The organism is Micromonospora zingiberis (genome assembly GCF_004331455.1).
GTDB lineage: Bacteria > Actinomycetota > Actinomycetes > Mycobacteriales > Micromonosporaceae > Micromonospora > Micromonospora zingiberis.
In genome coordinates this window covers 1-92,165 of the sequence record NZ_SJJR01000024.1, presented here as the reverse complement: position 1 = coordinate 92,165, position 92,165 = coordinate 1, and the positions used below count along the sequence as shown (strand labels likewise).

Sequence of the window (92,165 nt, the reverse complement as noted above, 5' to 3'; positions counted from 1 at the left end):
GCGTTCGTCCTGAGCCAGGATCAAACTCTCCAACAAAAACTTGAAAAGAAATCCCAGCAACAAACAAATGTTGCCAAAGGAATCCCCACCAGACCAAACCCACAAAGGCTCAGCCCAGCACGGGGTAGAAAATCTAACTTGGCACTGGCTTATCAAGCACCCTGTTGAGTTCTCAAAGAACAACCACACACCAAACTCGGCCTCGAATCCGAAACCTTGTCTGGGGCAACCGCTCCAAACTATCCGAACCGCTTCTCGTGGTCAACCTGAGCTATCAGGTGCCCTTCGAATGCCGTTCGAGACCCACGGTGGCGCACGCCTCTCGGCGGTCGCTTCTTCCGTGGAAACCGCAGACCGGCCAGTCACCGCTCAGGTGACCCGCCCGGCTCCTGCCGGCTTCAGAACCTTACCCGGTCGGCTTCGCGATCGCAACTCCAACTTTCGGAGCCACTCGCACCGCCCAGTCCCGGCCTCGCGATCGACATCGTCGTCCGCCAGTCCGGCGCCCGTTCTCTGCCGGTTTGTCCCGGCTTCCCGCGTGCAGAGAGAAAGTTACGCGTACGCACCGGAGAAGGCAAATCATTGCTTGTCGATGTCCTGGCGATGTCAGCGACGCGGTCGACTGTCGTGGATATAGGAGAACGGGTACCACCGCAGCGCAGCCGCGGACTTCCCTCGCGGTGCACCGGTGACTCCGTGCAGACAGTCGCCTGTGTCGGCATCTCCACGACTGCGTCCTCGCGCCGGCGACCGCGAGGGGCTCCGGCGTGCCAGAGTGTCTGGCATGGATGACGTGTCCCGGCCCGCCAGTCCGGTCCTCGCCGAGGACGCGCTGCTCGGCCTACTGCTGCCGTTCTGGCAACTGATCATCGGAGCGTTCGTACTCTTCGCCGTCGTGGTGTCGATCGGGCGGCTGGCCCGGCGCGGGCCCTCGCGGATGAGCACCGCGCTGCTGGTCACCGCCGCTGCCATCGCCGGGTTCGCGGTGGTGGGCGTGCTGCTTCAGGGTTAGCGTGACGGCCGGGCGTTCGGCGCGCTCAGAGCCGGCGGTTGGCCAGGCTCGGCAGCTCCGCACGGACACGAGCGAGCCGGTCCAGGTCGACGTCGGCGATCGCGAACCCGGGGCCGTCGGAGACCTGGGACAGCACGGTCCCCCACGGGTCGATCACCATGCTGCGTCCGTAACAGGTCCGGCCCGGTTCGTGGTCGCCGGTCTGCCCGGCAGCGGCGACGAAGCACTGGTTCTCGATCGCCCGGGCGCGCAACAGCACCTCCCAGTGGTCGCGTCCGGTGTGCATCATGAACGCCGCGGGCACCACGAGCAGTTGGGCACCACCATCGGTGGCGAGCTGCCGATACAACTCGGGGAAGCGCAGGTCGTAACAGATCGACAGGCCGACCCGGAGTCCCTCGACCTCCACCACCACCGGCCGGTCACCCGGCGCCACCGTTGCCGACTCGTGGTACGAGACGCGACCGGGGATCTCCACGTCGTACAGGTGGATCTTGCGGTAGCTGGCGGCGAGCGTGCCGGAGCGGTCGAAGACCAGCGTGGTGTTCCAGGTGTGCTCGGGATCGGGGCCGGCCTCGTGGAAGGACCCGGCGATCAGCCAGATGCCCCGCCGACGCGCGGTGGCCGCGAAGAACTGGCCGACCTCGCCGTCGACCGGCTCCGGCGCGGGCATCCCGGCGCCCGGGCCCAGGTAGTCGACGTACTCGGGAAGGAGCACCAGGTCCGCGCCGGCGTCGGCCGCGCGGTCGATCAGGGCCTCGGCGGCGACCAGGTTCGCCTTCCGGTCGTCGCGGGAGTTCAGCTGGCAGACGGCGACGCGCATGGCTGTCAGCGTACGGGCGAACTGCCGCAAGCGGCAGGGCGAGGCGCTCGCCGCCGACCGCTCAGGCGGACTTCTCCTCGCGCTCGCGCCGGGCCCGGCGGCCGGTGAACTCACGCGGGACGATGGTCGGATTGACGTTCTCCAGCACCACCTCGCGGGTGATGAGCACCCGGGCGGCGTCGGGGTTGCTGGGCACCTCGTACATCACGGAGAGCAGGACCTCTTCCATGATGGCGCGCAGCCCACGGGCGCCGGTGCCCCGCAGCATCGCCTGGTCGGCGATGGCCTCCAGGGCCGGCCGTTCGAACTCCAGCTCGACGCCGTCCAGCTCGAAGAGGCGCTGGTACTGCCGGACCAGCGCGTTGCGCGGCTCGGTGAGGATGCGCACCAGGGCCGTCCGGTCGAGGCTGCGGACACTGGTGATCACCGGCAGGCGGCCGATGAACTCCGGGATCAGCCCGAACTTGAGCATGTCCTCCGGCATCACCTGACCGAAGATGTCGTCGGTGGAACGCTCGGAGACCGCGCGGAGCCGGGCACCGAAGCCGGTGCCACCGTGGCCGGTACGCGCCTCGATGATCTGATCCAGACCGGCGAAGGCCCCGCCACAGATGAACAGCACGTTCGTGGTGTCGATCTGGATGAACTCCTGGTGCGGGTGCTTACGGCCGCCCTGCGGCGGCACGTTCGCCACGGTGCCTTCGAGCATCTTCAGCAGGGCCTGCTGGACGCCCTCACCGGAGACGTCGCGGGTGATCGACGGATTCTCCGACTTGCGGGCGATCTTGTCGATCTCGTCGATGTAGATGATGCCGGTCTCGGCGCGCTTGATGTCGTAGTCGGCGGCCTGGATCAGCTTGAGGAGGATGTTCTCCACGTCCTCGCCGACGTAGCCGGCCTCGGTCAGCGCGGTGGCGTCGGCGACGGCGAAGGGGACGTTGAGCATCCGGGCGAGGGTCTGCGCCAGGTGGGTCTTGCCGCACCCGGTCGGGCCGAGCAGCAGGATGTTCGACTTGGCCAGCTCGACACCGTCGTTGTTGGCGCCCGGCGCGTTGGCCGCCTCCGCCTGGATCCGCTTGTAGTGGTTGTAGACCGCGACGGCGAGCGCCTTCTTGGCCTGCTCCTGCCCCACCACGTAGGTGTCGAGGAACTGGCAGATCTCCATCGGCTTGGGAAGCTCTTCCCACTTCACCTCGCCGGACTCGGCCAGCTCCTCTTCGATGATCTCGTTGCAGAGATCGATGCACTCGTCGCAGATGTAGACCCCGGGGCCCGCGATGAGCTTCTTGACCTGCTTCTGCGACTTGCCGCAGAAGGAGCACTTGAGTAGGTCGCCGCCGTCACCGATCCGTGCCACCTACGTTCTCCCTGCACTCATCGGCCGGAGCCCCGGCCACGACCTGCGGACGCTACGCTCCGCCCGTCTTCGTCCCATCGCGCCGGTCGCCCGGCGAAGCGGTACGGACCCGACGTTACCCGCTGTCGGAGCTTTCTCCGACCCCCAAAACGGGGTGTGTCAGAGGTCGGCCGGCATCCGAACCGGCCGACCCCTGACCCGGTACCGGTCAGCCAGCCGCGTTGGCGGCCAGCAACCCCTTCTTACGGCTACTGAGGATCGTGTCGACCAGCCCGTACTCCCGGGACTCCTCGGCCGTCATGATCTTGTCACGGTCGATGTCCTTGCGGACCATCTCGACCGGCCGGTTGCAGTGCCGGGAGAGCATCTCCTCCAGCTGGGTACGCATCCGCAGGATCTCCCGGGCCTGGATCTCGATGTCCGAGCCCTGCCCGTAGCCGCCCTCGGTGGCCGGCTGGTGGATGATGATCCGCGAGTTCGGCAGCGCCATCCGCTTACCCGGGGTGCCCGCCGCGAGCAGCACCGCCGCGGCGGAAGCGGCCTGGCCGAGGCAGACGGTCTGAATGTCCGGCCGGACGTACTGCATGGTGTCGTAGATCGCCGTCATCGCGGTGAACGAACCGCCGGGCGAGTTGATGTACATGATGATGTCCCGGTCGGGGTCCGTCCCCTCCAGGGTCAGCAGCTGGGCCATCACGTCGTTGGCCGACGCGTCGTCCACCTGGACACCGAGGAAGATGATCCGGTCCTCGAAGAGCTTGTTGTACGGGTTGGACTCCTTGACCCCGTACGACGTGCGCTCGACGAACGACGGCAGGACGTAGCGGTTGTGCACGGCCGCGAACTGGGGCGGCAGGCTGAGGTCGGTCATCGTCTGCTCCTCGATCAGCTCAGGGTCCCGGCGCCCTCGGGAACCTGTGCGGCCCCGATGATCACCTTGTCGATGAAGCCGTAGTCCATGGCCTCCTGGGCGGTGAACCAGCGGTCGCGGTCCGAGTCCGCCTCGATCTGCGCCTGGGTCTGGCCGGTGTGGTGCGCGACCCGCTCCTGGAACATCCGCTTGGTGTAGAGCATCTGCTCGGCCTGGATCGCGATGTCCGACGCGGTGCCACCGAGGCCGCCCGAGGGCTGGTGCATCATGATCCGGGCGTGCGGCAGAGCGTAGCGCTTGCCCTTGGTGCCCGCGCAGAGCAGCAGCTGGCCCATGGAGGCCGCCATGCCCATCGCCACGGTCGACACGTCGTTGTCGATGTACTGCATGGTGTCGTAGATCGCCATGCCGGAGTAGACCGAGCCACCCGGCGAGTTGATCCAGAGGAAGATGTCCCGGTCCGGGTCCTCCGCCGCGAGCAGCAGCAGCTGCGCGCAGATGCGGTTGGCCACCTGGTCGTTCACCTCGCTGCCCAGGAAGATGATGCGCTCCTTGAGCAACCGGTTGTAGACCGAGTCGTCGAGGTTGCCAATTGAGTCGCCACCTCGGGCGTCAATCGCCCGGAGCGGCTTCGCTGGGATGTGCATGTCGGTCATGGCAGCCCTTCGCTCTCCGTACCGTCGTGTCCGACACTAACCGCTTGGCCGGGCGGCAGAGTCCCGCTCCGGGCACTGTTCGCTCTCAGCGCAGGGGCCTCGGGATGCGTACCCGGAAAGGGATCGGGCCACCACCCACCGCAACCGGCGGACGGTGGCCCCACCCGGCGATCAGTGCTCGTGCGCGTGCTCCGCCTCGCTCGCCTCGCGCAGCGCGTCCAGGCTGATCTGGTTGCCGGCCGAGTCCTTGATCGTGATGCGCTCCATGACCGCGGCGAGCGCCTTGCCCCGGCGGACGTCGCCGTAGACCGCGCCGGCCGCACCGGAGCGGACCAGCTGGTCGTAGTACTGCTGCGGGGCCATGCCGGCGCGCTGGGCACGGTGGACGATCTCGTGGCCGAACTCGTCGTCGGAGACCTGCACGTCCTCGGCGTCGGCGAGGGTGTCGAGCAGCAGCTGGACCTTGACGCCCTGGGTGGCGGCCTCGGTCAACTCAGCGTCGATCTGCTCCTCGGTCTTCTCCTCGGCCGCGAGGTAGTCCTCCATCGAGGCGCCGATCCGCTCCAGCTGGTCGATCATCGCCTGCTTGCGGCTCTCCACCTCGTCCCGGATGACGCCCTCCGGCGCCGGCACCTCGGCGGCCTCGACCAGCTGCTCAAGGGCCTTGTCCCGGGCGGCGTAGATCTGCTCGACCCGCTTGCCGCGAGTGACCCGCTCACGCAGGTCGTCACGCAGCTCCTCGATGGTGTCGAACTCGCTGGCCAGCTGCGCGAACTCGTCGTTCAGCTCGGGCAGCTCCTTCTCCTTGACCGTACGCACGGTCACCAGGACCTCGGCGTCCCGGCCGGCGAAGTCGCCACCGACGAGCTGGGTGGTGAAGGTGGTGTCGTCGCCGGCGGCGAGGCCGACCAGGGCCTCGTCCAGGCCCGGCAGCAGCTGCTTGCTACCCACCTCGTGGGAGATGTTGCTGGCCGAGCCGCCCGGCACCTCCTCGCCGTCGACGGTCGCCCGCAGGTCGATCTGGACGTAGTCGCCCTCGGCCGCGGCGCGCTCGACGGTCTTGAGGGTGGCGAACCGCTCGCGCAGGTTCTTCACCTGCTCGTCGATCTCGCTGTCGTCGACCTGCAACTCGTCGACGGTGACCTCGACGGAGGCCAGATCCGGCACGGTGATCTCCGGCCGGACGTCCACCTCGGCGGTGAAGTTCAGCGAGTCACCGTCGTTGAACTCGGTGATGTCGACCTCGGGACGACCAAGGGTCTTCAGGTCGTGCTCACGGACCGCGGCGAGGATGTTCTGCGGGATGGCCTCCTGCACCGCCTCGTTGAGCACGGTGCCCCGGCCCACCCGCTGGTCGATGATCGCCGGCGGCACCTTCCCCTTACGGAAGCCGGGGATCTGGATCTGCTGGCCGATCTCCCGGTACGCCTTCTTGAGGCTCGGCTCGAGCTCGACGAACGGCACCTCGATGGCGAGCCGCACGCGCGTCGGGCTCAGAGTCTCGACGGTGCTCTTCACAGGCGTACTCCTTGACGGATCTCGGTTGAGTCTGGGCGCACTTTCGGCCCATCGAGTGTAGGCGAACCGGCGTGGCCGACCGGCAGCGCCCGGGGACCCGGCGGCGGAGCTTCCCGCCCGCCGACCGTCCCGGGTGCACCGGCCCCACGCTGGCGGCAGTCGGGGTGGCGGGATTTGAACCCACGGCCCCTCGCTCCCAAAGCGAGTGCGCTACCAAGCTGCGCCACACCCCGTGGCGTCGAGCAGTCTATGCCTTCGGCCCGACACCCGGATGCCGGGGCGCCACCCAACGCGCCGAACAACCACAAACCGGACACGCGCCGTGGTAACTGGCTCGTGGGATGGCTCCGTTACCTGGATGTTGCGGTATCCGTGGCGACGGGATACCGCCAGATCGGCGTACTTGTGGGGATCATGGTCGGCGCGGCGCCGGGGATACGGCCGCGCGAGCTTCGCGGGCATTGGGTAGGCTGTCGGCGCGTCCGGTTCTCCGGGCGTACGCGGGCGTAGCTCAATGGCAGAGCTTCAGTCTTCCAAACTGACGGTGCGGGTTCGATTCCCGTCGCCCGCTCCACCTGTTCAGGCTGGTCAACGCTTGATCATCTTGTCATTTCATCGACAAACTTCAGCGCGCAGGGCGAAGTGGTAGGGAAATGGTAGGGATCTTGGTGCAGCAGCACCCCCTGCGCCGCCCAGCCGTCGAGGTTGCCACCGCGCGGCTTGCGCTAGCCTGTCTTCCGCCGGGGAACTACCGCTGCCGCCGCTTCGGCCGCCGATTTGCCCACGGTCCCGATCAGGTGCCCGTAGGTGTCGCTGGTCAGGCTGATCTTGCTGTGGCCGAGGCGCTTGGAGATGACGGCGATGTCGACACCGCCCTCAATCTGTAGCGACGCCGACCCGTGCCGTAGGTGGTGCAACGCCACGTCGGGCAGCCCGTGTCGACGTGCCAAGCGTTTGAACGTCTTGTACACCTGGTCTGGGTCGAGAGGCGTTCCGTCAGCGCGGGTGAACACGAGGTTCTCCCGGTTCCGGTAGGCCCGACCCAGCGCCAGCCGTTCCTTCGCTTGCTGACGTCGCCACGCCCGCAGCACCAGGATCGTCACGGCGTCGAGGTCAACCGTGCGGTCCTCCCCGTCGCTGGTCTTCGGCCGGACCCGATAACTGACCGCCTGCCCCTGCTTCTCGGCGACCTTCGCCTTGCGGTAGCTGATGCCGGTGATCTGCCACGCAACGATGATGTGTCCGGCGTCGAGGTCAACATCGTCCCAGCTCACGCCGCAGAGTTCGCCCCGACGCAGACCGGCGAAAGCGCCCAAGTGATAGAGCGGGTACAACCGCTCCCCCGCGATGGCATCGAGCCACGCACCAAGTTGCTCCGGCTTCCAGGGCTTCACCTTCCGCCGCGTTTCCCTCGGCCGGTCAGCCAACGCCGCGACGTTGCGAGACAGCTTCTCTGCCCGCATCGCGGCGTTCAGCGCAGCTCGAAGGGTGGCGTGTGCCCGCAGCGCCGTAGCAGGACCGAAACGGCGAGGCACCCTGACCCGCTTCGGTTTCACCGGGCGCTTACGCCCCGCGCGCTTGCGCTCCTCATCGGCCCTCGCGGCCTCGGCCTCGTAACGGGCCTTCAACTCCTTGGCCTTGTTGATCTGCTCCTCGCGTTCCTGCTTGATGGAACGCAATGCGTTGGTGACGTGCTGCGGACGAAGGTCAACAAGCTTGACGTTGCCGATCTTCGGAATCCAGTAGCTCTCGATATGGCGACGGTAGTCAACGATGGTGCCGTCACGAAGACCCCGCACCTCTTCCTGGCTGACCAGCCACTGCCGCAGCCACACCGCCACCGTGATCCCGGCGTCCTGCGGAAGCAGACCCTCACGATGCTTGCGGATCACGTCGGCTCGGGCTCCAGCCGCATCCTTGCCAGTGACGAATCCGCCCTTCTTCACCTGCCGCCGCTGCCCGCTGAGGTCCGACAGCTCCACCATGAACGTCCATGTGTGGCCGCGCCGGCATCCCGCTGGCGAACAGTCGCTCTGACAACGCTGGAACACGCCCACGACGGGCTTGCCACGCTGCACGTACGGTCGGTTCACCTTTCCTCCACATCGTTCCCGCGACCCCGTCCGGAGCCGCTCGGTCCGCGCCGAGGACGCGGGTCGCGTCCTCGGCGCCCTGTGCCGCCTACTCACCGCGTTCTGGCGCCTCATCAATGCCGAGGGCGGCGAGTAGGTCCGCGCGCCGCACGATCAACTTCCGCCCGAGCCGCAGTGGAGTGATCGGTAACTGCCCTGCCGCGAGTGCCCGGTAGGCCGCGCTTCGGCTGATTCCGAACGCCTGCGGCACCACCGGGTCGAACGGAAACGCGACGGGAAGCAGCCGCAGATCGGCTGCGGTGATCCCCCCGCTATCGGTCCCGAACGACGTGATCGACGTACGCGGCGTCGATGGACGCTCCGTCTCGGCGTGGTCGTCAAGCCTGGCCATCTCCGTCACGCCCTCTCCCCCGGCTCGCCAGGCCGGGCCTTGAGGACCACCACGTCTTCATGCTGGACGAGCCATTGCGGGTCGCCGGTGGCGATGGCGTCGCGGGTGTTCTTCTGCTGGAAGAACGAGGCCCGGGGGATGATCACGCCGTCGCGGACACCGCAGATGAGGGCGATGCACTCCTCGACCAGTTCGAGGCCGGCGTTGATGCCGGCGGCGACGACCATGCCGGGGATGTCGATGAGTTCGCCGTGGCGCCGGTAGGGCCGGGCGGTGACGACGACGTGTCCACCGGGGCGCAGCATGGTCCGGCAGCCGGCGAGGATCGCGGTGAATCCGTCGGCGAGTTGGCCGTGGCTGCGGTAGGCGAGGTTGTCCCCGCCGCCGTACTTGTGGTGGATCTTGCGGACCTTGCCGCGTCTCGGTCCGGGGGTGCGGACGTGGCCGTGGGTGGACGGCCCGTACGGCGGTGACGTGATCACCAGGGACACCTGTCCGTGCAGGCTCGCCGGCAGCAGTGCCGGCAGGGCGGTGGAGTCCCCGTGGTAGATCTCGCCCCGTCCCGGTGCTCCGGCTTGGGTGGTGTGGCGGATGTTGTCGGCTGCCTTGGCTACCCATTCGGCTTCGTACTCGACCCCGATGCCGTGCCGACCGAGGTGCATGGCCTCGATGACGGTCGTGCCGATGCCGGCCATCGGGTCGAGCACCACATCGCCCGGGTGGGTGTAGGTGCGGATGGCGTACCGGGGGATGGTGGGCAGCATCTTCCCGGGGTGCATCAACGACTCGGGGGTGTATCGGCCGCGCCGCAGGTCCCGCGACGGGGCCTGGCCCGTGAGCCAGACCGCACCGAGGTAGCCCTCGGCGAGCCGGGCCGCCAAGTCGGACGACACACCGGAAAGCGGCGGTTCGGAGTCGTGGGGGCCGGCGGTGTGCGACGGCGGACGAGGCTCAGACACGGGCGATCTCCTCACCGGTGGCGGTGGTGCCGAACGCGAGCAGGTCCCGGAAGGTCGGGAGGTGCCGGCCGGCGAGCAGACGCCTGCCGTCGTCGGCCTCGCCGGGGGGTTCGGGGGCGGTGCGGGGCTCGTGCTCGGGCAGCGGGACGAGGACGGCGGGGATGTGCTGGTGGTAGAAGAAGCCGACGGCGCGGGCGGCGGCGATGACCGTGGCGCGGTAGCTGACCTCACCCGGACCAGGCAGCGCGGCGGTGACTCCGACGAGCAGGAATCCGCCGGGGCGCAGCAGAGGCCGCCAGGTCCGCATCGTCGTGGCCGCGCTGCCTGCGTCGAGCGCCTGTGTTCCTTGCGGCAGGGTCGCCAGGATCAGGTCGACGGACGCGCCGGTTCGGCGTGCCGCGCGTCGGTTGCGGTGTCCGGGCGGGGGCGGTCGGAACTGCACGCGCGGGCCGTGGCGATCGGTGATCAGCCGGGCCGGTATCCGGCGCAGGTAGGCGGTCGCCGCGCGGGTGGCGTGGTGCGCGTCGAGGTCGAGCACCACGCCACCTACGGCGGTGTAGCGGCGGATGAGGTAGGCGAGCTGGCTCGGGGACAGCCCGTGCCAGTGCGGCACCCCCGGATCGGGCGTGCGTGGGACGCGGGTACGGGGAAGGAGCAACCCGACCGGTGCCGGCTGAGGCCGGTCACCGGGGGCGGTGGAGCTGGGCTTCGGCATGGGCGTGTGGGCCACGTCCGCCGACGAGCGCTGACACTAGGGGATTACAAATCCCGGCCCCGGATTGGAAACCGCGCTCCGCGCCGACCACGGCACATCATCCGCCGCCGCCCGGTTGAACAAGATCCTCAACGGGTTGAACACGCAGGTCAGAGCCGTCGAGACACCGACCGTCGACATCGCCCGAGCCGTGTGGAGCGCCGCCGAGATCGGTGACCGGTTAAACAAGATCATCGCTGGTCTGAACAAGATCTTCACCTGCTTGAACACAAGGCGGCAACCACCTCGGGACCTTGAACAACATCGCGATGGGAGGTGAGCGCGAGTGGCGAGTGCCGCCTTATGGCCGTCCCGCTTCAGCCCGTGGCTGCCTCGCGGGCGGCGCGTGTTCAAGGGTGCCGTTCCGACGCGGCTGCGGCCTGTGCGGAGGGCCTTGAACAGCCTGACCACGGGCTGCACGCCATAGCTCGGGGGTCCGGCGGCCGACGTAGAGACGCATTGACGGGGACCGGCGATGGCCGGGTTGAACACGTGTCGAGACACCTTGAACAAGATCAGCAGTGTTCATGATCTGTTCAAAGGCCCTGGTGGCGTGGTGGCACAGCGCCGACCGGCATCCCGCCGGACGGCACACGGTCACCACGAGGGAGCACCACCATGGACCGTCGCATCCCCGCCACCGGCCCGGCTGCCGGGCCGCGTGGCGAGACGCTGCTCACCGAGATCGAGTACCGGTTCCGGCTGATGGGGCAGGGACCGAGCCCGCTGTCGGTGGACGGCCGCAGCCTCGGTCACGGCCTGCCTCGCCGGGCCATTGCTCTGCCGGAGCTGTCGGCGATCCTGATGCACCCGTCCTGCGGCTACGCCGCCCGGGACGCTGCCTGGCGGCTGCTGGTGCAGCGCGCCCGTACCGGTGACCCGGCGTGGCGTGCCGGTGCGGTCGGTGTCGCGTTGCCGGGCTTGCGGTTCAAGGCGTACCTGCTGGCCAAGCTGTTCACCGGAGACGTGCAGGCCGCCATCGTCGAGCACTTCCTACGTGCTCTCGGCACGGTCGATGCGGCGAGGCCGGGTGTGGTCGGGAACCTGCTGTCGGCGGCGTTCTCCAAGGCCCGCACGGAGCTGCGGGACCTGGAGCCCGCCTCGTCCGGGGCACCGAACCACGCCCCGGGTGCGGTGGTGCGGCCGGCCCCGTACGGGCACCCGGATCTCGTCCTCGCCCGCGCGGTCACCGCCGAGGTCATCACCGTCCAGGAGGCGGAGCTGATCGGCGCGACTTACCTGGAAGAGGTCAGCCTCACCGCGTACGCCGAACGCACCGGCCAGCCCCGCTGGAACCTCTACAAGCGCCGCACCGCCGCCGTCGCCCGGCTGCGGGCCGCGATCGAGTCCGGTGAACTGTCCGACCCCTACGCCGACGTGGTCAACGAAGCCACGGCGACCCTGGTCCTCGACGCGCCCACAGCCCGGAAGCAGCGCTCCTGAGCTGCGGCTTTCCAATCCGAGGCACGGATTTGTAATCCCCTAGTGCGGGACTTTCCGCGCAGGTGACCTTGTTCCGACCGGACCCGTTGACGGCGCTGACACCCCGCACGGTCCCCGGCCCCATCGCCACGTCTGGTGAGGAGGACGGCCGCGCCGGTCGGCACCCGCAGGTCACCTCGCAACGCCCGGTCCCGCCTTCGTTACCGCCCATTCGCACACCCCGCGCCCCTGCCTGGGGCTGCCTCGGCGTGCGTCCATGGAGGTGCCCGATCCCATGAACCATCGTCCTGTCCCGCGTCCCGAGGTGGCGGCGCCCCGCCGCCTCGGGACGGGCAGGCGGGGACGGCTGACCGTTCCTCGCCTGCGTCGACACGTCCCGCCAACGGTCCGCGTCGGGCTGGTGGTGCTCGGTACCGCCGCGGTGACGGTGGCCCTCGCCGCCGTGCCCATCGCCGCCCACGCGGCCGAGCCCGCCTCGGTGATGCTGGCCGCCGAGTCGATCCAACAGGTCGCCAACCGGATCCGTGCCTGGCTTGTCAGCATCCTCGTCGCGGTCGCCACGCTGTTCCTGACTGTCGGCGGCCTGCGCTACCTGGCCGCGAACGGCGATCCGGGCGAGGTCGAGAAGGCCAAACTCGCGTTGCGGTCCGCCGCGATCGGCTACGCCCTCGCACTGCTCGCGCCGCTGTTCGTGACCATCGTCGGCGCGTGGGTGGCGTGATGGACGCTCTCTCGATCCGACCCCACCCTGTCGTCCGGCGGGTGGTGCTGCTGTGGCTCGGCGTCATGCTTCTCGCCGGCCTGACCGTCGCCTTCGCGGGGACGGCGCAGGCGCAGCCGAGCCCGGCACCTGGTCCGGTCAGCACACCGACGCCGGGTGTGCCCGACCCGGGCGTGCGCCCGCCGGGGGCCGAGCCGTCACCGTCCGAGGAGCCCACGCCGGCACCCGCGCCCGGCCCGGCCCCAACTCCCGGCCCGCCGTCGCAGGGAGTCGATGACGATCCGGCCTGGTACGACGTCGGCGGCCAGATCCGTAAAGCCGTCGTGGACCTGGTGGTGTGGGCTGCCGAGCAGGCTCTCCAGCCGGTGATGGAAGCCCTCGGCGCATCGTGGCTGTCGACCCCGGACCTCACGGTGAACGAGCACGTGAAGGCGATCTGGACGACCAGCCTGGTCGTCGCTAACGGCGTTGTCGTCTTGTTCATCGTGGCCGGTGGGTTCCTGGTCACCGCCCGGGAAACGTTGCAAACGCAGTACGGGCTCAAGCAGGTGCTACCCCGCATCGCCGTGGGTGTGGTCCTGGCGAATTGCAGCCTGATCATCGGTCAGAAGGCGATCGAGCTGACCAATGCGCTCACCGTCGCTATCGCGGGGAACACGATCGACGGCCCGAGTGCGGCGACGGCGATCCGGCAGATCGTGGACGACGCTCTGCGAGGCGGCGGGTTTCTGATGGCGTTGCTGGTCATCGCGGTGATCGTGATGTGCCTCGTCCTGGAGTTCACCTTCGTGCTGCGGCTCGCCGCCCTGGTCATCCTGCTCGGGGTTGCCCCGGCGGCGTTGATCTGCCACGCAAGCCCGCTCACCGAGGGAGTGGCCCACCTGTGGTGGCGCTGCACGCTGGCCTGCCTCGGCCTGCAACTCGGCCAGGCCATCGTCGTCATGGCCAGCATCAAGGTGTTCCTCACCCCCGCCGGACCGACCGTGATGGGTATACCCGCGACCGAGCACGGGCTCCTCGGCATCGTGGTGTGCCTGACGATGCTGTGGCTGCTGATCAAACTGCCGGGCTGGATGCGACAGTTCGTCCTCGGCCCGCTCGGACAGCGCAACGGCCGAGGACTGCTCGGGCAACTCGTCCACGCCTTCCTGATGATCAAAACGATCGGGGCGGCGGCCGGCATCCTGGGCGGCGCGAGCACCGCCCGGACCGCCGCACGGACGACTCCCCGTCCGTCCGGCCCCCGTCCGCTGCCCGGTGGCCCCCGTCCGCCCCGCCCGGCCCGTCCGCCTCGACCGGGGACGGCTCCCGTCCCGCCGTCCCCGCCGGGACCGGCCGCGTTCAGCCACGCCCCGGCCAGCCACACGCCGCTGCCCGCGCCGTCCGGGACGAACGCCGCCCCGGCCTTCAGCCACCCGGCCGCCCCGTCCACGCCACCGTCCCCGCCGTCCGCAGGCGTCGGGGCCGTGCAGTTCTCCCACCCGTCCCCGCCCCAGCCGAGTCCGCCAGCACCGGTCGTGCCACCGGCACGGGTCGCCTTCAGTGCCGCCGAGACGACGACACCGAGACCAGTGCGTAGCGGTGCGGCACCGGCGGTGGCGTTCTCGGCCGCACCAGGACGGCAGAGCGCGCCGCGTCGGCCACCTGCCCCGGTCGCGCCCGTGTTTTCCGCAGCCCAGGCCACCCCCGCGACCGGCACTCGGACCGCGCGGGAAGGGTCGGGGGCGGTTCCGCCGGGAGGCTCCACGCCCGCGACCCGGCCCACGGCAGCGCGGCGTGTCACCCCGACCCCACGACCAGCCGGCACACCCGTGCGAACCCCACCAGCGGCGAGTGCCGCCGCCCGGCGGGCCACGGCGACCGGCACGCCCCGTCCCCGTCCGCAGTCCCCGTCCGTACCGCCGTCCCCGGACGGTCGCCGGTCGGCGGCACCGTCCCCGGCTCCACCGTCCGCGCCTCGTCCGGCGAGGCCGTCCGCACCCACCAGCGCGATGCCGGTGGACCCGTCCGCCGTCCGCGCTGGACGGCCTCCGTCCCCGCCGCCGGATCGGCCTGCCCGACCGTCCGCGCCGCAGCGGCGCCCGTCCACACCGAGGGGTGATCAGCCGTGAACCGCCACACGGACGAGGCTCCGATGCGGGCTCGGGTGCCCGCCGACATCGAGCGCCCTGATCGGCTTGCGTTCGGCATGTCGGGACGGCAGTTGGTGATCCTCGCCGTGGCGGGTCTGCTGCTCTACGCGGCGTGGACGGCGGTGGCCACCGTGGTACACCCGCTGGTGTTCGTGGTGGGCGCGATCCCGGTCGCCGCTGGGGCGTTCCTCCTCGCGGTCGGCCGCCGGGACGGCATCAGCCTCGACGCCTGGCTCGTCGCGGCCCTGCGGCATCGCCGCAGCCCGCGTCGGCTCGTGCCGGTCGACCGACCGGTCCTCCCGGCTCCGGCGTGGGTTGCCACCACCGCCGGGCCGGGTGACCGGCTACCGGTGCCCGCGCCGCTGCGGCTGCCCGCGCAAGGTGTCACCGTCGATGGGCTGATCGATCTCGGCTCGGACGGCACGACGGGCCTGGTCGCCGCCTCGACGGTGGCGTTCGGGCTGCGTACGCCCGGCGAACAGAACAGTCTGGTGGCCGGGTTCGCGCGGTGGCTACACAGCCTCGACGGCCCGGCGCAGATCGTGGTGCGGGCGCAGCGGGTGGACCTGACCTACCTCGCCGACCGGTTCCTCACCGCCGCCCCCGGGCTGCCGCATCCCGCGTTGGAGGACGCCGCCCGCGCGCACGTGGCGTTTCTCGATGACCTGGCCGCGCGGCGCGAGTTGCTGCATCGACAGGTCACGGTCGCCGTGCGCAGCCGACGCGGCGGGCACCACGCCGCTCACACAGCGGCCGATGCGGTGCGTGCCCTCGCCGGCTGTGAGGTGCCTGCCCGGGTGCTCGATGGGTCGGACGCGGCGGTGCGGCTCGCGGCCAGCCTCGACCCCACCGCCCCACCCCTCGTCCTACGCCCCCACAACTGGAGGTGACCAGTGGTGAAGCTGCTTTCCGCACTGCTGCCAACGCGGCGGCGTGCCGTGCCTGAGTCGCCCACGGTCCTGCCCGGCTCCCCGGACGCCGTCGAGGTCGACGGCCGGCACGTGCGGGTCGGGGACGGCTACTCCGCCACCCTGGCCGTTGTCGGCTACCCGGCCGAGGTCGGCCCGGGGTGGGCCGAGCCACTCTTGTCCTACCCGGGCCTGGTCGATGCCGCGTTTCACATCGAGCCCGTCGCGCCGGCGGTGGCCGCTGAGCGGCTGCGTAAGCAGCGTGGCCGGTTCGAGTCCTCCCGCCGGCAGGACGCGGCCAAGGGCCGCCTCGACGATCCCGAACTCGACGCCGCCGCGGTCGACGCCGCCGAGCTGGCCGGGCGGGTCGCCCGAGGCGAAGCCCGGTTGTTCCGCCTCGGCCTGTACCTGACTGTCCACGGCACCAGCCCTGATGAGTTGGCCGACCGGGTGGCCGAGGTGCGGTCCCTCGCGGCGTCGCTGCTGCTGGACACCGCGCCCGTGACGTGGCGGCAGTTGCAAGGCTGGATCAGCGGCCTACCCCTGGCCTACGACGCGCTGGGGATGAAGCGGGTCTTCGACACCGACGCCCTCGCCGCGAGCTTTCCGTTCACGTCGCCCGATCTGCCCGACACCGCCGCAGACAGCGGCATGGGTGTGTTGTTCGGCCTCAACCTGCACTCGGCCGGGGTCGTGGTGTGGGACCGGTGGGCGCAGTCCAACTACAACGCCGTCATCCTCGCCCGCTCCGGGGAAGGCAAGTCGTACCTGGCCAAGCTCGACCTGCTGCGCAACCTGTGCCTCGGGGTGGAGGCGTTCGTCATCGACCCCGAAGACGAATACCTGCGGCTGGCCGACGCGGTCGGCGGCACGGTCATCCGGCTCGGCACGCCAGGGGTGAAGATCAACCCACTCGACCTGCCGCCCGGCGACGATGCCCTCAACGACCGGGCACGGTTCATGCAGACCCTCGTCGCGGTCATGGCTAGCGGCGACACCGCCGTCAGCGCGCCCCTGCCCGGCGACGAAGCACGCTCCCTCGACATCGCGGTACTGGCCGCATACCGGGCCAAGGGCATCACCACCGACCCGCGCACCTGGAAACGTCCAGCACCACTGCTGACCGATGTGACGGCCGTGCTGGAGGACACCGACGACGCTGGCCGCCGAGTCGCCGCCCGCCTGCACCCCTATGTCGCCGGGAGCATGAAGGGCCTGTTCGACGGGCCGACAACCACCGCCGCCCGAGGGCACCTGGTGGTGTTCGCCATCAAGGACCTTCCCGAACAGCTTCACCCGGTGGGCACGCTGCTCACCCTGGACACGATCTGGCGCACCGTACGCGGCGCGACCACCTCCGGTCAGCGGCCCGATGCGCTGCGGATGGTGCTGGTGGACGAGGCGTGGAAGCTGCTGTCCGGCGGTCGCGGCGGCGTGTTCCTGGAGACCCTGGCCAAGTCCGCCCGCAAGTACGGCACCGGCTTGACCGTGGTGACTCAGGATGCCGCTGACGTGCTCGCCACCAAGACCGGCCGCGCCGTCGTCTCCAACGCCGCCACGCAGGTGTTGCTGCGGCAGGCCCCGCAAGCGATCGACGCCGTGGCCGAGGCGTTCGGACTCACCGACGGCGAGCGGGCGTTCCTGCTGTCCTGCCAACGCGGAGACGCCCTGCTCACGGCGGGATCGGCGCGGGTGGCCTTCCACAGCCACGCCTCGGCCACCGAGCACGAGTTGATCGTCACAGGCCCGGTCACCGGCGCACCGGCCCGCCGCCGCTGAGCCTCTTCCGTCCGCTGATCGGAGTCCCTGATGGTTCCCGTCCGTGTCCTGTCTCCATCCTCGCCGTCGCCGCCTCTGGAGCCTGCCGGGTGTGTGCCTGGTCAGGGCGGCGTGCCCGACTCCGTTGTCGGTGAGCTGCTGTGCGGGTCCTGGGGCGATGACGCTACCGACGCCGTGTGGCGTCTCGTCCGCGACCGGTGGCCGTTGCTGCTCGCCGCCGTGGCGGCGCTGCTCGCCGTGCGGGTCGCGTGGGCGCTGTGGCGGCGTCGCGTCTGGCGGCGGCACGCCGCCGCAGCACGCTGGCTGGAGATCACCCCGCCGGTGACCGCCACTCCGGCCGCGACGGTCGGTCTGTGGCGGCTGCTCGCCACGGTGTTGCCCGCGCCGCGTCGGTGGGCGCTGCGCCCGGCCCGGCTCGTGTGGGAGGTCGCCGCCGACCCGGAGGGGATGCGCTGCGGGCTGTGGCTACCGCCCGGGGTCAACCCGACCGCCGTGGTGCGGCTGCTGCAACGCGGCTGGCCCGGCGCACGGGCCGAACAGACCCGCCCACCGGCCGTCCCGACGACCGGGGCCGTGGCCGCCCTCGCGGTCTGGCCCACCCAGCCCGAGTGGCTGCCCCTGGTCGAGGACACCACACCGGCACCGCGCCGAGGCACGGACGCGGGCGCCCCCGAAGAGGACCGGCTCCGGGCCGTCTATGGCGGCCTCGCCTCAGCCGGGCGCACCGGCGGCGCGCTCCTACAGGTCCACCTCGGCCGGGCACCAGCGCACCGCCTGCGGGTGCTACGCCGCGCGATGACCAACCCGCAACAAGCTCGCAGCCCCCGAGGGGCATCCCGCGCGATCGGGCTGCTCGCTGACGGGCTGCGCGGGCTGATCATCGGCGTCTTGGACATCGTCACGCCCGGCCCGTCGAGCCCGAGGCGGCGCACCAGCTCGACCGACCCGTACACCGCCGAGCTGGCCCGGCAGGCGCGGGCGAAGTACGCCGACGCACCCCACCTGCTCGTCGCCGTGCATACGGTCGCCGCTGGCCCGACCAAGGCCGCCGCCGTCGCGGCGGCGGCTGATGTCAGCTCCGGGTTCGGGTTGCTGTCGGCGCACGTCACCCGCCGCCGGCTCCGCCGTGGTGCGGTCGCGGCGGCCGACCGGTGGGTGCCCGAGGCCCGGATGAGCCTCGTCTCCGTCGCGGAAGCCGCCGCCTTCGCCGGCCTGCCCGCCGAGCCGGCCGCCTACGGCCTACCCGGTGCGGCGTCCCGGCGTCGGCCTGCCACCCGCGACATCTTCCGCGCCGTCCCTGCCCCGCGCCAGCGCCCGCTCGCCGACCCACCAGCCCTGTCGCAGCGGAGCGGCGAGCACGGCGACCCGCCGACCGTCTGGAGCACACCGTGAACAAGATCGAATCCAGGGCTGCCGTGTCGAAGTCCCGTCCGGAGGGCCGCAGGCTGAACCTGGTGCCGCTCGACCAGCGGCACGGCCTGGGCGGCAAGGTCATCGGCGTCGCCAACGCCGGGCCGCCGATGCGGGTCGGGATCTCCTTGACCGATTGCCGGTACCACGTCCACGCGCTCGGGCCGACCGGCACAGGCAAGACGACCCTGCTGATGCGGATGATCCTGGACGACGTGGAGGCCGGGCGCGGCGTGGCCGCGTTCGACCCGGCCAAGGGCGACCTGATCCGTGACCTGCTGGCCCGGCTGCCCACGTCGTGCGGTGACCGGCTGGTCCTGATCGACCCGGAGGAGCGGGCCGCGCCCCCGGCGATCAACCTGCTTGACCCGGCTGTGCACGGCGGCAGCGCGCACGATGTGGCGGCGAACCTCACGGCGGTGATGGCGAAGGTGTGGTCGCGGTGGTGGGGTCACCGGACCGCCGACATCTGCTACCACGGCCTGCTCACCCTCGCTCACGTCGAAGGCGCCACCCTCGCCCAGCTACCGCGGCTGCTGTCCGACTCCACCTGGCGAGCCGAACGGATCGCTACCGCTACCGGCAAGCTGAACGCCTGGGAGGGCAACACCCTCGGCGAGTTCTGGGAAGGCTTCAACGAACTGCCCGCCGCGCAGCGCTCCGGCCTCGTGGCCCCGCTGTTGTCCCGGCTGCGCCTGGTGCTGGCGCATCCGATGGCGAACAGCCTGTTCGGGGTGCCGGCCACCACGTTCTCCTTCGCGGACATCCTCGACGGCGGCATCATGCTCGCGCGGCTGCCCAAGGGGGTCATCGGCGAGGACGGCACCCGCCTGGTCGGCTCCCTGCTGCTGGCGGGGTTGTGGCAGGCCACCACCGCCCGCGCCCGCATCCCGGAGGATGAGCGTCCCGACGCGATGATCGTGTTGGACGAGTGCCACAACTTCCTGCATCTGCCCATCGGGCTCGATGACGCTCTCGCCGAGGCCCGCGGCTTGCACACCTCGTTCGTCCTCGCCCACCAGTACCTCGGTCAGTTGTCCGGGGACATGGTGGAGGCGATCGACGCCAACGCGCGGAACAAGGTGTACTTCGCCCTCGCCCCCCGCGACGCCATCGACCAAGCCCGGCACCTGCGGCCGTACCTCGATGACGGAGATCTGATCCGTCTCGGCGGCTACGAAGTCGTTCTGCGGCCCGTCGCCGGTGGCCGGGTTGTGCCACCGGTCACCGCCGATACTGAGCCGCCACCGCCGGCCGTCGCGGGGCGTGCCGGCGAGCTGCGCCGCGCGGCCCGAGACCACACCGGCCTGCCCGTGAAGCAGCGGCGGCGGCTGCTCGCCGAAGCCGCTACCGCCTCGGCCACCGCCGACTCTTCCGTCCCGGTCGATGCCGAGGTCGGTGACCTGGTGGGTCGGAACACCTTCGCTGTTCAGGGCGAGGGTTCTAACGAGAGGTCTAACGAGCGATCCAACGAGGAACGCAACGACCACGAACCACCGGGTGAACACGCCCCCTTGAACACGCCATACGCGCACGTGGACGGCGGTGAGGAGGACCGGTGGACCGGAACCGACTGATAAGAGATATCCCTCCTACCCGCACACCTGCCACCGGCAGTCTCCGCCTGACGGCGTCCGTGGTGGCCGCCGAACTCGGCCGCCTCACGCCCCGAGACCGGCACCTCCTGGACCTGCTCGACCAGCACCGAACGTTCACCACCGATCAGCTCGTCGACCTGGCGTTCGGGTCGGTCGGTCGTGCCCGCAACCGCCTCAACACCCTTCACGGCAGGGACATCCTCGACCGGTTCCGGCACTACCAGCGGCCCGGGTCGCAAGCGTGGCGGTGGACCCTCGGCCCGGTCGGCGCGGCCCTCGTCGCAGCCGGCAAGGGTGAGGCGCTGCCCCGTCCGGCTGCCGTACGCGACGCTACCGCCCGTCTTGCCATGTCCCCGACGTTGGCGCACCTGGTGACCGTGAACGGGTTCTTCGTCGCGCTCACCGCGCACGCTCGCGCGCATCCTGGCGCGCGGTTGGTGCGATGGTGGAACGAGGCACGCTGCCGGGAAGCGTGCGGCAACCTGGTCCGCCCGGACGGACACGGCGTGTGGGCCGACAACGGCCGAACGGGGCCGTTCTGGGTCGAGGCCGACCTCGGCACCGAAACCCTTGCCCGGGTGATGGGCAAGCTGACCGGCTACGCCGCACTACCGCCCCGCCGGGCATACCCGGTGCTGTTCTGGCTACCCACCGCCGCCCGTGAGGCCAACCTGCACACCCACCTCCGGCGGACCGGGGTACCGGACGGGGTGACCGTGGCCACCGCCGCCGCCTCGTCCGGCGGCCCGGCGGGGCCGGTCTGGCGCATCCTGGGGCACCCCGACCGGGTGCGTCTGGCCGACCTACCCGCACCGGGCGGGGGCGGTGCGTCGTGGGACGGGTAGCCCTGTGGGTCGCGACCGGAGTAGCCGTAGCGCTGCTGCTGCTCACCTCCGCTACCGCCGGTGTCGTGTCGTCGGTGTTCGGTGGCGGGGGTGGTGGGGGTAGCTGCGTCGGGGCGGTCACCGCGCCGGGCGCGACCCCGGCGGGGTTGTCGGCTGAACAGGCCCGTAACGCCTCGATGATCGTGACCGTGGGTGAGCGGATACGGGTACCCGTGCGCGGGTGGGTGATCGCCGTTGCCACCGCCCTCCAAGAATCCTCGCTGATCAACCACGGGCACCTCGGCCCGGCCAACGATCATGACTCGTTGGGGCTGTTCCAACAGCGACCGTCGCAAGGATGGGGCACCCCGGAACAGATCATGAACCCCGAGTACGCCGCCGCCACGTTCTACGAACGGCTTCTCACCGTGCCCGGGTGGGAACGGCTACCGCTCACCGATGCGGCACAGACAGTGCAACGGTCCGCCTACCCGGACGCCTACGCCAAGCACGAGACACGGGCAACCGAGATCGTCGCCGCGTACACCCGCGGGACGCTGCCGGTCTGCGACGGCGCGCCGATCAGCGCCTCCGGGTGGACTCGCCCCGTGGTGGGCACGGCAGGGTCCGGCTTCCGTACCGCCGCACGGCCCGGCCACGACGGGGTCGACATCATGGCTCCGAAAGGCACCGTCATCCGGGCCGCGTCCGGCGGCGTGGTGGTGCGCGTACGGTGCAACGTCGGGGGCGAGTCGTGGGAACCTACCGGCGGGCCGATGCCGTGCGACAGCGACGGATACCCCGGCCTCGGCGGGTGCGGCTGGTACGCCGACATCCGCCACGCTGGCGACATCGTTTCGCGCTACTGCCACATGGTCCGGCAACCGACCGTAACGGTCGGTCAAACGGTGGTCGCCGGACAACCGATAGGCCACGTCGGAAGCTCCGGAAACTCCTCCGGCCCCCATGTGCACTACGAGATCCACGAAGACGGCAACAATGCCGTTGATCCGGTGCCGTTCATGCGTCAAAGAGGCGTAGCGCTGTAAAGCCGTGAAGTGATTTACCGCACCATATGAATGCGCTTTCGTGGGTGCGCGACCCGTCGCGCGTCTGGCCCTACCGGACGCGCGTGGCGTCATCGTTGACATCCCGAAAACCGGTACCCCGTAAGACGGCGTATGCGGGTCACGCCCTGCTGACCCCATGCGGGGTAGGGAGGTGCGCCGAACGTGGCGCACCGTCGAATAGGGGCCGCTTAATGGCGCATCGTGCGGCGGCAGGGTTTCCGGATAGGAGGATCGGCGCGGCGTTGTGTCGCCCCCCGGTAAAGAGTCTTGGGTGGCGGGGTTGACAACCATCGGGCATCGAGCGTCCATGGACGTGGGCAACAAAAACCGCCCCAGCGAAACCGCAAACAATACGCATTGCGCGTACGCGGAATCGCTATTTGTCGACCCCTTATGTGGAGGTGTATTGCCATGACCGCGAACATCGTTTTGACCCCCGGCACCGACGAGGCCCGGTCCGCCGTCGCCGAGGCGCTGCGCGACCACCCCGGCGTCACCGCCCGCAAGCTGGCCGGACAGGCAAACCTGCCGCTGTCGGTCGTCACCGAGGCGCTCACCGCCATGGAGGCCGCCGGGACCGCCACCCGCACCCCCGACCCGGCCAAGGGCAACCGCAAGAGCGCCGACACGTGGGCACTCGCCACCACGACCGACACGACGCCGGACCCGGCCAGCGAGCCGACCACCGCCGACGACGCCCCGGCCACCACTGACACGACGCCGGACCCGGCCAGCGAGCCGACCTCCGCCGACGACGCGAACGGGGCCGATGAGGCGGACGGGTCGACGCTGCCGGAGGCCCCGGTGTCGGGCGCGCCCGTGTCCGGCGTGCCGGTGTCGGGGGTGTCGGTGTCGGGGGTGCCGGTCGGGCCGCGCCAGCCCGACCTGAAGGTGTTGATCATGGCGGGTGTGTTGGGCGGTCACCCGGACGGCATCACCGCCGATGCGGCGATCGGGGAGAGCGGTCTGTCGGTGGCGATGGGTGACACGATCCTCGCTGCGATGGAGGTTGCCGGTGCGGCCCGTCGCCTGCCGGTCACCGAGGATGGTGACGAGTTGTGGGTGATCGGGGACGGTGACCTCGCCACGGTGGACCCGGCGAACGCGCCGACGCACAGCACGTGCCCGACGTGCGGTCACACCCGCAAGATCCGCCGTCCCTCGGCCCGCCGAACCACCGGCACCGGCCGCACCACGGGTGAGATCAACAGCGACGGGTCGGTCAAGTTGGGCAAGAACGAGTTGCGTAACCGGGTCGAGGCGTTCATGCGTGACCTCGGCCCCGGCCACGACGTGACCCCCGGCACCGTCGCCCGTGAGATCGGCGGACGTAGCCCCGGGGCGGTCCGCAACGGCATGGAGAAGCTGACCGGGTTCGGGGTGCTGGTCCTGACCCGTGAGGCCCCGGAAACCTACGCCCTCGCGGACAACCCGCCCGCCCCGACCGCCGAGGTTCGCGCGTTCATGGCCCCGTCGCAGGCCGACACCACCCCGCCCGCCGGTGACGAGAGCAGCGCCGACGAGGCCGGCACCGACGAGGCCACCGCTGCGCCGGTCCCGGCCTGACCGACCACCCGCCGGGGCCGGGCACCCATGCCCGGCCCCGGCACCCGCACGCCCACCCACAACGAACGGAAGGAACAGACCAATGACCACCCCCCACGACCAACCCAACCCTTACCACCAGGCCAACCACGCCCACGGCCCGGCGGTCGCGCCGGGGTCGCTGCGCTGCCCCGAATGCGGCGAACCCGCCCAGCCCGTGCCGCCGCGTCGCTGGCCCCTCGACGGATTCGCCTCGCGCCCGGCCACGTCCCACCACGACGGCACCCCGCTATGCCCGGTGCCCGGCCCGAACGGCTCGCGACCGGCCGCACCGATCGGCGTACCGGTACCGGCGCGGCTGACCATGTGGCAGGCCGTCCGGCAGTCCTGGCTCATCCACCCTGATTGGACGGTCGCTGATCACCTCGTGTGGCTCGATAACGAGGCGTATGACACCGGCACGCTGACTGGTGACCCGGCGGAGGTGGTCGGCCGGTGGCTGGCCGAGCACCGCCGTACCGCCCCGGTGTCCCGGCCCGCCGACGAGACGCGCGTGTTCATGGTCGCCGGGGGCGACAGGGTGGCGGTGTTCGACTCGGCGGACGAGGCGGGCGTCATGGCCGTGACGATGACCGGCGCGAATCTTGAACCGGTGACCCTGTGTCTGACCGAGGCGCAATGGGCACAGGCACACGCGGTACTACGGTCGGATTTTCCGTACTTCACCGTGACCGACGCCCGGACCGGCCGTGCGGCCGGTGCGTCGTGACCCGCACCTCGCCCACCGGACCTCCCGGGGACGTGCCCGGCATCCCCGCGTCGCTGGCCGCGCGTCCTCACGACGCGCGGCGCGGCCTGCCCATCCCGCCGGTCAACATGCACCCCGACGCGACCGGTGGCGGTTCGCATGTGGACTTCACCACGATCAACACCACTGTCTCGACCCGCCTCGCGGTCGAACGAAGGTGCTCGTTGTGCGGTGAGCCGATGGGGTATTGGGTGGCGTTCCTCGGCGGCCCTCGCGCGGCTGAGCTGATGCGCTACTCGGACCCGCCGGGGCATCCCGAGTGCATGACCGCCGCCGTGTCGCTGTGCCCGCACATCGCGCTCGGTCGGCACCGGCGAGCCCGTGCCGACCGGCCCGGGGCGGGCACCATCCCGCCGGGGTCCCACGGTGACAAACCCGACCGGTACCTGTTGGGCATCACCCGCGCCTACCGGACCCGGTTCATTGCCGAACACGGGTTCACCGTGTACCTACCGGCCCCGTTCAAAACCGTCCACACCTATCCGTACGGGCCGGACGGGCGGCTACGCCCGGCCACCGACACCCGGTAGGCCACGCCCGGCGGCGGGCGTCAGATTCGCCGTAGAAACCTCCATCGACTCCATCCGATCGCCTTGATCGACGCATGGAGGTAGGAAACATTGTTGTTGGCGGCGCGGTCCGGGGGATTGCGACCCCCCGGCCCGCCGCTCACCCGAATGTCACGACCTAGGAAGGGGTGCCACCGTGGCACACGAACTCGAAACGTTCGCGAACGGCCAGACGGCGTTCGCCTCCGCGCGGTTGACCGCCTGGCATCAGCTCGGCACGGTCACCGACGCCTGCATGACCGCGCAGGAGGTCATGAGCAAGGCGTGGCTCGGCGGCTGGGAGGTCCGCAAGATCGCCCTCCAGGGCATCGAGGTCACCGACAAGGGTGTGACGAAGGTCGACTGCCCCGACAAGTACATGACCGTTCGCACCAACCCCGTCACGGGCGAGACCGAGTACCTCGGGGTGGTGGGCGAGGACTACAGCGTGGTCCAGAACGAGCAGGTCGCCGAGACCCTCAACCTCCTGGTCGACGCCTCCGGCGCGCACTTCGAGACCGCCGGCTCCATGCGCAAGGGCCGCTCGGTGTTCGTCACCATGAAGCTGCCACAGGCCATGCGGATCGCCGGAGTCGACGACATGGACCTCTACCTCGCGGCCACCACCAGCCACGACGGCACCGCCGCGCTTCGCCTCGACGCCACCCCCGTGCGGATCGTGTGCGCGAACACCCAAGCCCTCGCCTACCAGCGGTCGCGCAGCTCGTACACGTTCCGGCACACCTCGAACGTCACCAGCAAGATCGCCGAGGCGCGGCAGGCCCTCGGCCTGATGTGGAAGGCGTTCGCCGACTTCGAGACCGAAGCCGAGAAGATGATCAACGAGTCGTTGACCATGGGCGAGTTCGAGAAGGTCATCGCGCAGGTGTGGCCCCTCGCGGACGACGCCTCGGACGCCGCGAAGAACAACGCGAAGCAGCGCACGAACACGTTGCGGTACTTGATCCGGGACGCGGACACGCAGAAGGCGATCAAGGGCACCCGGTGGGCCGGATACCAGGCCATCACGGAGTACGTGGACCACTTCGCTCCGGCCAAGACCGACCGAGTGCGGGCGACGCGGGCGTTGACCGGTGCCGGTGCGGACCTGAAGGCCCGCGCGTTCGAGTTGTTGGCGGTCTGAGGTGGGCCGGCATTGGGGCCGGGCCAGCGCGCCCGGCCCCGGTACCGGCGGACACCCCGCCACCGGTACCGCAGACACCACCAGCGAGACCACGCAGCCCACCACCGAGCCGACCGTCGCACAAGCGCCGGTGCCCACCGCCGAGGCGGTGATCAAGCTGGCCAACGAGGTGTGCGCCGCCTTCGCGGCGGCCGAGGTCGCCCGCGCGATGGCCGAACACTCCGCCACCCAAGCCGAACACGCCACCCTCACCACTCGCGCCGAACAGTGGGACGCCCTCGTCAACGAGAAGTGGACGGCCCTGGTGGGAGTCATCTGGGCGGCGTTGCCACACGCGGGGCAGGTGGAGCGGTTCCTGCCGGTCCGGCCGTTGACCAACGGCCACGTCGAGATGCACGTCCACGACACGCAGGCACGTCGCCTCGTCGTGCTGCTCACCGGCGCGCAGGCCCTCGCCGTGGGCGCGCACCTGACCGCGTACGGGGCGCTCAGCCTCGACCGCAGCGGCCAGAAACTCGATCCCGGCCTACCCCACGTAAAGGCCGCCCCACCGTTCGCCACGAACGGGACCGCCGGGCAACCGGCCACCCCCGACGGTGCCGCCGGGCCACCGGCCGCCCACCCCTGACCGCCGCGACGGGTGCCGCGCGGCCCCGGTCCGACCCCCGGGCCGTGCGGCACCACCGGCGACATCCCTTCGACTCGCTGACGGAGTATCCGGATGAATCCAGACCGACTGTTCGACCTTGCCGCAGAGTTTGCCCAGGCCACCGGCAACGCCGAACGTTTCCATGCCCGCGCGGCGGTCGCCCACCGGCGACGACCGCGCCGCCCACGAGAAGGCGGCGTCGAGGTGGGAGGCCACCGCCGCCCGCCGCCGCGAGCACCTGCGCGCCGCACTGCGCGAGGCGCTGCGCGGCACCGTCAACGCGGTGCCGGACGAGCGGCTGCCGGTCGCGACCTGGCAGGGAGGCCGCGTCGAGGTCCGCGCCACCACCCTCGACGGCACCCGCACCGTGCGCGTGCGGTACACCCCGGCCCAAGCCGCCGCTGCCGGAGTCGCGCTCATCGCCTGCGCCGCCATCACCGACGACCCGAGTGGCAGCACCCTCGCCAGCATCCTCCCCGCCTTCCCACCCACCCCACCCGGCGACAAGCCCGCGACCGACGAGGGGCGGCCGGCATGACGCCCTGGACCGACCCATCGGAGAACACCGACGGTCTCGGCGACGGACAACGGACCCTCAACGGCCCGCAACTCGCGGGCGCGCTGGCCCTGCTCGGCCCGGTCGACCCCATCTGCGCCGAGGTGATCGGCCGGCTCAACCTGCGCGTCTACCCCGGCGGGCCCGGGGACCGCACCGCCTACGTGGTGCTCGACGTGCACGGAGTCTCCATCGGCGTCAAACGCCGCGCCAGTGACCTCTACCTGCACGCCGACACCACCGAGACCGACGACCGCCTCATCGCCTTCGAGGTCAACGGCGGCGGCGAGATCGACCACCCCATCAGCTAGCCCTCACCCCTTGAACGGAGTTGTGATGTACCGATCCCTGGAGTACGGCGACACCGCCCGGGTGACCAAGCCCTCCGACTCGGTCGAGTACCGCCTCGGCACTGTCACCGACGTCCGCTATTCCACCCCACACACCACCCACGCCCGCCGCTACACCCTCCGCTTCCCCAACGGCGACGAGCGCACCTACCCGGCCACGATCGTCAAGCGAGCCACCCGGGCCGACGACCGCGCCGCCCTGGAGGCCGCGCTCACCAAAGCGGCCGAGGCGGTGCGCGACGCCTGCCGCATCGCCCACGACTACGACGCCGACCTCAGCACCGGAACCGCGAGCCTGCTACGGCGGCTGGTCGACCTCGCGAGCCTGCGCCTCGGACTGACACTCATCCCCACCAACCCCGCTCGGCCGCACCACCGCAACCAGGACGGAGGCGACCAGTAATGCCACCGCACATCCCGCATCCCGAGGAATCCGCTCGTCTCCCCGAGGCGGTAGCGCCCCACACGAACACGGCGCCGGTCCCGGAGCCGTTCTACTGCCGTCGCTGCCGCCGCGCGCTCAACATCCGCTTCAACGACCTGGGCATCATCGTGGAGTACCTGCACGCCGCCGAGCAGCGCGGCCACCGCAGCGACCACCGCCCCGAGCCCACACCGGTCACCGAGATCCCCGACCCGATCATCGAGTGCGACTTCTGCACCGCACCCGACGCCGCCTGGATCTACCGGTGCGCCAACCAGGTCACCGACGCGCGCCGCGTCACCGCCCGAGTGGTCGCCGTGGGCGACTACCAGTCTCGGCACCACGCGGCGCGGGTACGCCGCACCGACACCGAGCACGCCTTCACCCAGGCATGGGGCGAACGCTGGTCGGCATGCCAGGGCTGCGCCGACCACATCGAGGCCCGCGACCTGTATGGGCTGATCGGCCGAGTGGCCGACGCCATGCCCGCGAAGCTCACCCGAGGCAAACACCTGATGCGAACCCGGGGCCAACTCCACGACAGGTACTCGGACGTGTTCGACACCCTCGCCCCCAGCCGAGGACGCATCGCCCCCGGCCACCCACTCGGCATCTGGACCCACCAGGCGGGAGAGGCACCATGACCGACACCACAGGGCGGCACGGGTGGCCCGCCTCCACTCACGCGAAGGCCCGCCGCCGGATAGGGCCGGTGTGCGGCGCAGCCGACGTGCCATTGAGCCGCGTCACCGAGGACCCACACCTCGTGACCTGCCCCGACTGCGAAGGGCTGGCCGACATCGACGCCCTTCCCGACGACGCGACAGCGGGTGACCCCCGCGTCATCGAGCTGCTGCGGGAGGCGAAACGCGGCAACTGCCGCAAGATCGACGGGGTGCTGGTGGACGCGACCACCGCCGGTGCGATCCTGACCGTCTACGACGCGCTCAAACCCGCCACCCGCGCGAAACTGGCCGCCCTGCGCATCGACCGGATGGCGCAGGTGGCGTGGAAGGTGCTGCGCCCACGGGAGTAACGAGGTGGGTCGGTGGCCGGCGGGCACACCCGAGGGTGCGTTGCGACCCCGACCGGCCACCTCGCCCACCCGGGCCACCTACGGGCACACGACCGCCCTACCCGAGACAGGCGTGGGGCCGATCCTACGGCCCGAGTCACACCCACCTCGACCACTCGGGCGCCAACAGTTATCCGGAGGGGAGGATGAACGGCGTGGCACGACAGGTCATCGACGGACGGACCGCACTCGACCGGATCGGAGTCGCCGCGCACACCGGTGCGGCCTACACCACCGTCAACCACTGGCACCGCCACCGCGCCCGCTTCGGCTTCCCACACAGCTTCGCGCACGACGGCAGGCAGTGGTTCTGGCTCGACGACATCGAGGCGTTCCACACGGCTCACCTGGCGGCGAAACGCGCCGAGCTGACAAAGGTCGACCGCCGCGGCGACCCGGAGGACCTCCTCGGGTCGGGCGCGGCGGCGAGGGTCCTCGGGTACGCCTCGTACCGCAATCTGCCCGACACCCTGCTCCACCACCCCGACCGGGTCGAGGAACTGTCGGACGGGCGGGTCCGCCGCCTGTGGTTCCGGCGCACGGTGTGGACCGTCGCGGATGCCCGTACGGGCCGGCAATCCACGGGCCGTACTCCTGGCACGACCGGTGCCCGCAAACCGCACCCATACGCCGACGATCCTCGGCTCCACGCCGCTATCACGCTGCTGGCCGAGGCTGACGCCGCCGGGCAGGACCGGCGCGGGCTCGGCGTGACCCTCGCCCGGCAGCTCAACATCACTGAACGCACCGCGCAACGGCTGCTCGCCGCTGCCGCCGACGCGAGCAGCGTCTCCCGCGAGTAGCCCGGCAGGAGCACCGACGAGAGTCGCCCGGTCCGCCATCGCGGACCGGGCGACACTGTCTTGCGCGCTGGTCAGTCCTCGTCGTCGGCAGCAGCCCGAGGCGTCGGCACCTCGATCAGGTAACGCAGCACACCGTTGACGTCGGTGTCCCGGCTGGCAGCGGTGCGCTCCAACACGTCGTACACGTCGGCGTCGATCTCGACCGTGCGGCGCGTGGCTGGTTGCTCGGTCATGTGTGGTTCCTCCTGACAGTTCGGCGCGGTGCCCGGTTGGGCACCCCGGCCTATCCACGCCGACCTCCACGCGGCGATCAAGACCGGCCGTCGTCGCGGGTCGGGTCGGAGACATCGCCAGATGTTCGAGGAAGGCGACGAAGCCGGGTTCACTAGAGATGGGCGGTGGGGCGGGAACCGTTGACCGATCGTGTCTCCTGTCGAAGGGCCGTGAGTAGCTCTGATACGCCGCTGTTGCGGATGGAGTGGCCGTTGTGGCGGAGCCGGCGTGCGAGGGCATCGCGGCTGACGGTGTGACCGTCGCGGACCAGTTGGTCGCGGGCGGTGCGGGCGGCGGGCAGGAGCGGCACGAGATCCGCAGCGAGGTCGACGTCTTCGTTCGTGTCGTCTTCGACGTCGGGGACGTCATCCTCGTGCAATGCACTGTCGGGATCATGGTGGAGCCTGGTGCCCTCCGCGCTGGGGTCGGCGGTCGGGCGGTGGTCGGGGTTGAGTACGACTTCGAGGTGTGGCGTGTCGGCGTCGGCGCTCTGACGTTCGGGTGTCGGAATCGGGCGTGCTGGTCCGGCGTCACCTGGGTTCGCCGGCTGCTCTACCGACGCTGGGGCGGCGGGTGCGGTCGATGCTGTGGCCGGTGTCGCCGGTGTCTTTTCGGCCTCGCGGCGGCGGGCGGCTAGTTCCACTAGGGAGACCGACGCGACGATGATCAACCCGTCCACCGAGAGGGGCAGGAGGTAGGGCACGGTGCCGGTTTCGCCGTAGCGGGCGACGACTCCGACCATGTGGTGATAGCTGATGAACGCGGCGATGGCGGCGATGGCGGTGGCGGCAACGATCCGGATAGCGCCGAGTGCGCGGTGGTGCACGGGTATGCGGGTGACCAGCTCGACGGTGATGAGCAGGGCGAGGGGTGGCCATGCCGCGATGGTCTGGGAGATCGGGTTGGGTTGTGCGTGCAGGATGTTCGCGGTGACCGAGGCCGCTACGCCGAGGGCCAGCGTCGCCCGTACCGCCCACTGCATCCGGATGAGCTGGGCGTTGGTCATGGCCGTGCTCCGCTGACGGGGGCGACGGGTCGGAGTTGGCGTTCGGCGACCCGGCGGGTGGCTTGTGACGGTTCGGCGTCGCCGAGGTCGGCCAGGCGTTCCTCCAACCGGCGCAGCGTGCGCCGCACGGCGTCGGGGCGCTGCTGCCGGCCGTGGATCCGCATGATCCGCTGGTGCAGCTCCTCGTTGACCGGGTCGAGGTCGGCGGCACGTTCGAGCGCCGTAACCGCCTGATCGGGGTGGTCGGGTTCGAGGATCTCCGCGATACGGGCGTACGCGGTGAGGATGTGGTGGCGGTAGCTGGTGGCGTAGTCGGTGGCCCACGGGTGGTCGTGGCCTTCGGCGAAGTCACCCGCGTACAGGTCGGTCGCGCGGCGCAGCGCGGCAAGCGCATCCGCTTCGTCGTCGGTGGCGCTGGTGTGGTTGATGGCGGTGAGCATCTGCCAGAGGTCCACGGTGACGGTCTGTGGATCGAGATGGTATCGGCCGGTGGCGGGGTCGTAGACGATGAACATGGGCTCGTCGTGGCCGGTCGCGGTGCGCAGGACTCGGCGGGCGGTGGTGATGTCGGTGCGGATGCGTTTGACCGCGACGGCGGGGTCGATGTCGGGGTGCAGGTCGGCGGTGAGCTGGTCGAGGGTGCGGCCGGCGGGGTGGGCGGCCAGGACGGCGAGGATCGCGTAGGAGCCGCTGCGCATCCCGGTGGCGATGGGGCCGGCGGCAGTGGCGACGGAGACCGGACCGAGCACCTGGAGGCGGACCAGGGCCGCCGTGGCGTCGGGCTGGGCTGGTATCGGCTCGGTCGCCTCGCTGGGCGCCGCGGCTGGCGAGGTCTCGGTGGGCGGGTCGTCGACGTCAGTGCCGGCTTCAGGCCGGGCCAAGGTGTCGGTGAGCATGGTCAGGATGGCGGCGAGGTCGCCTGCGCCGAGGGTGGACAGCCGCGCCACCGGGTACGGGGTGTCGCTGGTGACGCCGCCCTCGGCGGTGATCTCGGCGGTGGGGATGGCGTCGTGGTCACCGAGGATGACCGGGTGGAGGTCCAGCGCCGTGCGGTGGGCGGCGACGGCGTGGAGGCGGGCGGCGTGCCGGCGGGTGGATTCGATGAGCAGCACGTACGGCGGTTGGGTCTCGGCGTGATCCTCACGAGTGTTGAGTTCGGTGATCGTCTCGGCGTCGAAGGTGTCCAGCAGCCGTCTGCGTCCGATCATCTCCTCTTCGGCGTGGGTGATGGCGGCGGCGGTGTCGGCGAGCACGACGAGTCGTTCTCCGTCGTAGGCGGTGCCGTCGGGGTCCAGCCCGACCGCCTGGGCGTCCTCAGGCAGAAGTCGGCTGAGTAGGTCGGCGGTCGTGACGACCACGGGACGGAGGACGGCGGTCTCGGTCGCGTTGGTGGTGAGGACGGCGGCGAGGATGGCACGGGCCGCCGGTATCGCGCCGTGACCATGCAGGGCGATGCCGGGGCCGGGCAGGTGGAACAGGCTCACCTCGGCGGCGTCGGTGTCGATGCCGACCGGGGCCGGCACGGCAGGTGCGGCGGGCCGGTGGTCGCTGCCGGTGCGGAGGTGGCGGCTGCCGATCGTGTCGAGGCGGGCCAGAGACGACGGCAGCGGGGAGGGTTGCGCCGCGATGGTGGCTGGTGGGCCGAAGGTGAGCCGGGCGCGGCGGCGTCGTTGCAGGCGGAGCAGGGCGGCCACGGCGGCGATGGCGGCGGCCAGGCCGAGGCTGATCCACCCTTGCGCAGGCAGGGCGATGCCGGGCTCGTCGTGTGGTTCGTCCTGGGGCGGCTCGGTGTCCGGCGCGGGCGTCGTGGCCTCGTCTGCGTCGCTGGGTGCGCTCGGGGCGGTGGTGTGTGGTGTCGGCGTGCTCGGCTCCGGACTGCTGGGGGGCGGTGTGACGGTGGCCGGTGGCGTGGGTGGGGCCGCCTCGGTGGCCTCCGGTGTGCTGATGTCGGTGCCGGGCGCGGCGGGTGCCGGGGTGACCTTGCGGGCGGGTAGGGCGAGTATCCAACCGATGTGAATCTGGTCCGGGTCGGTGAGCGCATAACCGTTGGCTTGTTCGTGGCCCCGGTTGAGTTTGTAGATCTCCCGCCAGCGGTGCGGGTCGCCGAGATGGTTCGCGGCGAGGTCCCACAGGTTGTCTCCGGCGACGACCTGGTGTGTCCCGCCCGGTGCGTCTTGCGCCCAATCGGGGACGGCGGCGGGGCTGTTCCGGTGGGCTGCGAGGGGTACGGCGGTGCTGGTGGCGGCCGGGCTGGAGGCAGACATGCTGACGGTGAGCGCCGAACGCGGGCCGTGGTGGTGGGTTGCGGGGGTGCCGGTGTGTGCGGAGGCGACGGCCACGGCCGGGCGGCGGGCGGCGGCATCGGACGCAGCCGCACTCGGACTGGTGGTAACGACGCGGGCGGCGTCGACCAGCACGGCTCCCACGATCGCGCCGACGAGGACGGCGGCGACCCAACGGATTGGGCCACGTCGCCCCGGGCGAGGGCGCGTCGAGCCCCGCCGGGTGGCGGACGCGACGGCCAGGGCTTCGATGATCTCGATGGTGGTGTCGCGGAGGAACTGTGCCCACAGCAGCCAGCCGATCGTGGCGAGCAGCGCGAGGACCATGTGATCGGACCATGGACTCGTGAGAGCGCCGGACAGGTCGGCCAGGCTCGGTATCGCGCCAGGGTGGGGCCAGCCGATCCAGTCGAGGGGCCAGCCGACGGCGACGATCAGCAGCCACGGCACCCCGATGGTGAAGCCGGTCAGCACGGCGAGCGCGAGCAGGGCACGCAGGGTCCGGGCGACGACGGCGAAGGCGCGGGACATGCTGATTGTCCTCTCCGAACGGGGTGGTCAGGTGGTGGGGGCGGTGACGCCCTGCACGGCGGTCGCGGTGGCGGTCGCGGATACGGCGAGCTGCCGCACGCCGATGATCTGCAGGAGTTGCGTACGACTGGAACGGTGCACGGTCACGGTGACCGTGGTCGTGGTCGCGGTGGCCTCGCCATCGGCGCCGGCCGAGACCAGCCACGCCCGCGCTGCCGTGGCGGCGCGGGTCGGGTCGAGTTGGGCCACGTTGCGGGTGCGGTACTGGTACAGGTCGAGTTCCTGTGCGCCGGCTCGTGCTGCGGCCTGGGCGAGGTCGAGGGCGCGGACCTTCTCCGTGAGCGCCAGACCGGCGTCGAGGACCAGACCGGCCACGGCGAGCAGGGCGACGGTCATGAGGACCGCGAACGCGGTCACCTGACCGGAGTCGTCTGCGGAGCGTTCGCGTAGTCGCTGCCAGCGGCGGGCATGAGGTGGGGTCACGAGGGGCCTCCACGCCATACGTCGATTGGGGAGGTCGCTGTGGCCGTGACGGTGCGGGTGCCCGGGACGGACAGCAGGGCGAGGTCGGATAGGGGAACGGTGCAGGCCACGGTCACGGTGACCGCCCCGCCGGGTTGGAGTCCGCCGGTGGTGACGGTGACGGTGACCTGTTGGCAGGTGACCACGCCTCGGCCGGCGAGGGTTTCCCGGGCGGTGCGGTCGGCCTCGGCGCGGGCGGCGGCGTCGGTGCGGGCGAGCGAGGCGGACCGGGCTGCGGCGCTGGCGGCGGCGTCGAGGTCCATCTGCGCGGTAACCAGCCGGCCGCAGAGCACCACGAACAGCATCATGGCGACCAGCAGCGGGGTCGCCAGCGCCGCCTCGGCGGTGCTCGCCCCCCGGTCATCATCAGCCAGCCGCCGCCATCGCTGGATCAGCCCGGCCCGCGTTCCTGTCTGGGTCATGGGACGGACCCGTCTGCTGCGTGCGGGACGAAGCGCTCGGTGGGCCGAACCACTGTGGCGCGGACCGTCCATCGCACGCCCGGGACCACGGTGGCGGCTTGGCCCACGATCTCGACGCGAACCTCGGTGGCGGTGCGGGTCACTGACACCGACGGGTCCTTGAGTACCCCGTTGCCGATGGCGGCGAGGGTCTGCCCGCCCGCGTCGCGGCCGGCGGCGGCGCTGGAGTCGTAGCCGGCGGCGGTGTTGGCCGCGCGGGTCGCGGCGCTCTGGGCGACGTGGGTGGCGTGCATGAACACTCCGGCCTGGATGACGAACATGACCATCAGGAGGAGCAGCGGCATCGCGATGGCCAGCTCGGCGGTAGCGGCACCTGAGTCAGGGCGGGCGGTCACCTGCCGCCAGCGGGCGCGGAGTCGGCCGGCCGCGCCGAGCGCCGGGGAGGGCGGGCGCTCGGCGCGGTGCTCCCGGATGGTCGGCACCATGGGTGTCAGCCGAGGTTGATGTTGTTGGCCTTGCCGGCGACTTTCACCGCGATGATGCCGATGACCACGATGGCCAGGGTCACCAGCAAGGCGGTGACGAGGACGGCTTCGGTGGAGTAGCCGCCGTCTTTGGTGTCGCGTACCGCCTGCCAGCGGTGCCGCAGCTCAGCGGCCAGGTATGTGACGAGTGCGGACATTGCGGTGTTCCTCCAATGCGGTACAGAGTGTCGTGGCTGTCGGGATTGGTGAATGTGGTGTGCCTGCCTCTAAAGGCCGCCGAGGACGGCGGCCATCGCGGGATAGCCGAGGAAGATCAGGAAGCCGGCGAACAGAGCGACGATCGGCAGGGCCATGCGTTCGGTGGCGGCGTTGGCCTCGCCTTCGTTGTCGCTGAGTTGCCGGGCGCGTAGGGCGATGGCGCGGGAACGCAGTGACGCGCGGACCTTTGCCCCTTCGGTGCCGGCCAACCCGACGGTGGCGGCGAGTTGCTGCAACTCGGCGACCGCGACGCGGCGGCCGAGGGCGGCCAGGATGTCCCACGGCGGTACCCGGGCCAGCCGCGCCTCGGCCAGCGCGTACCGCAGCTCGGTGTAGGCCGGGCCGGAGCCAACCTTCGCCGCGTCGTCGAGCGCCTGGTCCACCCCGGCCCCGGACGCGAGGCTGATCACGACCAGGTCCAGGAACGAACTGAGGGCGTCGCGGAACGCTGTCCGGTGCTTGGCCGCTTCGGATCGCGCCGACAGTTCCGGGGCGAGGAACCCGACCACGCCGAGCAGCAGCGACGCGGCGGCCGGTACGGCGAGGCCGGCACCGACACCACCGAGGGCGAGGAGCCCGGCGGCGACCGGGGGCAGCAGCAGCCCGAACACCGTCGCGGTCGCCTGCTCGGCCAGGTGCACGTCGATCGGCTTGTCGATGGTGGCGAGGTCACGGCGGGTGGAGGCCAGAGGCAACCCGGCGTGGCGCAGCCACCGCACCGCCGGGCGGCCCCACCGTCCCGACCAGCCGGCAGGCCGGGCCTCGGCAACGTCGTCGGTGCGGTCGAGCCCGGAGGCGGCGTCAAGGGCCTTGTCCAGCCGGGGTGGGCGGGGGAACCAGCCCACCACCAGCAGCCATAACCCGATGCCGGTGCCGAGCCCGGCCAGCAGCACGAGGCCGGTCATGTCGGCACCGCCTCCGACTCGGCCGGGGCCGCGACGCCGGCTAGGACGCGGGCGGTGTCGCGGTCGCGCATCAGCCGGCCGAGCCATGCGAACGCCATTCCGAAGCAGCCACCGGCCGCCAGGAGCACGAGCTGACCGACCGGGGTGTCGAACGGCGCCAGATAGCCGCGATTGAGCACGGCGAGAAGCCCGGCCATGCCGAGGGTGGCACCCACGATGACCCGCGCGGAGGTGCGGTTGCGGTTGCGGGCGGCAGCGACACGTTGCCGGGAGGCGACCTTCGCCCGCGCGGACGCGGCCAGCTCGCCCAGCACGTCGCCGAGCTGCCCGGCGCTGCCGCGTGTGGCCATCAGTAGTCCGGCGACCACGAGATCGGCGGTCGGGTCCGCCAGCTCGGCGGCGAACGCCCGCAGCGCGTCCGGTAGCCGCCAACTGCGCTGCAGGCGTACCGCCAGGCGGGTCACCTCGTCGCGGATCGGCTCCGGCGATTCGATCGCGCTGGCGGTGATCGCCTGTTCCAGCCCGGCCGCACCGGACAGGTTGTCCCGCAACGCCTCGGTCCAGGTGGCGATGGCCTCGATCCGGGCCACCCGCCGGGCGTGGTCCCGGTCCGGGCCGATGACGGCCGGTAGCACCCACGCCCCGACGGCTGCCAGACCGGCCGCGACCGGCCAGCGGCTCACCACACCGACGACCACACCGGCAGCCAGGCACAGGGCTACCCGACGGCGGTCGACCTGTCCACGGGCCGCCGTGAGCCTCGACAGCCACGACTCCGTATCGAGGTCCGATCCGGAGTCGTCGGGCCCGGCGTCCCGGCGCGACAGGCCCACGGCCAGCAGGACCAACCCGAACGCGGTTCCGGCCCCCAGCAGGGCCGCCAGCGGCACCGTCAACACCATCACGCCCACCCCCCACCCGGGGCGGCGCGGGCGTCATCGAGCAATGCCGCGTCGAAACCGTACTCGGCCAGCGTCGACAGCAGCCCGGTCGACGGCGGCGCACCGGGCACCGCCCGCCCGTCCGGGCCGGGGCGGAAGATCTCGTTGCTGGACACGGCCAGCCCGTCCGCGTCGACCACCTCCCGCACCGAGGTCAGTACCCGGCCACTGCCGTCGGCGGTGAGCCCCATGTGCACGACCAGGTGCACGGACTCGGCAACGAGAAGATTGGTGGTGGCCGGGGCCAGACGCTCCGGTGCCTGCGCGGCGTAAAGCATGAGCTTCTTGAGAGCCCCACCCGACGACGAGGCGTGGATCGTGCTGAGACTGCCGTCGTTGCCCTGAGACATGGCATTGAGCATCGGGATGACCTCGTGCCCGCGGATCTCCCCGACGATGACTCGGTCCGGTGACATGCGCAGTCCCGAACGGAACAGGCTGCTCATGTCGATCGTGCCTTCGCCCTCGACGTTGGCCTCCCGCGACTGCAACGGCACCACATTCGGATGCACAGCCTTGTCCGCGTCGAGCGCCAGCTCGTAGGTGTCCTCGATCGTCACGATCCGCTCGTTGAAGGGGATCGCCGCCGCGAGGGCGCGCAGGAGGGTCGTCTTGCCCGCACCGACCCGCCCCGCGATGAGCACGTTCAACCGTGCCCGCACCGCAGCGGCCAGCAACTCCCGCAGCACCGGGTTCACGGTGCCGAGCTGCACCAGATCAGCCAGCGTGACCTTCACGTAGCCGTGCCGGCGGATCGACAGCGCCGGACGCCTCGTCACCGACATGATCGCGTGCAACCGCGAGCCATCCGCCAGCTGCAAGTTCAGGATCGGCGCGGCCCGGTCCCAGCGGCGTTCCTCCGCACCCTCACCGCCGGTCTCGGCGCGGCCGGCGTCAGCCGCCAGCCGCCGAATCAGCTCCACCATCTCCGCATCGGAGTCCGCGATCGGCCCGACCTGGGCGCGGCTGCCATCGGCGTAGCGGACGAACACCTGGTCACAGCCATTGGCATTGACCTCCTCGACCCGCCCGTCATTGAGCAGTGGTTGCAGACCGCCCGCACCGAGCAGCATGTCCGCCACCGCCCGACCCACCCGCGACTCGACATCCGGGCGCAGCGGCGCACGCCCGGCGTTCATCTCCTCCGCCGCGTACCCATCCAGAGCCTCCGTGATCAACCGGCGGGTCGTTGCCGCGCGCTCGTCGGCGGGCAGCGGCGAGCCGGTGGCCGTCTCGTGCGCCCGGGTCGCCCGGGTGAGTGTCTCGGCGACCTGCCGGCGGATGCGTCGCACCACCGCGACCTCGTCGGACTCACCCGTGGCCGAAGACGGCAGAAAAGGGCCGGTCATGGCCTCGCCTCCGTGGCCGGTTGGTCGTGCTGCGGTGCCAGGACGGGCAGATGCGGGGCGAGGTCGGCCCACAGTCGCGCGTACGCCTCCATCAGAGGCAGCCGGCGCCAACGCCGCCCCGCCATCAACTCGCCGCTCAGCACCCCAGCCGAGCGACGGTCCGGCGGCAGTGGACCAAGTACGGTCACCGCTTCCGGGTCGCGGGCCAACTCCTGACCGACGTGGGCCGCCAGGACATCCGCCACGTCCGCTGTCGAGTACGCGCCGCCCGCGCCGAGCAGCACCACCAACCGGCCAGCGCCCGCATCGATCAATTCGCCCAGGTGCTCCCGCAGATGCGCCACCTCGTCGGCGTCCGCCCGTGCCAGCACCAGCACCACATCTGCGCCACGCAGCACCGGCCACACCGGCGACCCCGGCCCCCACCGGCCGCAGTCCGCCACCACCACCCGATCCGGCGCGGCCAGCACCGCCCGCCCGCTACCGGTCAACTCCGGCAACGCCGCACGGGTCTGCGCCCCACCCGCCGGAGCGACCACCACCGGCACCACCACCTCCGCGACCGCCACCGGCTGCGACGCGACAGCGAACACATCCGCCGAATTCGTCGATCCTCGGGCGACGGCGGCCAGGTCCACGATGCTCGGCACCGCCGCCAACCGGTGACGGCGCATCAGATCCCCACCCGCCGGATCGCACTCCACCACCACCGGCCGCGCCCACTCCGGTGCCACCGCGGCCAACCCGAGGGCCGTCGTCGTCGCACCCGGACGCCCCTTCGCGTATGTCACTGCCACCAGAGGCACGTCAGTTCCCTCCCGGCGCGGTCTGCATCAGCACGACACCGCCGGGCGGAGCCGCCGCCAACTGCGGACCGTCGGCGGCCTTCAACAACAGCGTGATGACCGTCGAGCCCTGGCCGTCACCCGCGAGATCCACACCCAGCACCACCGCCGGAAACTCGGCCGGGCCTGCCTGCCCCGAGGTCGGCGTCGCAACCGGTTGACCGCCATCCCGCGCGGTAGCCGAGACGTAGACGGCCACCCGCGCCCCCGCTCCGAGCCCTTGCGGATACTGGCCTGGCTTCACCGCCACCGAGGCAGTCACCTGCCCGTCCGGCGGAAACGCGGCGTCGCCGAGCACCTCCGGCGTCAGCAACGTACCGGCCACCAACGGCACCACCGCCGTCCGACCGACCACCTCCACGGCCTGCGCCGCCGGTACCAACCTCACCTCCGAGTCGCGGGCGGCGGAGACCTGCTTGAGATCCGCAGCCGTGATCGCCTGCCCGGCCGACACCGGCCGCGCCACCGCGAGTACCTGAACGCGGTCGCCGAGCTGCGCCGCGCCGTAGGCATAGGCCAGCACGCACACGATGACCAGCAGGCCGCCGAGCGCGACGAACGGCAACCGGCGACGCCGCCGGGCCGCCCGCCACGGCCCTCGCCCGGCGCGGACGGCAGCCGCCGCCGGGCGATCTTCTCGCCCTGTTTTTGGGCGCACGGAATCCAGCGCCATGACGTGTCCTCCTCAGGATGCGGCGCTCGAATGATTGGTTTGTGGCCTAGCGGACGACCGCCTGTGACTCCTGGACCCGGGCCTGCACCTGCCCCGTCGTGGTCAACCCCGGCACCGTGCCAGACTGCCCCGCCCCAGCCCAGGTCACCTCCCACGTGACCGTGACCGTGACGGCGTAGCGCCCGCCCAACGCGGCAGCCGACGACCGCCGGTAGACATGACCGCAGTCGGGCGACGCCTTCGCCGGATCGGTACCCGAGGACCACGCCGTCCCCGGCCCGGCACACGTCACCGTCGCCCCGTCGCCCATCGACCAGGTCGCCTCCACCGGCCGCGCCGTCGCCGTGACCGAGACACCCGGAACCGAGGCCGTCGCCGACTGCGACCGCCACGACCCCTGTTCGAGCGCCAGCCAGACCGGCAGATTGACGAGCTGGTCACCCGGCGGGTTCATGCTGATCACGACACTCGGAAGGTTGAGACGTGCCCGCGCCTGCCGAGCTAGCACCGCCGCAGACACCACCGGCGGGTCACCGGCAATCCACACCACGCTGCCGAACGAGGTGTTGTCGCCGTAGCAGACTTGCCGGTACCAACCGCCGTCACCCGCTGGCTGCCCTCCCAGGGCCTCGATGGTGGAAGGTGACGGATCAGTCGGCGCGTAGTAGCAGCCGTCCGCTCCGGCCCATGCCCCGTCGCGCTCGCACGGGATTTCCTCCCCGGACGGGTTGCGGCACTTGCCGTCCCCACCTCTGCCCCCACCATCACCGCCACCGGTCGGGCTGCCAGGCTGGCCGGGAGTACCGGCGTTCACGTCGCAGACCGGCCGAGGGTCGTTCCTGCTGCACTGCACACCGCCTGCCCCACCACCGGCGAAGGCCGGCACCGCCAAGACGATGCTGCCGAGGAGTCCGATGATGACGGCGAGGATCAGCGGGTGCGTTCGGCCTAGCATGTCCCTGGCTCCTCCAAGATGAACGAGCTGACCTTCCACGTGCCATCGGTGACCTTGACGGTGGCGGTGGTGCGATGCTTGCCACCGGGCTCGTCGTCCCAGAGCCCGCCGGAGACCTTGTACTCAAGCCAGTTGGTCGAATCGACGCAGTCCAGCACCGTCACCTCCGTGGGGGACTCAGCGGGCTTGACCTCGGTGACCTGGGGATCAAGGACCAGGTCACCCTTGATGACCTTCCCCTGTTCCCGATTGGTGTGAAGGGAACTGACAATCAGCCTGAGCGCCTGGTCAGAAGCGAACCTGCGCAAGCCGGGAGCATCAGGGTCAGACACCTTGCCCGCCTCCACGAAGGCGTCCCACATCCCCCGATACGCCGCCACCGCATCGCCCTCAGCCACGTCCTCCGGTCCGAGGCTGGGCGCGGTAGACGGCGCCACAGGCTGAGTCGTAGATGGACCGCCGCCGGGCTCACCGGAACTGCACGCCGCGCTGAGCAGCACCGACACGCCAACGAGCAACGCCACAAGCTGACGGTTCAACACCAGTCATTACCTCCCCGATCCCGACGGACGACCTTGCTGGGCCAACCGGCTCTGCGAGGCTCGACGCCGGCCCCGCAGCACCGGCCGCGTCAAGGTCACCAGTCGTGTTTACACCCTCACCCCACGGGGATGTCTACGTGCGTACCTGCGGACACGCGCCTTGACGGCCATGAAATGCACGCGCGTCAAGGTACGTGCGTTCGGGTAACGCTGATCTAGTGCGGCCCGAACGCCTCAGCAGTGAGAGTCGCTTACCCGACAGATCAGTTAGCGTCGATCACGGTTACGCTTCCGGAAAATTGTGGTCGCGAGAAAGGCGGAACCAGAAATGGGCGACCACGATCGCACAGAGCAAACCCTGACCCTGTTGGCGCGACGCGGCGCGTACGAGGTACTGCTCGCCATGCACACCAGCGGTGGCACCGCCAGCTACACGCGGATCGCCGCCGCGTCACCGCGCCCGACCACACTGCTGAGGGCACTGGCCGCCGAGGGCTTCGTGACCATCCCGTCCGGCGGCACCCTAGATGACGAACCCCACGGCGAGACCCGCTTTCGCCTCACCGCCAAAGGTGAAGCGATCATCGGCCATCTGCTCCGGCTGCGTCAGTGGTTGGCCTCACGTGCCCCGGCCGCGAACCACTCAACCATCCACAGCACCAAGACCGGAATGGCTTGAATTGTAGCGATTTGCACCTCGAACAGAGCCCGCCGCCGCAGCCGGTCCCCCTTATGAATCAACAGCGCGTGAAAGATCGGTCGCTTGAGGTTTGCGTGAGAACATAGACTGTGCTCACGTTGTGTCACGCGCTCGGCGTTCGGGGGGAGGTGAGTAGCGCTGACGAACGAACTCGAACACCTCTTGAGCCTCCTCGCTAAACGGAAGCTGTCCGTGGCGATCCTGACAGTCCTGCACGACGGACCAACGCGCTACTCCACACTTCACCACACGGTGTCCCAGATCAGCCCCTTCACCGTGCACGCCCGCACGCTGACCGACACCCTGAACCACCTCTGCGCCGAGGGCCTCGTGAAGCACCACCACGACACGGACAGCGCCGACTACCGGCTGACCACCGGCGGCGAGGAACTCGTTGACCTCCTCGCCCAGATCCGACGCTGGAGCCGGCAACACCGGACCAGCGGCACGGCTCAGCCACCAACTCAGTGAGTGGTGTCGCCTCGACAGGACTGGGCCTCGCTGGCGTGATCGCGGGCGCGCCGATGGCCGCCCTCGCCCACAGCATGCCCCCCACCGGCCGAGTACGCCTACCCGAACGCTGGTGGGCTGGCGGTGCTGCCACCCACCCACGATCCGTGATCACCACTGCCGCCGGAACCGGCGGCGTCGCTGCCATCATCGGGGCCGCGCTACCCGTGAGCGTCACCCTACCGGCCTTCTGGATCTTCGCGGTTGTCGGAGTAGCGCTGAGTATCATCGATGTGCGCTGCCGGCGGCTACCTCACTGCCTCACCGGCGCGCTCTGGGGCTCGTCCGCCGCGTTCTTCATCGCGGCGACGGTAACCGGCGGCGGCATCGGGCCACTCGTGCAATCCGCGATCGCGGGGATCATCGCCACGACTCTCATGCTTGGCCTTGCCTTGGCCCTGCCAGGTCAGCTCGGCCTCGGTGATGTCCTACTGACAGGCGCCATCGCATTCAACCTCGGCTGGTTGAGCTGGCAGACGGCAGGCATCGGCCTCATCGCTGGCCTAAGCCTGCAAGCCGTTCTAGCCGTCGCCACGCGACGCGGGCGTGCCCCAGACCCGATGCCTTTGGGGCCGGCACTCATCGCGGGCTGGCTTGTGGCGGTCGTATTCGGCTCCTAGAACTTGACGCCGACGGCGCCGTTGTCCGCAAGCCGCATGAGCCGGTTGGAGCGAAGAAGCCGGGCCAAGCCGATCGCCTGACGGGTCGTAGGCGACTATACGGCTCCGATCGGCGGCCGTACGCCACTACGTACCGCGACCCTTTGCGTTCTTGTGCCCGCTGCCCCGAGGCACGGCGCAGCAGCAAGGCCACGGGCTCGCCCGCCCCTGCTTCTGGGAGGGGCGGGCGAGCCGGTGGTGACTACCGCCAAGCTATCGGAGGTTCGGTGGGGGGTTACAGGTCGCCCAGGTGTTTCAGCACGACCGGGATCGTGAAGCGGATGACGTTGGCGGCTTTGGTCAGCCAGGAGTGGTGTTCTGCCAGCAGGACGGCGCAGGCGATGACGAGTATCAGCACGAGCTTCCGGCCCGAATCCAGTGGCGGTTGTCAGCCGGCGCGGCGTCCGATGTGGGACAGCGCAAGGTTGCTCTTGACGATCAGGTCGGGATCGAGCAAGAGCCGCCGGAAGGCGTCGATGTCGGGGCCGGGCATGCCGGTGGCGATGAGCCGGTCACGGATGACTCCGGCGGTGGCGTGCGGCAGCAGACAGGCGGGGCTACCACCCGCCCACGTCCTGGTGATGCCCTCGGTGTCGACGGACAGTCCGCGGCTGCGCAGCGCGTGGTGGGCGCGGCGTCCCCAGCGGGGGTCGTTACCGGACCCGGCGAGAGCGGCTTGGAACGCCTGGTGGTAGGCGCCGAAGAGGCGGTCAGCCTCGTCGAGGTCGGGGGCGGACAGCACGGAGGTTTGCCAGGTCGGCTCGAACTCCTCCACCACCAGCAGGCCCTCGGGTGCGAGCGCGTCAACGAGCCGGTCGAGGGTTGCCTCCCGCTCGTCCGGCGGGAGGTGCCCGAGGAGCAGACGGACGTGGATGATGTGGAAGGGGCCTGGTGGTAGTGGGCCGGTGACGATGTTGTGGCGGAGTAGCTTGACGCGGGGGTGCCGGCGGCACGGGGTCAGGTCGAGATCCGTCGCGGTGACCTCGCCTTTGTGGGCCATTTCGGCGAGGGTCGCGGCGATGCTGCTGGCGCCGACGGCGATGACCAGGCAGCGGGCGTCGGCTCGTACGCCGACGTGGCGGATCCGCTGTCGGGAGATCGGGTCGTAGGTGCCGGCCAGCGCGTCGAGCATCACCGCGCCGCCACTGCTGTCGGCGGCTGGGCTGTCCTGGAAGAGGTAACCGGACGTGGACATGACGCTCCATTGGGGGGTGTGTAGGGGCAAAGGGTCAGGCGGTGGTGTCGCGGACCCACGGGGCCGCCGCGCGGCAGGTGATGGCGGCGAAGCGAGATCAGCGCGGGTGCCGGCGTTCTGGATCAAGATCATGTGCGAAGGCGGCTTCACACCCGGCTACCGCAGACGTTCGTCATGGCTTCCCCCCGGTTGGGGATGCCGGCGCGTCGGCGTTGATGACGTGTGGGGTACTGGTCGGTAGGTGGTGCTGCTCGTCGTGGCAGGGCGCCGCCGAGTGTGAGGCCACGGTGACCTGCGGGTCCGTGACGGTGGTGGTGATTTCCAATGGACGGATCAGCACGTTGACGAACAGGACATAGGCGGTGGCGGCCCCGCCGATAACAAGGGCTTGGGGCCAGGACCCGTCGACGGCGTTGTCGGTAGGGCTCGTAGCGCCGAAGACCACGGCCGAGAACCCCGCCAGACCATTGACGACGATGTGGAAGGCGAGAGCGGCTTCCAAACCGCCGGTGCGGACCGTGATCCAGCCGAGCGCGATACCGACCACCAGCACGCTCACCGTTCCCCACAGCTCACCGGCACCGTGCAGGGCAGTGAAGACGGCGGCCTGGACGACGATGGCAGGCCAGGGTGAACGGGTGAGGCGGCCGACAGCCTGAAGGATCACGCCACGGGCGACGACCTCCTCCGCCGTGACCTGGACCACGATGAGGCACAGCAGGATCGGCAGCACAGACAGACGCCCGCCGATGCCGTCCAGCGTCGGCGTCCCTGTCCGCTCCGGTGGGCTGGTGGTGGTGGTGAGGGCCACGGCGATCATGACGGTGGTGCCGATGACCACCACCATCCCGAGACACATCGCCGCAAGTCCGCCGTACACGGCCAGCAACCACCGGGACAGGCGGCCCGTGACGCTGGCCAGGGTGCCGAAGCGTCGGCCCTCGCCCACCCGGATGATCAGCAGAGTCACCGGCAGGATGCAGGCGATCGCGACAAGCGACAGCGCCAACGGGGTGAAGTCGCCGAGGATCGGTAGCCCTTCGGGCAGCAGCCGTCGGCTGAGCAGGATGGCGGGGATCGGCGCGACCTGGGTGGCGATCAGCACGGCAACCAGTGCCAGCAGCGTCCGCCATCGGGGGATCCGCGTGGTGAGCCGGTGGTAGGGCGTCCCGGCCGGCGGCATGTGCATGGGCATTGAGTGGTGTTCCTCGGTAGATGGTGGTTGAGCGGGGATCGTCACGAGTGCGTCCGGGCTCCTGGCAGTGGCGGGCGGGCCAGGGTTCACAGGTCGCCCAGGTGTTTCAGCAGGACCGTGATCGTGAAGCGGATGACGATGGCGGCCTGGGACAGCCAGGAGTGGTGCTCTGCCAGCAGAACGGCGCAGGTGATGATGAGGGTCAGCACGAAGACTTCCGGCTCGGATGGGTGAGTTGTTGACGGCAGGGCGGTGACAGGGTTCGGCACGGACGGGCCGCGATGGGTCAGGCGGTGGTGTCGCGGACCCACGGGGCGGCTGCGCGGGTGGTGAGGGTGAGTAGCCCGAACAGGGCGGTGCTCATCGCGGCGAGCAGGGTGATGGCGGCGAACGCGAGGTCGGCGCGGGTGCCGGCGTTCTGGATGACGACGCCGAGTCCGGCGAGCCCGCCGAACAACTCGGACACGACGGCGCCGATCAGGGCCAGTGGCAACGCGATCCGCAGCCCGGAGAACAGGTGTGGCAGCGCGGCCGGTAGGCGAATCGTGGCGAAGGTCCGCCAGCGGGAGGCGGTGAGGGAGCGGGCCAGCTCGACCAGTTCGGTTGGGGTGGCGGTGAGCCCGGCGGTGGTCGCCAACGCGATCGGCAGGAAACACATCAGCCAGACCAGGACGACCTTCGGGCCGGTGCCGAACCCGAGTGCGATGATCAGGACCGGTACCAGGGCCGGTTTCGGGATGGTGCTGAGGATCAGCAGGGTCGGTGTCACCGCCTGGGCGAGGCGGCGGGACATCGCGAGGACGATTCCGAGTGCCACGGCGGTGGCGATGGCCAGCCCGTAGCCGGCCATCGCGGTGGCGAGGGTGACGCCCGCGTGGTGCAGCAGGTAGCCGGGCTGGTCCCGGATCGCGGCGGCGACCGCTGGTGGTGCCGGCACCACGTACGGGGCCACGTCCAGCAGTTCGACGGCCGCCCACCACGCGGCGACCAGCCCGACCATGCCCGTCAGCGGCGCGACAACCCCCGCCACGGCCGCCCTCAGACGGCCGGCGAACGAAGCTAGAAGGTCTGTCACAGGTTCGGTCTTGGGTCAGCCGGCGAGGTCGGGGGCGATGATGTCGTCCGGCGTCAGTCCCCGGCCGAGGGCACCGGCGGCGTGCAGGATCGCGATGTTGCGGGCCACCCGGCCGAGGTCGAAGTGGCCTACCCGCCCGTCGGTGACCGGCGTGACGTAGCCCTTCAACGCGGTCAGCTCGGCGGTGGCGAGTGCGGCCTGCTGGCCCTGCGTCTCCGGCTGCCCGGCATACACCGTGCCGGCCGCCTCGGGCTGCTGCATGCAGTAGTCCAACCCGCGCAACATGGCCCGGTTGAACCGGCGTACCACATTGGCACGCTGCTGCGCGGTCGTGGTGGACACCGCCATCGCCGACCCGTGGAGATCACCGATGTAGTCGGTGAACGGGAACACCACGAGATCCTGCTTGGCCACCGACCTCACCGACTCCACCGCCGGCACGAACTGACTGATCGCGTCGACCTGCCGCGCAGCGAGCAACGCCGCGTGCTGCGGCGCCACCGGGTTCCCAACCCACTTCACCCCGGACGGGTCGAAGCCCGCCAGGCGGGCGTACGTCGGGAACAGCACGTAGTTGATCCCGCCCGGCAGGTAGGACAACCGTTTGCCCTCGAAGTCGCGGGGCACCTTGATACCGCTGGAGGACAGGGCCACGAAGCAGGCCAGGTTCCGCTGGTGCAGAACGGTGGTGAGCCGGAAGTCACGGATCCCGTCGGGCTTGCTCGCCTCGATCATCGCCGCACTGACATCCAACGTCGCGACGTCGACCTCACCGGCGGCCAACAGCTTCAGGTTCTCCCCGCTGCCCTTACCCGGCAGCACCTCGACATCGATCCCCTCCTCCCGGAACCACCCCTCCGCTCGTGCCACGAGCAGGGGCGCCTCCCGGCCCTGGAAACCCGCCCCCGTCAACACCTTCACCTTCTCCGTGGACGAGTCGCCCGCCCGGGGCGTACCACCGCAGGCCGACACCGCTCCCGCCAGGGCAGCGGCCCCGCCGACGAGCACTCTCCGGCGGCTGATCATGCGTCCCATAACGAACCTCACTTACTTTGTAATACAAGTTGAGGGATGATGCGGACATGCCTGGTGGCCTGCCCTCCCCACGAAGCGACGGGGGGTAACCGTGGGCGCGGGAAGGGCAGGCGGTGGCCGAGGTTCCGCCTCCGCTCCTGTGACAGGGAGCGCCCTCGACCCGACCGAGAACCTATGTTGCAAAGTAATACAAGTCAACTGGGCTTACTATGTTCGCTAGCCAACGCAGGTCAGAGGTGGTGCCACGGCCACCCACGCAAGGAGCCCCTCATGCCGACACCATCGCAGCCCGCCGAGCCGGTCTTCCGCCGCATCATGCGCGACATCGAAGCCGCCATCGAACGCGGCGAACTCAAGCCCGGAGACAAACTGCCATCCACCGCACAGCTCGGCGAACAGTACGAATGCTCCGCACCGACTGTCCGCCAGGCCCTCGCCCGCCTACAGGAACGAGGTATCCTGCAAGGCCACCAAGGCCGGGGCGTCTACGTGGCCCGCACGCAGAGTTGAGCGGCCTGGCGGCTCGCGCCGGGAAGGCTAGTCAACTGCCCGCAGTAAGCCTTGAAACTCCTTTACCCGTCGTTCGCTGCTAAATGGATCACTGATTACGTGCAGCTCTTTTAGGCGGGCTGAAGTATGCGTGGATCCGATGATGTGGGCTGCGGCCCGAATGGCTTGCTCTCCATCGTCACAGGCTTCGTCAGGACGGTCGAGGAGAAAACGAGCGTGGGCAAGGTCGATCAAGCTGTATGCCTTTTCTCTTTGAAACGTGGGGCTCCAGCTTTCCAGGGCCTTCAATGCTGCCTTCTCAGCTTCTGCGGCGAACCGATCGCCGCCCCCGTCCTGCGCTGCGAGTGCAAGGTATGCGCCCGATGCGTGTCGCTGAAACTCGGCGATTCCAATATAGTTGAGAATTTCGTGCTGCCAGGGCGGTGAGTCGACCTCGTTGCTCTGTGTGAACATCTCAAAGGAGAGGCATACTGCGCTCTCCACTTCGTTTCGGCGAGCGCGTCCCATGACGGATAGCAGACGTCCTTTAAGGTTCCAGAGCATCGCCTCGACCCGCCCCCCGCGTGCATATTCTGGCAGGTACTCGAATCCGAGATCGATGAAGCGTAGACCAGACTCCGGCTGGTTGATCTTCCGCATCTGCCTCGCCATGTCCGCGAGAATTCCGATGGCCACGAACGGGGCTCTCTGGTCGGTGGACTCGTGTGCGGCCTGTAGTCCGAGCGTGAAATACTGCTGGGCAGGCCCCTCTAGGCCGGCGTCGTGACTCATCCATCCGATCTCACCGGCCAGTTTTGCGATCGCCGATAGAAGGCGGTTGCCGGTCGTGATGTCAATGTCGGCAGTCCGCAGAAGATCCACGGCGTACTTGAGTTCACCGATAGCGGCTTCGCGGCAGACACTGCCACCGAGCCTCGCATCAGTGGCAACAAGAAGGCGCGTGGCTCGTTCGACCTCCTCCACGGCTGCCAGGTTGACGCGGCCCGGCCGCCGTCGATCCGAAATCGCCAGTCGAACCGGCTCAGCCCGAAGCCAGCGGGTGATAGGTTCGACAATCGCGGATCCAATCGCAACGTCGACGGAGTCGGCAAGCAGGTCGCGGCTGGTCAACATATCGCGCACCACGGCTGTCGCCAGTACCTCCAGGGTGCGAGCCGCAACGCCAGGATGGAAATGCGCTGGTAGAGGCCGGGAGCCTTCCCGCGCTCCCGGCCAGATGATCTCTGGGGCTATCGGCACGGCCCAGGCCGCCGCAAGAACCTCGGCCACTACGTCCTTGTGTTCACAACGCCCGCCCTGGAGCCAGCGTTTGACGCTCGTGTGGTCGTACTTAGTTTCCACACCATAGCGCTGGCTGCCATGTTTGTTTATCGCGGTGGCGAGCTGTGCGAGGGAGGGATACCCGCAGCCTTTAATCAATACCGCCAGAACAGGATTCGCAACGTTAGATGGCAGGTTCATCGCTGGTCCTTTAATGGTTTGGCTCTTGCCCGTAGACTGCGGCGAAATTCACCAGTATAGGAATATGTGGCGTAGGTGCACGCCCAACTCGCCCACTCGGAATAGGTTCCGACGGTCTAGTCCTCATCTTTGAGTGTCTGCTCGACGACGAGGCGAGGGCCGACATGACTAAGCGAGTCGAAGACTATTGTGCGCAGAATCATCTGTAGCGCGCGGGCAGTTATGGCATCAATCGTGCACGTCGACCCGTCCGGCAGAGAGTAGGTAACTACACATGCATCAAGGTTGACCGTCGCCCTTACGGCTGGTCCGCTGGCTGCTTCGGAGAGCCGAACTTGATACCTACGGGCATGGGCACTGGGCATCATGACTCCATAGGTCGCACGGATCTACGTGGCAGCTCAGGGCTGTCGAGATACTCGTCCTGCTCTTCGCGGATCGCTAGATCTTGGGCGATCACCGTATCGACTGACGTACCCGCCCCGCCCGGCGGGCGAAATCGGACAGTCGCAGCCCAAGGTGATGAGAATTCGACTATCCCGGGACGCCATTCCCCTTTCTGGTACACCCAGACGCGCGCCATCTCTCGATAGTCGTTCGCAGCTCGGACGTCGGATTGGTCTCGTGATGCAGGGCCGATGATCGGTGCGGGCATCTCCGCTAGCCTTCCGTCCGTGGGGTCTGAGGCAATCCGTCCGGCTGGCCCGAACGAGCCCTGACTTGAGTCAGATCGCGTTGCGTCGCGGATGAAACCTGCGACGCTCCAGCGTCCCTGTTCTCGGGGAATGATCGTTTGGCCTTGTACATAGCCATGTCGGCGCGCTGCATGAGCGCGTCGGCTGGTTCGACGCTCTTCACCGTGGCGAGTCCGATGGCTGCCGTCACGTTCAAGCGGAGGCCGTGAACCTCCAAAGGTTCAGTGAACAGGCGACGGAGCGCTGTCGAGGCCGAGGCAGGTGGCTTAGCCCTCGTTGAGGTATCGAACAAAACGATGAACTCGTCACCGCCGAGCCGTGCAGCGAAATGGCCGTTGTCGGTGGTGTAGTGCGCCAACCGCCGTGCGGTCTCCCTGAGAACCGCGTCTCCGATCTGGTGCCCATGGGAGTCATTGACCTGCTTAAAGCAGTTCAAGTCGATGAGGGCGCAGGCCAGGACGGACGATGATGTCCGCTGATGATCGATTCGTTCGCTCAGTGCCCGCCGGTTGGGTAGTCCGGTGAGGGCATCGTGGAATGCGTCGTACCGTGCACGCCTGAGCTGATCCCGCAGTTCGTCGGCCTCGCGTCGTGCGGCGACTAGCTTGGCCCGCAGTCTCGCGGCGGGTGCACTGCGGGGCTCCCGTCCAGTGTCATGGTTACCGGAGCCGATGGTGGCTCGCCGCATCGAGTCCTCCCCAAGATCGCATCGGCCGAACCGCTCTTGTGGACCGTCGTCAGCGGGCCGGCGGCCAGGCAAGGTCACCCCCACACCTGTCCTTGCGTACAGCAGATTGGCGTTCCCGAGTTAGCGAACCACCTATCTGTGCTTCACAGATTACGATTCGCTGGACAGCGTGACAAGCGTGTCGGGGGGTGCGCGATAGGTGCGTGGCTGGGTTCGCCCAGCGTGTGCACCGAGGGGCAAATCTCTTATGGGCAGCGTGCGTCGCGGTCGACGGGGCTTCTGCGTGATGCCGCAGCGGGCGATGGAGAGGTAGGGTGCGTAGTGCCTTGAGACAGGCCGAACGTGAAGGACCCCCGGGGGTCGTCTCCCTGGGGGTCCTTCACAAGGCTCTCGTCACCACTCACAAGTCGTAGCGGCCTGCCTTAACATCATTGAGGAAGGCGCCGAAGGCGGCGCGGCTCAGGACGTGAACACCCTCCTCCGGGCGGGTGCTGTCGCGGATTGCGGCCACCACCGGCAGATTGGTGGCGATCTCCACGCAACCGCCGTTGCTGGAACCGCTGCGGCTGGCCTTACGCCACCTGGCTTGAGACAGGTCGGTCATCGCGTACTCCTACTCCAGGGTCTCTGCGAGCATCGTCAGATGCTTCGTGGTCTTGGCGGGGGACAGCGCGGCGTCGCGGATCTCGTTGAACAGGAGCATGTGCATCCTCGCGTCCTCCAAGTCGCTCAGCTCTCGGATCGTGGTGTCGGTCTCCATGAACACGAGGGCCGGGTCGTCGGGGTAGCTAAAGATATTGATCATTCCGCTGATCCCCGGATGGAGGCCGTCGGCGAAACGCAGCAGGCGCACTTCGACATTCGGGCGCCGGCCCATCGTGACGAGGTGTTGCACCTGCGCGCGTCGATCGTCCTGGGTGCCCCATCGGTACATCAGCGACGCTTCGGTGATCACCGCGACCAATCTGGGAGGCTTCTGCTCCCGGACAAGGATCTCCTGCCGGCGGAGCCGCGACTCCAACGCACGATGACGCCACTCCGGCGGCCGAGGGCTCCTGCTGATCCAGGCTTCGGCGTAGGCCCGCGTCTGCAGCAGTCCCGGCACGATGAGCGGCATGTAAGCGCTGATCGTGGTGGCGTCGGCCTCGAAGCCGGCGAACTCGCCATCCTCGAACACGTCGGGGTACTCGCGCCACCATGGCCGCTCTCGGGCGGTGATGGCCAAGCGCTCCAGCTCCGTGCACTCGTCATCCGTGGCACCGTAGATCCGGAGTAGGTCTCGGATGTCTGACATCTCGGGACGCCGCCAGGCGTTGGCCTCGAAGCGGCCGACCTTGCCTCGGCCCCAGGCCAGCTTGTCGCAGACCTGGTTTGCGGTGTATCCGGCGCGTACCCGAAGTTCCGTCAGCCGACGCGCGAGTCGACGCTTCGCGATCGTCGCCCCGTACCCGTCAGTTGCCACAGACGTTCCCTCCTTGACAGGGTGTCCCTCACAGCATACTGGCCCGCGAAAATGTGATTCACACGAGCTGCTGGAGGTGCTAGTCCCGGTCCGCTGGGCGGCCGGGCGAGTGGGAACCGCGTCCGTTCAGCCGGTACGGCGAGTGAGATCGTCGAACTCGCCCCTCTTCGCCCCGTCCAGGAAGCACTCCCACTCGTGCTCGCTGAAGACGGACACCAGATCCGGCGAACGCATCAGCACCCACCGCTCGCCGTGGGCATCAACGATAGCCAGATGGATGCTCGTGTCCGCGGCGACCGCTCGCCACTCGATGCGATCGACATCGAGATGTAGGTCTTCGAGGCGGGGCTTGGGCCGCGACATTGATCCTCCTCGTCGTACATCGATCACGGTGCCGGATGGGGCAGATGCTGTCCCTTGCGGCACCGCGCCGTCTCCTCCGGCCGATGGGAAGACACCCGCAGTCTGACACTGAGACTGCGAATCACAAACTCACGGGCCGACCGCTGCGAACGGTCCCGCATGTACGCCCGGCACACCCCCCGTTGCACCTTCGAGGGGTCTTACCCGGTGCGGCACGAGCCGGTTGGCTGGAGCCTGCTCACACGCTGCCATTCGAATCGACGCTAAGGACTAGACCCGTGGGAAGATCATCCTCGGCGGTGTTCAACGACCTGGCACATCCGTCATGGTGCGAGCCAGCCAAGTGCTCGGCCTCTGGATATGCCGAATACCATCCCGCCTCCCCGCCACCCTCACATCGCGGACGCCCGTTCGACTGCAACCCGACACCGAGGCACTACGCGACCGAGGTGGCCGTCCAGCTCGTCCGGTTCGTCGGCGACCCGCAACCGGCGGACTTCCTCAGGTTGGAGTTGGGAGACGCCGAGGGTCGGCAGTCTTACCACATCCGTCTCGATCAGGGCCAGGCCTTGGTCGACGCCGTGACGACCATCCTGAGCCAGGCACACGCGGGAACCTCGACGTCCGCTGCCGAGCAGGCCGGCAGCGGCAGGGAGCCCGGTCCTTGACATGCCGATCAGTGTGACCATGACTCGCTTCCGGGTAGCTCGGTATGCCGCTCGTGCGGAGCGAGGGCGCTGCTCCCCATTGGTTTGCGGTCGCAGAGGAGGCGGCTCTGGTGATTGCGGTTGACCTGTTCAACTTCCAGGACGGCGGCCGTCGGGCAGACGGTTCGTACGACTTCGATCGGCTGCGGCGCGCCTTCGCTGGTGAAACACCAGCAGCGCTGATCGTGCTGTGCGAGGCCAAGCACTACGGCGACGACGGCCAGGCGGGCCTGTTCGCTGCGGCCGACGTGTTGTCCGACGAGCTAGGCGTCGAATATTGCGCTGAGCTGGGTTGGTGCGAGCGCGGCCCCTACCCGCCGGCCGTCTTCTACGATCCGCAGGTTTTGAAGCTGCTCCGCTGGCACGGCCGTTCAAGGTACGCCGACAAGCACAACCTCGCCCACTTCCGTGTTCACGACAGTGACCGCGAGTTCCTGGTACTTGCGCGGCACTGGTCCAATCACTCCGGGGTGCGGCGTCGCCAAGAGGCCGGGCTGATCGACCACTTCGGTGGGCACGAGCTGCCGGTCCTGGTCGCTGGTGACCTCAACGCCACCGCTTCAGGCCCGCACCTGCCGCAGCGGGACTGGACAGCCGCCAGCTACCGGGCACGCAGCCACAAGGCCCGCCGCCTCCCAGACGGCACATGGGTCTCCGACACCGACCCCATCGACCACCTCATCGGCGCCTGGGACGAGACCCACTGGAGCCGGGTGGACGGGTGCGGATTCCAAGCCATCGCAGAGATGGCATGGCGAGCCGGCGTCCCCAACGCGCTACACCCGACCGTCGCCGAAAAGGTCGACGCCGGAGGTGCCCAGCTCATCGACTGGTTGCTTGTCAACACGGCGATGGCGCGATTCGTGGTCGCTGCCGAGTACCGCGTACACGTGCCGGACCCACAGCTCCCCGCCCCATCTGACCACCACCGCGTCAGAGCCAGCCTCGACCTCTAGCCGGCTGGTCTGCCGCTTCCACATCGTTATGAGGAGTCCATGCCGTTGCCCGAAACCCCACCGCTGGCAGTTCGGCACGCCCCTTCCGCGCTCGCCGAAGCCAACCCCTCGCCTGGTGGTACAGAGTACGGCCCGGATCACAGCGGCACCGGACGAGGCACCATGACGAGGCCCCTCGCACTGCCGATCGGCCGTTCGTGGGCGTCGGCCCACGACGTCCGGCAGACCAGCCCGGCACAGTGCGTCAAAATCGCCTCCGAGTGCACAGACCTCGCACAGCGGCACCTTGCCCACTGCCCCGTCGAATCCGCCCACGTCAGCGCTGCGCTTGCTGATGCGGAGGCTTACCTCCATGCGGCCCACGTGCTGCTTGCCGGCCAGACACCGCACCCCGAGTCGATTACCGAGGATGACCTGCGACGTGACGGCAGCCCAGCTACCCACGCGGCCCACTACGCCCGCACTGCGCTGCTGTTCATCCGGCAGTTGAGCGCGCCCAGCGGCCAGGACATTGCTGACAAGGCCCGACCGGCGATGGCCCTCATCTTGGCCGCTCTCGCCGCCGATCGCCTCCAGGAAACCCTTACCCAACTCGCCTCGCACACGATGGTAATTGCCCGATGACAACCACCGACCAGTTCCTTATCGCTACGGCCGACTACGCGCGGCCTTCACGCCGTGGCTCCCGCCGGCCGAGCCGGACCACACCGGATCCGCAGCGAGCGCCCGGGACGCGCACGACCGGAGATGGCAGGAAGCAGGAGAAGGAATCATGACTGTCACGCGTAGGCGCCGCCTTCCTGTCCGTGCTCTCGGCGCGTCCGCTGCCGGGGCCGTGATCCTCATCGCCGCCGTCGCCGCGCCGTTGGTGTCGGCAGATCCCGTGCCGGTCACGCCGACCCATCCCAGCACCCTCATGCCATCAGCCCCCGTCACCACAGCGGCGAGGCCGACCACCGTCCGCGACCAGCTTTTGCGCTTGGCTGACCGGCTGGCGGCGGTGCCCGACGACGCGCACCCCGGTCCCTACTCCTACGTCCGCATCTGGCATTGGGCGCGAGCCAGCACCGTGCTCGCCCGGTTCGAGTCCGAACGCTGGCGGCATCCGGACGGCTCGGGTGTGATCATCGAGCGACGCGCCGCCGACCGGCCCCTTCTGACTCGCCGTCCCGGTGGCGACGAACTGAAGGTGTTCGACAAGGCCGAGCCGACGCGCGAGACGTACACCCCTGGTCGGCTACCGCCCGCATTGCCAGAACCGATCCCGACCGACACCGCCGAGCTGATCGAGCGGATGGGTACCACCGCGCCGCCGGAAGCAGGACCGACCGCGCTGCTTGCCGCGACGGCCAATATCAACCGCTCCCAGTACCTCGACCTGCACCGGCGCGCGGCGATCCTCCGGGTCCTGGCGACCATCCCGACCCTGCGCTACGACGGTGAGGCCGCAGACATCACCGGCCGCCCCGGATTCTCCGTGAGCCTCAACGCTGGCGGGTCCACCACGACGTTGACATTCGACCGTGTCACCGGCGCGTTGCTCGCGTACGAGGAAGCCCTCAACACCGCACCGGCGTCCCTGTTCCAGTACGAGCTTTACGAGCACGGCCGCCAGGCACGTCCGGCTGAGTGATCCGCACCAGCGGCGGCGAAAGGTGACGACATGACGCCAACGAGCGACGTGCTAGCGCGGTACGACAGTGGTTGGCCGATCCGGTGGATCGCCGCCGAGACCGGGCGGTCCTACGGATGGGTGCATCAACAGCTCCGCAAGGCCGGCGTAACCATGCGTCCTCGGGGCAGCACCCGCCGCACGGCCGGTAAGGCCAATCCTCTGACGACGGATGGCGAGCTGTCCGCGCTGGTGACGAGGCTGGTCCGCCCCGGCTTCCGGCGCCTGCTCGGCGACGAAGAGGACCGGCGAATCTCGGTCCGGTTCGGCGCCGGTGTGGGCCGACTGTCGAAGGGCGCGGTACCCACAAGCCGCGCCGTGCGCGCGGTGTTGGCTGATGCTCTCGCTGACGGGCCGTTGGCGCTGACGGTCAACCAGGAAGGTGGACGACTCAACGCAGCGGATTGGCCAGACCTGAGCCTGTTGCCCGGCGCGATGGCCCTTGGCGCTGCGGGCAGTCCAGAACTGGCGCGGGAGGCGGGAGTAGCGACCGGCAGCCAACTCCGGGCTATCGGGCTGACATGGAACCTGGCACCGGTCTGCGACCTGTATCTGGGGCACGGGAACCCGGCGTTGGGTACGCGGTGTTTCGGCAGCGACCCCGAGCAGGTAGCCGCTCTCGCGGCGGCCTTCGTGGACGGCTTGGAGGGTGCCGGTGTCGCGGCGACCGCCAAGCACTTCCCCGGGCTCGGTGGAGTAGACGCCGACCCGCACACCACGATCGGCAGACTTGATCGACTGTCGCACGGGGCGTTGCTGCCGTTCGAGGCAGCCGTCACGGCCGGAGCCAGCGCGGTCATGGTGGGCAGTCATGTGGTCGCCGACATCGACGACGTACCGGCGATCTTCTCACCGAGGATCGTGCAAGGACTGCTACGGGACCAGCTCGGCTTTGGCGGCGTGATCGTGACGGAGAACCTCTCGATCCCGGCGATCATCCGTGCTGTTGGGGGCATTGGTGAGGCTGCGGTTAGGGCGCTGGAGGCCGGTGCCGACCTGCTGATGGTGGATTCGGAGGTATCCCGCCGCAAGCCCGCTGACGCGGTGCGGCACTCCAACACCTCACTGGCGATCCGCCGGGCCGCAGTCGTCGCCGCCGTGGTGGAGGCAGTTGAGAAGGGCCGTCTGACCTCGGATCGGTTGCTCGCCTCTGTCGCCCGAGTCGACGCCGTCGTGAGACGGCACGGCATCGCACAGCCGGCCGACCTCGGAGACGAGTTTGCGTTACGTGCTTTGAGTCGCACGGCATCGGAGGTCTGCCTCCGCGTAGCCCAGGCGGGGGTGACCGTGGTACGGGGCAACGCCCGCATCCTGCCGCTCCGAGTACCGCCCCACGGTGTGCTGGGCGTCGTCCGAGTTCCGCCAGTGAGAGGTCTTCGTGCGGACAGCTCGTGGCGGACGCCCTATGTCCTTTCCGGTTTACTCACCGAGTTCCACCACAGCATCGAGACCCTCACCGTGAACACGGACACCTCACCTGGCGTTCTCGACGCTGCCCGGTGGGAGGTGGTGGTGGTGGTGACGCACAACGCCTGCCACGGCCGCTACAACTATCGCGCCACCATCGGAGCACTCGCCGAACAAGGCCGTCCGGTCATCCACCTGGCGACTGGCGACCCTGCCGACCTGGCCCATACACCGGCTCACGTCGCGATAACCACCTACAGCCCCGACCCGGCCAGCGTCCGCGCTGCCGTCCGCACGATCTTCGGAACTCATCGCCCTACCGGAGCGCTACCCGTTCCCGCAAGGAGAGACCTTTGACCGGGACGGGCGAGACACCGCCACTGGCGGCCGTGCGGGTGCCGGCCGACCGGCTAGTGGAGTACGTGACTGCCTGCTACCTACAGCGGGGTCTTCCGGTGGCTGCTGCGCGGACGGTGGCACAGATGCAGGTTGACACGGACCGACGCGGCGTGTTGTCCCACGGCACCCGAAAGGTCGCCTCCTACCTCGCCAAGCTGGCCGACGGAAGCCTCAACCCACGACCCCGGATCCGGGCTGTCGAGGGGGCGGGGGTGTGCCTGCGGCTAGACGCGGACCGAGCGGTCGGGCCATGGGCAGCGGCGGTCGCGGTACGACGGGCGGTGCGGCTGGCCGCCGTGGGAGGGGCAGCGGTGGTCGCTGCCGTCCGATGCGGGCACATCGGCGCAGCCGGGTCCTCCGCGCTGCTGGGGGCGCAGGCCGGCATGGTCACGATCGTTCTCGGCCAGACCGGCAGCGCTTCCGTGGCCCCGCACGGCACGAACCTGGCGGTCCTCGGCACGATCCCACTGGCAATCGCCACACCGAACAGCGACCGGCCGCCCGTCTTGGTCGACTGCGCTACCGCGTCAACCTCCTGGGGCACGCTGGCCAGAACCTACCGCGACGCCGACCGCCCGCTACCGGAGGGCTGGGCGTACGACGGGAACGGAGATCCTACGCAGGACCCGCACCAGGCGGCGGTGCTCCGAACGCTGGGAGAAAAGGGCTCAGCGCTGGCGGCGGTCGCCGCCGTCCTCGTCGGGCCACTCACCGGCGCGTCAGCGCTGCCCTCCACCGAGGGCCGGGGATTACTCACCATTACCGTCTCGCCGGCCGTCCTCGGCGTCGCTGGCCAGTTCGGCGACAAGGTCGAGCAGCTCGCAGAAGCCATCCGCACCGCCCGTCCGGCCCCGGGTAGCTACGGGGCGCGGATGCCCGGCGATCGAGCCTGGGCAGCCGTAGCCGAGACCGAACGCGATGGCATCGGGCTCGATCCAGCGCACCTCGAATCGTTGCTCGATGCCGGACGCGGTCAGGGCGTCGATCTTCGTCTGCTCACCGATCACCTCATCGGCACGACCTGACCTGCCGTCGTCCGACACTCGCCAACGTCTTGGAGGATCGATGACCAGCAGCACAACCGCCGGAAGTCCGCTGAGCGACCCGGCCGTACGCGCCGGTCTCTGCGACCGGCTGATGGATCTACGGCCACTGACTGATCCGTACCTGGCTGTCGAGGTCGCTCGCCTAGCCCACCAGGGCGGCAGCCCAGCCGGCAGCAGCCGCCTGGACCGTGCGCTCACTGCCGTCATCCACGATCGGATGCTGCACGAGCCGGCCGAGCGGCGGGTGCCGTTCCTCGAAACCGGGAGTCGGATCGTCACCCCGCTCACCGCCACGCACCACCTCGCTCCGGTCGAGGTCGACGCGCTCCGGTTCGTCCTCCACCTGTCGTTTGAGTACCCGGGGATCGTCGGCAGCCCCATGGCCCCGCTGGCGCTCAAGAGCACTCTCGACCCCGGCTACCAGCCGGTGATGCCGCCACGGCAGATCCTCGAATCCCAGCGTGCCGCCGGTCCTGACGGGCTGAACACGAGTTACTTGGTCAGCCAGATGAAGGGCGGGATGAGCGTCGACATGGGTATCGGCTGTCCGCTGATGTGCGCCTACTGCTACCGCCGTGAGGGCGACACCGTCGACGGCTACCTCGGCACTTGGAAGCCGGTCGAGTTCATTGGGGCGGACGAGGCGGTCGAACGGTTGCTGGCCCACCCGTGGTTCACCCCGCACGTGACCCCGGTCGGCCTGCACATGTCCACGTCTGAGGCGTTCATCCCGCAGCTCTGGCCCCGAACCCTGCAAGCGTTAAAGCGGATGGACTCGCTTGGTCTGACCAACCGGGTCAGCTGCATCACCAAGTACGGCCTGTCCGACCAGCAGATCGCCGAGCTAGAGGCAATGCGCAACGTCGACTTGGACATCAACATCTGCTACGCGGCCATGCCCGAGTCCGTAGAGCCACCAAATCGGGCCAAGCGCCTCGACTTCCTACGCCGCGCCCTGCAATCCCGGCTCAACGTGCTGGCTTACTACCGGCCGATCGCCGAAGGACTCAACACCACCGACGCGCACATCCGCTCCGTCTGGCTCACCTTCAGAGACGTCGGCGCTCGCGTCGTCGTCCTCGGCGGCCTCAAGTTCTCCGACGACCACGTCAACTCGTTCATCTCCTACGGCCTACCGCTCCCCGCCGGCAGCTTCGCCCCCGGGAAGAAGTTGCTCACCGCCGACACCGAGCGCCGCATCATGGCCATCTTCGATGACGTGTACCGCGACGTGCCCGAGGCGGACCGGCCTGCGGTGTTGAAGCGCTCCTCCTGCGGACGGGTCGTCGTGCGGGGCCGCTACCTGCCCGACTACAACGCCCACCACGACCAGCCGGAGACCAACTGCCGCCTGCGCTGTCCCCTGACCCAACACGCCGTGTGCGCCTCCGCCCCCACACCGGCATCCGAGCAGGTTCGCCACCTGCTCGCTCGCATGCAGCGGCCCCACACTCGGTTCACCATCGCGGGCGGCGCGGTCACGATCCACGACGACATCAACCCGTTCGAGCGCACCTTCCTGAGGCAGAACCTGCTCTACCCGGTCGACACCGAGTACCAAGCCGCAACAAAGATCACCCGCACGCTGGCGCTAACGGAGGTGGCGCGATGAACCCGGCCAGCCCACTGCTCACCCGCCCCGCACCGGTAGCACAGCACCGCGCTCTCGCGCTCGCCCTCGCCCGACACAGCACCGACCCGGCAGCGCTACGAACTCTGCTGACCGTCCACCACCCGGATACCGCCGGCCCGCTCACACAGATCCTCGACGCCCGCGCGACCCTGCCCCTCGACGTCCTAACCACCCTCGTCGCCCACCGCCCGGAGCTACAGATCAGCACGGGCCGACTGCGCGCCCTGCTGTTTCCCACAACCGACGGCTGCCACCGATTCGCCCGCACCATCGCCGCACTCGAACACCGACCGGACGCCATCGACGCCGCGTTCATCACCACCGACCGATTCCACCGCCACGCTGCCAACGCCAATCCGGAAACGTTGGTTCAAGCCCTCACCGGCACCCTGGCCTGCGACCAACTCACCCCAGACCGGCTACCCACCGTCGAGGCCCTCCTCAACGCCCGCGACCGGCAACAACCGGACCCGTTCATCGACCTCGCCGCGCCACTGGTGACGCGGACCAAGCACGCCATCCTCGTCGCACCACTGACCGAACAACGAGCCGCCATCCTTGATGACTACGCCGCCCAGCACGGCGGTCTCACCCGAGCCATAGAAGCCTTCCTCGCCCGCGTGGAAGCCACCGTCCACACCTCGGCGGACGTAGCCGCCGCCACCGAGATGGTGAACTCTCTCCGAGATGGGCCACCCACGAACGCATGCCGCGCGCAGGCGCCACATTCTGCATGCGAGACGGATGATGAGGCTGTGGTCCAGGCGTGGGAAGCGGTGTGGGCTGCCAACGCAAGCACCTACGACGGCGCTGCCTACGAGCCGCACCAACGAGTTCTCGTCACCGCCTACCACCTTCTCGCTGAGCATGCCCGCGCCCACCCAGACACTCCTACCGCATACTGGGCAACCGACCCTGCCGGAAGACAACTACTCCACGCGGTTGCCGACCGGCTCACCGGCTACCACGGCATCCGCCCCCTCGACCGCTTCACCGACGACACCCACCTGCTCGCCTTCGCCCGCGGCCTAGCCAAACTCCACCGCCACCGCATGCCAGGTGACCTGCACATCACCGGATTCATGGCCGCCGTCAAAGCCGCCCGCTCCAAGAGCCACCTCATCGACGCCACGAAGCCCATCAACGTCGGCATCGTCATCCCCCTGCGCGACGAAACCCCACGCCTCGCACCGTCCTCGCCAGACAACCCGCATGGCCAAAACGCCGCCCGCGTCAAACTCGCCCAGCTCGCCTGGCTGATCAACACCACACCCGAGGCACGGGTCGGCATCCTCTTCGTCGACGAGAGCCCCACCGGCGACTCCGCCCTGTCCCTCCGCCGGATCCTGGCCGACCACCCGGCCACTCCAGGACTTATCACCACCATCGCCGCCTACCCCTACCAGGCCGGCGCGACCAGCGACGACAACGCGACACAGCCCGCTAGTAGCCCCGACGACACGGCGAAAGGCGGCGCGGTCCTGTGGGGCCTCGCACGCTTGCTCGACGCCGGATACCCCACCCTCGCCTACACCGACGCCGACCTCACCTACCCCCTCGACCAACTCGGGCTCCTCCTCCACGCCCTCGCCGCAGCCCCCGGCACAGGCGCGACGATCGGCTCCCGCCGCACCCCCGACGCCCACGGCTACTACCCGCCCACCGGTCCCACCCGCACCAACCAGCTCTACCAACAGGCCGTCGCCGAACTACTCGACCTCGACCACGTCAACGACCCCCAAGCCGGCTTCAAAGCCTTCCCCGCCGGCCTACTCCGCGACATCCTCCCCGCCACCCGCGACCGACACCTCAGCTTCGACACCGAACTACTAGCCCTCACCCACCTCGCCGGCCAAACCATCAACGAAACCGGCATCTGCGCCCTGCACCAATGGACCGACGGGGCCGTAGGCACACCACGCGACTACGACGCCATGCTCAGCCACGTCCGCCAGCAAGCGCACCGACACCGGTTCACACCCGGCCGTCGCCCCACCCCCACCCTCACTCTCATCGCCGACGCCGGGGGACTCGCACATGCCACACGGCGGCAAGCAGCCACCCCCGTCACGATCCGCCCGGCCGGGCCAGCCAAAAGGCCGTCTACATCGAGCCAAGACGCCATCGAGAGCCCCGCCTGACCGCAACAGGGCCAGCGAGGAGCGACAAGACGAGCGCCAACTTCGGTAGACGCACCACGCACCAACTCACCCCTACGTACACTGGCCACCGACACGGCCAAAGCGAAGGGGAAGACACTGCCTGTGGTTACCAAAGCCGTTATTGCCGTTGCGGGATTCGGCAGCAGATTCTTCCCCGTCGCGAAAACCCTCAACAAGTGCATGCTGCCCGTCCTCAACAAACCAGTCGTGCAGTACGCAGTCGAAGACTGCATCCTCGCCGGCATCACCAAGATTGCCATCGTCACCGCCCCAGGCCAGGCCGGAAGCCAGGTCCGCCACTACTTCTCCCCGGATCCGGAAATGGAAGCTTACTTCCACAACAGGGGATGGACTGACAAATGGGAACCGGCTGCCCGCCTCCAAGACCTCGCCGACTTCACATTCATCGAACAGCCCCGCGACAACCGGTACGGCACCGCCGTACCCGCCATGGTCGCAAAAGACTTCATCGACAGTGACGACTTCCTGCTTCTTGCTGGCGACGACCTCCTGCTTCGCGCTGATGGTGGAAGCGATCTAGCCGACCTCATTGCCCGCCGAGAACGAGCCGGAACACCAGCAGCCCTCGCTGCTGCCACTGTCGACGGCACCCAAGCACATCGCTACGGCGTCCTATCGACGCGTGACCGCGACGCCACCACCCACATCCTCGCCGAAATGCTCGAAAAGCCCCGAGACTGGCAAAAGCCCACCTGCTACATCAACATCAGCCGCTACTTCCTGCCCGGCGAGATCGTCACATATTTCGATAAACTAAAGCCGAATCCCGCCACCGGTGAATACCAGACCACCGATGCAGTTGAGGCGTATGCAGCCGACCATGACGTCCTAGTTTCACCCACCATCGGCACCTACTATGACTGTGGCAACATCAGCGGATGGCTCGCCGCGAACAATGCCGCAGCACTAAGCCGCTGATCATGGCCTCATGTTTATCTGATGAGGTCTTTACTCGCACTCCGAGGACCTCATCGTCAAGGCAGTTCGACGCAAGGCAAACCGACAGCCGCCAGCTTGGTCTGCAGGTTGATGTCACTGGTAGCGACGTGCAGAGCGGAGCCAGGATGATCTGACTGGAGGAGCAGCGCGGAGGCGACGAAGCGGTCGTCCGGCACCGCAAGGTCAAGCCAGGACGGAAGTCCGTCATGGCGGGGCTCGATGTGTTCAAACACCGCGTACACGTCACCGGCCACCCGCACGCCGGCCCGGATGTCGCCGTTGGTCCGCAGACCTTTGAGACGGCGGTCGGCGCGCTGGGCTGCGTCGCGGAGATCCTGATTGCGTCCGCCACGTTTGAGATCGTCGATTTCCCGCAGAACAACGGGCAGCAGATGGACCATGTACCGGCGGCCTAGTGTCGGGACATGGGCCGCAAGGTCGGGATTGTCGATCAGGGTATTGGTATCGACAACGAGGCGAACTGCGTACTCATCCGCTGGCAGCAAACCAGCCAACGCTCGCAAGTCGGCGACATCAGCAGCGAGCATTTCGGCTGCTTTGTCCACCGTCGCCGGCACGGTGGTATCAGGCTCGCGGACAAGCCAGCGTTCGAACCGGCCGATGGCCCGGTCGAGCCGCTCCGCAACCGTGGGCGTCGCGTGAGGGAACAGAAGTCGGAACCGAGGCTCCCAATCGCGGACCTTCCGCAGTAGCGCCATCCGGGACGTCTCCAGTGCGGCGTCGCTCTTCACCCACCCCCACCTGGCATAGCCGACGAAGATGCCGCCGCCATGGCGATTGGGGTCAACGTTGACGATGGCCGAGCGTTCGAGGATCTGGCCGTACTCGTCATGGATGACATCCAGGTCAGCGAGCAGCCGCTCAACATACGTCAGCGGCTTGTGCTTCCTGCTAGAACTGAGGGTCACGGCATCCACGATAGAGGCACCACCACGCGCTACAGTACCGCGACGGGCATCAACGCGATGACTGCCTGCCGGGGCGACGGCGGCAACGCCCGGGATCACCCGACACAGCCCGACACGAGCCGGGACGATGGTAGGGATCTTGGTAGGAAACCGTCCGGGATCACCCGACCGGTCCCGCCACATGCCGAGACGAAGCTGAGACGTAACAGCAGGTCAACGGCATTGCGCGGGACCGGCCGGAGCCACCCGGGATGATCGACTGGTTGCTTCCAAACTGACGGTGCGAGTTCGATTCTCGTCGCCCGCTCCAGCAACACCGGCCCAGACCAGCGGCGTTCCCACCCGCTCCGGACGGGTCGCGCCCGGCCAGCGACGCGGCAGGCAGCCGTACCGGCCGAACACCCGCAACGCCGCTCGCCGCTGCGGACACGGACCATCTACCCGGCAGGCAGGACAACGCCCGTCCGCGCTCGACTGGGTGTGCCGGTCAAGCTGCGACTGCGCGGCCCGCAACTGGTCCCGCACCGCCCCCGACAGGTACGTGGTCACCGCGTCTCACCCTTCGGTGCGAAAAACCGCGTAGGTACGAGGACTTGGGTGCGTTCGCCGCGCTGGTGGCGTGGGGTGACCTTGGTGCCCTCGACCCAGATCCACTCCTCCCACTCGGGCCGGTTGCGCACCAGACGGACCCCGGTGACCCGGAGCATCACCGGCCCGTCGGCGGGCCGGTAGCGGTCGGCCGCCTCGATGCGCAGCACCGCGCCGAGTCGTACCCGTAGGTCAAACACCACGCCTCCTCGTCGTCCGCCGTGCCGTTCCCGACGGGCCGGCAGGTTGGGGGTTGATCTGAAGGCCGGCGATCTGCGCGAAGACCTCCCGCCGCGCCAACGCCTCCCCGGTGGACGGGTCGATGGCGTAGCCGGTGAGCCACACCCAGCCGTCATACGTCGGCCGGTCACCGATCGAGGACACCCGCAGCCACAGTGCCCGGTTCCCGCCGAACTGCACCGACGCCCGACCGTCCAGGAACACCAGGTCACCCGGATCGGGGACACCCGGCGGACGAGGTTCCGGCCTGCGAGGCACCGAGGCGGGCGGGCTCAGTCGGGACCGTCGTTCGGGTCGCGGTCCCATGCCAGCACCCACCCCGGGCCAGCCTCAGCAGGACGCCGTACGACCGGAGCCGGCACAGTCCAAGCAGGACCGCCGGACCAAGCTCCGACCGGCGGGGAGTCCATCCCCAATAGCGCGGACCTCAGCCCGTGTGCGGACGTACTTCCAGGTCCGGCCCGCGCAGGACGCGCAGGCCCCCACCCGCACCACGCCGGGCGCGACGGGCTGGATGGTGCAACCGGACGGGATCAAGGATGATCCGGACGTGTTCGGAACTTCCGCAGCGCCAAGCATCACGGTCTCCCACCAACCAGACATTAGAACTAGCTCTATATGACCCGACCGACGTCACCCTGTCAATAGAACTAGCTCTAATGTTCGCGTGTTGGGCACACTTGCTGGTAGGGATAGCCCTACGCGGCGCATGGCTAGGAGGAGCGAGTGGGCATCGGGTACCGGGATCTGGCCGCGCTCCTGCGCCAGGCCATCCAGCGCGGCGACTACCCCGAGGGCAGCACCCTGCCGAAGCAGGACGAGATCGCCGCCGAGCACGGCGTCAACATCAACACCGTCCGGCAGGCGGTACGGGTCCTCGAAGCCGAAGGACTGGTCACGCCCGTCCGTCGGCGCGGCACCGTCGTCCGCCCACGCGTGGCAATGAAGCGCCTCGGTACCGACCGCTACGCCAAGAGCAAATGGAGAGCTGGGCTCGTCGCGTTCGCCGCCGACCGCGAGGCCACCGGTCGCGCCTGGACGCCAGGAGACCAGACCAACGAGGTACGACTGGCCGAAGCTGATGCCGAAGTCGCCGCAGCGCTCGAACTCTCGCCCGGCGCACCCGTCTACGAACGCGCCCGCCTGGTCAAAGAGGCCGGCGTACCGACGCACACGCTGACCAGCTACTACCGTCCCGAAGACGTGGAGGGCACATCCCTGGTTGACCCGACACCAGGGCCAGCCGGCCGAGGCGGCGGCTTCGCCATCCTCACCGCCCGAGGCTTGGAGCCCGACACGATGACCGAGACCGTCCACGCCCGCATGCCCACGCCCGAGGAAACCGACCTACTCCAGCTCCCCGCCGGAGAACCGGTGATGATCCTGCACCGCACCACGTACACCCACGAGGGCCGACCAGTCGAGTTCGCCCGCGGAGTGCACGCCGCATCCCGCTTCACCTGGTCGTACAGCTTCAAGATCCCCGACTGACCAATGACTTCCCCGAGCATCCCCGCCGAGCACCGCGCGGACGTCGAGCGCCTGTGGGACTACCACAACATGCACCACGAGATCCGGCCTGTTGACGTCGGCATCGGGCTCGGCAGCCATGACCTCGGAGTCGCCAAGGTCGCCACCGACCTCTACCACCAGAGGATGTACCCGCGCCTGGTCTTCACCGGCGCCAACGCCCCCACCACCATCGACACCTTTCCCCGGGGCGAAGCCGTCCACTACCGGGAGTACGCCATAGCTCACGGCGTGTCAGCCGACGTGATCCTCATCGACACCGAGGCCACCAACACCGGCCAGAACATCGAGAACACCCGCGCACTGCTCGCCGCAAACAACATCGAGGCACGGTCCCTGGTTCTCATGTCCCGCCCGTACCAACAGCGTCGCGCCTACGCTACCTGCAAGAAACTCTGGCCCGAAGTCGACGTGATCTGCGCGTCCCACCCGCATTCACTCGACGACTACGTGACCAGCATCGGCGACGCCAAGAAGGTCATGGACATGCTCGTCGGCGACACCCAACGCATCGAGAAGTACGCCGAACTCGGCTTCGCCATCCCGCAGCACGTCCCCGACGAGGTCCGCGCCGCCTACACCCGCCTGGTCAACGCCGGCTACACCAGCCGACTCGTGCAGTAAGACGGCACCCACGGCACTATCGCCCTTGCTAGAGGCAATGCCAGCCAGGCTGCTGACCTGAGACTGCCGGCCAGTTTGGGAGGACTTTCCGTACATCTCTCAAGGCGGCCCTGAACGGGCCGCACGCGCCGCCGCCTGGGCGCGCGTCCGTCGCTCCGCTGTCGCTCCACGCCGGCCACGCAACACGCCCGGCGGCTGGCGCGGAGAGCGGGGAGCCCGGTAGGCCGCCGCAGAATGACAGGATCTTGACAGGTGGTGTGGTGGGCCGGCAGCCGGCCGGGCCGCGCGGCCACGAGCCCGCGCGGCGTAGGGCAGCGGACGCCGGCCGCGGCGGCGCCGGGTGGCGGCTACTGCGCCTCCGGCGGGGGCGCTCCGGCTCCAGGATGGCCGGGCTCCGTCGGCGGATCACGGTCCGTGGGTGGTTGCGGCAGGCCATCCCGTCTGCCATCGACCCGGGCGAGGAGCGGGCCGCCGCCCGACCCGCCAGCGTCCGAACGTACGTCAAGGTCCGCTTGACGTGGCGGGCCGGCCGCTCTCACAAGGGCGGGTCGACGGCAGACGGGATGGCGAAATGGTTACTCAGGCTCGTCGTCATAGGGGTCGTCATCTTCCCGCATGGCCGCCATCGCCTCATGAAACGCTGCATGGTCCCACTCGGCGTCAGCGAGATCGGGGCTAGGCTCGTCCGCAGTCGTATCGAGAGGCTCGGAAAACATTAGTAGATCGAGGAGAAACTCTGAAACCTCCTTAACAAGCAGCAGCTCGTCTGTCCACAAACCAAATTCGAGATGGTCACTTTCTGCCGCGTGGGTCCAGTTCGCTGAGCCCAACCATGCCCGTCGGGGTCGCAGTTCCCAACGATCACCCCACTCAGTCTCCCATCGGTGTGCATCCGCAAGGAGCAACATTTTGGCATGCAGGAGTGGAGCGGCCCTGTCACTCCTCCAGCCGGCGAGGCGAACCGGACCAAGTTCTTCCAGGCTCGGGCCGGTAAGACCATAGGGTGTCATAATCGGCCGACGGCCATGGGCATCAACGAATCCAACGGAATCGAAACCCGGAAGGTATTCCGGAATAAGTGGCATTCCGTTAGCTTGAAGTGTGTGCGCTGCTCGTAGATCGTTGGCATTCTTTGTCATGACGATGCATGTGGGAAGCAGCGCAAGCGCCGCTACGAGACGCTCGTTGTTCATCCATGGCACGCATCCGATCGCGACGGGTTCGCACGAGTACTCTTCGCGATTGGGCCGCGATTCTTGAGTAAAATCACGAATTCCCTGCACGAGGTTTGCAATAACCGAGCCAAAAGCTATAGAGCCATTAGCCCAAGCGCGCGACTCCGACCATCGCACGAATCGTTGATGCGCCGAGAGGCTTCGAGTGCCCGTGGGGCGAGCCACATCTTGACTGGCCATGAAAACATCCTAAGAATCTGCACGTCATGCTTCTGTGGCTTTGAGGTCAGACCACAACGTTCCACTTCAAGCCGCCGACGATTCAGCGGACCGGTTAAGCGGGCGACTTCTAGTTGGTTAGCCGGTTACCTGGGTAGCCGGAAGTTGGTAAACCGCTTGAGCTGTCGGATGAGTTCCTGCGCGTGCCTTCCAGCCTCCTTCTCAGTGATAGCGTTTTTCCTTCGCAGCACGTCAGTCATTCTTCGAAGGAAGACCTGGTCCCACTTCGGCCGGAAGTCCTCGGCTGGGACCTCAATCAGAATCCTAGGATTATCAAGATTTTGGCTAAAGATGTCACCTGCACTGCCCGACTGAAGGTAGACAGCCTTGGCCGTCAAGGCTGATTCGACCAGAATCGCCTCGTCCTCGATGCTAAATGTTAGGACCGCACGCGCTCTAACTGGCCGATGAAAGTCCAGCATGAGGCCCACCATATCGGGTTGCTTCTCCACAATGCCCCATTGAGATGTTATGTCTCCGTTCGGAACGAACTGGTGGACCCGAATCAGCTCCTCGATCTCCGGGCGCCGCGTTGTGTCAACTATGAGAACCGGAACCAGGGAGCCTTCCACTTGGGGGCCTGCAAGTGCTCCATCAGCAACAATTGGAAGACGGAGGTCAAGTGAGATCTTCTCGACCCTGGTTGGCTTCAAGGGGTTCCGCTGCTTGATCTTCTTCATCGACTATCTCCCGCATGGCCCAGATGGGACTAGATTCGACTGGTCCGCGACTGTCATGGACGAGCACAAGATATTCTTCAACCCGCCGATCATTGGTCAACTCATTTTTGACCTTAAAGCTGAGCCAACCTGATATCGCATCGTTTGCCTTAATTAGCGCGGGAAGCTTTATGGACTCAACGTCTGGCTTAATTGGATCAGATTCACGTAGAGATGCATGAGGGAGGTGGACATCTAATCTCGCGCCCGCATTTGTTAGATACCCAACCCTCAACTCGGCCTTAACGATCGAACCGTCACGGTCGCTGCGATTGATAATTAGCACCTGGGCTAGAACCCAGCGATAATCCGCGCCCCTTGGGCGAAAGCTGATCTGCTCCATTAGCTGCAGATCCAATCGCGCAATGCGCCGGTCCTCTTGGGCCAACGACAGGCGAAGCGCCTTGTTTGCCGTTCGTCGATTCAAGATCGAAACGATGAGGGCTGCTGCTGCGATCAGAGCTGAGCATGCCGGGATCCATTCCTGCCAACCAGCGCCACCCGGCGTAGCAGGCGGAGTCGCACACAACATCACCACGACAGGATTATGCCTCACAGCGAGGGCGGTTAAGACGCCCATTATCTGGCGGATATCGGGGCATATAAGTCTAGATCGCCACGAAGTAAACCCAACGACGCGGGTCTTTGGCCCGCTGCCAGTGGACGTCGGTACGACGCGCCTCGCTCTGCCACAATCCTCCAATGGCGACCGGACCAGACCTGGCGACACTGCGGGAGATCCTGGGATTCGTGCCCTCGATGATCAGTGAGTCGAATACTCACAAGGCCCTTGCTGATGCTTGCAAGCAGCTCGGGCTGCCGACACCGGTGAGTGAGGGCTCGAAGTACGAGCGGGCCCGCAGCAGCTTCCTGGCGTTGCCCGACGTTGGCTTGCCTCAGCTCGCCGAACGGGTTCTGGTGTACGAGCACCTTGACGTGCGGACCCGGAACGGGATCCAGGACGTGTTGTGGGCAGCTGCACATCCCCTTCCGATCTCCAAGCGGGTTCGGCGTGAGATCGCACGGGATCTTGACTTGGAGTACCTGGTTCACGGCGCTCGAAGATTCGAGGCCCTTCTGGACAGTCTATGGGTACTGGACGACAACCCCTTCGCCGCGCTTCTGAATGACGGGTCGAACCTGCGTACACGCATCCACCGACACGTGTTCGACAATCCCGGGGACTGGTCGACCGAGGAACTATTCGAGAGCCTCGGTGTCTTCGAGGCGTCCGATAGGCGGTTTTCGTTGTTCCTCGAAGGGATGACGTCCGCTGACGTAGTGCCCGACGAGGCGGCCCAGCGGCACATCGCTACAACGATGAATCGACACTTACGAACGGAAAGTGTCGAGCTGCGGGAAGCCGGCACGGACGGCGGTTATCCGGTGTTCTTCTTAGTATCTACGAAGACGGCGACCTCCAAGCGTCCGAAGAATATCGTTTTCGCCTCGCGGTCCAAGCCAGACATTCGGATCGTTGATGCCGTCAACAACGACATCGAGATTGTCGGTAACGCCGAGGACGTGCTGGTATATGACCGCCCGCTTGGCGCGGACGGGGTCCGATGGCGTGACCTGCAGGTGTGGTGGAAGGAGACGCGTAACCTGCGAAGCGATGCCGAAGCGAAGTCGACGCTCTACAAGCGGTTGCGAAGCAGCCTTCCCGCAGAATCGCCGCCGCAGAGGCTGTTGTATGACCTTTATCATGAGCTGTTCGGAACTGCCGTATACGATCTGCCCGCGCTTCTGCCTGAAGTGTGGCTGCACTGGGACCCGAAGACTGTCCGCATGCGCGGAGTGCAAGCAATGTTGCGATTCCGCATGGACTTCTTGATGCTCTTGCCACATGGTCTGCGTGTGGTATTGGAGGTTGACGGCATGCACCACTACGCCAGGAACGGTCACCCGGACCCGGCCCGGTATGCCGGCAACATGCGTGCCGACAGGGAACTCAAGCTGAGTGGTTATGAGGTGTTCCGATTCGGTAGTGTCGAGTTGCAGGACCGGCATCAGGCGAGAGAAACTCTGCGGCATTTCTTCACAGATCTATTTCGCTCCGCGGGCGTGGAGGTTTCGCCTCTGCCGGCATGAATCTGGCCGAATTCGCTCATTGTCAATGCGGGGACCAGAAGGTGAGGGGAGCCGCGATTGACTGGCGCGTTGTCCTGAGCCGAGCGGTGATCAACGCATGTTGATTCACTCACTCGATCTCTGAGCGTCGCTACCGCCCGCCGAACTCGTGCTCTCGAATGAGAAGTAGTACGGATCTCCACCGCTGTATCCAAGAATAGTTAGGAATTCTGAGCTGAACTGCTGTAGCACTGACAGGTCCGACTCTTCTAGATGACTTGGGTCGTAGGTGTTGAAGACCAGTTCTATCCACTCCCGACGCTCACGTGACCACATGGTTAAGTGGTCTGGGAACCACAGAATCCATACGGTGTCCAGGTGTATATCTGGGGGAAGCGGCGATAGGTGCGGTGCCATTAAGGCCGATTCGACAGTCTCCAAGGCGAATCGGTCAAATGGATGAATTATGATGAAGCCGTTCCTCGAAACGTCGCCGCTAACCTTGCGACCGAGGACCCCCTCGATGTTCCGAACTATCGGCAGTGCTGACCGAAGGATGTCTGCGGCGCTCTCAACCAGCACCTCAACACCCATGCCCTTGGCGTTTGCGCCGCTGCGGAGCGTCCGATTGATTCCGTCCTCGACCCTTCTGTAGGGGCCGGGTACCGACTTGACCTCGAAAGCTGCTGCTGGCTGGCGTGCGAAAAAGTCTTTTGGATGACTGTCCGGATCCAGTCGGAATAGGAGATCAACACCGCCATCCGTGTCTAGTTTGTGTGGCGGTGCCGCCAAGAATGAGGTCAAGAGGATCGCGGCCAGGTGCTCGCCGGATCGGATTTTTAGGTGGCTAAGGCGCTGTGGCCCTAGCTCCGCGAGTTGCTGGATGGCCCAAGTAAGCCGCACGTGCGAGATCGCAACTGCGTAGGTGCCTAGAGCAGAATCATCAGCCACCAATCCAGCGTCACGGGTCTGTTGTTCCTCGTCAAGGCCCAGCACCACGTCGCCCTGGCCCGTCGCGATCTGCAGCTTGTGAACGTCGGCAACGGACGGCGGTCGACGATCCGCTGATCTTAGGCGTGGGAGTCCGGCAACGGCTGTCGACAGCTACGGTGACAGCAACGATCCGGGACGAGGCCAGCCACCTGCGGTCGGGCACGGACAGTCGCCCGAGGTGGCAGACGTGAATGGATCGCGCCGGACGGTGCGCCCAGAACTTACAAGCTGTCGAGTGGTCACGAGGCCGGAATCTGCTGTCTCCGGTCCGGTTGACGACGACCACGTCTAGGTCGTGTAGGTCGTCACCACTGCCGAAACGTTCTCAATAGGATCAAGGCACCGCGCTCGCGCGGTGCAGCCCCGCCCCACTCGGCCTGCTGGCGGCCTGCGGCCGGCATCGGCCGGCGGGGCGGGGCTCTACGACTTACCCGAGTTGCTGTGATGCTCGCCGACGATCCGCGTCCTCAATGGCGTGGCGCACAGCCATCCGGATCACGAAGTACAGGACGGCCTGCCCAGCCAGCCACAGGGCCAGCGCGAAGAACATCTGTGGGAGTGGGAGAAAAACGTTCCATTGCATGGGCGGCACGATAGTTCGGAGCGGCCGTCCCTGCTGTCCCCAAGCCGTCCCTGGCCCCGGCCCACTTGCATCGCTTCGCCCTCCAGGCTGTCGGTGTCAGGGCCAGGGACGATCGCGGAAGTGGTCATCCACCGCCGAGGTCGGGGCGATCGGCTGCCGCGCCGCTCCGCGGCTTGCCACCGGGTATGTAGGTGCGACCGGCTGCCGACCGGCAGGACCAGTCACCGCCGTCCGGTCCCGACGGGCCGGGTCTGGCGAAGCTACGAGACGTCGAACAGGCGTAGGCCGTCGTACTCGGCGAAGTCGGCGTAGTCCTTGCCGTTGAAGGTTGCCAGCGGCAGCCGGTCGACCAGGCAGCAGGCCGCGATCCAGGAGTCGTTCGTCGGACGGGGACGCCCCCGATGCTGCGCCCTCGCCTGGAGCTGGCCCCAGGTCGTCGCCACCGCCTCATCGAAGGGCAGCAGCACCACGCCGGATCGCCACTGCGCGAGGTCGGCCAGCTTGCGCGGCCCCCAGCTCCGCAGCACGGTCCACTTGGTCAATTCTCCGAGCGTGACGAACGTGATGCACAGGGTCTTACCGGCCAGCCGGGCACGAAGCCGATCATGCAGCCGACCCCGCAGGATCGCCGACGCGACGTCGGTGTCCAGGACGACCAGGCTCACGCGGCGCTGGCCCGCCGGGAGGCGTACAGGTCGGCGAGGAAGTCGTCCAACTCTTCGTCGGACTCGAAAAGGTCCGGCCGGGCCAGGTCATCGACGGAGGCAACCGGCCGCACACCCTGCCGGCGGGCCAACTCCTCCGCAGGCACGTGCTCAGCGGTCAGCCACTCGGGCATCCGCTCGGCGTTGCTCGACATCACGACCCACCTCCTCCACCACACCGCCACTCATTGTCGCACGGTCAGCACCGGCGCCGGCGTCACTCGGGCGCGCGGAGAGCCGGCGGCACGGCGAGCCGCCCCCGGCCCGACAGGCCAGGGGCGGTAAGCCGCACACCGCCGGACAGCCGCGCCGCCGTGCCAGCCACGTGCCAGTAGCCGGTGCCCCAGGCGGTCTACAGCGGTCATGATCGGGCAAGACGACACCACCGCCGACCAGGCGATCCGGGCAGATCATGACAGCCGGAAACGATCTTCCAAACTGACGGTGCGAGTTCGATTCTCGTCGCCCGCTCCAGCACCACCGGCCCAGACCAGGGGCATGATTGCCGAGCCTGGGCCGCTTCTGTTCCAGCTCCCCTTGATCGCGCGTGGTTCCGAGCGCACGCCTGAGCGGCTACGAGTTCCGGGGCACGTGGCTTAGAGCGACCGGCAATAGGCCGACACGTCCTGATAGCCAGCCCGCCACCCAGGGCAGGGAAGATCTTGGTACGAATCTGCCCCTTGAGGGGCGCCCTCGTACCAAGATCTCGGATGCCTTGGCGTGGCAGCGAGCCTGCCAGATGGTTGCCTGGGGTCAGTGACGGGGCCCTGGGCATGTGCCGCGTCCGCCTCCGGCCGCTCGACCTCCCGCTGCGTCACCACCACCAATTGCCGGCCGCTCTTACTTGCTAGGCCGGTGGGCGTACGGCGACGCCGCGGATGACGAGGCTGAGGGAGAGGCGTTCGCTGATGCCGTCGAGGGTGAACGAGGTGAGGGTCTCGCCGGTGGTGCGGTCGAACTGCTTCAACGTCACCGGGGTCTGGCGGTCGACGGGGTCACCCAGGGTGTAGATCGAGTCTGGGGTGAATGCGACCTGGGCGCCCTGCGGGCCGTAGCCGGTGGTGAAGCGGCGGGTGGTGGCGCCGGTGTCGACGTCGGTGGCCATGATGTCGCCCTCGGGGCCGAACCATTCGAGCTTTCCGTCGCGCAGCGATCCGCTGTCGTAGCTGATGGCTTCCAGCTCCGTACGGTCGAGGGGTCGGCCGTTGTCGTCGACCAGCCGGCGCTCGACGTACTTCCCGGTGTCGGTGTCCCAGCTGACGATCGCGGTGTGGGGCAGCCCGTCGGCGTCCTGGTACGCGGAGAGGAAGGTGATCACGCCGTCCTCGCACGGCAGGTGGTGGACGATCGGGCCGGTGTCGAACGCCGAGCGCCAGCCGATGACCTTTTCCTGGCCGTCGCCGGGCGACGGGTAGAGGCGGGCGAGCATCTCGGGTTCCAGCTGTGGGTCGGCCTTGGAGCGTAGGCCGGGCAGGCTCGCGGACTCGGCGGAGTGGGCGCCCGACTGCTGCGAGATGCCGTAGACGGTGTCGTCGCACAGCGCGTTGGTGAAGTAGTTGCCCTCGACCCGGTAGCGCGCCGACCCGGCACCTGTCGTCGCCACCACCTGGTTGGTGTAGCGCCCTTCCTCGGGCGATCCCTCGTTGTAGACGGCCACGAATCCCTCGCCGCCGGGGAGCGCGAAGGCGGACTGCTGAAGATCGGTCTTGGGGCTGGGGACGGTGGTCAGCCCGTCGGCGCGCAGCAGGTAGTCCTGCTCCTCGTCGGCGAAGGACAGGCCCGCGTCGGACCAGGCCAGCCGGCCCAGGTCCATGCCGACGGTCTTGACGGTCCGGTAGGAACCATCCGGCTGTACGAGGACGACGTACGCGGGATTCCGTTTGAATCCGGCGAAGGTCTTGGCGTTGTTCTGCGGGCTGAGGTAGAAGGCGAAGATGGTGTCGCCGAGCCGGGCCTCGGCTGCGGTCAGCGCCCCCGCTTCGAGCTTGTTCTCTGCGGCCGAGTCCTTCTCTGCGGAGCAGGCCGACAAGATCAGCGCGCAGACGCCGACGAGGGCGAGGGTTTTCCGGGAGGGCATCTGGTGGTCTCCAAGAGGGGTATCGCGTGACCCCGTACGCCGGGGTCACGCGATACTGAATGTGCCTGGTCAGGAAGTACGGGTGTAGTACGTCACGGTCTTGGACGAACCCTTGATGTCGTTCGGGTAGACGGCGAAGGGGTCCCAGGACCAGGAGAGATCGATGTTGGCGGTGGATTTCTTGTACGCCCGCCAGACCAGCTCCGAGCAGTTCAGCTTGGTGGCCGACGACGTCTTGTTGAAGGCGAAGTTGCTGTCGTACGCCTTGTTGCGCAGGTTGTTGTACGCGTAGTTGGCGGCGATGTCACGGTTCGCCTGGGTGGTGCTCACGGACATCTTGTAGAGCGGCAGCTGCACGCGGTGGGTCGACGCGGAGACCGACCTGCTGTTCGTCGTGCCACCGGGGGCCTCGACGACGGTCGAGGTGTTGTAGTAGATGCCGACGTGGTTGTGGACCACCTTGAGCGTCCGCGCCCAGGAGTGGAAGATGTCGCCCTTGTAGCGGCCGCTGCCGAGGTTGACCACGCCCGGGCTGGTCGAGGAGCAGGCGAGGGCGAATCCTGCCGGCTCCGGCTCGGGGTCAGGCAGGGGCTCGTCCTCGTCCGGCAGGCACGGATCCACCTCGACGGCCTCGTCGGCCTGCGCCAGCGCCTGGTCGAGCATTTCGTCGTAGGTGATCCCGAGTTCGGTCGCCGCCTCCTCCAGCGCGGTCTGCATCTCCTCCTCGGTGGTGCCGGGGTTGAGTTCGACGAGCCGGACCAGTCGCCAGTCGGCGCCGTCGGCCGCGTGCGCCGGTGCGGCGACGGCGAGCGTCATCGCGATCGCCGCGATCATGGCGGCGAGGCTCTTCAACATGCGTCGGGTCGTCAACAGTGCCAGGGATGACCGCAGGGATCGTCCCGCAAGATTCTTCATGGCGGGGGACCGTAACGGAAGATCATCCGGCGGGCGACCCTGGACAGTGGACGCTTTCCGTCATCACGCCGACTTGACCGACGTAACGAGCAATGGTCATCTAACCTGGACAGATGGCGAGCGAACCGGCCCGTCGAGTGGTCGGCGAACCACGCCAACGGCAGGGGCATCCAGCGGCGCGACCCGCCGGCCGCGAGCGGCATTCATGCTGATCATGAAGCTGCGGGCGACCGGCTACGGCCCGGTCCGGCCGCCGACACGAGCGGGCAGAGGCCGCCGACAGAGCAGCTGATGGCCGGCAGCGCCGGATGGCCGTTCGGCTAGATCATCTAGCCGAACGGACACCGCCCTGGCAGGAGTTCGCCCGCGACCCGGTGCCGGTCGACAGCGTGATGGCCGAGACCAGCAGACCGGTGATCAGTGCGAGGTTCCCGAGGGCTCGGGTGTTGGCGGTCCGCCTCGACGCAGGGTTGATCTGGCGGACCGTACCGGAGCTTGCGGGTCGGCACCGTCCCGCTCCGTGCCGTAGCCAACGCCCGCGCCGAGCACTTACCGTACGGGTCCGGTGGCAGGTCCGCGATTCGGCGGCCGGGCCCGGGGGTAAGGAGCGGCCGTGACCTTCTCGCTCGTTGCCCGATGTCGGCGTACCGGCCAGCTGGGGGTGGCGGCGCTGACCGCCAAACCCGGCGTGGGGAAGCTGGTGGCGCACGTCCAGCACGATGGCGGTGCCGTGGCCACCCAGGCACTACACAATCCGTTCCTGGCCTACGACGGGCTGCCGTTGCTGGCGCAGGGGCGCTCGCCGCAGCAGGTGCTGGCGGAGTTGCTGGCCCGCGATCCGGGTCGGGAGGTACGCCAGGCCGGCATGGTGGACCGCCAGGGGCGGGCGTACGCCTTCACCGGCGCCCGCACCCTCGACTGGTCCGGTCATCGCATCGGTGCCGGCTACGCGGCGCAGGGCAACCGGTTGGTGGGCCCGGAGCCGCTCGACGAGATCGTCCGGGGGTTCGAGGCCAGCGCGGGGCAGGAGTTGGCCGAGCGGCTGCTGCGCGCCATCGAACTGGGCGAGGATGCCGGCGGCGACCGGCACGGAGCGCGGTCGGCGACCGTCACGGTGATCGGCGAACAGCCGTACCCGCTGTGGGATCTGCGGGTCGACGACCACGATCATCCGGCGAAGGAACTGCGCCGGCTGTACGACGTCTTCCACGAGGAGATGGCGCTGGCCGTCCGGCAGCTGCCCACCCGGGACGACCCGATGGGCGCCGCCGCCCGCGAGGTGCTCGGCTAGCGCCCCGGTTCCGAGCGAACCGATTTCATCTATGGTCTTGGATATATCGGTACCATCCTGGGAACCGTCGAGGCCCCAGCCCGAGGGCCACCGCCCGCCGCAGGGGCCACCAGGAGGAGGAACCGATGCCACTCCCCCGTCCGTACCGGCGAGGCCCGGCCGCCATCCGCGGGCCGCTCGCCCTCCTGCTCACCGCCGTCGTGGTCGCCCTCACCGGCGGGCCCGCCACCGCCGCGCCCGCCACCGGCGAGATCCGGTACGCCGACGCCCCGACCGCCGTCGTCGACAGCTACGTCGTGGTGCTCAAGGACCAGCCGACCGAGGTCACCACGCAGCGGCTGGCCACCCGGTACGGCGGCCGGATCGAGCGGATCTTCGCCGCCGCCCTGTCCGGCTTCGAGGTACGGCTACCCGAGCGGGCCGCCCGCCGGCTCGCCGCCGACCCGGCGGTCGCCTACGTCGAGCAGAACCGGACCATCACCGTGACCACGTCGGGGGTGCAGTACAACCCGCCGTCCTGGGGACTGGACCGGATCGACCAGCGGTACCTGCCCCTCGACGGCCGGTACGCGTACCCGAACACCGCACCGGACGTGCACGCGTACGTCATCGACACCGGCATCCGGGGCACCCACAGTGACTTCGGCGGTCGGGTCGGCACCGGTGTCGACCTGGTCGACGGCCTGCCGGCGGACGACTGCAACGGGCACGGCACCCACCTGGCCGGCACCGTCGGCGGCACCCTGCACGGGGTGGCCAAGCAGGTCCGGCTGCACCCGGTGCGGGTGCTCAACTGCGCGGGCAGCGCCAGCACCGCCCAGGTGATCGCCGGGATCAACTGGGTGACCGCCAACGCGGTGCGGCCGGCGGTGGCGCTGCTGGCGCTCGGCGGTGCGGCGAGCAGCGCACTGGACGCGGCGGTGACGAACTCGATCAACACGGGCGTGACCTACGTGGTGACCGCCGGCAGCTCGAACACCAACGCCTGCAACACCTCGCCCGCCCGGGTCCCGGCCGCGCTCACCGTCGCCGGCACCACCGCCACCGATGCCCGCTCACCGTCCGGCAACTACGGTTCCTGCCTGGACCTGTACGCGCCGGGAGCGAACATCACCTCGACCTGGCACACCAGCGACACGGCGACGGCGACGCTCAGCGGCGGATCGATGGCCGCCGCACATGTCGCCGGCTGCGCCGCCCTCGTCCTCCAGACCAACCCCACCTGGAGCCCCGCCCAGGTCGCCGCGTACCTGATCGCCCGGGCCAGCGCGGGCGTGGTCAGCGGGGTGCCCAGCGCCACCGCGAACCGGCTGCTCTACTGCGGGCCGTGACCCGGCTGCTCTGCTGCGGGCCGTGACCCGGCCTGCGGCAGCGATCCGGTCCTGGTCACGGATGAACCGGCGACGGCCGGGTATGTAGCGCCGTCCTGGTGGAGTGACGACCTTTTCGGTCGCGGTGCCGCGACCGGTCCCGCCGGGCGGGTCGGCGTGCGTCGACCCGCCCGGCGACCCGACTCAGGTGGTCAGCCAGTTCCAGGCGTCCATGATCCACTGGGTCTGTTGCAGGTAGGCGACACCCAGCCCGGTCAGGAAGATCGCGGTGACCAGGTGGGCGCCGCGCGCACTGCGCCGTACCCGGCCCAGTTGCCGCTCCAGCACCACCCGGCCCAGCAGCCGGGCCAGCGCGAAGAGGCCGGCCGCCACCAGCAGACTCAACACGAAGATCAGAAACGGCCCGGCGAGGTCGCCACCGCCGGAGATCGCCCAGATCCCCCAGCAGACGAAGGCGAACAGCGCGCCCGCGGCGCTCCACTCGCCACCCTTGCGCAGTTGCGCCATGTGCCAGCTCAACGGCCGGCGCGGTGCGGGCTCACCCGGCCAGCCGGTGCCCGTCGGCACCTGGTCCACCACCGGAAACGGCTCGGTACGCGGTGCCGTCGAGCCGACCGAGGCCACCCCACGCCGATACGGGTCACGCTGCGACGGTATGTCCGCATCGGGCTGCGGCGGCACCTCCACGGTCCGCTCCGCCCACGGCTGCGTCTGGTCGGCCATGTCGTTCCCTCCCCCTGGGCCGGCGGCGAACTCGGTCGCCGCTGGACACTCCGAGGGTAGCCAGCCGACAAATGGGTCGCTCCACCCGCGTCGATCGGATAGACACGACCGGTGACCACCACTCCCCTGCCGATCGAGACCGCCCGCGCCGAAGACTTCGACGAGATGGGGCGGTTCCTGAACTTCCTGTTCCACCACAGCCTCGAACCCGAGGCACACGAGACCGAACGCGCGATCTTCGAACCGGAGCGCGCCCTGGTCGTACGCGACGGTGCCGAGTTGGTCGGCACGGCCGCCGCCTTCACCCGGGAGCTGGGTATCCCCGGCAGCGCGGTGCCCGCGGCGCACGTCAGCATGGTCGGGGTGGCCCCCACGCACCGGCGGCGCGGCCTGCTCACCGCGCTGATGCGCCGGCAACTCCGCGAGATCCACGAGGCCCGCCGGGAACCGGTCGCGGTGCTCTGGGCCAGCGAGGGCCGAATCTACCCCCGCTTCGGCTACGGCCTGGCCGCGCAACGCCTCCAGATCACCGGTGACACCAACGAATTGCGGCTGCCGCCGCCGACCGCCGACGAGGGCCGGCTACGCCTGGACCGTCCGGCAGCGCGCCGGGCCGATCTCGCCCGGGTGTACGACCAGGTGCGCGCCGGCCGTCCCGGCTGGTCCGCCCGCGACGACCGGTGGTGGCGCTACGTACTTGTCGATCCGGAGGCCCAGCGTGGCGGCGCGACCGAACGGCGGGTCGTGCTGCACGAGGGCCCCGACGGCATCGACGGGTACGGCCTGTTCCGCACCAAGGCCGACTGGGACGGCGCCGGCCCGAAGAGCCTGACCAGCGTCGACGAGGTGGTGACGAGCAGCGCGGCGGGATACCGGGCGATCTGGCGGATGCTGCTGTCGATCGACCTGACCCGGCAGGTGTCCTTCCTGCGGGCGGCCGTGGACGAGCCGCTGCTGCGGCTGGTCGACGAGCCACGCCGGCTCGGTCCACGGCTGGTCGACGCGCTGTGGGTACGCGTGGTCGACGTGCCGGCCGCCCTGGCCGCCCGGCGGTACGCCACCGACATCGACATGGTCGTCGAGGTGACCGACAGCCTGCTGCCGGAGAACACCGGCCGGTGGCGGCTCCAGGGCGGCCCGAAAACCGCGAGCTGCGTACCGGCGACCGGCCCGGCCGACCTGGCCTGCGACGTGAGCTGCCTCGGCGAACTGTTCCTCGGCGGCGCCACCCCGACCGCACTCGCCGACACCGGCCGGCTACGCGAGCTGCGGCCCGGCGCCCTGGCCACCGCCGACCCCGCCGTCACCTGGCACCGCGCCCCCTCGGCGCTGGAGATCTTCTGACCCGCGCCCCGACGACCGGTCCGCCCACCGTCACGCATCGACGGTGCGGCCGGGCCGGACAAGGCCGTGATCGACACCCGTCGGCCCGGGTAGGGTCGGGGGGTGGCGGACGAGGGACGACGGCGGCGACGGCACCGGCACCAGGGCGGGCCGCAGAGCGCCGCCGACCCGGGCCCCACGGCGGCCACGGCCGGCGTGCACGACGGCGGTGAACCGCCACGCGGACGGCGCAACGGCGGCGCCGAGGAAGGCGAGCGGGGGCTACGCGGACTGGTCGGCTCCGGCTCGTCACAGGTGAGCGTGACAGCGGCCATGCGGGCGCGGGACGCCGCCCGCCCCACCGACGAGGACCTCGCCGCGGCCGAGGCCGAGATGGTCATCGTCCGCCGGAACTGGACCCCCCGCGACGACCTGCCCCGCCGCTGACCCGACCACCCGCCTGGGTCGTTCGTCCCCCCGGCTCCGGCGCCGGAGCATGCCCGATCTGGGATCGAGTGGCATACCGGTCGGTCACCAGTCGATCCCGGATCGAGGTATCCGACGACTTCTGGACGGTCAGGGCAGGTCGGGCAGCTGCCGGGTCTGCTCGTACTCGGCGACCTGGGCGATCCGGCGGGCGTGCCGCTCGCTGCCGGAGAAGGCGGTGGTCAGGAACGCCTCGACGATGGCGGTGGCCTCGTCGAGAGTGTGCTGACGGGCGCCGACCGCGACCACGTTGGCGTCGTTGTGCTGCCGGCCAAGCTGGGCCGTCTCGACGCTCCAGGCGAGTGCCGCGCGAACCCCCGTGACCTTGTTCGCGGCGATCTGCTCGCCGTTACCCGAGCCACCGATGACCACACCCAGGCTGCCCGGGTCGGCCACCACCCGGGTACCGGCGTGCAGGCAGAAAGCCGGGTAGTCGTCGTCCGGGTCGAAGGCGTGCGGGCCGACGTCGACCACCTCGTAGCCCTGCTTGGCGAGGTGGTTGGCCAGGTGCACCTTCAGCTCGAAACCGGCGTGATCGGATCCCAGGTAGACGCGCATACCGCGCAGTCTGTCAGGCCCGCCCGACCGGGCACCGCCGGGGCGGTGCCGGGCGGGACGGACGCCACGCCCCACCGTGGCGAGCATCACGTCACACCTGGCAGCCGCACCGGCGGCCCGGCACCGTCAGGCCGGGTCCGGCAGCTCGGCGACCACCAGGCCGCCGCGCGCCTTCGGGGTGAACCAGGTGCTCTTGCGCGGCATCTTCTCCCGGGCCAGGTTCACCGCGACGAAGTCGTCCACGGTCACCGGCGCGATGAGGACCGCCAACTCGGCCCGCCCCGCCTCGACCTCACCGGTCAGCCAGCTCGCCGGGTAGTCGCCACCGACGTAGGTGATCCGCTTGTCGCCGGGGTCGAGCCCGAGGGCGTCCCGCAGCAGCAGCCGCTCGACCAGGGCATGGTCGAGGTTCTCCAACCGGCCCGCGCCGGTGTGCGGCAGCGTCACCGCGTACGCCTGACCGGGAAGCTGGAGCACGACGGTGCCGCCGGCCGCCGGGACCTGGGCCGGGCCGTCGAGGTCGGTGAGCTGCGCACCGGCGGCGCGCAGCCGGTCGAGCAGTTCCGCAGGCGTGGTCGGCAGCTCGCTGACCAGACGGTTGTACGGCTGGATGGCCACCGAGGCGGGTGTGGTGACCACCGCCAGGAACCGGGGCAGGCCACCGGTCTGGGCGGCCAGGCTGCGGTGGTTGCCGTCGGCGACGACCAGTTCGCCACCGCCGGCGAGCGCGGTCAGCTCGTCCTGTTCCGGACCGGGGGCGAGCAGCCAGATGGCGTGCGTACGCCCGGCCTGGTCGATGTCGGTCGCGGCGGGCGCGCCGGCCGCGTCGGTGGCCGTGGCGAGCGCGGCGTGCAGTTCGTCACCGCGCCCGGTCTGCAACAGCAGTACGGGCGAGAGCAGGTGACCCAGCGCCTCGGCCAGGGCGACCCGCTCGCGCACCTTGGCGATGAAGACGTCCTCGTTGCGGATGACCAGGCCCGGCTCGTCGGCCCGGGTGGAGATCTGATCGGTGTCGACCATGGCGAAGAGGCCGTACGCCGGTTCCTCGCCGGGCGCGGTGATCCGGTACAGCACCACCACCTGCTCGGCGGGGGTGTAGCTGCCGTCGGCCTTCGCCTCGGCCAGCCGGCCCACCGCGTCCGGCAGGGCGTCGAGGAAGGACTTGCCGATGCTCTCCGGAGCCCGGTGCGGCATCTCGATGCCGAGGGCACTGTGCGGATTCGCCTCGATGATCGCGGTGATCTCCGCGTCGTCGGCGAATTCGTCGTAGTTCTGCGCTCCGGTGCCGCCAGTGGTGATCCAGGCCCGGGTGATCGGGTGCACGACCGTCATGACCGATGACGCTACCGTCGCCCGCCCCCGCCCCGCCGCCGGACCCACACCCCGCCCACCAGGTGAAAGGAAGGGCACCTTGTTAACGCCTGAGGTAGAGCAAGGGCACCTTGTTAACGCTCCGACTCGGCCGCGCGGCGATGTCGGCCGGCGGGTGCGGGCACCACGGCGGGACGGCGCGTCAGCGCCGACCGCGGGCCCTCGTTGCGGATCTCCCGGCCCGGCGGCGTCAACCGGGAGGTAGCCGGGACGCGGGCCACGCCCACCGCCGTGCTGCGACCCAGCACGCCAGCCGTGTTCAGAAAGCGTCCCGGCCGGGCCGCCGGCCAACTCCCGGCGCCATGGCCGACAAGCTCACCTTCCGGGCCCCCGACCGCGCCCGCACCCGACCGGGCCGCCGACCAGCCTTCGTCACCGTCCTGCCTGAGGGCCGGCGAACCCTCGGGGCGGTCCTGGCGGGGTGCCGGCCGACTCTCGGGGCGGTCCTGGCGGAGTGCGGGCCGCCTCTCGGGGCGATCCTGGCGGGGTGCGGGCCGAGTCTCGGGTTGGTCCTGGCGCCGGGTCGGCCAGCTCAGGTTCGTCGCCGGACGGAACGCGGCACGGCCGGCTCTCTCCTCCCGACTCCGGAGATCGTCGACCGGGGCACGATGCTTCGCCATCTGGCGCCTCCACGAGCGGCGGACTACGGCCAGCGGGCACGGGTGCGGCCCGCCGGATCTCTGCGGACACCTGGTCAAACGAGTCCGCGAAGGCACCGGTGACGCCGCGCCCGGCACCGGAGGCGGCGCCGGGCGCGAAGCACGAGCGGTTGTTAATAGGGGGCCCGTGCTATGCACGAGACGTTAATAAGGTGCCCTTCCTTTCAGGTCAGTCGAAGATGGGGTCGAGGTCGCGGCTGCGCTTGAGTTCGAAGAAGCCGGGGGTGCCGGCGACCAGCAGGACGCCGTCCCAGAGGCGACCGGCGGCTTCGCCCTTCGGGGCGGGGGTGACCACCGGGCCGAAGAAGGCCACCTGCCGACCGTCCGGGCCGGGCGCGTGGATGACCGGGGTGCCGACCTCGGTGCCGACCGGGCGCATCCCCGCCTCGTGGCTCTCCCGCAGGGCCGCGTCGAGTCCACTGTCGTCGGCGGCCGCGGCGAGCTGTGGATCCAGCCCGGCGTCGGTGAGCGCGGCGGCGTACAGCTCCGGCCCGAGTTGCTGCTTGGCGAGGTGAATCCGGGTGCCCAGGGCGGTGTAGAGGGCAGCGACCGCCGCCGCCCCGTGCCGCTGCTGCACCGCGACGCAGACCCGTACCGGACCCCATCCGGTACGCATCAGCTCCTGGTACGGCTCCGGCAGCTCGCGGCCCTCGTTGAGTACCGAGAGGCTCATCACATGGAAGCGGATGTCGACCTCGCGGACCCGCTCCACCTCCAGCAGCCAGCGGGACGTGATCCACGCCCACGGGCAAATCGGGTCGAACCACATGTCGACGCTGGCGCGTTCGTTCACCGTGAGGTCCCTTCGCATCGATGACACCGGCTTTCCGGTGTACCTCCGATCTTTACTCCGTGCCCGCCCGCTCGGGCTCGGATCGGGTGCGTGACCTCGCCCACCACCGGGTGGTCGTACATGGAAGACTCAGGCCCGGACGGGCCGTGACGGGCGGTCGACGACGATGTGGCCGTGGCGTACGGCGAGAACGGATGGAGACGAACGTGCCGGGAGTGCGCAACCTGACACAGGTCGAGGCGACCGAGCGGGCCCGCCTGCTCGACGTGACGGGGTACGACATCAATCTGGACCTGTCCAGCGCCGTGCACGCGGCGGGCGGTCGCACCTTCCGATCGATCACCGAGGTGCGCTTCCGCTGCACCGAGCCGGGCGCGAGCACCTTCATCGAGGTGGCGGCGGACTCGGTGCGCTCGGCGACGCTCAACGGCACACCGGTCGAGTTGGCCGACTTCTCCGCCGAGAAGGGACTGACGCTGACCGGGCTGGCCGGGGAGAACACCCTGGTCGTCGAGGCGGACTTCGCGTACTCCAACTCGGGGCAGGGCCTGCACCGCAGCGTCGACCCGGTGGACGGGGAGACCTATCTCTACAGCCAGTTCGAGACGGCCGACGCGCAGCGGGTGTTCGCCTGCTTCGACCAGCCGGACCTGAAGAGCGTCTACACCTGGCACGCCACCGTTCCGGAGCACTGGAAGGTGATCTCCAACTCGCCGGTGGAGCGTACGGAGGCGGCGGGCGAGGGGCTCAAGACGATCCACTTCGCCGAGTCGGCGCGGATGAGCACCTACATCACCGCGCTCTGTGCCGGGCCGTACCACGAGGTGCGGGACAGCCACGACGGGATCGACCTGGGCCTGTTCTGCCGCACCTCGATGGCGCAGTACCTGGACAGCGACGACCTGTTCCTGGTCACCAAGCAGGGCTTCGACTTCTTCCACGAGCAGTTCGGGGTGCGCTACCCGCTGCCCAAGTACGACCAGCTGTGGGTGCCCGACTTCAACGCCGGTGCGATGGAGAACTTCGGCTGCGTCACGCACGCCGAGTCGCACTACCTGTTCCGCTCGCAGGTCACCGACTTCGAGTACGAGCAGCGGGCCAACACGATCCTGCACGAGATGGCCCACATGTGGTTCGGTGACCTGGTCACCATGCGCTGGTGGAACGACCTGTGGCTGAACGAGTCGTTCGCCGAGTGGGCCAGCCACTGGTGCAACACGCACGCCACCCGGTTCACCGAGGCGTGGACGACGTTCCTGTCCATTCGGAAGAACTGGGGCTACCGGCAGGACCAGCTCTCCTCCACCCACCCGGTCTACTGCGAGATGCCGGACCTGGAGGCGGTCGAGGTCAACTTCGACGGCATCACGTACGCCAAGGGCGCCAGCGTGCTCAAGCAGTTGGTCGCGTACGTGGGCGAGGAGCCGTTCGTGGCCGGTCTGCGGGCATACTTCGCCCGGCACGCCTGGGGCAACGCCACCTTCGACGATCTGCTCTCCGAGTTGGAGACCGCGTCCGGCCGCAAGCTGCGGACGTTCGCCGCGCAGTGGCTGGAGACCGCGCAGGTCAACACCCTGCGGCCGGAGCTGACCATCGGCGCGGACGGCGCGTACCAGCAGGTGCTGGTCCGGCAGGAGGTGCCGGAGGGCCACCCGACCCTGCGTACCCATCGGATCGGGGTCGGCCTGTACGACCTCACCGACGGTCGGCTGGTGCGCCGCCAGCGGCTGGAGGTCGACGTCGACGGTGAGCTGACCGAGCTGACCGCGCTGGTCGGCGTGCCCGCCGCCGACGTGCTGCTGCTCAACGACGACGACCTGACCTACGCCAAGCTGCGGTTGGACGAGCGGTCGATGGCCACGGTGGTGCAGCACATCGCCGGCTTCGAGTCGTCGCTGGCGCGGGCGCTGTGCTGGACGGCGGCGTGGGACATGACCCGCGACGCCGAGCTGGCCACCCGCGACTACGTGGCGCTGGTGCTGGCCGGGTTGCCCGCCGAGTCGGACATCAACCTGGTCACCGCCACCCTGCGCCAGGTCAGCAGCGCGTTGACCTTCTACGCCGACCCGGCCTGGGCGCCGACCGGCTGGGCCGAGCTGAGCCGCACCGCGCGGACCGCGCTCGCCGCCGCCGAGCCGGGCAGCGGCTTCCAGCTGGCCTGGGCTCGGGCGTACGTCTCGGCGGCCCGCTCCCCGGAGGACCTGGCGGTGCTGCGCGGCTGGCTGGACGGCACGCAGGTGACGGCGGGGTTGACCATCGACACCGAGCTGCGGTGGAGCGTGTTGCAGACGTTGGTGGCCAACGGCGCGGCCGGTGCGCCGGAGATCGAGGCCGAGCTGGCCAAGGACAAGACGTCCAGCGGTGAGCGGGAGGCCGCGTACGCGCACGCGCTGGTGCCGACCGAGGAGAACAAGGCCGCCGTCTGGGCCCAGTTGACCGGTGCCGAGGCGCTGCCGAACTGGCGGAACCGGGCGTTGTTGCAGGGCTTCAGCCACCCGGCGCAGGTGGAGCTGATCGCGCCGTACCGGCAGCGGTACTTCGCCGCCGTCGGGCAGGTGTGGGCCAGCCGGGACAGCGAGCCGGCGCAGGAGTTCGCGATGCTGGCGTACCCGGCGTACCTGGTCGAGGAGGACACCGTCGAGGCGACCGACGCCTGGCTGACGCAGCCGGGCCAGCCGGCGCCGCTGCGCCGGCTGGTGGCCGAGGGCCGCGACGGCGTGGTCCGGGCCGTCGCCGCGCGGGCCAGGGACGCGCGCAGCGCCTGACCGACAGCGTCATCCGGTGCCGGCGTGGGTGCGAGCCCACGTCGGCACCGGCCGTTCTACTGGTCCACGACGCGACAGAGCCCGGCCGCCGCAGATTGCGGGACCGGGCTCTGTCGTACGGGAAGCGGTCAGCCCTTGCCGGCGTAGCGGGAGAGCTGGTCGAGGCCCTGGATGATGCCGCCGGCCAGATCGCCACCGCCGAAGGCGGCCACCATCGACAGCGCGGCGATCTTGGCGTACGTGTCGGGGACCCGCTTGCGGGCGTACCGGCCGGTGACGATCTCCAGCTGCCGCTGGTTGGGCGAGACGGCGATCAACACCGAGACCTCGGGCTCGGCGAGCTGCCGGTGCAGCCGCTCGGCGTGCTCCCGGATCGGCTCGTCGAGGCCGCCCACGAAGACCGAGAAGGTCAGGCCGGTGGTCCGGTCGGCCAGGCGCAGCGCCTCGTCGATGCGCAGCAGCTGGCGGGTCGAGAACGGCCCGTCGAGTACGTCGGGCGGGGTGTCCGTCCCGGTCTCGGGCTGCTTCTCACCAACGGTCACTTGCGCCTCCGGTTCCACCAGCCGGCGCCTCGACACCGGCCTGTTCCTGCTTGTGGCTGGTCAGCGCCGGCGCCTGTGCCCCCGCAGCCAGCGCGGTGCCGGCCGAGTCGGCCAGTTCCTCGGGCCGGCCGAGGAACCAGACCGGCGTGAAGCTGAACGGGCGGCCCGGCCGGTAGCGCTTGGCGCCGCCACCGCCACCGCCTCGGCTGCCCGCGTACACGAGGCCGGCGATCACCAGCACGACGGCTGCCGGGATGCCGACGAAGACCAGCAACGTGTCGGTTACAGACAATCCCAACGCCCCCAGGCGGAAAGAGAGACCTTCGACCGGATCGGGTGACGGGTCACCGCGGCGACCTCCCGACTCCGCTGCCACTCACGTTAGCGGAGCCGACGCTCCGCCAGAGCGCGGGGTGGCGATCCCAGCGGCCACACGAGCGCTCCAGCTGCGCAGCTGTGCCGATAAGTGTCGCGTCGGCGCCGTACCGACCGGTGAGTAGCACCCCGACCGGAAGCCCTTCGGCGGTCACTCCGACCGGGAGCGAAACGGACGGATCGCCGGTGACGTTGAACACCGCGCAGTACGGCGAGAACCGGCGTTGCCGGTCGAAGTCCTCCTCCGGCGTACGCCCCTCGGTGAACCAGCCGACCGGGGCCTGCGGCGCCGACAGCGTCGGACAGAGCAGCAGGTCACAGCCGGCGGTACGACGGACACCCAGGCGTACCTGCGCCTGGAGTTCGCCCAGGGTGGCGGTGAGGGTGCCGGCGGAGATGCCGGCGGCCCGGGACCGCAGGAAGCGGGTCAACGGCAGCAGCTCGTGCTCCCGCTGCGGCGGTACGGGGGCGAGCGCGAGGACGTACCAGATGGTCTCGAACAGCGGCCAGACCTGCGGCCCGAGCGGCGGTGGAACCTCGACCACCTCGTGGCCGGCGGCGCTGAGCAGCGCGGCGGCCCGGTCCACGGCGGCGACGCAGTCCGGGTGGACGGGTTCGTCGACGAGCATCGTGGCGGTGAACCGGCCGATGCGCAGCCGACCCGGCGCGGCGGCGCGGGCCGCGCCCAGGTAGCCGCCGTCGGGCGGTACCGGCGGCAGGTACGGCTCGCCGGGCACCGGCTCGGCCATGACGTCGAGCAGCGCGGCCACGTCGGCGACCGTCCGCCCGATCGGGCCGCTGGTCGGCAGGCCGAAGGCGCCGAAGCCGAGCGGACCGCTGGAGACCAGGCCACGGCTGGGTTTGTAGCCGATCAGGCCGCACAGCGACGCCGGGATGCGCAGCGAGCCACCACCGTCGGAGCCCTGGGCCACCGGCACCAGGCCCGCCGCCACCGCCGCCGCCGCACCCCCGCTGGAACCACCCGCGGTGTACGCCAGGTCCCACGGGTTACGGGCCGGCGGGGCCACCAGCCCCTCGGAGTAGAGCGAACAACCCAGCTCGGAGGTGGTGGTCTTGCCGAGGCTGACCAGTCCGGCGGCCCGGATGAACCGCACCACGTCGGCGTCGACCGGCGGGACGAAGTCGGCGAACGCGGCCGAGCCGAAGGTGGTGCGTACCCCGGCGGTCAGCGTCAGATCCTTGAACGCGGTCGGTACGCCGTGCAGCGGCCCGCGCTCGCCGACCGGCGTCGCGTCGGCGGCCTGGGCGGCCTCGCGGGCCTGGTCGGCGGTCACCGTGACGAACGCGCCGACGGTGTCGCCGAGCGCATCGATGCGGTGCAGGCAGTGCTCGACCAGTTCCAGGCTGGACAGCTCACCACGCGCGATCGCCGCGGCCTGCTCCAACGCGGTCAGGTCGTGCGGCTCGGCCATACCGCCATCCTGCCCTGCGTGACGGCATGGCGCGGTCGGCACGCGCCGACGAAGGTGACGGGTTCCGGCCGGCGGGGCCCGACCAGCGGCTCGGCACGGCGAGCCTCGACCAGCGGCTCGACCGGCGGTCCTCCCTTCGCAGTGCGCCCTTTGCTCTGCTTCAACCCACGCAACGAAAACGACCGACGAGCATTGCGTCCGGTGAAGCAGAGCAAAGGGGGCAGCGGGAGGGGTGGCGGGTGGCGCGGGCGCGGGCGGGTGACGCGGGCGGGTGACGCGGGCGGGTGACGCGGGCGGGTGACGCGGGCGGGTGACGCGGGCGGGTGACGCGGGCGGGTGACGCGGGCGGGTGACGCGGGCGGGTGACGCGGGCGGGTGACGCGGGCGGG

General features: G+C 69.2%; 95 protein-coding genes, 2 tRNA genes and 1 pseudogene. 45 read left to right on the top strand and 53 right to left on the bottom strand.

Annotated features, from left to right (window positions below):
• Window positions 1-784 precede the first annotated feature (784 nt).
• Window positions 785-1,012 (top strand): hypothetical protein, encoded by a 228-nt coding sequence (locus E0H26_RS25660; protein ID WP_131308079.1) that lies wholly within the window; start codon window positions 785-787, stop codon window positions 1,010-1,012.
• A 25-nt stretch (window positions 1,013-1,037) separates the two neighbouring features.
• On the opposite strand, the gene E0H26_RS25655 is transcribed toward E0H26_RS25660, so the two are convergent.
• The 6 genes from E0H26_RS25655 to E0H26_RS25630 all read right to left on the bottom strand — a co-directional run bounded on the left by E0H26_RS25655 (window position 1,038) and on the right by E0H26_RS25630 (window position 6,470).
• The gene (locus E0H26_RS25655) at window positions 1,038-1,835 is read right to left on the bottom strand and encodes a carbon-nitrogen hydrolase family protein (protein WP_131308077.1); all 798 of its coding nucleotides are present in this window, start codon (window positions 1,833-1,835) and stop codon (window positions 1,038-1,040) included.
• 61 nt (window positions 1,836-1,896) lie between these two features.
• On the bottom strand, window positions 1,897-3,192 hold the full coding sequence (gene clpX, locus E0H26_RS25650) for an ATP-dependent Clp protease ATP-binding subunit ClpX (RefSeq protein ID WP_131308075.1): 1,296 nt from the start codon (window positions 3,190-3,192) through the stop codon (window positions 1,897-1,899).
• A gap of 208 nt (window positions 3,193-3,400) precedes the next feature.
• Complete coding sequence (locus tag E0H26_RS25645) at window positions 3,401-4,063, bottom strand: ATP-dependent Clp protease proteolytic subunit (protein WP_131308073.1); 663 nt, start codon at window positions 4,061-4,063, stop codon at window positions 3,401-3,403.
• Between the two features lie 14 nt (window positions 4,064-4,077).
• Complete coding sequence (locus E0H26_RS25640) at window positions 4,078-4,719, bottom strand: ATP-dependent Clp protease proteolytic subunit (RefSeq protein ID WP_131308072.1); 642 nt, start codon at window positions 4,717-4,719, stop codon at window positions 4,078-4,080.
• A gap of 171 nt (window positions 4,720-4,890) precedes the next feature.
• Window positions 4,891-6,237 carry a trigger factor gene (gene tig / locus E0H26_RS25635; protein ID WP_131308070.1) on the bottom strand — a complete coding sequence of 449 codons (1,347 nt, stop codon included), beginning with the start codon at window positions 6,235-6,237 and terminating at the stop codon, window positions 4,891-4,893.
• A 159-nt stretch (window positions 6,238-6,396) separates the two neighbouring features.
• Window positions 6,397-6,470, bottom strand: a tRNA-Pro gene (locus tag E0H26_RS25630).
• Between the two features lie 267 nt (window positions 6,471-6,737).
• Between E0H26_RS25630 and E0H26_RS25625 the strand changes: the two genes are divergently transcribed.
• A tRNA-Gly gene (locus E0H26_RS25625) sits at window positions 6,738-6,811 on the top strand.
• 151 nt (window positions 6,812-6,962) lie between these two features.
• On the opposite strand, the gene E0H26_RS25620 is transcribed toward E0H26_RS25625, so the two are convergent.
• The 4 genes from E0H26_RS25620 to E0H26_RS25605 all read right to left on the bottom strand — a co-directional run bounded on the left by E0H26_RS25620 (window position 6,963) and on the right by E0H26_RS25605 (window position 10,395).
• Complete coding sequence (locus tag E0H26_RS25620; RefSeq protein ID WP_165521984.1) at window positions 6,963-8,330, bottom strand: tyrosine-type recombinase/integrase; 1,368 nt, start codon at window positions 8,328-8,330, stop codon at window positions 6,963-6,965.
• 88 nt (window positions 8,331-8,418) lie between these two features.
• Window positions 8,419-8,730 carry a MerR family transcriptional regulator gene (locus tag E0H26_RS29660; protein WP_131308065.1) on the bottom strand — a complete coding sequence of 104 codons (312 nt, stop codon included), beginning with the start codon at window positions 8,728-8,730 and terminating at the stop codon, window positions 8,419-8,421.
• Window positions 8,727-9,680, bottom strand: a complete 954-nt coding sequence (locus E0H26_RS25610; RefSeq protein ID WP_240742370.1) for a TRM11 family SAM-dependent methyltransferase — start codon at window positions 9,678-9,680, stop codon at window positions 8,727-8,729. Before E0H26_RS25610 ends, E0H26_RS29660 begins: the two co-directional genes overlap by 4 nt.
• On the bottom strand, window positions 9,673-10,395 hold the full coding sequence (locus E0H26_RS25605) for a hypothetical protein (protein ID WP_131308063.1): 723 nt from the start codon (window positions 10,393-10,395) through the stop codon (window positions 9,673-9,675). Before E0H26_RS25605 ends, E0H26_RS25610 begins: the two co-directional genes overlap by 8 nt.
• A 64-nt stretch (window positions 10,396-10,459) precedes the next feature.
• Between E0H26_RS25605 and E0H26_RS25600 the strand changes: the two genes are divergently transcribed.
• The 21 genes from E0H26_RS25600 to E0H26_RS25500 all read left to right on the top strand — a co-directional run bounded on the left by E0H26_RS25600 (window position 10,460) and on the right by E0H26_RS25500 (window position 30,221).
• On the top strand, window positions 10,460-10,714 hold the full coding sequence (locus E0H26_RS25600; protein ID WP_131308061.1) for a hypothetical protein: 255 nt from the start codon (window positions 10,460-10,462) through the stop codon (window positions 10,712-10,714).
• Window positions 10,715-11,052: 338 nt separating this feature from the next.
• Window positions 11,053-11,877, top strand: a complete 825-nt coding sequence (locus E0H26_RS25595; RefSeq protein WP_131308059.1) for a hypothetical protein — start codon at window positions 11,053-11,055, stop codon at window positions 11,875-11,877.
• Window positions 11,878-12,151: 274 nt separating this feature from the next.
• A complete protein-coding gene (locus E0H26_RS25590; protein WP_131308057.1) occupies window positions 12,152-12,598 on the top strand; it encodes a pilin in 447 nt (148 codons plus the stop codon).
• Complete coding sequence (locus tag E0H26_RS25585) at window positions 12,598-14,709, top strand: TrbL/VirB6 family protein (RefSeq protein ID WP_240742369.1); 2,112 nt, start codon at window positions 12,598-12,600, stop codon at window positions 14,707-14,709. The genes E0H26_RS25590 and E0H26_RS25585 overlap by 1 nt, the downstream gene beginning before the upstream one ends.
• Before the next feature lie 47 nt (window positions 14,710-14,756).
• On the top strand, window positions 14,757-15,620 hold the full coding sequence (locus E0H26_RS25580) for a PrgI family protein (protein WP_240742375.1): 864 nt from the start codon (window positions 14,757-14,759) through the stop codon (window positions 15,618-15,620).
• Between the two features lie 6 nt (window positions 15,621-15,626).
• Window positions 15,627-17,417 carry a VirB4 family type IV secretion system protein gene (locus E0H26_RS25575; RefSeq protein WP_131308053.1) on the top strand — a complete coding sequence of 597 codons (1,791 nt, stop codon included), beginning with the start codon at window positions 15,627-15,629 and terminating at the stop codon, window positions 17,415-17,417.
• A gap of 111 nt (window positions 17,418-17,528) precedes the next feature.
• Window positions 17,529-18,809: a hypothetical protein gene (locus tag E0H26_RS25570; protein WP_131308051.1), complete on the top strand. Its 1,281-nt coding sequence runs from the start codon at window positions 17,529-17,531 to the stop codon at window positions 18,807-18,809.
• On the top strand, window positions 18,806-20,404 hold the full coding sequence (locus E0H26_RS25565; RefSeq protein ID WP_240742368.1) for a type IV secretory system conjugative DNA transfer family protein: 1,599 nt from the start codon (window positions 18,806-18,808) through the stop codon (window positions 20,402-20,404). Before E0H26_RS25570 ends, E0H26_RS25565 begins: the two co-directional genes overlap by 4 nt.
• Window positions 20,405-20,466: 62 nt before the next feature.
• A complete protein-coding gene (locus E0H26_RS25560) occupies window positions 20,467-21,270 on the top strand; it encodes a replication-relaxation family protein (RefSeq protein WP_131308049.1) in 804 nt (267 codons plus the stop codon).
• Window positions 21,258-22,298, top strand: coding sequence for a M23 family metallopeptidase (locus E0H26_RS25555; RefSeq protein ID WP_131308047.1), 1,041 nt, complete (start codon window positions 21,258-21,260; stop codon window positions 22,296-22,298). The genes E0H26_RS25560 and E0H26_RS25555 overlap by 13 nt, the downstream gene beginning before the upstream one ends.
• A gap of 432 nt (window positions 22,299-22,730) precedes the next feature.
• Window positions 22,731-23,885, top strand: a complete 1,155-nt coding sequence (locus E0H26_RS25550; RefSeq protein WP_131308045.1) for a helix-turn-helix domain-containing protein — start codon at window positions 22,731-22,733, stop codon at window positions 23,883-23,885.
• Window positions 23,886-23,967: 82 nt separating this feature from the next.
• Complete coding sequence (locus E0H26_RS25545) at window positions 23,968-24,633, top strand: hypothetical protein (RefSeq protein WP_240742367.1); 666 nt, start codon at window positions 23,968-23,970, stop codon at window positions 24,631-24,633.
• A complete protein-coding gene (locus E0H26_RS30155; protein ID WP_240742366.1) occupies window positions 24,630-25,202 on the top strand; it encodes a hypothetical protein in 573 nt (190 codons plus the stop codon). The genes E0H26_RS25545 and E0H26_RS30155 overlap by 4 nt, the downstream gene beginning before the upstream one ends.
• Before the next feature lie 175 nt (window positions 25,203-25,377).
• Window positions 25,378-26,364 (top strand): DUF932 domain-containing protein, encoded by a 987-nt coding sequence (locus E0H26_RS25535; RefSeq protein ID WP_131308043.1) that lies wholly within the window; start codon window positions 25,378-25,380, stop codon window positions 26,362-26,364.
• Between the two features lies 1 nt (window position 26,365).
• Window positions 26,366-26,992, top strand: a complete 627-nt coding sequence (locus E0H26_RS25530; protein WP_131308041.1) for a hypothetical protein — start codon at window positions 26,366-26,368, stop codon at window positions 26,990-26,992.
• A gap of 163 nt (window positions 26,993-27,155) precedes the next feature.
• A complete protein-coding gene (locus E0H26_RS25525) occupies window positions 27,156-27,551 on the top strand; it encodes a hypothetical protein (RefSeq protein WP_240742365.1) in 396 nt (131 codons plus the stop codon).
• Window positions 27,548-27,880, top strand: coding sequence for a hypothetical protein (locus tag E0H26_RS25520; protein WP_131308039.1), 333 nt, complete (start codon window positions 27,548-27,550; stop codon window positions 27,878-27,880). The genes E0H26_RS25525 and E0H26_RS25520 overlap by 4 nt, the downstream gene beginning before the upstream one ends.
• A 25-nt stretch (window positions 27,881-27,905) precedes the next feature.
• A complete protein-coding gene (locus E0H26_RS25515) occupies window positions 27,906-28,322 on the top strand; it encodes a hypothetical protein (protein ID WP_131308038.1) in 417 nt (138 codons plus the stop codon).
• Complete coding sequence (locus E0H26_RS25510; RefSeq protein ID WP_131308036.1) at window positions 28,322-28,987, top strand: hypothetical protein; 666 nt, start codon at window positions 28,322-28,324, stop codon at window positions 28,985-28,987. Before E0H26_RS25515 ends, E0H26_RS25510 begins: the two co-directional genes overlap by 1 nt.
• Window positions 28,984-29,379 carry a hypothetical protein gene (locus tag E0H26_RS25505; RefSeq protein ID WP_131308034.1) on the top strand — a complete coding sequence of 132 codons (396 nt, stop codon included), beginning with the start codon at window positions 28,984-28,986 and terminating at the stop codon, window positions 29,377-29,379. The genes E0H26_RS25510 and E0H26_RS25505 overlap by 4 nt, the downstream gene beginning before the upstream one ends.
• A 185-nt stretch (window positions 29,380-29,564) precedes the next feature.
• Window positions 29,565-30,221: a hypothetical protein gene (locus E0H26_RS25500; RefSeq protein ID WP_131308032.1), complete on the top strand. Its 657-nt coding sequence runs from the start codon at window positions 29,565-29,567 to the stop codon at window positions 30,219-30,221.
• 71 nt (window positions 30,222-30,292) lie between these two features.
• On the opposite strand, the gene E0H26_RS29445 is transcribed toward E0H26_RS25500, so the two are convergent.
• From E0H26_RS29445 to E0H26_RS25435, 14 genes are all read right to left on the bottom strand, one after another.
• Complete coding sequence (locus E0H26_RS29445) at window positions 30,293-30,454, bottom strand: hypothetical protein (protein ID WP_165521983.1); 162 nt, start codon at window positions 30,452-30,454, stop codon at window positions 30,293-30,295.
• Between the two features lie 152 nt (window positions 30,455-30,606).
• On the bottom strand, window positions 30,607-31,500 hold the full coding sequence (locus tag E0H26_RS25495) for a DUF2637 domain-containing protein (RefSeq protein ID WP_131308030.1): 894 nt from the start codon (window positions 31,498-31,500) through the stop codon (window positions 30,607-30,609).
• Window positions 31,497-34,313 (bottom strand): AfsR/SARP family transcriptional regulator, encoded by a 2,817-nt coding sequence (locus tag E0H26_RS25490; protein ID WP_131308028.1) that lies wholly within the window; start codon window positions 34,311-34,313, stop codon window positions 31,497-31,499. The genes E0H26_RS25495 and E0H26_RS25490 overlap by 4 nt, the downstream gene beginning before the upstream one ends.
• A gap of 27 nt (window positions 34,314-34,340) precedes the next feature.
• The gene (locus E0H26_RS25485) at window positions 34,341-34,814 is read right to left on the bottom strand and encodes a pilus assembly protein TadG-related protein (protein ID WP_131308026.1); all 474 of its coding nucleotides are present in this window, start codon (window positions 34,812-34,814) and stop codon (window positions 34,341-34,343) included.
• The gene (locus tag E0H26_RS25480) at window positions 34,793-35,257 is read right to left on the bottom strand and encodes a TadE/TadG family type IV pilus assembly protein (protein ID WP_131308024.1); all 465 of its coding nucleotides are present in this window, start codon (window positions 35,255-35,257) and stop codon (window positions 34,793-34,795) included. The genes E0H26_RS25485 and E0H26_RS25480 overlap by 22 nt, the downstream gene beginning before the upstream one ends.
• Window positions 35,254-35,742 carry a TadE family protein gene (locus E0H26_RS25475; RefSeq protein WP_131308022.1) on the bottom strand — a complete coding sequence of 163 codons (489 nt, stop codon included), beginning with the start codon at window positions 35,740-35,742 and terminating at the stop codon, window positions 35,254-35,256. The genes E0H26_RS25480 and E0H26_RS25475 overlap by 4 nt, the downstream gene beginning before the upstream one ends.
• 5 nt (window positions 35,743-35,747) lie before the next feature.
• On the bottom strand, window positions 35,748-35,939 hold the full coding sequence (locus E0H26_RS25470) for a hypothetical protein (RefSeq protein WP_131308020.1): 192 nt from the start codon (window positions 35,937-35,939) through the stop codon (window positions 35,748-35,750).
• Window positions 35,940-36,008: 69 nt separating this feature from the next.
• On the bottom strand, window positions 36,009-36,905 hold the full coding sequence (locus E0H26_RS25465) for a type II secretion system F family protein (RefSeq protein ID WP_131308018.1): 897 nt from the start codon (window positions 36,903-36,905) through the stop codon (window positions 36,009-36,011).
• Entirely contained in the window at window positions 36,902-37,816 is a 915-nt protein-coding gene (locus tag E0H26_RS25460; RefSeq protein ID WP_131308016.1) for a type II secretion system F family protein, read from the bottom strand. The genes E0H26_RS25465 and E0H26_RS25460 overlap by 4 nt, the downstream gene beginning before the upstream one ends.
• Window positions 37,807-39,195 carry a TadA family conjugal transfer-associated ATPase gene (locus E0H26_RS25455; RefSeq protein ID WP_131308014.1) on the bottom strand — a complete coding sequence of 463 codons (1,389 nt, stop codon included), beginning with the start codon at window positions 39,193-39,195 and terminating at the stop codon, window positions 37,807-37,809. The genes E0H26_RS25460 and E0H26_RS25455 overlap by 10 nt, the downstream gene beginning before the upstream one ends.
• Window positions 39,192-40,001: a hypothetical protein gene (locus E0H26_RS25450; protein WP_131308012.1), complete on the bottom strand. Its 810-nt coding sequence runs from the start codon at window positions 39,999-40,001 to the stop codon at window positions 39,192-39,194. Before E0H26_RS25450 ends, E0H26_RS25455 begins: the two co-directional genes overlap by 4 nt.
• Window position 40,002: 1 nt before the next feature.
• Window positions 40,003-40,605, bottom strand: coding sequence for an SAF domain-containing protein (locus E0H26_RS25445; protein WP_131308094.1), 603 nt, complete (start codon window positions 40,603-40,605; stop codon window positions 40,003-40,005).
• A 154-nt stretch (window positions 40,606-40,759) separates the two neighbouring features.
• Entirely contained in the window at window positions 40,760-41,668 is a 909-nt protein-coding gene (locus tag E0H26_RS25440; RefSeq protein ID WP_131308010.1) for a hypothetical protein, read from the bottom strand.
• Complete coding sequence (locus E0H26_RS25435) at window positions 41,662-42,210, bottom strand: hypothetical protein (RefSeq protein ID WP_240742363.1); 549 nt, start codon at window positions 42,208-42,210, stop codon at window positions 41,662-41,664. The genes E0H26_RS25440 and E0H26_RS25435 overlap by 7 nt, the downstream gene beginning before the upstream one ends.
• A gap of 328 nt (window positions 42,211-42,538) precedes the next feature.
• On the opposite strand from E0H26_RS25435, the gene E0H26_RS25430 reads away from it, so the two are divergent.
• The 3 genes from E0H26_RS25430 to E0H26_RS25420 all read left to right on the top strand — a co-directional run bounded on the left by E0H26_RS25430 (window position 42,539) and on the right by E0H26_RS25420 (window position 44,040).
• The gene (locus E0H26_RS25430) at window positions 42,539-42,889 is read left to right on the top strand and encodes a hypothetical protein (protein WP_131308008.1); all 351 of its coding nucleotides are present in this window, start codon (window positions 42,539-42,541) and stop codon (window positions 42,887-42,889) included.
• A 213-nt stretch (window positions 42,890-43,102) separates the two neighbouring features.
• Window positions 43,103-43,381, top strand: a complete 279-nt coding sequence (locus E0H26_RS25425) for a winged helix-turn-helix transcriptional regulator (RefSeq protein ID WP_240742362.1) — start codon at window positions 43,103-43,105, stop codon at window positions 43,379-43,381.
• Window positions 43,382-43,527: 146 nt separating this feature from the next.
• Window positions 43,528-44,040 carry an A24 family peptidase gene (locus tag E0H26_RS25420; protein WP_240742361.1) on the top strand — a complete coding sequence of 171 codons (513 nt, stop codon included), beginning with the start codon at window positions 43,528-43,530 and terminating at the stop codon, window positions 44,038-44,040.
• Window positions 44,041-44,314: 274 nt separating this feature from the next.
• Here the strand turns inward: E0H26_RS25420 and E0H26_RS30360 are convergent, their stop codons facing one another.
• The 6 genes from E0H26_RS30360 to E0H26_RS25400 form a co-directional block, all read right to left on the bottom strand.
• A complete protein-coding gene (locus E0H26_RS30360) occupies window positions 44,315-44,437 on the bottom strand; it encodes a hypothetical protein (RefSeq protein WP_276320417.1) in 123 nt (40 codons plus the stop codon).
• 30 nt (window positions 44,438-44,467) lie between these two features.
• Window positions 44,468-45,274, bottom strand: coding sequence for a class I SAM-dependent methyltransferase (locus tag E0H26_RS25415; protein WP_131308004.1), 807 nt, complete (start codon window positions 45,272-45,274; stop codon window positions 44,468-44,470).
• A gap of 172 nt (window positions 45,275-45,446) precedes the next feature.
• A complete protein-coding gene (locus E0H26_RS25410; protein WP_131308002.1) occupies window positions 45,447-46,469 on the bottom strand; it encodes a CPBP family intramembrane glutamic endopeptidase in 1,023 nt (340 codons plus the stop codon).
• Between the two features lie 86 nt (window positions 46,470-46,555).
• Window positions 46,556-46,678 carry a hypothetical protein gene (locus tag E0H26_RS30355; protein ID WP_276320416.1) on the bottom strand — a complete coding sequence of 41 codons (123 nt, stop codon included), beginning with the start codon at window positions 46,676-46,678 and terminating at the stop codon, window positions 46,556-46,558.
• Window positions 46,679-46,755: 77 nt separating this feature from the next.
• A complete protein-coding gene (locus tag E0H26_RS25405; protein ID WP_240742360.1) occupies window positions 46,756-47,499 on the bottom strand; it encodes an ABC transporter permease in 744 nt (247 codons plus the stop codon).
• 60 nt (window positions 47,500-47,559) lie between these two features.
• Window positions 47,560-48,579, bottom strand: coding sequence for an ABC transporter substrate-binding protein (locus E0H26_RS25400; RefSeq protein WP_131308000.1), 1,020 nt, complete (start codon window positions 48,577-48,579; stop codon window positions 47,560-47,562).
• Window positions 48,580-48,849: 270 nt separating this feature from the next.
• Here E0H26_RS25400 and E0H26_RS25395 point away from each other — a divergent pair, with 270 nt between their 5' ends.
• Window positions 48,850-49,089 (top strand): winged helix-turn-helix domain-containing protein, encoded by a 240-nt coding sequence (locus E0H26_RS25395; RefSeq protein ID WP_131307998.1) that lies wholly within the window; start codon window positions 48,850-48,852, stop codon window positions 49,087-49,089.
• A gap of 27 nt (window positions 49,090-49,116) precedes the next feature.
• Here the strand turns inward: E0H26_RS25395 and E0H26_RS25390 are convergent, their stop codons facing one another.
• The 5 genes from E0H26_RS25390 to E0H26_RS25370 form a co-directional block, all read right to left on the bottom strand.
• Entirely contained in the window at window positions 49,117-50,550 is a 1,434-nt protein-coding gene (locus E0H26_RS25390; protein ID WP_131307996.1) for an NsdA family TPR-like regulatory protein, read from the bottom strand.
• A 660-nt stretch (window positions 50,551-51,210) separates the two neighbouring features.
• Window positions 51,211-51,933 (bottom strand): GGDEF domain-containing protein, encoded by a 723-nt coding sequence (locus E0H26_RS25385; protein ID WP_131307994.1) that lies wholly within the window; start codon window positions 51,931-51,933, stop codon window positions 51,211-51,213.
• A 400-nt stretch (window positions 51,934-52,333) separates the two neighbouring features.
• A complete protein-coding gene (locus tag E0H26_RS25380) occupies window positions 52,334-52,537 on the bottom strand; it encodes a DUF397 domain-containing protein (RefSeq protein WP_131307992.1) in 204 nt (67 codons plus the stop codon).
• A 9-nt stretch (window positions 52,538-52,546) separates the two neighbouring features.
• Window positions 52,547-53,395, bottom strand: coding sequence for a helix-turn-helix domain-containing protein (locus E0H26_RS25375; RefSeq protein ID WP_131307991.1), 849 nt, complete (start codon window positions 53,393-53,395; stop codon window positions 52,547-52,549).
• A 126-nt stretch (window positions 53,396-53,521) separates the two neighbouring features.
• Entirely contained in the window at window positions 53,522-53,758 is a 237-nt protein-coding gene (locus tag E0H26_RS25370; protein ID WP_131307989.1) for a hypothetical protein, read from the bottom strand.
• Between the two features lie 449 nt (window positions 53,759-54,207).
• Between E0H26_RS25370 and E0H26_RS25365 the strand changes: the two genes are divergently transcribed.
• The 10 genes and pseudogenes from E0H26_RS25365 to E0H26_RS25325 all read left to right on the top strand — a co-directional run bounded on the left by E0H26_RS25365 (window position 54,208) and on the right by E0H26_RS25325 (window position 64,679).
• Window positions 54,208-54,426 (top strand): hypothetical protein, encoded by a 219-nt coding sequence (locus tag E0H26_RS25365; RefSeq protein ID WP_131307987.1) that lies wholly within the window; start codon window positions 54,208-54,210, stop codon window positions 54,424-54,426.
• A gap of 44 nt (window positions 54,427-54,470) precedes the next feature.
• Window positions 54,471-55,421, top strand: a complete 951-nt coding sequence (locus tag E0H26_RS25360) for an exonuclease/endonuclease/phosphatase family protein (RefSeq protein ID WP_131307985.1) — start codon at window positions 54,471-54,473, stop codon at window positions 55,419-55,421.
• A gap of 162 nt (window positions 55,422-55,583) precedes the next feature.
• The gene (locus E0H26_RS25355) at window positions 55,584-56,045 is read left to right on the top strand and encodes a hypothetical protein (RefSeq protein WP_131307983.1); all 462 of its coding nucleotides are present in this window, start codon (window positions 55,584-55,586) and stop codon (window positions 56,043-56,045) included.
• A 211-nt stretch (window positions 56,046-56,256) separates the two neighbouring features.
• Complete coding sequence (locus E0H26_RS25350) at window positions 56,257-57,054, top strand: hypothetical protein (RefSeq protein WP_131307981.1); 798 nt, start codon at window positions 56,257-56,259, stop codon at window positions 57,052-57,054.
• Window positions 57,055-57,084: 30 nt separating this feature from the next.
• Window positions 57,085-57,222: pseudogene (locus E0H26_RS30645) on the top strand (helix-turn-helix domain-containing protein); the annotation flags it as partial.
• 189 nt (window positions 57,223-57,411) lie between these two features.
• The gene (locus E0H26_RS25345; protein WP_165521982.1) at window positions 57,412-58,857 is read left to right on the top strand and encodes a glycoside hydrolase family 3 protein; all 1,446 of its coding nucleotides are present in this window, start codon (window positions 57,412-57,414) and stop codon (window positions 58,855-58,857) included.
• A 32-nt stretch (window positions 58,858-58,889) separates the two neighbouring features.
• Window positions 58,890-59,924, top strand: a complete 1,035-nt coding sequence (locus tag E0H26_RS25340; protein ID WP_165521981.1) for an Ldh family oxidoreductase — start codon at window positions 58,890-58,892, stop codon at window positions 59,922-59,924.
• Between the two features lie 40 nt (window positions 59,925-59,964).
• On the top strand, window positions 59,965-61,557 hold the full coding sequence (locus E0H26_RS25335; RefSeq protein ID WP_131307975.1) for a hypothetical protein: 1,593 nt from the start codon (window positions 59,965-59,967) through the stop codon (window positions 61,555-61,557).
• Window positions 61,554-63,719, top strand: a complete 2,166-nt coding sequence (locus E0H26_RS25330) for a glycosyltransferase family protein (RefSeq protein WP_131307973.1) — start codon at window positions 61,554-61,556, stop codon at window positions 63,717-63,719. The genes E0H26_RS25335 and E0H26_RS25330 overlap by 4 nt, the downstream gene beginning before the upstream one ends.
• A gap of 123 nt (window positions 63,720-63,842) precedes the next feature.
• Complete coding sequence (locus tag E0H26_RS25325; RefSeq protein ID WP_165521980.1) at window positions 63,843-64,679, top strand: sugar phosphate nucleotidyltransferase; 837 nt, start codon at window positions 63,843-63,845, stop codon at window positions 64,677-64,679.
• Window positions 64,680-64,735: 56 nt separating this feature from the next.
• Here E0H26_RS25325 and E0H26_RS25320 read toward each other — a convergent pair whose 3' ends face one another.
• The 3 genes from E0H26_RS25320 to E0H26_RS25305 form a co-directional block, all read right to left on the bottom strand.
• Window positions 64,736-65,629 carry a PIN domain-containing protein gene (locus E0H26_RS25320; RefSeq protein ID WP_206025364.1) on the bottom strand — a complete coding sequence of 298 codons (894 nt, stop codon included), beginning with the start codon at window positions 65,627-65,629 and terminating at the stop codon, window positions 64,736-64,738.
• Window positions 65,630-66,174: 545 nt separating this feature from the next.
• Complete coding sequence (locus tag E0H26_RS25310) at window positions 66,175-66,417, bottom strand: hypothetical protein (RefSeq protein ID WP_165521979.1); 243 nt, start codon at window positions 66,415-66,417, stop codon at window positions 66,175-66,177.
• Complete coding sequence (locus E0H26_RS25305; protein WP_240742359.1) at window positions 66,410-66,763, bottom strand: hypothetical protein; 354 nt, start codon at window positions 66,761-66,763, stop codon at window positions 66,410-66,412. Before E0H26_RS25305 ends, E0H26_RS25310 begins: the two co-directional genes overlap by 8 nt.
• A gap of 420 nt (window positions 66,764-67,183) precedes the next feature.
• Here E0H26_RS25305 and E0H26_RS25300 point away from each other — a divergent pair, with 420 nt between their 5' ends.
• Together E0H26_RS25300 and E0H26_RS25295 are read left to right on the top strand one after the other, a co-directional pair.
• Window positions 67,184-67,948 (top strand): GntR family transcriptional regulator, encoded by a 765-nt coding sequence (locus E0H26_RS25300; protein ID WP_131307966.1) that lies wholly within the window; start codon window positions 67,184-67,186, stop codon window positions 67,946-67,948.
• Window positions 67,949-67,951: 3 nt separating this feature from the next.
• A complete protein-coding gene (locus E0H26_RS25295) occupies window positions 67,952-68,611 on the top strand; it encodes a YdcF family protein (protein ID WP_131307964.1) in 660 nt (219 codons plus the stop codon).
• Between the two features lie 575 nt (window positions 68,612-69,186).
• Here the strand turns inward: E0H26_RS25295 and E0H26_RS25290 are convergent.
• The 3 genes from E0H26_RS25290 to E0H26_RS25280 form a co-directional block, all read right to left on the bottom strand.
• Complete coding sequence (locus E0H26_RS25290; protein ID WP_131307962.1) at window positions 69,187-70,026, bottom strand: phospholipase D-like domain-containing protein; 840 nt, start codon at window positions 70,024-70,026, stop codon at window positions 69,187-69,189.
• Between the two features lie 125 nt (window positions 70,027-70,151).
• The gene (locus E0H26_RS25285; RefSeq protein ID WP_131307960.1) at window positions 70,152-70,745 is read right to left on the bottom strand and encodes a hypothetical protein; all 594 of its coding nucleotides are present in this window, start codon (window positions 70,743-70,745) and stop codon (window positions 70,152-70,154) included.
• Window positions 70,684-71,322, bottom strand: a complete 639-nt coding sequence (locus E0H26_RS25280) for a hypothetical protein (protein WP_131307958.1) — start codon at window positions 71,320-71,322, stop codon at window positions 70,684-70,686. The genes E0H26_RS25285 and E0H26_RS25280 overlap by 62 nt, the downstream gene beginning before the upstream one ends.
• Before the next feature lie 164 nt (window positions 71,323-71,486).
• Between E0H26_RS25280 and E0H26_RS25275 the strand changes: the two genes are divergently transcribed.
• The gene (locus E0H26_RS25275) at window positions 71,487-72,875 is read left to right on the top strand and encodes an AbiJ-related protein (RefSeq protein ID WP_131307956.1); all 1,389 of its coding nucleotides are present in this window, start codon (window positions 71,487-71,489) and stop codon (window positions 72,873-72,875) included.
• Window positions 72,876-72,980: 105 nt separating this feature from the next.
• Here E0H26_RS25275 and E0H26_RS25270 read toward each other — a convergent pair whose 3' ends face one another.
• The 5 genes from E0H26_RS25270 to E0H26_RS25245 form a co-directional block, all read right to left on the bottom strand.
• Window positions 72,981-73,850, bottom strand: a complete 870-nt coding sequence (locus E0H26_RS25270) for a hypothetical protein (RefSeq protein WP_131307954.1) — start codon at window positions 73,848-73,850, stop codon at window positions 72,981-72,983.
• A gap of 840 nt (window positions 73,851-74,690) precedes the next feature.
• Window positions 74,691-75,095: a type II toxin-antitoxin system VapC family toxin gene (locus tag E0H26_RS25260; protein ID WP_131307950.1), complete on the bottom strand. Its 405-nt coding sequence runs from the start codon at window positions 75,093-75,095 to the stop codon at window positions 74,691-74,693.
• On the bottom strand, window positions 75,092-75,289 hold the full coding sequence (locus E0H26_RS25255) for a hypothetical protein (protein WP_131307948.1): 198 nt from the start codon (window positions 75,287-75,289) through the stop codon (window positions 75,092-75,094). The genes E0H26_RS25260 and E0H26_RS25255 overlap by 4 nt, the downstream gene beginning before the upstream one ends.
• Window positions 75,290-75,981: 692 nt before the next feature.
• Window positions 75,982-77,211 (bottom strand): hypothetical protein, encoded by a 1,230-nt coding sequence (locus E0H26_RS25250; RefSeq protein ID WP_131307946.1) that lies wholly within the window; start codon window positions 77,209-77,211, stop codon window positions 75,982-75,984.
• A 69-nt stretch (window positions 77,212-77,280) separates the two neighbouring features.
• Window positions 77,281-78,066, bottom strand: a complete 786-nt coding sequence (locus tag E0H26_RS25245) for a YiiX/YebB-like N1pC/P60 family cysteine hydrolase (RefSeq protein WP_131307944.1) — start codon at window positions 78,064-78,066, stop codon at window positions 77,281-77,283.
• Window positions 78,067-78,739: 673 nt separating this feature from the next.
• Here E0H26_RS25245 and E0H26_RS25235 point away from each other — a divergent pair.
• Complete coding sequence (locus E0H26_RS25235) at window positions 78,740-79,417, top strand: DUF1028 domain-containing protein (protein WP_131307940.1); 678 nt, start codon at window positions 78,740-78,742, stop codon at window positions 79,415-79,417.
• Between the two features lie 125 nt (window positions 79,418-79,542).
• On the top strand, window positions 79,543-80,748 hold the full coding sequence (locus E0H26_RS25230) for a S8 family peptidase (protein WP_131307938.1): 1,206 nt from the start codon (window positions 79,543-79,545) through the stop codon (window positions 80,746-80,748).
• A gap of 183 nt (window positions 80,749-80,931) precedes the next feature.
• Here E0H26_RS25230 and E0H26_RS25225 read toward each other — a convergent pair whose 3' ends face one another.
• Window positions 80,932-81,471 carry a hypothetical protein gene (locus E0H26_RS25225; protein ID WP_131307936.1) on the bottom strand — a complete coding sequence of 180 codons (540 nt, stop codon included), beginning with the start codon at window positions 81,469-81,471 and terminating at the stop codon, window positions 80,932-80,934.
• Between the two features lie 111 nt (window positions 81,472-81,582).
• On the opposite strand from E0H26_RS25225, the gene E0H26_RS25220 reads away from it, so the two are divergent.
• Both E0H26_RS25220 and E0H26_RS25215 read left to right on the top strand, forming a co-directional pair.
• Complete coding sequence (locus E0H26_RS25220; RefSeq protein WP_131307934.1) at window positions 81,583-82,815, top strand: GNAT family N-acetyltransferase; 1,233 nt, start codon at window positions 81,583-81,585, stop codon at window positions 82,813-82,815.
• Between the two features lie 102 nt (window positions 82,816-82,917).
• On the top strand, window positions 82,918-83,241 hold the full coding sequence (locus E0H26_RS25215) for a hypothetical protein (protein ID WP_131307932.1): 324 nt from the start codon (window positions 82,918-82,920) through the stop codon (window positions 83,239-83,241).
• Window positions 83,242-83,370: 129 nt separating this feature from the next.
• Here E0H26_RS25215 and E0H26_RS25210 read toward each other — a convergent pair whose 3' ends face one another.
• From E0H26_RS25210 to E0H26_RS25200, 3 genes are all read right to left on the bottom strand, one after another.
• Entirely contained in the window at window positions 83,371-83,838 is a 468-nt protein-coding gene (locus E0H26_RS25210; protein ID WP_131307930.1) for a ribose-5-phosphate isomerase, read from the bottom strand.
• A gap of 126 nt (window positions 83,839-83,964) precedes the next feature.
• Window positions 83,965-85,170 (bottom strand): DUF1015 family protein, encoded by a 1,206-nt coding sequence (locus E0H26_RS25205; protein ID WP_131307928.1) that lies wholly within the window; start codon window positions 85,168-85,170, stop codon window positions 83,965-83,967.
• An 867-nt stretch (window positions 85,171-86,037) separates the two neighbouring features.
• Window positions 86,038-86,679, bottom strand: a complete 642-nt coding sequence (locus tag E0H26_RS25200; protein ID WP_420812883.1) for a mycothiol-dependent nitroreductase Rv2466c family protein — start codon at window positions 86,677-86,679, stop codon at window positions 86,038-86,040.
• A gap of 197 nt (window positions 86,680-86,876) precedes the next feature.
• Here E0H26_RS25200 and pepN point away from each other — a divergent pair, with 197 nt between their 5' ends.
• Entirely contained in the window at window positions 86,877-89,426 is a 2,550-nt protein-coding gene (gene pepN, locus E0H26_RS25195; protein WP_131308082.1) for an aminopeptidase N, read from the top strand.
• Between the two features lie 128 nt (window positions 89,427-89,554).
• On the opposite strand, the gene E0H26_RS25190 is transcribed toward pepN, so the two are convergent.
• From E0H26_RS25190 to E0H26_RS25180, 3 genes are read right to left on the bottom strand one after another with little or no spacing between them, the layout of a single operon-like run.
• On the bottom strand, window positions 89,555-89,968 hold the full coding sequence (locus E0H26_RS25190) for a DUF5130 family protein (protein WP_131307926.1): 414 nt from the start codon (window positions 89,966-89,968) through the stop codon (window positions 89,555-89,557).
• Window positions 89,955-90,266 carry an aa3-type cytochrome oxidase subunit CtaJ gene (gene ctaJ / locus E0H26_RS25185; protein WP_476703382.1) on the bottom strand — a complete coding sequence of 104 codons (312 nt, stop codon included), beginning with the start codon at window positions 90,264-90,266 and terminating at the stop codon, window positions 89,955-89,957. The genes E0H26_RS25190 and ctaJ overlap by 14 nt, the downstream gene beginning before the upstream one ends.
• 46 nt (window positions 90,267-90,312) lie before the next feature.
• Window positions 90,313-91,776, bottom strand: coding sequence for an amidase (locus tag E0H26_RS25180; RefSeq protein WP_131307924.1), 1,464 nt, complete (start codon window positions 91,774-91,776; stop codon window positions 90,313-90,315).
• Window positions 91,777-92,165 lie beyond the last annotated feature (389 nt).

Coding starts and splice junctions, on each gene's coding strand:
- E0H26_RS25500 (WP_131308032.1), top strand. CDS start 29,565: ATGAACGGCGTGGCACGACAGGTCATCGACGGACGGACCGCACTCGAC.
- E0H26_RS25470 (WP_131308020.1), bottom strand. CDS start 35,939: ATGTCCGCACTCGTCACATACCTGGCCGCTGAGCTGCGGCACCGCTGG.
- E0H26_RS25585 (WP_240742369.1), top strand. CDS start 12,598: ATGGACGCTCTCTCGATCCGACCCCACCCTGTCGTCCGGCGGGTGGTG.
- E0H26_RS25355 (WP_131307983.1), top strand. CDS start 55,584: ATGACGAGGCCCCTCGCACTGCCGATCGGCCGTTCGTGGGCGTCGGCC.
- E0H26_RS25480 (WP_131308024.1), bottom strand. CDS start 35,257: ATGACCCAGACAGGAACGCGGGCCGGGCTGATCCAGCGATGGCGGCGG.
- E0H26_RS25385 (WP_131307994.1), bottom strand. CDS start 51,933: ATGCGGCGAGCCACCATCGGCTCCGGTAACCATGACACTGGACGGGAG.
- E0H26_RS25335 (WP_131307975.1), top strand. CDS start 59,965: ATGACCAGCAGCACAACCGCCGGAAGTCCGCTGAGCGACCCGGCCGTA.
- E0H26_RS29445 (WP_165521983.1), bottom strand. CDS start 30,454: ATGACCGAGCAACCAGCCACGCGCCGCACGGTCGAGATCGACGCCGAC.
- E0H26_RS25440 (WP_131308010.1), bottom strand. CDS start 41,668: ATGCTAGGCCGAACGCACCCGCTGATCCTCGCCGTCATCATCGGACTC.
- E0H26_RS25510 (WP_131308036.1), top strand. CDS start 28,322: ATGCCACCGCACATCCCGCATCCCGAGGAATCCGCTCGTCTCCCCGAG.
- E0H26_RS25295 (WP_131307964.1), top strand. CDS start 67,952: ATGACTTCCCCGAGCATCCCCGCCGAGCACCGCGCGGACGTCGAGCGC.
- E0H26_RS25490 (WP_131308028.1), bottom strand. CDS start 34,313: ATGTCCCGCGCCTTCGCCGTCGTCGCCCGGACCCTGCGTGCCCTGCTC.
- E0H26_RS25590 (WP_131308057.1), top strand. CDS start 12,152: ATGAACCATCGTCCTGTCCCGCGTCCCGAGGTGGCGGCGCCCCGCCGC.
- E0H26_RS25225 (WP_131307936.1), bottom strand. CDS start 81,471: ATGGCCGACCAGACGCAGCCGTGGGCGGAGCGGACCGTGGAGGTGCCG.
- E0H26_RS25205 (WP_131307928.1), bottom strand. CDS start 85,170: ATGACGGTCGTGCACCCGATCACCCGGGCCTGGATCACCACTGGCGGC.
- E0H26_RS25330 (WP_131307973.1), top strand. CDS start 61,554: ATGAACCCGGCCAGCCCACTGCTCACCCGCCCCGCACCGGTAGCACAG.
- E0H26_RS25410 (WP_131308002.1), bottom strand. CDS start 46,469: ATGCCCATGCACATGCCGCCGGCCGGGACGCCCTACCACCGGCTCACC.
- E0H26_RS25380 (WP_131307992.1), bottom strand. CDS start 52,537: ATGACCGACCTGTCTCAAGCCAGGTGGCGTAAGGCCAGCCGCAGCGGT.
- E0H26_RS25475 (WP_131308022.1), bottom strand. CDS start 35,742: ATGGTGCCGACCATCCGGGAGCACCGCGCCGAGCGCCCGCCCTCCCCG.
- E0H26_RS25520 (WP_131308039.1), top strand. CDS start 27,548: ATGACGCCCTGGACCGACCCATCGGAGAACACCGACGGTCTCGGCGAC.
- E0H26_RS25550 (WP_131308045.1), top strand. CDS start 22,731: ATGACCGCGAACATCGTTTTGACCCCCGGCACCGACGAGGCCCGGTCC.
- E0H26_RS25595 (WP_131308059.1), top strand. CDS start 11,053: ATGGACCGTCGCATCCCCGCCACCGGCCCGGCTGCCGGGCCGCGTGGC.
- E0H26_RS25250 (WP_131307946.1), bottom strand. CDS start 77,211: ATGCCCTCCCGGAAAACCCTCGCCCTCGTCGGCGTCTGCGCGCTGATC.
- E0H26_RS25525 (WP_240742365.1), top strand. CDS start 27,156: ATGCCCGCGCGGCGGTCGCCCACCGGCGACGACCGCGCCGCCCACGAG.
- E0H26_RS25370 (WP_131307989.1), bottom strand. CDS start 53,758: ATGTCGCGGCCCAAGCCCCGCCTCGAAGACCTACATCTCGATGTCGAT.
- E0H26_RS25645 (WP_131308073.1), bottom strand. CDS start 4,063: ATGACCGACCTCAGCCTGCCGCCCCAGTTCGCGGCCGTGCACAACCGC.
- E0H26_RS25275 (WP_131307956.1), top strand. CDS start 71,487: ATGGCGACCGGACCAGACCTGGCGACACTGCGGGAGATCCTGGGATTC.
- E0H26_RS25230 (WP_131307938.1), top strand. CDS start 79,543: ATGCCACTCCCCCGTCCGTACCGGCGAGGCCCGGCCGCCATCCGCGGG.
- E0H26_RS25245 (WP_131307944.1), bottom strand. CDS start 78,066: ATGTTGAAGAGCCTCGCCGCCATGATCGCGGCGATCGCGATGACGCTC.
- E0H26_RS25485 (WP_131308026.1), bottom strand. CDS start 34,814: ATGGCGTGGAGGCCCCTCGTGACCCCACCTCATGCCCGCCGCTGGCAG.
- E0H26_RS25515 (WP_131308038.1), top strand. CDS start 27,906: ATGTACCGATCCCTGGAGTACGGCGACACCGCCCGGGTGACCAAGCCC.
- E0H26_RS25545 (WP_240742367.1), top strand. CDS start 23,968: ATGACCACCCCCCACGACCAACCCAACCCTTACCACCAGGCCAACCAC.
- E0H26_RS25390 (WP_131307996.1), bottom strand. CDS start 50,550: ATGAACCTGCCATCTAACGTTGCGAATCCTGTTCTGGCGGTATTGATT.
- E0H26_RS25255 (WP_131307948.1), bottom strand. CDS start 75,289: ATGTCGAGCAACGCCGAGCGGATGCCCGAGTGGCTGACCGCTGAGCAC.
- E0H26_RS25655 (WP_131308077.1), bottom strand. CDS start 1,835: ATGCGCGTCGCCGTCTGCCAGCTGAACTCCCGCGACGACCGGAAGGCG.
- E0H26_RS25305 (WP_240742359.1), bottom strand. CDS start 66,763: ATGGGACCGCGACCCGAACGACGGTCCCGACTGAGCCCGCCCGCCTCG.
- E0H26_RS25285 (WP_131307960.1), bottom strand. CDS start 70,745: ATGAAGAAGATCAAGCAGCGGAACCCCTTGAAGCCAACCAGGGTCGAG.
- E0H26_RS25180 (WP_131307924.1), bottom strand. CDS start 91,776: ATGGCCGAGCCGCACGACCTGACCGCGTTGGAGCAGGCCGCGGCGATC.
- E0H26_RS25290 (WP_131307962.1), bottom strand. CDS start 70,026: ATGGCCAGTCAAGATGTGGCTCGCCCCACGGGCACTCGAAGCCTCTCG.
- E0H26_RS25660 (WP_131308079.1), top strand. CDS start 785: ATGGATGACGTGTCCCGGCCCGCCAGTCCGGTCCTCGCCGAGGACGCG.
- E0H26_RS25640 (WP_131308072.1), bottom strand. CDS start 4,719: ATGACCGACATGCACATCCCAGCGAAGCCGCTCCGGGCGATTGACGCC.
- E0H26_RS25210 (WP_131307930.1), bottom strand. CDS start 83,838: ATGCGCGTCTACCTGGGATCCGATCACGCCGGTTTCGAGCTGAAGGTG.
- E0H26_RS25605 (WP_131308063.1), bottom strand. CDS start 10,395: ATGCCGAAGCCCAGCTCCACCGCCCCCGGTGACCGGCCTCAGCCGGCA.
- E0H26_RS25430 (WP_131308008.1), top strand. CDS start 42,539: ATGGGCGACCACGATCGCACAGAGCAAACCCTGACCCTGTTGGCGCGA.
- E0H26_RS25400 (WP_131308000.1), bottom strand. CDS start 48,579: ATGGGACGCATGATCAGCCGCCGGAGAGTGCTCGTCGGCGGGGCCGCT.
- E0H26_RS25395 (WP_131307998.1), top strand. CDS start 48,850: ATGCCGACACCATCGCAGCCCGCCGAGCCGGTCTTCCGCCGCATCATG.
- E0H26_RS25455 (WP_131308014.1), bottom strand. CDS start 39,195: ATGACCGGCCCTTTTCTGCCGTCTTCGGCCACGGGTGAGTCCGACGAG.
- E0H26_RS25200 (WP_420812883.1), bottom strand. CDS start 86,679: ATGCGAAGGGACCTCACGGTGAACGAACGCGCCAGCGTCGACATGTGG.
- E0H26_RS25465 (WP_131308018.1), bottom strand. CDS start 36,905: ATGACCGGCCTCGTGCTGCTGGCCGGGCTCGGCACCGGCATCGGGTTA.
- E0H26_RS25415 (WP_131308004.1), bottom strand. CDS start 45,274: ATGTCCACGTCCGGTTACCTCTTCCAGGACAGCCCAGCCGCCGACAGC.
- E0H26_RS25505 (WP_131308034.1), top strand. CDS start 28,984: ATGACCGACACCACAGGGCGGCACGGGTGGCCCGCCTCCACTCACGCG.
- E0H26_RS25360 (WP_131307985.1), top strand. CDS start 54,471: ATGCCGCTCGTGCGGAGCGAGGGCGCTGCTCCCCATTGGTTTGCGGTC.
- E0H26_RS25495 (WP_131308030.1), bottom strand. CDS start 31,500: ATGACCAACGCCCAGCTCATCCGGATGCAGTGGGCGGTACGGGCGACG.